This window comes from Oenococcus sp. (genome assembly GCF_047725585.1).
GTDB lineage: Bacteria > Bacillota > Bacilli > Lactobacillales > Lactobacillaceae > Oenococcus > Oenococcus kitaharae_A.
On record NZ_JBDNNF010000002.1, the window covers coordinates 55,584 to 170,926 of the forward strand.

Annotated in this window: 116 protein-coding genes, 2 tRNA genes, 2 pseudogenes, 2 riboswitches and 1 other annotated feature (2 of these 123 cut by a window edge); of the genes and pseudogenes, 87 read left to right on the forward strand and 33 right to left on the reverse strand. The window is 43.2% G+C overall.

The window, feature by feature from the left end:
• Positions 1-17, forward strand: a binding site (T-box leader) (it extends 228 nt beyond the left edge of the window).
• Positions 18-231: 214 nt separating this feature from the next.
• From ABF487_RS02695 to ABF487_RS02705, 3 genes are all read left to right on the forward strand, one after another.
• Complete coding sequence (locus ABF487_RS02695; RefSeq protein ID WP_415634406.1) at positions 232-1,050, forward strand: 2-keto-4-pentenoate hydratase; 819 nt, start codon at positions 232-234, stop codon at positions 1,048-1,050.
• A gap of 108 nt (positions 1,051-1,158) precedes the next feature.
• Entirely contained in the window at positions 1,159-1,845 is a 687-nt protein-coding gene (locus tag ABF487_RS02700) for a DUF975 family protein (protein WP_415634407.1), read from the forward strand.
• Between the two features lie 68 nt (positions 1,846-1,913).
• Positions 1,914-2,588 carry an NAD(P)H-hydrate epimerase gene (locus tag ABF487_RS02705; RefSeq protein WP_415634408.1) on the forward strand — a complete coding sequence of 225 codons (675 nt, stop codon included), beginning with the start codon at positions 1,914-1,916 and terminating at the stop codon, positions 2,586-2,588.
• Here ABF487_RS02705 and ABF487_RS02710 read toward each other — a convergent pair.
• Both ABF487_RS02710 and ABF487_RS02715 read right to left on the reverse strand, forming a co-directional pair.
• The gene (locus ABF487_RS02710; RefSeq protein ID WP_415634409.1) at positions 2,566-3,498 is read right to left on the reverse strand and encodes an AEC family transporter; all 933 of its coding nucleotides are present in this window, start codon (positions 3,496-3,498) and stop codon (positions 2,566-2,568) included. The two genes, ABF487_RS02705 and ABF487_RS02710, sit on opposite strands and share 23 nt — an antisense overlap.
• Before the next feature lie 59 nt (positions 3,499-3,557).
• Complete coding sequence (locus tag ABF487_RS02715) at positions 3,558-3,998, reverse strand: iron chaperone (RefSeq protein ID WP_415634410.1); 441 nt, start codon at positions 3,996-3,998, stop codon at positions 3,558-3,560.
• A gap of 133 nt (positions 3,999-4,131) precedes the next feature.
• Here ABF487_RS02715 and ABF487_RS02720 point away from each other — a divergent pair, with 133 nt between their 5' ends.
• The gene (locus ABF487_RS02720; protein WP_263778619.1) at positions 4,132-4,935 is read left to right on the forward strand and encodes an alpha/beta hydrolase; all 804 of its coding nucleotides are present in this window, start codon (positions 4,132-4,134) and stop codon (positions 4,933-4,935) included.
• Between the two features lie 4 nt (positions 4,936-4,939).
• On the opposite strand, the gene ABF487_RS02725 is transcribed toward ABF487_RS02720, so the two are convergent.
• Entirely contained in the window at positions 4,940-5,536 is a 597-nt protein-coding gene (locus tag ABF487_RS02725; protein WP_415634411.1) for an NAD(P)H-dependent oxidoreductase, read from the reverse strand.
• Between the two features lie 92 nt (positions 5,537-5,628).
• Here ABF487_RS02725 and ABF487_RS02730 point away from each other — a divergent pair, with 92 nt between their 5' ends.
• Positions 5,629-6,093, forward strand: coding sequence for a MarR family winged helix-turn-helix transcriptional regulator (locus ABF487_RS02730; RefSeq protein WP_415634412.1), 465 nt, complete (start codon positions 5,629-5,631; stop codon positions 6,091-6,093).
• Between the two features lie 2 nt (positions 6,094-6,095).
• Here ABF487_RS02730 and ABF487_RS02735 read toward each other — a convergent pair whose 3' ends face one another.
• Complete coding sequence (locus ABF487_RS02735) at positions 6,096-7,280, reverse strand: MFS transporter (protein WP_415633148.1); 1,185 nt, start codon at positions 7,278-7,280, stop codon at positions 6,096-6,098.
• 135 nt (positions 7,281-7,415) lie between these two features.
• Positions 7,416-8,261, reverse strand: coding sequence for a metallophosphoesterase family protein (locus ABF487_RS02740; RefSeq protein ID WP_415633147.1), 846 nt, complete (start codon positions 8,259-8,261; stop codon positions 7,416-7,418).
• An 84-nt stretch (positions 8,262-8,345) separates the two neighbouring features.
• On the opposite strand from ABF487_RS02740, the gene ABF487_RS02745 reads away from it, so the two are divergent.
• Positions 8,346-9,314 (forward strand): S66 family peptidase, encoded by a 969-nt coding sequence (locus ABF487_RS02745; RefSeq protein WP_415634413.1) that lies wholly within the window; start codon positions 8,346-8,348, stop codon positions 9,312-9,314.
• Here the strand turns inward: ABF487_RS02745 and ABF487_RS02750 are convergent.
• Both ABF487_RS02750 and ABF487_RS02755 read right to left on the reverse strand, forming a co-directional pair.
• Positions 9,301-10,758, reverse strand: a complete 1,458-nt coding sequence (locus ABF487_RS02750; RefSeq protein WP_415634414.1) for a PH domain-containing protein — start codon at positions 10,756-10,758, stop codon at positions 9,301-9,303. The genes ABF487_RS02745 and ABF487_RS02750 overlap by 14 nt on opposite strands.
• Positions 10,748-11,221 carry a PH domain-containing protein gene (locus ABF487_RS02755; protein WP_415634415.1) on the reverse strand — a complete coding sequence of 158 codons (474 nt, stop codon included), beginning with the start codon at positions 11,219-11,221 and terminating at the stop codon, positions 10,748-10,750. Before ABF487_RS02755 ends, ABF487_RS02750 begins: the two co-directional genes overlap by 11 nt.
• Positions 11,222-11,492: 271 nt before the next feature.
• Between ABF487_RS02755 and ABF487_RS02760 the strand changes: the two genes are divergently transcribed.
• Positions 11,493-12,101, forward strand: coding sequence for a LysM peptidoglycan-binding domain-containing protein (locus tag ABF487_RS02760; protein ID WP_263778627.1), 609 nt, complete (start codon positions 11,493-11,495; stop codon positions 12,099-12,101).
• Between the two features lie 21 nt (positions 12,102-12,122).
• Here ABF487_RS02760 and ABF487_RS02765 read toward each other — a convergent pair whose 3' ends face one another.
• Both ABF487_RS02765 and ABF487_RS02770 read right to left on the reverse strand, forming a co-directional pair.
• On the reverse strand, positions 12,123-13,304 hold the full coding sequence (locus tag ABF487_RS02765) for an MFS transporter (RefSeq protein WP_415634416.1): 1,182 nt from the start codon (positions 13,302-13,304) through the stop codon (positions 12,123-12,125).
• Positions 13,305-13,395: 91 nt separating this feature from the next.
• Positions 13,396-13,878, reverse strand: coding sequence for a GNAT family N-acetyltransferase (locus ABF487_RS02770; protein ID WP_415633144.1), 483 nt, complete (start codon positions 13,876-13,878; stop codon positions 13,396-13,398).
• A 181-nt stretch (positions 13,879-14,059) separates the two neighbouring features.
• Between ABF487_RS02770 and ABF487_RS02775 the strand changes: the two genes are divergently transcribed.
• The 5 genes from ABF487_RS02775 (at position 14,060) to ABF487_RS02795 (ending at position 21,052) form a co-directional block, all read left to right on the forward strand.
• Entirely contained in the window at positions 14,060-15,742 is a 1,683-nt protein-coding gene (locus ABF487_RS02775; protein ID WP_415634417.1) for a glycoside hydrolase family 13 protein, read from the forward strand.
• 233 nt (positions 15,743-15,975) lie between these two features.
• Positions 15,976-17,595, forward strand: a complete 1,620-nt coding sequence (locus tag ABF487_RS02780; protein WP_415634418.1) for an ATP-binding cassette domain-containing protein — start codon at positions 15,976-15,978, stop codon at positions 17,593-17,595.
• Positions 17,596-17,643: 48 nt separating this feature from the next.
• Complete coding sequence (locus ABF487_RS02785) at positions 17,644-18,489, forward strand: YitT family protein (protein ID WP_415634419.1); 846 nt, start codon at positions 17,644-17,646, stop codon at positions 18,487-18,489.
• 99 nt (positions 18,490-18,588) lie between these two features.
• Positions 18,589-19,311, forward strand: a complete 723-nt coding sequence (locus ABF487_RS02790; RefSeq protein WP_415625036.1) for a YebC/PmpR family DNA-binding transcriptional regulator — start codon at positions 18,589-18,591, stop codon at positions 19,309-19,311.
• 79 nt (positions 19,312-19,390) lie between these two features.
• On the forward strand, positions 19,391-21,052 hold the full coding sequence (locus ABF487_RS02795; protein ID WP_415634420.1) for a formate--tetrahydrofolate ligase: 1,662 nt from the start codon (positions 19,391-19,393) through the stop codon (positions 21,050-21,052).
• A gap of 74 nt (positions 21,053-21,126) precedes the next feature.
• Here ABF487_RS02795 and rpmF read toward each other — a convergent pair whose 3' ends face one another.
• Complete coding sequence (gene rpmF / locus ABF487_RS02800) at positions 21,127-21,309, reverse strand: 50S ribosomal protein L32 (RefSeq protein WP_007746851.1); 183 nt, start codon at positions 21,307-21,309, stop codon at positions 21,127-21,129.
• 120 nt (positions 21,310-21,429) lie between these two features.
• Positions 21,430-21,603: riboswitch (Lysine riboswitch) on the forward strand.
• Between the two features lie 55 nt (positions 21,604-21,658).
• Here rpmF and lysA point away from each other — a divergent pair.
• The 9 genes from lysA to ABF487_RS02845 all read left to right on the forward strand — a co-directional run bounded on the left by lysA (position 21,659) and on the right by ABF487_RS02845 (position 30,578).
• On the forward strand, positions 21,659-22,942 hold the full coding sequence (lysA, locus tag ABF487_RS02805) for a diaminopimelate decarboxylase (protein WP_415634421.1): 1,284 nt from the start codon (positions 21,659-21,661) through the stop codon (positions 22,940-22,942).
• Positions 22,935-23,636: a 2,3,4,5-tetrahydropyridine-2,6-dicarboxylate N-acetyltransferase gene (gene dapD, locus ABF487_RS02810; protein WP_415634422.1), complete on the forward strand. Its 702-nt coding sequence runs from the start codon at positions 22,935-22,937 to the stop codon at positions 23,634-23,636. Before lysA ends, dapD begins: the two co-directional genes overlap by 8 nt.
• Positions 23,636-24,784 carry an N-acetyldiaminopimelate deacetylase gene (locus ABF487_RS02815; protein ID WP_415634423.1) on the forward strand — a complete coding sequence of 383 codons (1,149 nt, stop codon included), beginning with the start codon at positions 23,636-23,638 and terminating at the stop codon, positions 24,782-24,784. The genes dapD and ABF487_RS02815 overlap by 1 nt, the downstream gene beginning before the upstream one ends.
• Positions 24,781-25,659, forward strand: a complete 879-nt coding sequence (gene dapA / locus ABF487_RS02820) for a 4-hydroxy-tetrahydrodipicolinate synthase (protein ID WP_415634424.1) — start codon at positions 24,781-24,783, stop codon at positions 25,657-25,659. The genes ABF487_RS02815 and dapA overlap by 4 nt, the downstream gene beginning before the upstream one ends.
• The gene (gene dapB / locus ABF487_RS02825) at positions 25,656-26,426 is read left to right on the forward strand and encodes a 4-hydroxy-tetrahydrodipicolinate reductase (protein WP_415625042.1); all 771 of its coding nucleotides are present in this window, start codon (positions 25,656-25,658) and stop codon (positions 26,424-26,426) included. Before dapA ends, dapB begins: the two co-directional genes overlap by 4 nt.
• The gene (locus tag ABF487_RS02830; RefSeq protein ID WP_415634425.1) at positions 26,427-27,527 is read left to right on the forward strand and encodes an aspartate-semialdehyde dehydrogenase; all 1,101 of its coding nucleotides are present in this window, start codon (positions 26,427-26,429) and stop codon (positions 27,525-27,527) included. It abuts the gene before it with no gap.
• Positions 27,527-28,711: an aminotransferase class I/II-fold pyridoxal phosphate-dependent enzyme gene (locus ABF487_RS02835; protein ID WP_415634426.1), complete on the forward strand. Its 1,185-nt coding sequence runs from the start codon at positions 27,527-27,529 to the stop codon at positions 28,709-28,711. Before ABF487_RS02830 ends, ABF487_RS02835 begins: the two co-directional genes overlap by 1 nt.
• 68 nt (positions 28,712-28,779) lie before the next feature.
• The gene (gene glyA, locus ABF487_RS02840; RefSeq protein WP_415634427.1) at positions 28,780-30,024 is read left to right on the forward strand and encodes a serine hydroxymethyltransferase; all 1,245 of its coding nucleotides are present in this window, start codon (positions 28,780-28,782) and stop codon (positions 30,022-30,024) included.
• Between the two features lie 5 nt (positions 30,025-30,029).
• On the forward strand, positions 30,030-30,578 hold the full coding sequence (locus tag ABF487_RS02845; RefSeq protein WP_415634428.1) for a 5-formyltetrahydrofolate cyclo-ligase: 549 nt from the start codon (positions 30,030-30,032) through the stop codon (positions 30,576-30,578).
• Here the strand turns inward: ABF487_RS02845 and ABF487_RS02850 are convergent.
• From ABF487_RS02850 to ABF487_RS02865, 4 genes are all read right to left on the reverse strand, one after another.
• Positions 30,561-31,442, reverse strand: a complete 882-nt coding sequence (locus tag ABF487_RS02850; protein WP_263778646.1) for a YitT family protein — start codon at positions 31,440-31,442, stop codon at positions 30,561-30,563. The two genes, ABF487_RS02845 and ABF487_RS02850, sit on opposite strands and share 18 nt — an antisense overlap.
• Positions 31,443-31,472: 30 nt before the next feature.
• Positions 31,473-31,544, reverse strand: a tRNA-Gly gene (locus tag ABF487_RS02855).
• A 24-nt stretch (positions 31,545-31,568) separates the two neighbouring features.
• Complete coding sequence (locus ABF487_RS02860; RefSeq protein WP_415634429.1) at positions 31,569-32,528, reverse strand: thymidylate synthase; 960 nt, start codon at positions 32,526-32,528, stop codon at positions 31,569-31,571.
• Positions 32,529-32,662: 134 nt separating this feature from the next.
• The gene (locus ABF487_RS02865; protein ID WP_007746829.1) at positions 32,663-33,961 is read right to left on the reverse strand and encodes an NCS2 family permease; all 1,299 of its coding nucleotides are present in this window, start codon (positions 33,959-33,961) and stop codon (positions 32,663-32,665) included.
• A 111-nt stretch (positions 33,962-34,072) separates the two neighbouring features.
• On the opposite strand from ABF487_RS02865, the gene ABF487_RS02870 reads away from it, so the two are divergent.
• From ABF487_RS02870 to ABF487_RS02925, 12 genes are all read left to right on the forward strand, one after another.
• Complete coding sequence (locus ABF487_RS02870) at positions 34,073-34,687, forward strand: metallophosphatase (RefSeq protein ID WP_415634430.1); 615 nt, start codon at positions 34,073-34,075, stop codon at positions 34,685-34,687.
• 2 nt (positions 34,688-34,689) lie between these two features.
• Positions 34,690-36,030, forward strand: a complete 1,341-nt coding sequence (locus ABF487_RS02875) for a bifunctional metallophosphatase/5'-nucleotidase (protein WP_415634431.1) — start codon at positions 34,690-34,692, stop codon at positions 36,028-36,030.
• The gene (priA, locus tag ABF487_RS02880; RefSeq protein ID WP_415634432.1) at positions 36,027-38,438 is read left to right on the forward strand and encodes a primosomal protein N'; all 2,412 of its coding nucleotides are present in this window, start codon (positions 36,027-36,029) and stop codon (positions 38,436-38,438) included. The genes ABF487_RS02875 and priA overlap by 4 nt, the downstream gene beginning before the upstream one ends.
• On the forward strand, positions 38,438-39,388 hold the full coding sequence (fmt, locus tag ABF487_RS02885; protein WP_415634433.1) for a methionyl-tRNA formyltransferase: 951 nt from the start codon (positions 38,438-38,440) through the stop codon (positions 39,386-39,388). The genes priA and fmt overlap by 1 nt, the downstream gene beginning before the upstream one ends.
• 26 nt (positions 39,389-39,414) lie before the next feature.
• Complete coding sequence (locus tag ABF487_RS02890) at positions 39,415-40,158, forward strand: protein phosphatase 2C domain-containing protein (protein ID WP_263778653.1); 744 nt, start codon at positions 39,415-39,417, stop codon at positions 40,156-40,158.
• Positions 40,158-42,104 (forward strand): Stk1 family PASTA domain-containing Ser/Thr kinase, encoded by a 1,947-nt coding sequence (gene pknB, locus ABF487_RS02895; protein ID WP_263778654.1) that lies wholly within the window; start codon positions 40,158-40,160, stop codon positions 42,102-42,104. Before ABF487_RS02890 ends, pknB begins: the two co-directional genes overlap by 1 nt.
• A 45-nt stretch (positions 42,105-42,149) precedes the next feature.
• Positions 42,150-42,821 (forward strand): ribulose-phosphate 3-epimerase, encoded by a 672-nt coding sequence (gene rpe / locus ABF487_RS02900; protein WP_415633135.1) that lies wholly within the window; start codon positions 42,150-42,152, stop codon positions 42,819-42,821.
• On the forward strand, positions 42,808-43,470 hold the full coding sequence (locus tag ABF487_RS02905; RefSeq protein WP_415625053.1) for a thiamine diphosphokinase: 663 nt from the start codon (positions 42,808-42,810) through the stop codon (positions 43,468-43,470). The genes rpe and ABF487_RS02905 overlap by 14 nt, the downstream gene beginning before the upstream one ends.
• Before the next feature lie 158 nt (positions 43,471-43,628).
• On the forward strand, positions 43,629-44,819 hold the full coding sequence (gene tuf, locus ABF487_RS02910; protein WP_007746813.1) for an elongation factor Tu: 1,191 nt from the start codon (positions 43,629-43,631) through the stop codon (positions 44,817-44,819).
• Between the two features lie 180 nt (positions 44,820-44,999).
• Positions 45,000-45,833: an XRE family transcriptional regulator gene (locus ABF487_RS02915; protein ID WP_263778657.1), complete on the forward strand. Its 834-nt coding sequence runs from the start codon at positions 45,000-45,002 to the stop codon at positions 45,831-45,833.
• A gap of 61 nt (positions 45,834-45,894) precedes the next feature.
• Entirely contained in the window at positions 45,895-47,190 is a 1,296-nt protein-coding gene (locus ABF487_RS02920) for a Y-family DNA polymerase (protein WP_415634434.1), read from the forward strand.
• Positions 47,168-47,563, forward strand: a complete 396-nt coding sequence (locus tag ABF487_RS02925) for a DNA polymerase III subunit alpha (RefSeq protein WP_415634435.1) — start codon at positions 47,168-47,170, stop codon at positions 47,561-47,563. The genes ABF487_RS02920 and ABF487_RS02925 overlap by 23 nt, the downstream gene beginning before the upstream one ends.
• Here ABF487_RS02925 and ABF487_RS02930 read toward each other — a convergent pair.
• Entirely contained in the window at positions 47,560-48,210 is a 651-nt protein-coding gene (locus ABF487_RS02930) for a prepilin peptidase (protein WP_415634436.1), read from the reverse strand. The genes ABF487_RS02925 and ABF487_RS02930 overlap by 4 nt on opposite strands.
• Before the next feature lie 31 nt (positions 48,211-48,241).
• Here ABF487_RS02930 and ABF487_RS02935 point away from each other — a divergent pair, with 31 nt between their 5' ends.
• From ABF487_RS02935 to ABF487_RS02975, 9 genes are all read left to right on the forward strand, one after another.
• Positions 48,242-49,102, forward strand: a complete 861-nt coding sequence (locus ABF487_RS02935) for a DUF3114 domain-containing protein (RefSeq protein WP_415634437.1) — start codon at positions 48,242-48,244, stop codon at positions 49,100-49,102.
• Between the two features lie 81 nt (positions 49,103-49,183).
• Positions 49,184-49,471, forward strand: coding sequence for a 30S ribosomal protein S16 (gene rpsP, locus ABF487_RS02940; RefSeq protein ID WP_007746800.1), 288 nt, complete (start codon positions 49,184-49,186; stop codon positions 49,469-49,471).
• 45 nt (positions 49,472-49,516) lie between these two features.
• Positions 49,517-50,050 (forward strand): methylated-DNA--[protein]-cysteine S-methyltransferase, encoded by a 534-nt coding sequence (locus tag ABF487_RS02945; protein ID WP_415634438.1) that lies wholly within the window; start codon positions 49,517-49,519, stop codon positions 50,048-50,050.
• Positions 50,019-50,522, forward strand: a complete 504-nt coding sequence (gene rimM / locus ABF487_RS02950; protein WP_415634439.1) for a ribosome maturation factor RimM — start codon at positions 50,019-50,021, stop codon at positions 50,520-50,522. Before ABF487_RS02945 ends, rimM begins: the two co-directional genes overlap by 32 nt.
• Positions 50,512-51,261 (forward strand): tRNA (guanosine(37)-N1)-methyltransferase TrmD, encoded by a 750-nt coding sequence (gene trmD / locus ABF487_RS02955; protein WP_415634440.1) that lies wholly within the window; start codon positions 50,512-50,514, stop codon positions 51,259-51,261. The genes rimM and trmD overlap by 11 nt, the downstream gene beginning before the upstream one ends.
• 98 nt (positions 51,262-51,359) lie before the next feature.
• Positions 51,360-51,746: a 50S ribosomal protein L19 gene (gene rplS, locus ABF487_RS02960; protein ID WP_263778666.1), complete on the forward strand. Its 387-nt coding sequence runs from the start codon at positions 51,360-51,362 to the stop codon at positions 51,744-51,746.
• A gap of 46 nt (positions 51,747-51,792) precedes the next feature.
• Positions 51,793-52,719, forward strand: coding sequence for a YitT family protein (locus ABF487_RS02965; RefSeq protein WP_263778667.1), 927 nt, complete (start codon positions 51,793-51,795; stop codon positions 52,717-52,719).
• Positions 52,700-52,885: a 2-hydroxymuconate tautomerase gene (locus tag ABF487_RS02970; protein WP_415634441.1), complete on the forward strand. Its 186-nt coding sequence runs from the start codon at positions 52,700-52,702 to the stop codon at positions 52,883-52,885. The genes ABF487_RS02965 and ABF487_RS02970 overlap by 20 nt, the downstream gene beginning before the upstream one ends.
• 234 nt (positions 52,886-53,119) lie before the next feature.
• Positions 53,120-54,202: a LysM peptidoglycan-binding domain-containing protein gene (locus ABF487_RS02975; RefSeq protein ID WP_415634442.1), complete on the forward strand. Its 1,083-nt coding sequence runs from the start codon at positions 53,120-53,122 to the stop codon at positions 54,200-54,202.
• A gap of 27 nt (positions 54,203-54,229) precedes the next feature.
• Here ABF487_RS02975 and def read toward each other — a convergent pair whose 3' ends face one another.
• A complete protein-coding gene (gene def / locus ABF487_RS02980) occupies positions 54,230-54,787 on the reverse strand; it encodes a peptide deformylase (RefSeq protein WP_415634606.1) in 558 nt (185 codons plus the stop codon).
• Positions 54,788-54,895: 108 nt separating this feature from the next.
• Here def and typA point away from each other — a divergent pair, with 108 nt between their 5' ends.
• The 7 genes from typA to ABF487_RS03015 all read left to right on the forward strand — a co-directional run bounded on the left by typA (position 54,896) and on the right by ABF487_RS03015 (position 64,926).
• Complete coding sequence (gene typA, locus ABF487_RS02985; RefSeq protein WP_263778669.1) at positions 54,896-56,731, forward strand: translational GTPase TypA; 1,836 nt, start codon at positions 54,896-54,898, stop codon at positions 56,729-56,731.
• Positions 56,732-56,890: 159 nt separating this feature from the next.
• Positions 56,891-57,937, forward strand: a complete 1,047-nt coding sequence (locus ABF487_RS02990) for a LacI family DNA-binding transcriptional regulator (protein ID WP_263778670.1) — start codon at positions 56,891-56,893, stop codon at positions 57,935-57,937.
• A 307-nt stretch (positions 57,938-58,244) separates the two neighbouring features.
• Positions 58,245-59,894 carry an ABC transporter substrate-binding protein gene (locus ABF487_RS02995; protein WP_263778672.1) on the forward strand — a complete coding sequence of 550 codons (1,650 nt, stop codon included), beginning with the start codon at positions 58,245-58,247 and terminating at the stop codon, positions 59,892-59,894.
• A gap of 81 nt (positions 59,895-59,975) precedes the next feature.
• A complete protein-coding gene (locus ABF487_RS03000; RefSeq protein WP_415634443.1) occupies positions 59,976-60,875 on the forward strand; it encodes an ABC transporter permease in 900 nt (299 codons plus the stop codon).
• A 16-nt stretch (positions 60,876-60,891) separates the two neighbouring features.
• Positions 60,892-61,773, forward strand: a complete 882-nt coding sequence (locus tag ABF487_RS03005) for a carbohydrate ABC transporter permease (RefSeq protein ID WP_415625056.1) — start codon at positions 60,892-60,894, stop codon at positions 61,771-61,773.
• A 20-nt stretch (positions 61,774-61,793) separates the two neighbouring features.
• Positions 61,794-62,498, forward strand: a complete 705-nt coding sequence (locus ABF487_RS03010; protein ID WP_415625057.1) for a DUF624 domain-containing protein — start codon at positions 61,794-61,796, stop codon at positions 62,496-62,498.
• A gap of 37 nt (positions 62,499-62,535) precedes the next feature.
• Positions 62,536-64,926 (forward strand): glycoside hydrolase family 31 protein, encoded by a 2,391-nt coding sequence (locus tag ABF487_RS03015; protein WP_415634444.1) that lies wholly within the window; start codon positions 62,536-62,538, stop codon positions 64,924-64,926.
• A 34-nt stretch (positions 64,927-64,960) separates the two neighbouring features.
• Here ABF487_RS03015 and ABF487_RS03020 read toward each other — a convergent pair whose 3' ends face one another.
• A complete protein-coding gene (locus ABF487_RS03020) occupies positions 64,961-65,785 on the reverse strand; it encodes an HAD-IIB family hydrolase (RefSeq protein WP_415633122.1) in 825 nt (274 codons plus the stop codon).
• Positions 65,786-65,851: 66 nt separating this feature from the next.
• Here ABF487_RS03020 and ABF487_RS03025 point away from each other — a divergent pair.
• The 4 genes and pseudogenes from ABF487_RS03025 (at position 65,852) to ABF487_RS03040 (ending at position 67,077) form a co-directional block, all read left to right on the forward strand.
• Positions 65,852-65,922 (forward strand) — tRNA-Cys (locus ABF487_RS03025).
• 147 nt (positions 65,923-66,069) lie between these two features.
• Positions 66,070-66,300, forward strand: coding sequence for a glutaredoxin domain-containing protein (locus ABF487_RS03030; protein ID WP_415634445.1), 231 nt, complete (start codon positions 66,070-66,072; stop codon positions 66,298-66,300).
• Positions 66,301-66,379: 79 nt separating this feature from the next.
• Positions 66,380-66,625 (forward strand): annotated as a pseudogene (locus ABF487_RS03035) (HIT family protein); the annotation flags it as partial.
• A gap of 47 nt (positions 66,626-66,672) precedes the next feature.
• Positions 66,673-67,077, forward strand: coding sequence for a VOC family protein (locus ABF487_RS03040; protein WP_415634446.1), 405 nt, complete (start codon positions 66,673-66,675; stop codon positions 67,075-67,077).
• A 4-nt stretch (positions 67,078-67,081) separates the two neighbouring features.
• On the opposite strand, the gene ABF487_RS03045 is transcribed toward ABF487_RS03040, so the two are convergent.
• Complete coding sequence (locus ABF487_RS03045; protein ID WP_263778682.1) at positions 67,082-67,594, reverse strand: GNAT family N-acetyltransferase; 513 nt, start codon at positions 67,592-67,594, stop codon at positions 67,082-67,084.
• Between the two features lie 92 nt (positions 67,595-67,686).
• Positions 67,687-68,328, reverse strand: coding sequence for a dihydrofolate reductase family protein (locus tag ABF487_RS03050; protein ID WP_415634447.1), 642 nt, complete (start codon positions 68,326-68,328; stop codon positions 67,687-67,689).
• Positions 68,329-68,451: 123 nt separating this feature from the next.
• On the opposite strand from ABF487_RS03050, the gene ABF487_RS03055 reads away from it, so the two are divergent.
• From ABF487_RS03055 to ABF487_RS03085, 7 genes and pseudogenes are all read left to right on the forward strand, one after another.
• Complete coding sequence (locus tag ABF487_RS03055) at positions 68,452-68,703, forward strand: GlsB/YeaQ/YmgE family stress response membrane protein (RefSeq protein WP_263778684.1); 252 nt, start codon at positions 68,452-68,454, stop codon at positions 68,701-68,703.
• A gap of 230 nt (positions 68,704-68,933) precedes the next feature.
• Positions 68,934-70,330, forward strand: a pseudogene (locus ABF487_RS03060) (FAD-binding oxidoreductase).
• Between the two features lie 195 nt (positions 70,331-70,525).
• Entirely contained in the window at positions 70,526-71,440 is a 915-nt protein-coding gene (locus tag ABF487_RS03065; RefSeq protein WP_415634448.1) for a metal ABC transporter solute-binding protein, read from the forward strand.
• Positions 71,441-71,524: 84 nt separating this feature from the next.
• On the forward strand, positions 71,525-72,163 hold the full coding sequence (locus tag ABF487_RS03070) for an ATP-binding cassette domain-containing protein (RefSeq protein ID WP_415634607.1): 639 nt from the start codon (positions 71,525-71,527) through the stop codon (positions 72,161-72,163).
• Between the two features lie 11 nt (positions 72,164-72,174).
• A complete protein-coding gene (locus tag ABF487_RS03075) occupies positions 72,175-72,972 on the forward strand; it encodes a metal ABC transporter permease (RefSeq protein WP_263778688.1) in 798 nt (265 codons plus the stop codon).
• Between the two features lie 89 nt (positions 72,973-73,061).
• Positions 73,062-73,502, forward strand: coding sequence for a Fur family transcriptional regulator (locus ABF487_RS03080; RefSeq protein WP_415634449.1), 441 nt, complete (start codon positions 73,062-73,064; stop codon positions 73,500-73,502).
• The gene (locus ABF487_RS03085; RefSeq protein WP_263778691.1) at positions 73,499-74,377 is read left to right on the forward strand and encodes an N-acetylmuramoyl-L-alanine amidase; all 879 of its coding nucleotides are present in this window, start codon (positions 73,499-73,501) and stop codon (positions 74,375-74,377) included. Before ABF487_RS03080 ends, ABF487_RS03085 begins: the two co-directional genes overlap by 4 nt.
• 37 nt (positions 74,378-74,414) lie before the next feature.
• Here the strand turns inward: ABF487_RS03085 and ABF487_RS03090 are convergent, their stop codons facing one another.
• The gene (locus ABF487_RS03090; RefSeq protein ID WP_263778692.1) at positions 74,415-74,612 is read right to left on the reverse strand and encodes a hypothetical protein; all 198 of its coding nucleotides are present in this window, start codon (positions 74,610-74,612) and stop codon (positions 74,415-74,417) included.
• Between the two features lie 151 nt (positions 74,613-74,763).
• Here ABF487_RS03090 and ABF487_RS03095 point away from each other — a divergent pair, with 151 nt between their 5' ends.
• Both ABF487_RS03095 and ABF487_RS03100 read left to right on the forward strand, forming a co-directional pair.
• The gene (locus ABF487_RS03095) at positions 74,764-75,663 is read left to right on the forward strand and encodes a magnesium transporter CorA family protein (RefSeq protein ID WP_263778693.1); all 900 of its coding nucleotides are present in this window, start codon (positions 74,764-74,766) and stop codon (positions 75,661-75,663) included.
• A gap of 72 nt (positions 75,664-75,735) precedes the next feature.
• Positions 75,736-76,290: an NADPH-dependent FMN reductase gene (locus ABF487_RS03100; protein WP_415634450.1), complete on the forward strand. Its 555-nt coding sequence runs from the start codon at positions 75,736-75,738 to the stop codon at positions 76,288-76,290.
• A gap of 64 nt (positions 76,291-76,354) precedes the next feature.
• Here the strand turns inward: ABF487_RS03100 and ABF487_RS03105 are convergent, their stop codons facing one another.
• A complete protein-coding gene (locus ABF487_RS03105) occupies positions 76,355-77,008 on the reverse strand; it encodes an NAD(P)-dependent oxidoreductase (protein ID WP_415634451.1) in 654 nt (217 codons plus the stop codon).
• A gap of 258 nt (positions 77,009-77,266) precedes the next feature.
• Between ABF487_RS03105 and ABF487_RS03110 the strand changes: the two genes are divergently transcribed.
• Together ABF487_RS03110 and ABF487_RS03115 are read left to right on the forward strand one after the other, a co-directional pair.
• Positions 77,267-77,464, forward strand: a complete 198-nt coding sequence (locus ABF487_RS03110; protein ID WP_415634452.1) for a hypothetical protein — start codon at positions 77,267-77,269, stop codon at positions 77,462-77,464.
• 3 nt (positions 77,465-77,467) lie between these two features.
• A complete protein-coding gene (locus ABF487_RS03115) occupies positions 77,468-77,788 on the forward strand; it encodes a hypothetical protein (protein WP_415634453.1) in 321 nt (106 codons plus the stop codon).
• A gap of 38 nt (positions 77,789-77,826) precedes the next feature.
• Here ABF487_RS03115 and ABF487_RS03120 read toward each other — a convergent pair whose 3' ends face one another.
• On the reverse strand, positions 77,827-78,744 hold the full coding sequence (locus ABF487_RS03120) for a nucleoside hydrolase (protein ID WP_415634454.1): 918 nt from the start codon (positions 78,742-78,744) through the stop codon (positions 77,827-77,829).
• Positions 78,745-78,799: 55 nt separating this feature from the next.
• The gene (locus ABF487_RS03125) at positions 78,800-79,258 is read right to left on the reverse strand and encodes a MerR family transcriptional regulator (protein WP_415634455.1); all 459 of its coding nucleotides are present in this window, start codon (positions 79,256-79,258) and stop codon (positions 78,800-78,802) included.
• A gap of 172 nt (positions 79,259-79,430) precedes the next feature.
• Here ABF487_RS03125 and ABF487_RS03130 point away from each other — a divergent pair, with 172 nt between their 5' ends.
• Both ABF487_RS03130 and ABF487_RS03135 read left to right on the forward strand, forming a co-directional pair.
• Positions 79,431-80,933, forward strand: a complete 1,503-nt coding sequence (locus ABF487_RS03130; RefSeq protein ID WP_415634456.1) for an MDR family MFS transporter — start codon at positions 79,431-79,433, stop codon at positions 80,931-80,933.
• On the forward strand, positions 80,930-81,664 hold the full coding sequence (locus tag ABF487_RS03135; protein ID WP_415634457.1) for a DUF4811 domain-containing protein: 735 nt from the start codon (positions 80,930-80,932) through the stop codon (positions 81,662-81,664). The genes ABF487_RS03130 and ABF487_RS03135 overlap by 4 nt, the downstream gene beginning before the upstream one ends.
• 31 nt (positions 81,665-81,695) lie before the next feature.
• Here the strand turns inward: ABF487_RS03135 and ABF487_RS03140 are convergent, their stop codons facing one another.
• Together ABF487_RS03140 and ABF487_RS03145 are read right to left on the reverse strand one after the other, a co-directional pair.
• Positions 81,696-82,058 carry a fluoride efflux transporter FluC gene (locus tag ABF487_RS03140; protein WP_415634458.1) on the reverse strand — a complete coding sequence of 121 codons (363 nt, stop codon included), beginning with the start codon at positions 82,056-82,058 and terminating at the stop codon, positions 81,696-81,698.
• Positions 82,048-82,425: a fluoride efflux transporter FluC gene (locus tag ABF487_RS03145; RefSeq protein ID WP_415634459.1), complete on the reverse strand. Its 378-nt coding sequence runs from the start codon at positions 82,423-82,425 to the stop codon at positions 82,048-82,050. The genes ABF487_RS03140 and ABF487_RS03145 overlap by 11 nt, the downstream gene beginning before the upstream one ends.
• 201 nt (positions 82,426-82,626) lie before the next feature.
• Positions 82,627-82,692, forward strand: a riboswitch (Fluoride riboswitch).
• Between the two features lie 52 nt (positions 82,693-82,744).
• Between ABF487_RS03145 and eno the strand changes: the two genes are divergently transcribed.
• Both eno and ABF487_RS03155 read left to right on the forward strand, forming a co-directional pair.
• Entirely contained in the window at positions 82,745-84,031 is a 1,287-nt protein-coding gene (gene eno, locus ABF487_RS03150; RefSeq protein ID WP_415634460.1) for a phosphopyruvate hydratase, read from the forward strand.
• Positions 84,032-84,085: 54 nt separating this feature from the next.
• On the forward strand, positions 84,086-86,374 hold the full coding sequence (locus ABF487_RS03155) for an HAD-IC family P-type ATPase (RefSeq protein WP_415634461.1): 2,289 nt from the start codon (positions 84,086-84,088) through the stop codon (positions 86,372-86,374).
• A 63-nt stretch (positions 86,375-86,437) separates the two neighbouring features.
• Here the strand turns inward: ABF487_RS03155 and ABF487_RS03160 are convergent, their stop codons facing one another.
• Entirely contained in the window at positions 86,438-87,577 is a 1,140-nt protein-coding gene (locus ABF487_RS03160) for a cation:proton antiporter (protein ID WP_415634462.1), read from the reverse strand.
• 157 nt (positions 87,578-87,734) lie between these two features.
• Positions 87,735-88,793 carry a zinc-dependent alcohol dehydrogenase family protein gene (locus ABF487_RS03165; RefSeq protein ID WP_415634463.1) on the reverse strand — a complete coding sequence of 353 codons (1,059 nt, stop codon included), beginning with the start codon at positions 88,791-88,793 and terminating at the stop codon, positions 87,735-87,737.
• 254 nt (positions 88,794-89,047) lie between these two features.
• Here ABF487_RS03165 and ABF487_RS03170 point away from each other — a divergent pair, with 254 nt between their 5' ends.
• From ABF487_RS03170 to ABF487_RS03190, 5 genes are all read left to right on the forward strand, one after another.
• Entirely contained in the window at positions 89,048-89,647 is a 600-nt protein-coding gene (locus ABF487_RS03170; protein WP_415625073.1) for an ECF transporter S component, read from the forward strand.
• Positions 89,648-89,676: 29 nt separating this feature from the next.
• Positions 89,677-90,519, forward strand: a complete 843-nt coding sequence (locus ABF487_RS03175) for an energy-coupling factor transporter ATPase (RefSeq protein WP_415625074.1) — start codon at positions 89,677-89,679, stop codon at positions 90,517-90,519.
• Complete coding sequence (locus ABF487_RS03180; protein WP_415625075.1) at positions 90,495-91,385, forward strand: ATP-binding cassette domain-containing protein; 891 nt, start codon at positions 90,495-90,497, stop codon at positions 91,383-91,385. Before ABF487_RS03175 ends, ABF487_RS03180 begins: the two co-directional genes overlap by 25 nt.
• A complete protein-coding gene (locus tag ABF487_RS03185) occupies positions 91,378-92,169 on the forward strand; it encodes an energy-coupling factor transporter transmembrane component T family protein (RefSeq protein WP_415625076.1) in 792 nt (263 codons plus the stop codon). Before ABF487_RS03180 ends, ABF487_RS03185 begins: the two co-directional genes overlap by 8 nt.
• Positions 92,170-92,247: 78 nt before the next feature.
• Positions 92,248-93,711, forward strand: a complete 1,464-nt coding sequence (locus ABF487_RS03190; protein ID WP_415634464.1) for a MucBP domain-containing protein — start codon at positions 92,248-92,250, stop codon at positions 93,709-93,711.
• A gap of 4 nt (positions 93,712-93,715) precedes the next feature.
• On the opposite strand, the gene coaBC is transcribed toward ABF487_RS03190, so the two are convergent.
• Together coaBC and ABF487_RS03200 are read right to left on the reverse strand one after the other, a co-directional pair.
• Complete coding sequence (coaBC, locus tag ABF487_RS03195) at positions 93,716-94,912, reverse strand: bifunctional phosphopantothenoylcysteine decarboxylase/phosphopantothenate--cysteine ligase CoaBC (RefSeq protein ID WP_415634465.1); 1,197 nt, start codon at positions 94,910-94,912, stop codon at positions 93,716-93,718.
• 51 nt (positions 94,913-94,963) lie between these two features.
• A complete protein-coding gene (locus ABF487_RS03200) occupies positions 94,964-95,668 on the reverse strand; it encodes a type I pantothenate kinase (RefSeq protein WP_415634466.1) in 705 nt (234 codons plus the stop codon).
• A gap of 151 nt (positions 95,669-95,819) precedes the next feature.
• On the opposite strand from ABF487_RS03200, the gene ABF487_RS03205 reads away from it, so the two are divergent.
• The gene (locus ABF487_RS03205) at positions 95,820-96,395 is read left to right on the forward strand and encodes an NADPH-dependent F420 reductase (protein WP_415634467.1); all 576 of its coding nucleotides are present in this window, start codon (positions 95,820-95,822) and stop codon (positions 96,393-96,395) included.
• Between the two features lie 70 nt (positions 96,396-96,465).
• The gene (locus ABF487_RS03210; protein WP_415634468.1) at positions 96,466-97,368 is read left to right on the forward strand and encodes a GNAT family N-acetyltransferase; all 903 of its coding nucleotides are present in this window, start codon (positions 96,466-96,468) and stop codon (positions 97,366-97,368) included.
• A gap of 33 nt (positions 97,369-97,401) precedes the next feature.
• On the opposite strand, the gene ABF487_RS03215 is transcribed toward ABF487_RS03210, so the two are convergent.
• Together ABF487_RS03215 and ABF487_RS03220 are read right to left on the reverse strand one after the other, a co-directional pair.
• Positions 97,402-97,812, reverse strand: a complete 411-nt coding sequence (locus ABF487_RS03215; protein ID WP_415634469.1) for a hypothetical protein — start codon at positions 97,810-97,812, stop codon at positions 97,402-97,404.
• An 85-nt stretch (positions 97,813-97,897) separates the two neighbouring features.
• Positions 97,898-98,728, reverse strand: coding sequence for a LysR substrate-binding domain-containing protein (locus ABF487_RS03220; RefSeq protein ID WP_415634470.1), 831 nt, complete (start codon positions 98,726-98,728; stop codon positions 97,898-97,900).
• A 97-nt stretch (positions 98,729-98,825) separates the two neighbouring features.
• On the opposite strand from ABF487_RS03220, the gene ABF487_RS03225 reads away from it, so the two are divergent.
• Positions 98,826-99,833, forward strand: coding sequence for a YeiH family protein (locus tag ABF487_RS03225; protein WP_415634471.1), 1,008 nt, complete (start codon positions 98,826-98,828; stop codon positions 99,831-99,833).
• A gap of 64 nt (positions 99,834-99,897) precedes the next feature.
• Positions 99,898-101,103 (forward strand): DNA/RNA non-specific endonuclease, encoded by a 1,206-nt coding sequence (locus ABF487_RS03230; RefSeq protein WP_415634472.1) that lies wholly within the window; start codon positions 99,898-99,900, stop codon positions 101,101-101,103.
• 161 nt (positions 101,104-101,264) lie between these two features.
• Here ABF487_RS03230 and ABF487_RS03235 read toward each other — a convergent pair whose 3' ends face one another.
• The gene (locus ABF487_RS03235) at positions 101,265-101,516 is read right to left on the reverse strand and encodes a hypothetical protein (protein WP_263778722.1); all 252 of its coding nucleotides are present in this window, start codon (positions 101,514-101,516) and stop codon (positions 101,265-101,267) included.
• A 134-nt stretch (positions 101,517-101,650) separates the two neighbouring features.
• Between ABF487_RS03235 and ABF487_RS03240 the strand changes: the two genes are divergently transcribed.
• Positions 101,651-102,472: an HAD-IIB family hydrolase gene (locus tag ABF487_RS03240; protein WP_263778723.1), complete on the forward strand. Its 822-nt coding sequence runs from the start codon at positions 101,651-101,653 to the stop codon at positions 102,470-102,472.
• Between the two features lies 1 nt (position 102,473).
• Here ABF487_RS03240 and ABF487_RS03245 read toward each other — a convergent pair whose 3' ends face one another.
• Positions 102,474-103,277 carry a hypothetical protein gene (locus ABF487_RS03245; RefSeq protein ID WP_263778724.1) on the reverse strand — a complete coding sequence of 268 codons (804 nt, stop codon included), beginning with the start codon at positions 103,275-103,277 and terminating at the stop codon, positions 102,474-102,476.
• 187 nt (positions 103,278-103,464) lie between these two features.
• Here ABF487_RS03245 and metK point away from each other — a divergent pair, with 187 nt between their 5' ends.
• The 9 genes from metK to ABF487_RS03290 all read left to right on the forward strand — a co-directional run.
• A complete protein-coding gene (gene metK, locus ABF487_RS03250) occupies positions 103,465-104,631 on the forward strand; it encodes a methionine adenosyltransferase (RefSeq protein ID WP_415634473.1) in 1,167 nt (388 codons plus the stop codon).
• 220 nt (positions 104,632-104,851) lie between these two features.
• Complete coding sequence (gene leuS, locus ABF487_RS03255; protein WP_415634474.1) at positions 104,852-107,284, forward strand: leucine--tRNA ligase; 2,433 nt, start codon at positions 104,852-104,854, stop codon at positions 107,282-107,284.
• Between the two features lie 230 nt (positions 107,285-107,514).
• Complete coding sequence (locus ABF487_RS03260; protein WP_263778727.1) at positions 107,515-109,179, forward strand: peptide ABC transporter substrate-binding protein; 1,665 nt, start codon at positions 107,515-107,517, stop codon at positions 109,177-109,179.
• A 160-nt stretch (positions 109,180-109,339) separates the two neighbouring features.
• A complete protein-coding gene (locus ABF487_RS03265; protein WP_263778728.1) occupies positions 109,340-111,004 on the forward strand; it encodes a peptide ABC transporter substrate-binding protein in 1,665 nt (554 codons plus the stop codon).
• Between the two features lie 66 nt (positions 111,005-111,070).
• A complete protein-coding gene (locus ABF487_RS03270; protein WP_263778729.1) occupies positions 111,071-111,994 on the forward strand; it encodes an ABC transporter permease in 924 nt (307 codons plus the stop codon).
• A complete protein-coding gene (locus ABF487_RS03275) occupies positions 111,994-113,001 on the forward strand; it encodes an ABC transporter permease (protein WP_263778730.1) in 1,008 nt (335 codons plus the stop codon). The genes ABF487_RS03270 and ABF487_RS03275 overlap by 1 nt, the downstream gene beginning before the upstream one ends.
• A 2-nt stretch (positions 113,002-113,003) precedes the next feature.
• Positions 113,004-114,158 (forward strand): ABC transporter ATP-binding protein, encoded by a 1,155-nt coding sequence (locus ABF487_RS03280; protein ID WP_263779259.1) that lies wholly within the window; start codon positions 113,004-113,006, stop codon positions 114,156-114,158.
• Positions 114,155-115,075 carry an ABC transporter ATP-binding protein gene (locus ABF487_RS03285; protein WP_263778731.1) on the forward strand — a complete coding sequence of 307 codons (921 nt, stop codon included), beginning with the start codon at positions 114,155-114,157 and terminating at the stop codon, positions 115,073-115,075. Before ABF487_RS03280 ends, ABF487_RS03285 begins: the two co-directional genes overlap by 4 nt.
• 56 nt (positions 115,076-115,131) lie before the next feature.
• Positions 115,132-115,343: the 5' portion of a putative polysaccharide biosynthesis protein gene (locus ABF487_RS03290; RefSeq protein WP_415634475.1), read on the forward strand. It continues 1,438 nt past the right edge of the window; only the first 212 of its 1,650 coding nucleotides appear in the window; the start codon lies at positions 115,132-115,134; its stop codon lies off the right edge, out of view.

Sequence of the window (115,343 nt, forward strand, 5' to 3'; positions counted from 1 at the left end):
GCTATTGCGTCCTTAATTGTACATTCGTGTACGATTGAGGGCGTTTTTTTATTATTTACGATAATTTTTCTAAAGGTGGTGAGGCAAATGGAATCTGACATTATGGGTTCAAGTGAAGATCAAGATAAAGCTGATATTAGAAGGAGTCTGATTCGAATTATTAGCAAATGCCTCTCATCGAGCAGGCGTAATTAAAAAAATTAAAATAGTTAAAAATTAGGAGAAAAAATTATGACCGAAGAAGTAGAAAATTATCAAGGATTATCTGTTAACGAAACAAAAATGGTAGACGCTTTATTTCAGGCTTACCAATCACATGAAGCACTAAAAGAGTCGGATTTTAAAGGGCTTGTCACTGATGACCAGAGTGCCTATCGTGTTCAAAGGCAGTTAACAGAATTGAAAAATGAAAAAGTTGGTGGATACAAAGTTTCATTGACGAGTAAGCAGACACAGGATATGTTTGACGCGGATTCACCACTTTATGGTGCTCAAGTAGCCAGCCATTTTTTGAAGTCGCCAGCAAATTTGAAACAGCAGCAGCTAATGGCACCGTTGGCGGAAGTGGAGATGCTTTTTACGGCTAAAGAGGATTTGTCCAGTCAAGATTCACTAGAGGATTTGATGCATAAGACGCAAGTTGCAGCAGCCGTTGAAGTGCCGGACTCCCGTTTCGCGGACTGGTTCCCAAGCTTATCCAAGCACATGGTCATGGCAGACGCGGCGGTAGGCGGATATGTAGTCTATGGTCAGGAAACTGATACAGATCAGCTCTTTAATCGGGTTGATGACTTAGCACATGTAAAATGCCAATTGTTCTTTAATGATAAAAAAGTCAAGGATGGCGCATCTTCAGAAGTACTAGGCAATCCCTTGCATTCTTTGCACTGGTTGACAAGCAAATTAGCAGAGCGGGGGATGCAGTTAAAAGCTGGTCAGCGCGTTTCTAGCGGAACCTTCCTGCTGCCAGAATCTTTGAAAGCCGGACATTGGCAAGCGACATTTGACCAGGGATTGGGTGAAGTATCCGTGACTGTTTCGGAAAATTAATTTATCTGAGTGTTGAAAAGTTCTCGCAAGTCGAGAACTTTTTATGTTGGCCATCTTTTTGGCAGAGATACGTTAAAATGAATGAATAGGTTATTGAAGGAGGCTATTTTGGAAAGACGTGCTTTAAAAAAAGAGGCTAAGACACTACTCAATCAACACTTTCCATTTTTTTTGCTGCTATTTTTGCCCGCTTTGATTTTCAGCTGGCTATCAGCAGGATCGAATGTGCAATCACCAATGTATGTGTGGACGAATTGGGATAATATTTCAGGCCTGTTTAGTATTATTAGCGGTTTTTTGCTCACGGGAGCCATGCTGACTGCCATGGATAGCCTTCGCAAACCGATTGAATTTACTGAGTCCTTTAAGAAGTCCTTTCGTATTTTTGAAAACGGTCAATACTTTATTGGCTTTATCTGTATTTCGCTGCTGCAACTGATGTTTACTGTGCTGTGGATGCTTTTATTCATCGTTCCTGGCCTCATCAAATCAATTTCTTATTCGCAAGCCTTTTATATTTATCGTGATCATTTGGATAATAATGACCCGATTGGTTACCTTGAGGCGATCACTGAGAGCCGGAAATTGATGAATGGTTATAAGGCAGATTACTTCGTTCTATACTTGAGTTTCATTTTATGGGGAGTGCTGGTGCTGGTCACTCTTGGTATTGCATCCATCTGGGTGGCACCATATATTAACCTGACATTAGCCAATTTTTATAATCATTTATCTGGCCAGACAGGATCAGCAGAGACTACTGATGAGAACACCGTTTTGCCGAACGATGCCTGATATAAAAAACGTCCCATAATTCTTGGGGCGTTTTTATTTGGTTGAGCCAGTTATACAATGAGGTATTGATGACAGGACAATATATTTCTGCTGAACAGGCTTCAGCTTTTGATGATTTTACAATCAATCAGATTGGTGTTCCCTCGGCTGTTTTAATGGAAAAAGCAGCTCTTGCAGTTTATGACAGGATGCTTAGAAGCCCGGCATTTAATCTGAGAAAGGTGCTGGTTATTTCCGGGTCTGGGAATAACGGTGGTGATGGTATCGCTGTGGCTCGACTGCTTTATCTAAGAGGCACTTCCGTGACTATTTGGTTTTTGGGCAATCCTGACAAAGCTTCCGAACAAACTCAACTGCAATTAAAAATTGCAGAAAATTACGGTGTACCGATTAAAGATCGCATTGATGAAGAGGACTTTGCTAGTTATACCTGCCTGGTCGACGCGATTTTCGGTGTTGGTTTGTCTAGAGATATTAAAGGCAAATTTGCCCAAGCAGTTGATCGCATTAACGCGAGTCCAGCGGCCGTAATGGCAGTGGATATTGCCAGCGGCCTGCACGCCGATGATGGGAAAGTCCTGGGCACGGCCGTTCAAGCGGATGAAACTGTCACGATGTCATATAACAAGCTGGCCATGGCGACAGAACAGGGACGAAAATTGGCCGGCTTAGTTACAGTGGCAGATATTGGTATCTATGACCCGGCCAGTATGCCAATTATTAAAGGGCCATCAACCAATTAGCCAAATAGAAAATCGCTGGAATTGTCACAAGGCTGAGAATCGTTGACAGGCCCATGATTGCGATTGCAGGAGAGGGATTGCCTTTAGCTTGGATCGTAAACAACACTACCAATCCTGCTGTTGGGCAGGCGGCCATTAAAACTGTTGTATAGAAAGCTGTGTTTGTCACCGACAAGGCCTGCAAAATTAAAATGGCTGCGATTGGAAATAAGAGATTACGCAACAGAATCACAAACCAAACATAGGGGTTAGTGATTTCTTTTCTGATTTTAATTGTTGCCAAACTACTTCCGATGATGATCATGGATAAGGGTGTGTTGATCGTGCTGATGGCAGCGATGGTTGCTGAGGCAATTTTTGGCAGCTGGAAGCGAGTCAGAAAAATAATCAGGCCAAACACGATCGTGATGATGTTTGGATTTAACAAAATCTTTTTGATTTTGTCGGCCGGGGAAGCCGTTTCTTGGAATAAAGCACTGCCATGTGTCCAGTTGAACAAATTAAAAGCTGCTAAAGAAACGACTGCAAAAAAGACGCCGTTTTGCCCAAAAAGCGCGCTGGCTAAAGGAACGCCCATAAATCCAGCATTTGAGTAGACACTGCCGTACTTAGCGGCCCTTTTTAAATTCGGGTCCTGCACAGATTTGAAAAGCAGCTGCGTGACAAGGATTTCCAATAAATAAAAAAGCAGCATTGCGAGGCTGGCTAAGGCCAGCTGTGTTAAGCGATCACTGGAAAAAGGCTGTTGAAAAGCGTTTAAAATCAAGCAGGGTGAGACGATATTCAATAAAATTTTTGTCAAATCATCAGCTGTTTGTGGATGCATAAAGGCCAGACGATTAATTAAATAACCAACCAGCATGAGGCAGAACATTAGCAAAATCTGTCTATTAAGCAAGGCTGTGCTCATGAAAGGCGGCCTGGATATCTACTAAAAAACATACCTTTCATCATAGCTCAAAGAGCCATTTATTTGACTGGGGTGAGGGCACGCTGGATCAGCTCACTGACCTGTGCTTCTGTGACGGCTGTCCATGCTGTTAAAGCAAAAGAATTCGGCCACAATGTGCCATGATCCAAATGAGCCTGGTCGCTAAAACCGAGCGTGTTGTAACGTGATTTGAATTTAGTGGCGCATTGAAAAAAGAGCAGGACTTTACCGTCCGGATTGCAGTAAGCCGGCATGCTGTACCAAGTCTTAGCTTGCAGTTGTGGGGCAATTTTATGTACTAAACGATGCAGTTTTAAAGCAATGTCGGCCTCTTGGCCTGTCATTTCGGAGATTTTTTCCAAGACATCAGCTTCACCTTTTTTCGGATCTTTGTTGTTGCTTTGTTCGCGCCGCAGTTCTTCAATCCGGTCGCGCATCGCTTCTTTTTCAAAATCAGAAAAACCTGTTTTTTCAGCCATTTGCAATTCTCCTCTACAGCGAATAAACCAATTATATCTTGCTGATGATTTTTTTTAAATCATGATGGCAAATGGCTTGCTTGAGTGATAATAAAGAAGGAATTAGCAGTTAAACAGCCGCAATAGGAGGAACATGGCTTTTTTGGAGTTGAATTATTATTCTCAGGTATTGGGTATGAACCAGCCGATGGCCGTGATTCTGCCTGAACAGTCAGGCTATACGCCGGATTGGACCAACGACCAATTACAGGACCTGCCCGTCTTATATCTGCTGCATGGCATGTCAGGCAATCAGCTGGATTGGCAGCGAAAGACTGAGATTGAGCGCTTGTTGCGTCAGACTAAATTGGCAGTTATCATGCCAACCACGAGCCTGGCCTGGTATGCAAATACGACTTACGGCTTAAATTATTTTGATGAATTCGCTAAGGAACTGCCAGTCAAAGTCGCCAGCTTGTTTCCACAAATTTCTAAAAAACGTGAGAAACATTTCGTGGCCGGTGTTTCGATGGGCGGATATGGTGCTTACAAATTAGCTTTTGCGACTGATTACTTTTCCTATGCGGCCTCATTATCGGGTGCTTTAATTGAGGATACCAATTATCCCGGATTTCTAGAGATGGAAAAACCTAGCTATTGGCGGGGAATTTTCGGGGATTTGAACCGTTTTTCAGGATCTGAAAATGATATTTTTGCTTTGGCCGAAAAACAAGCTGCCAAAAAAGGACCATTGCCAAAATTATTCAACTGGGTCGGTCAAGAAGATTTTCTCTATGAAGCCAACCAAAAAGCCGTCAGCCGTTTGACGAAATTAGGCTACGATATTGATTACCACACGAATCATGGCGAACATGACTGGTACTACTGGAGCCGGCGAATTGAAGACGTATTGAACTGGCTGCCGATTGATTACAAAACAGAAAAACGTCTCTCTTAAGCTGCTATAACAAGACTTTTTTGACTTTGTTCAAATCCGAGAGGCGTTTTTTCTCTTTTTCATCTTCAGCATTGAAGTTTTTAATTTTAAAATCTTTTAAACCAATTTTTGCAAAGACACCGCGTTGCAGCATCTTGCCGATTGGATTGCCATAATGCCATTTGTAGATCAAGTTAGGCGTTCCAATGGCTGTCAGTACGCGAATTTTCGTCTTCTTCTGGAAAAGCTGCCGCTGTCCATTCACAACTTTAACTTCTCCTTTGGCGAAGACCTTATCAAAAAAGCCCTTTGTCAAAGCTGGCATCATTTCCCACCATATTGGAAAAATGAAGACAATTTCATTTGCACGCTGCAAACGCTGAAAGTAGTCGTGACTCTGTTGGTCAACAAAGGCTTGGCTGCGCCAACGGACCAGGTCTTTTTCGTGCATGACAGGGTCAAAATGATCTTTCTCCAAATCGATTAAATCAACATCATAACCGGCGTCGGTTAAATCATCATAGGCACGCTGGGCTAGAGCGGCCGAGTAGGCACGGCGATGAACTTGATTATGGCTGGCGGAAAAATCATAGGGATGATCTAAGATAATAACAGCTTGCATGTTGCTGCTCCTTTTCTTTTTATATTCCTTGGAATATAATTATTATTGTTCAGAAACCTATGAAAGTCAATATGTATTCCAAGGAATTTAAAATGGATGAGATCAGTAAAATAGCAAATGAATTACGCCGATACCGCGATCATGATGTCGAGACGAAGATTAAACAATATTTATTACTACAAGGGCCCAGGGATTTATCATCGATTAGCGGCCAATTATCCTTGACAGATCTGGAGGTTTTAAGCGAGATAAATCCTGAAGGAGATTCGTCATTGTCTCAGCTAGTTTCTACTTTGGCTTTGTCGCAAGGGGCTGTGTCAAAAGTTATTGCTAAGCTGGGCCGCTTGTCTTTGCTGACGAAGTATCATCACGCGAACAATAAAAAAGAGTCTTATGTGAAATTGTCTGCATCTGGCAAGCGCATTCAGCAATATCATGCTGCTTATCATCAAATGATGGATGCACGAACACAACACCTAGCTGAAAAATATACGCATGATCAACTGATACTGATTGCTGATTTTATTGAGCGGGTTAACGATCTCAGGGAATCATAGTGTTAAGCCTGTCGGCGATTAGCACGAACGATGACGAAATTCAGCAGCATGACGGCGGCTGCTGCAAAGAAAATGCTGCTGTAACCGAATTGATTGGCAAAGAACGATCCCAGCATCGGCCCAACAATATCACCGCTGGCTTCAAATGATTGGCTGTAACTGAATACACGGCCATAAATCTCTTTAGGAACCTGTGCCATTGCCGTCTGCACTGAAGGCAGCAGAGCAGCATCGGAAATGCCGACCAGAAAACGCAAAAAAGCCAGCAGCCAGACACTGCGAGCAAACCCCATCGGAATAAAACAAATCATGGCAAAAATAAGTCCGAATACTAAAACTTTGTAAGGGCCGACGTGGTCAATCAAACGGCCAAAACGCTCGGCAACAATCAAAGTTGCAATACCGGGGGCGGCTGCCACAATTCCACTCATCAAAGAGACACCGCTGCTGCTGGTCATCATGTGGCCGACGATCAAGCTGATGATTGGTGTGATCGTCGTAACTGCTACTTGAATGAACATTGTTGTGATCATCATGGCAAGAATATATTTTGGGTGCGGAATTGATTTGATCGTTTGTAGAATGCCTAGTTGCTTGCTGCTCGTGTTGGCATGAAAATTTTCTTTGACAAAGATCAGGGTCAAAATTGTGATCGCAAACATGCAAAAACCAATGATATAAAAAGATAAACGGTAGCCCCAGAACTCAGCAATCACACCGCCAATCAATGGGCCCACTAAAGTGCCAGAAACACTGCCCGTCGCTAACAACCCTAAGGCGTGTCCACGATGATCTTCAGAAGTTATACCAGCAAGCAGGGCCGTTGCGTTATTGATATAGCCTGAAAAGGCACCTTGAATCGCACGAAGGACAATGACTTGCCAAATGCTGCCGGCAAAACCAATCGTTGTAATTGTTAAGGCCATGACACCGGAAGCCCGGATGCACATGAGCTTACGTCCTTTTTTGTCGGACAAACGACCCCAAAAAGGCGAAACAATTGCCTTGGCTAGAAATGTGATGGAAAATGCGATGCCGCTTAACAATGTCAAAGTTTTCGTATTCACGGGATCGAGTTGGCGGAAGAAGAGCGGCAAAAAGGGCATTGTCATTGAATTTCCCAAGTTCGTGATAAAACAGCCGATCCAAAGTACGATTAAATTTATCCTAAAGGTTCGTTTGGCCAAAAAAATCCTTTCAATTATGTCAAAAAACTATCAGTAATTTTCAAACGTCTTATTTTCGTTTGATAAGGTGAAAAATTAGTTATATATTGCATGATAGTTCTTTTGACGTTTCTTGAAAAGATTTTCACGCAGGAATTAGGGAAGGCTATGAACAAACTCAGCAGCTAATTCTTTGTAACCTCTTTCTTGATTAACTTTGGCCAATAATGCTTGGTCGTGAGTCGAGGCGTAACCTGTCGTCAATAATTTCTGATATAAGTCTACGTAAGGATAGCCATTGGCGCTCGCAAAAGCCAGTTCTTTTTCAATATCGAAGGGGATTCGACGAAAGTCAAAATCGATGATTCCTTTTTCAGAGATTGTCAGCAGTAGATAACTGGCATCACGATTTCTTAGAAAATGTGGCCGCGTGAACCAAGTCTGCCCCACAGAACCAGGATTCAGCACAAGTTGGCCGCTGCTCGTATAACGCCATAGAGGCATATGGATGTGTGCAAAAAGCGCGGCATCCACTGTTGGGTCTGTTACGATCTGATCAAAATTTTTCTGATCGGCGGTTGCCAGCAGTTCGTGACCGAAATTTTTGTTGGGCAAGTTATGCGAGAGCGAAAAAAAACGATCCAAAATGTGTTTGCGAGCCGTCATAGGCAAAGTCCTTAGCTGGTCGTTGCGTCCCTTGGAAAAACGCTGGTAATCATAGCGTGCCAGCATCAAAAAATAAACGTCGCCCGGATCTGATAAATCTATTTGCGACTTATCCATCACTTCGTTGTAGCTTGCTTCCCAATTGCCCATTAAGTATTGAGTGGTATTAACACTTTCTAATAATTGAAAACATTCTTCGGACCCGGCTCCGCCAAATGCGATATCGCCTAAGGACCAAAATTCATCTGCACCAGCCTCTTTGGCATCATCAAGAACCGCCTTCAAAGCACTGGCGTTCCCGTGGCTGTCCGATAATACCGCGATTTTATATTTCATATGTAAGTCCTCCGATTAGTTCGATTATAAAATAGTTTTCTCAACTCTTCTGCGCTATGCTGAATATATTTTAAGGGAGTGGTCATGACAACTATTGGTTATTTTTCGTCATCAACAGCGATTACGGCTTTATCGCCAATCAGATTTCAGCGGGCAAAAACATATCTTGAAAATAAAGGGATCACACTTATTGCTGGGTCTTTAACTGGAAAATCAGATTTCTACCGGTCGGGATCGATTCAGGCGCGGGCAGCGGAACTTAACCAATTGATCTATCGGGATGATGTTGATATCATCATGTCAACCATCGGCGGCAGCAACACGAACTCAATTTTGTCTGATATTGATTTTGATTATCTGCGCAGTCATCCAAAAACTTTTGTTGGATATTCTGATGCAACGGCACTCTTATTGGCAGTTGCCAGTCAAGCATCTAATTGTCGCGTACTTTATGGTCCTGCTTTAGTAGCGTCTTTTGGTGAATGGCCGCCTTATGTCGATGAGACTTGGGAGGCTTTTGCCAAAATTGCCTTCGCTAAAAGAGGCGAAAGTGTGAGCTTGCCGGCACCAGCTTTTTGGAGTGACGAGGCTTTGAATTGGAATGAATTTCAAAAGCCCAAACAAAGAAGGCCAAATCATTGGTCTTATATTGGATCACCAGTTTTAAAGGGCCGTCTGATCGGCGGTAATTTGAATACGATGTACGGGATTTTGTCCTCAAAGTTTTTTCCCAAGATTCAATCGGGAGATGTTCTTTTTATCGAAGATGCGGAAAAAGACGCGGCCACAGTCGAAAAGAATTTTGCAATGTTGAAAAATGCCGGTATTTTCGACTTAGTTGGCGGTATTATTCTTGGCAAACATGCTGCTTTTGACGACTGTGGATCCGGCCGGCGGCCAATTGATATCTTATTAGAAGTACTCGCTGATAAAAAAATACCGATTATCTATGATTACGATTCCTGCCACACAGTGCCTATGCTGACAACACCGCTAATGGCAGAAACCAGCATTGATGCCCTTACAGGAAAGGTGACTTTCACTGATTTTTAGAATCGGGTTTTTGTAAATACCAATGGTAAACAGCCAGTGCCTTTGCATCTGATAAATAGCGAATTTGAACTTCTTGATTGCCGTCGCCTTGGCGAACATTCACACATAAGTGCGTTAAATGCCGGCCAGTCATCCAAATGGTTTGCCTGCATACCAGTGACTGAATATTTTTTCTCTGTAGAATCGTAGTTTTTTTGGTCCAACAATATCCGCTCTGCAACAGCAGACTTTGATTATCTGAAAGCAGGGCTAGAGCTGTGTTTCGGCCCTTATAGATGCCCAGTGATATCGAAATTGGCAGCAGTAATAAGGAAACAGAGCCCCATTGATGCCAAAAATAGATTGAAAGCGCAACCGGAATAAGTGATAAGCAGACAGCATTGCGGACAAAATACCAGTCGCAGATCTTCGGCAGATGATCTAACTCAGGAAAACTCGCTGGAATCCAATTAACAAAATGATGCAGATGATTTGATACATCCTTTTCAGAAATCACAGGTGTAATAATGAAATTGTCATCATCGTGGTCTTTACTGCCCGCTTCAGATGCGACAACTGCTTTAATTGTCGCCAAATGAAACCATTGACGCAGGATATTTTGTTCAATGATAACTGCCTGGAGTTTCTTGAGTGAAGATCCGAGCGTCTGGCGTTGAAACAAACCACGAACTGTTGTCAGCTTGTTATTTTTCTTGATCAGGACGAAATGATAATAACGCTGGAGGATCAATAGATAGGATGAAACGGCGCCAAGCAGCAAAAGACCTGTCACAACGATCAGCCAGTCGTTAAGACGCAAGTGATTCAGGATAGTTTCAAAGGGTTTTAAAAAGCGTTTTGGCAGAAATTGATCCAGCTGCGAATATAAGGTCATCAATGCACCCAGCACCGGAAAGATCGTAAAGGAAGTCAGCGCATATTTTGATAAATCTTGCGTGCTGGTCGCATAATTATCAGGTATTTGGTTTGCCTGATCGGATTGATTAGCAATAGGAAGATCCGAATCAGTTTTTTCTTTATTTTGGTAAAGCTGATCAATTAAATTGGAAATTTTAATTGAAACAGCCGGTAATTCCGTCTGAGATTTTTTATCCTCGTGGCCAGCGGTCTGTATCAATAATGATTCAATACCGAACGGCTGCAGGAAAAACCATTGTTTATGCTGAGTTGTCTGGATCCGGCTGAAGGGAATATGATCGTGGCGGCGTATAAAAAGACCCGAATTGATCGTAAGGCCGTTTTCATCAAAAGCAAAAGTAAAACAAATATAGCGAACGATTCCCCATCCGATAATCAATAGAACGATGCCTAAATAGATCCATGGATTGACATGATTCTTGGCGATCACATCCCACAAAAGCAGGCCGAGCACAATATACAGCTGTTTAATCACTCGGCCGATGAAAATCACAATCGAAAGGGGATGAAGATGCTCAGATTTCATGATCTAAAGCCCCTAATGCAAGTGCCATGATCTGATCACGAAGTTTTTCAGCCTTAGCGTTGTCTAAACCGTCAATTGTATGCGTGCTCGAAGCGGTTGCGACGGTCACTTTCTGCATTTTCTGCCATTGCAATAGCGGGCCGGCAGAAAGTGTCACATTTTGAACACGTGAGATGGGGATGGCAATGCGTTTGCGAAAAATAAAGCCGGATTGCATTTCCACGGCATCTTCAGTAATACGGTATTGCCAAAAACGATAACGATAGGGAATAGAAACCAGTTCACTAATCGTGCCTAGTGCAATTGTAGTAGTAATGATGTACACAAACCAGATTGGCCAATGCCAGGCGTGCCCTGCTAGGTAGATGGCAGCAAGAATAATAAGAGAAAGGATTAAATTAGCACAGGCGTGCACGAACCAGGTGATTTGGATTTTTTTTGGAAGCTGTTGCGTCGCGTTCATTTTGATACCTCTTAGCGTTTATTTGTAACAATATTAGCATACAAACGATTATCATTTGTGTATGTAAACGATCACAAATTGAATTGTGCGTTTTTGAAATGCAGGATATTTTACAAAAAAGTTTCTGCTTAGATTGCAATTGCGTTAAATATCGATGACTATGTTGCGACAAAGTCTCACTAATTACTGTGGCTTTAGTGATGTAAAAAAAGAGTAATTAATTTAATCCCAGTACAAAACTCATGCAAACTGTCTCAGTTACATTGAATATATGCCAAATCTTAAAGCAAAACTCACAACAATTATTCTTACATCAGCAGCCGCGCTTTCATTTTCAGTGATTAGTGCCAACGCTGACACGATCTACACAATTAAATCCGGCGATACTTTATCTAAAATTGCCAAGGAATTTAATACGAGCGTTTCGACAATCGCACAAACAAATAAAATTGCAAATATCAACTTAATCTATACTGGCAGCCGCCTTTCAATCGGCGCTGCCGGAGCAGCAGCGCCTGCAGCCAATCAGGCACCTGCCGCTCCTGCGGCTAAAACTGCAGCTCCTGCTCCCCGTTATCAGGCTCCGGTTCAACAAACCTATGTACCGGCAGCACCGGTTCGGAGTTATCAGCCTGCAGTGACTGGTTCAAATGCATTGCGCCGTCGTCAGGTAGAATCGGGTAACAATTACAATACCTTTACTGGCAATGGTTACTTGGGTGCCTATCAATTCGCCCGTGGTACATGGGCAGCCGGTGTTGCTGCGGTTGGCGGGTCTGTTTCTGATTTCAGCCCAGCTCATCAAGATGCAGTTGCTAATTGGTATGCTAGCAACCGTTACGGCGGCTGGCAGAACGTCCCAACCACTGGTGGCTGGTAATCATAAGTTATCAAAACGCAGTCAAACGGCTGCGTTTTTATTTTGCTTGTTTTTGTTGTGCAGCAAAAATGGGCAGAAAAACAGTAGCAGCATGGCACCAATGAAACTATAGGTATATTGCCGCCAGCTGTTGATCAAATAGCCGAAAATCAAACTTCCTAAGGGTTGAATGCCATCAAAAAAAAGAAAGGTCAAGCCGAAAATGCGTCCCAAATAAGCAATTTCCGTCTCTTTTTGAATCAGCGTAATTGAGATACTGAAGAATCTCGACTGAATTAAACCAATGATGAAAGCTAAAATGAACCAAACGATCAAACTGTTCGGCAGGAAAATGCCTGCAATCAGAAGAGAAAGCCCTTCCAGTATAATTTCACGGTAAAGTGTTTGGCTGGAAACGGCTTGTTTTTGTATAGCTAAAAGACTGCCGCCGATTAAGCCGCCAATGGCACTAACGGCTAAAAAGATACTGTAGTTGACTGCCTTGCCGCCAAAAAAATGATTGCCGATATAAGGTGCGATCAGCAGACAACCGGCACTGCAGAAATTGAAGATTGCCATGGATAGAATAAATTGAAACAGATTTTTATTTTTAAACACATATTTGAATCCGTTGGCAATGTCCTGAACGAAACTGGTGCTGCTGCGATCGACATTGTCCTGCGGCCAAGAGTATTGGATCAAAAAGTTTAAAAAGGCGGCCACGAGAAAAGAAGCTGCGTTTATCAAAACGAACTCGCTAAAATCAATGCTTTTAATTGACAACAATAAACCACCGATCAAAGGTGAAATAATATTGGCAAAGTTAAAAACCATGTTTGCCAAGGCATTAAAACGCTGTAATCTGCTGCCGGCCATAATTTCCGGTGCCATTGATTTGGCGGCCGGGTAGTTAATCGTGAAGAGGAAATTCAAGGTAAAGGTCATTAGGATTAGCAACCATGCCTGCGGACTTTCATTATTAATAAGGAAACTTCCAAAAAAACAAATGACAGCAGACAAAAGATCAGTCCACAGGAGAACTTTTTTCCGATTGTGGTGGTCAACGAGTTCACCAATAAAAAGGTCACCTAAAAAGAAGCCGACACCGCCGACGGCTTCGATAATACCAAGCAGACTCGTGGTTCCTGTAGATCGCACGACCAGCCAGTTCTGTCCTAAAATATAGAGCGCCGAACCTAATTGCGAAACGGCGGGGCTCAGCATTAAAGGCAGCTGATGATTTTTATTTTTGGAGCTTTGAGACAATATGATTTAATCATGCATGATATCAGTCTTTTAGGCAAGCCTATGCGGGCTACAGGTCCTTTTGCATGTTGATATCCGTAATGCCGTAACCACTTTTCTGATAAACGTGCAAAGCACGTGCATTTCGGCCGAAAACGTGCAAGGCGATGTGTTTGAAAGATAATTTTCTGGCTTCTTCATCGGCCAAGACAAGTGCTTTGCTTCCGAATCCTTGATTTTGAAAGGCGTCATCAATTGCAAAGTCATAGATAAAAATTGTATCCGGCTGGTCTTTAAGCTTGGCCATCCAAAGGATGCCGATTTTTTCCTTTTGGAAAATGATGCTGTATAGATAATTGTCTGGACTGTTAATGCCTTGGGGCAGAAGCGAATTAAAGCTTTCTTCAGATTTTTTCATTGCTTCATCAGCTAGCCAGCTGCCTGCTTGGACTTTGTCAACGGCGTAATCTTTAATTGCCTTGGAAACGAATTGATCAAATTCTGTGCTGGTCATTAATCTTAAAGCCAGTTTTGCTGCCATTTCTTTTGCCATGCGGATATCATAACAAGAAATGATCCGAACAGATGCAGCGAATGGCAGCAGCGAAAGATTAGATCTGAAATAGCTGTAAGTCTTTCTTGCAATGGTTTTTAGGCTATTTTATACTTGAAAATGTAAGCGATTACGGTTGCTTGAGACGCTGGCCAAGGCCAGAATCAGAAAAGAGGATGCGATGGCAGAGACAAAATGGTGGCAAAAATCGGTTGTTTACCAGGTCTATCCGCGCAGCTATCAGGATAGTAATGGTGACGGTGTTGGTGATTTGCCGGGTCTGACCAGCAGGTTGCCTTATATTAAAAAATTGGGTGCCGATGTGATTTGGCTGAATCCGATATACAAGTCGCCTGATCAAGATAATGGTTATGATATCAGCAATTATCGCCAAATTCAGCCAGCCTACGGGACGATGGCGGATTTTCAAACATTATTGGACCGGGCTCATGAACTCGGTTTGAAAATTTTAATGGATCTGGTCGTGAATCATACTTCTGATCAGCATCGCTGGTTCCAAGAAAGCCGGAAGTCTAAGGATAATCCTTACCGCGACTATTACATTTGGTGTGATCCTAAAAATGGTGCAGAACCAAATAATTGGGGGTCTTTTTTCAGCGGATCAACCTGGTCCTTTGATGCCCAGACGAAGCAGTATTATCTGCATTTATTTGCATCTGGCCAGCCGGATTTGAATTGGGAGAACCCAGCGGTCCGCCAAAGCGTCTGGGAAGTCATGCGTTTTTGGCTGGACAAAGGGATTGACGGTTTTCGAATGGACGTGATTAATCTGATTTCTAAGCCGCGAGGCCTGCCGGATGCGCCTCAGGCAGATGGGGCAGCTTTCGGGACTGCAGGTTCTTTAGTTGCTAACGGCCCGCGGCTGCAGGAATTTCTGCAGGAAATGAATGATCAGGTTCTCTCGCATTATGACATCATGACTGTCGGCGAAATGCCCGGTGCGACGCCAGCATCGGCAATTAAGTATGCCGGATTGGATGCTAAGAAACTGAATATGGTGTTTCAATTTGAACATGTTGGTTTATCAGCCAATCCTGACCGGCGTTTAGGCAAATGGAATGATCAGCCAGTTAAACTGCTTGATTTAAAGAAGACTCTCTCGCACTGGCAAACGGATTTGGACGGCAAAGGCTGGAACAGTCTTTATTGGAATAATCATGATCAGCCGCGTGCTGTTTCGCGTTTTGCAACAGATGATCCTAAGTATCGCGTCAGGGCAGCTAAAATGCTGGCAACGACGCTGCACATGATGCAGGGGACACCGTATGTCTACGAAGGCGAAGAATTAGGCATGACTAACGCGCACTTAACGAAATTGTCGCAGTACGAGGACTTGGAATCTCTTAATGCCTATCATGAATTTGTCGATAAAGAGGGCTTGGTTGACGGTAAGACGATGCTGGCTTATCTGGCAAACATGTCGCGCGATAATGCCAGAACGCCCATGCAGTGGGATGATTCCGCTAATGCCGGATTTACTCAAGGGCAGCCTTGGTATACCCTGAATACGAATTATCCGGAGATTAATGTGCAATCAGCTTTGGCCGATCCGGATTCTGTTTTCTATTATTATCAGAAACTAATTGCTTTAAGACATGATTTTGATCTGATCTCGCTGGGTAGTTTTGAAGAATTAGATCCCCACGACGACAAGGCTTTTGCTTATTTCCGCCACTATCAAGGCCAGCGGCTGCTCGTAATCAGCAATTTCACGAAACAAAATATTCGCCGCGACTATAATCAGCAGGCAGCCGGCAAACTGCTGATTGGCAATTACGCTGATAGTGGCCAGGATCCAGCACTACTTCGTCCTTATGAAAGCAAAGTTTTCTTATATAAATAATTTATGAAAGCTCCCGCAATTGGGAGCTTTTTTGTGACAAATATCATGTTGATTGTTGACAAAGGGCACTAGGGACACATTTTGGACAAGCTGCAAGCCACCAATCGGATCGCAGCAATTCAGATTGCCAAAAAACACAACTGGTTATAACGATTTTTCTGATAACTTTCAATTGATTTTTTTGTTTATTTATTGTTCGATACACATGATTGAGGCATATAATCAAAGCAATTATGGAAAATCAAGGGCATCCTAATAAAAATCTTGGCTTGAAGTGGGTACTTGCTCAGCTGCCGGTGTCACTGCTGATCTTGATTATCATCTTTGCGGTTATCGCTTCTTTGGAAGGCGTCATTTCCGGCTATGCGATTGGGCAGATAACCGCGATTGCGACAACACGTGTTGCCAGCCCAGCTCTCTTCGTTCTGCGTTTTGTCCTGATTTATTTCGCGGTCTACACGAGTTTGTATATTTTCATTCTCCTGCAGAACCGCGCGATTAAATACCTGAATGTAGCACTGAAGCAGGCTTTCATGAAAAACGCTTTTCAGACTGATTATGTTCACCAAGATGCTGACAAGCTGTTAAATCAGGTCACAGCTGATGCCAAACAGATCGAGCAGCGCTACTTTAGCAATCTATCCAACCTCATGTTTTCAATCATTGCCATTATTACTTCCTCAGTCTTTGTGATTGGCGTCAATCCTATGCTTGGCCTGATTGATGTGATCTTAAGCTTTTCAATCATGATCCCGACTTTATTCGATAATAAGAAACTCGATCAATATTCATCTGACTGGTCAAAAGCCAATCAGCATTATCTGGGCCAAGTTAAAGAAATATTCGCCGGCATTGACATCATCAAAAATTTCCGGGCTGAAAAGACAATGCTGGCAGCCAACGATGCCAAACTGAATGAGAGCGAAAACCGTTACTTAGCTTTAAATAACCGTCAATTTTTCACGCAGTATTTTTCCTGGCTCATGATTATTATTTCTTTTCTTGGGCCTGTCTTGATTGGCCTGATCTTTCGCCAATATCAGCTTTTTGGCGTGACAATCAGCGCAATTGCGACTTTGGCCTTGTCTGGCGGCAATGTTGCCACACAAGTCCGGACGGGAATTCAGTATTATGCCGGGATGAAGACAACGCGGGCTTTGCGTAAAGGAATTATTCCTGATCCAATATCGGAGCAGGATTCAGCAACAAGCCTGCCTGATCAGCCCCTTCTCTCTGTTGCTGATGTTTCCTTCTCCTACAAGAACCATCCCATTTTAAAAAATGTTTCCTTGTCGTTGCCTTACGGCGGCAAACTGCTTTTGAGCGGCGATTCCGGCAGCGGCAAATCCACTTTTTTGAACTTACTGACAAATAAATTAACCGTTCAAACCGGCTCAATTACCTTGGGCGGCCAGCAGATTCATGAAAACGACTTTGCGTATATCACGCAGACCAATTGGGTTTTCAATGATACCGTCAAAGAAAATCTGACTTTAGGACAGAATTTTTCCGACGAAGCCTTACTGGCCAGTCTCAAGGAAGTTAACTTGGTTAATGAGTTAGGCGATGATCCTTTGAAGTATCAGTGTGGCGAAGGCGGCAAGAATCTCTCCGGCGGTCAAAAACAGCGAATTGCGATTGCGCGAGCGCTATTAAGAAAACGGCCTTTATTATTGTTGGATGAAGTCACGGCAGCTTTGGATGAGAAAAATTCTGAAAAATTGCGCGATCTCATTTATCGTTTGCCGCAGACGATTATCGAAATTGCCCATCACTATGACACAGGTCAAATTCGAGCAAATCATGTTCAGCACTTGCAACTGTCAGCCGGCAAAATCAGTCCGGCCAACTAGCTCATTAGGCTCTCTGCCTGGAAATGCTTTTCTTGTTATGCTTAAAGAATGAATCTGCTTGAAAAGCACAAATGGCTGCAGTGGCTTGTCATGCTGGCCGCTTTAGAGATGATTGTCCTCAGCCTGAATTTTTTCTATGTACCGGCAGGGATTGCTGCTGGAGGATCGACAGGTATTGCCATTCTGCTGGATGAGGCCTTTCATTTTAACCGTGCCTTGTCGGTTTTGGTGATTAATTTTCTGATGATCGGCCTGGCTTTTATTTTCTTGAAACGGCAAGTGATCGCTAAGATTGTATTCGGATCCTTTGCGATTCCTTTGCTCATGTGGCTGACGCCAACCGCCAAACTGGTTGACGATCCTTTGCTGGCCATGGTGATCGCGGGCAGTGTGTTTGGCTTTGGTATTGCGCTGCTTTATCACGTTGGTGCCTCTTCAGGCGGTTCGACCGTGCCGCCGATGATTTTAAAGAAGTTTTTTAATCTGAATACCTCAGTCGGCCTGTTAATTATTGATGGTTTAATTATCATTTGCAATATTTTCGTCAGCGGATCAAATGCCTTTTTTCTCGCGATTTTTTCTCAAGTGATTACGACAATTGTTATGCGTTATATCGAAAGCGGTTTTGACCATAAAAAAATGTTCTCGATTATGAGCGAGACGCATCTATTGGAAATTAAGCAATTAATCGAACATGAATTTGATCATGGCTTTACGATTCTGCAGGTAGTCGGCGGGAAAAGCAAAGATGATAAAGAAATGCTGATTGTGGTTGTCAAGAATGCCGACTATCGGACTTTTATCCGCGAGGTCAAACGGCTCGATCCAAAAGCTTTTATTACGAGCAGCAATATCACAGAAGTTCACGGCGGGATTACAGGTATTTATGGTTAAGCGTCCGTTTCAAATAGCTGTATAATACAATGAGTGCGCTAAACTTGCCTTTTAACGCGAAAAATAATAAAATCGTTACGTTGATAAAAAGGAGTTCATATGTCAGGTCATAGTAAATGGCACAACATCCAAGGCCGCAAAAATGCTCAGGATGCTAAACGTGGAAAAATTTTCCAGAAAATAAGTCACGATTTGTATGTTGCAGCCAAGGCTGGCGGTGCTGATCCATCTGCTAATGCTAGTCTGCGTCTTGTCATGGACAAGGCCAAAGCGGCCAATATGCCAAAAGATAATGTCCAGCGCGCTTTGGATAAAGCGACTGGTGCTGGCGACATCAAATTTGAAGAAGCTACCTATGAAGGTTATGCGCCAGGCGGCATTGCAGTCTTAGTAGAGACATCGACAGATAACATCAACCGCACGGTTTCGACTGTGAGAAATTCATTCAGTCACCACGGTGGTTCTCTTGGCACGACGGGATCTGTCAGTTTCCAATTCGATCGTCGCGGCCACTTTGTGATCGATCGCGAGGAGCATCCGGAAATCACGGAAGATCAAGTCATGGAAGATGCGATTGATGCTGGTGCAGAAGATGTTCAGACTTCAGATGAGGCTTTTGAAATTTATTCGGATCCGACTGATTTTGCTGCAGTTGAAGATGCCTTAGTCAAAAAGGGTTACGATTTGGCTGAAGCTGAAATTACAATGATCCCGCAAAATCCAATAGATGTGCCGGAAGCAGATCAAGAAAAATTCGAAAAACTCGTCGATGAATTAGAAGACAACGATGACGTGCTGGCTGTCTATACAACAGCTGATTAAAGACTAAAAAATACTTGCGCAGGCAGGTATTTTTTTGTTCGTCTATGTTATCTTTTGACAATTTGCTAAAATAGGACTCATGAAGTCAGATATTGAAATAGCGCACGATACCACGGAATTGCCGATCACAGAAATTGCTCAGCAAATTGGTTTATCTGAAAAACAGCTGATCCCTTACGGTCACGACAAAGCGAAAATCGATGCTGTCAGCCTTGCAAACGCACCACGCCAAGGCAAATTGATCCTTGTTACGTCAATCAACCCGACGCCGGCTGGGGAAGGGAAGACCACTGTTACGATTGGCCTTGTTGATGCAATTAATCGTTTAGGCAAATCTGCGATTGGTGCTCTGCGTGAACCTTCAATGGGACCAGTCTTCGGTTTAAAAGGCGGTGCGACCGGCGGTGGTTTTGCCCAAGTGATTCCAATGGATGACATTAATCTACACTTTACCGGTGATATTCACGCTGTTTCCGCCGCTCATAATTTGCTGGCGGCAGTTTTGGATAATCATCTGCACCAGGGCAACGCGTTGCAGATTGATCCGGATAACATTTTTTGGCGCCGAGTACTGGATATGAATGACCGTGCATTACGCCAGATCACCCTGGGCAAAGGCAAAATTAACGGTCCTGAGCGCGATTCTGGTTTTGATATTACGGCTAGTTCTGAGATAATGGCGATTTTAACGCTGTCCAAGAATTTGTCGGATTTGAAGAAGCGCCTGGGTCGGATTGTCGTTGCTTTAAATGTTAAAGGGGAGCCTGTGACTGTGTCTGATTTAAAGGTTGCCGGTGCGCTGGCGGCTGTTTTAAAAGACGCGATTAATCCGAATTTAGTCCAGTCTTTGGAACATTCGCCCTTCATCATTCATGGCGGGCCATTTGCTAACATTGCTCAAGGGACCAATTCTGTGATTGCTACGGATACAGCTTTGAAGCTAGCTGATTACGCTGTGACAGAAGCAGGTTTCGGTTCTGATCTGGGCGGCGAAAAGTTCATGGATGTCAAAGTGCCGGTTTTGGGAAAAGAACCTGACGCTGTTGTGCTGGTCGCCACCATCAAAGCATTAAAGTTCCATGCCGGGGTTGCTTTAGCTGATCTTTGGCAAAAAGATGTCGCCGCAGTTAAAAAAGGGCTGGGCAATTTGAACCGTCATCTGGATGCAATGACCCGTTATGGCAAGCCGGTTGTGGTGGCTTTGAACAAATTTGCCAGCGACGATATGGAAGAGATCCGAGCTGTTAAGGATTTTGTCGAGAATGAAAAAGGCTTGAAAATGGAAATTGCCACAAGCTTTGTCGATGGTTTTGAAGGCTCGCTGGAATTAGCTAAAACAGTGATTGCCGCGGCTGATAATCATCATTTCTTTATGCCTTTATATCACGCTGACGACACCATTGAAGACAAGATGACGACCATTATCGAAAAGATTTATGGCGGCAAGAATTATGAATTGTCTGACCGCGCTGTCTCTGATTTAGCCGAATTGAAGGCTAACGGCTGGGACAAGCTACCAGTCGTGATTGCTAAAACACCTAATAGTTTGACCGATGATAGCAAAATCCATGGTGCGCCGAGTGGATTTACGATTCATATTCGCCGCTTTATTCCGAAAATTGGTGCAGGATTTATTGTTGCTATGGCTGGCAAAGTTTTGATGATGCCGGGCTTGGGCAAAGTGCCAGCGGCTGAAAAAATCGATGTTGATGCAAATGGCCAAATAACGGGCCTGAGTTAATTAAAAAAAGAGCTTGCCTTAAAAGGGCAAGCTCTTTTTGTATAAAAAAACAATCCGATAGGATTGTTATAAAATCACTTTTGTTTTGCTGCAGCAATCACTTGGCGGCCCTTGTAAAGTCCCTTTGGTGAAACACGGTGTGCTACTGTGTATTCGCCAGTCGTCTTATCTAAAACGATATTAGGAATTTCCAAAGCGATGTGGCCGCGGCGGTTGCGCTTATGTGACTTAGAATTTTTATTTGAGATAACAGCCATGAAGTGCTCCTTTACTGAATAACTATCTTAGTTTCCCAAAAAAAAACACGAAAGTCAAGCTCTAATCAATCTCAGGAATAACTTTCCGCGCTTTTATTCTTATGATACACTTAACCTATCATCCGTAATAGAGGTTGCATAGGACACGAGTAGTTTTCCGGGAAATTCCCCGCTAGGGATCGGATAACGAAAAGGGACTTTGCCGAAGTCATCAGCGTTAGCGGGCACTGTATGATTGAGACGCGGCTCAATAGGCCACGGATTGTCACAGCAATGTGGAGTGCTAGGACGGACAAACGACTCAGCGTAAGCCTTCGTTTGTTTAGTTTAGCAAACGGAGGTTTTTATTATGCAAATTCAAAATAATCAACTTTATATCGGCGGTTTGCCAGCAAGCGAGATCGCCAAACGTTTTCAAACGCCCTTGTATGTCTATGATGTCGGTCAAATTCGAAAAACGATTCACGAGATGAAAGAGGCCTTTCAGGCCGAAAATGTTGCCTATGAAATCAGTTACGCCAGTAAAGCTTTTTCGGTTGTTGCCATGTACGATGTGCTTGCGGCTGAAAAAGTCCATTGTGACGTGGTTTCTGGCGGCGAGCTAGCCACTGTCATGAAAGCTGGTTTCCCCTTGCAGAAAGTGGCTTTTAATGGCAATAACAAGTCCTTTGACGAATTATCGACAGCCATCGATCATCATATCGGGACCATTATCATCGATAATTTCCATGAAATTGAGCTGCTAGAAGAGATTCTCAGTGCCAAAGATCAGATACAAGATGTTCTCATGCGAATTAGTCCCGGCATCTCGGCACACACGCATGAATTTATTTCGACAGGCCAGCAGGACAGCAAATTTGGTTTCGATTTGATTTCCGGCCAGGCCAAACAAGCTTTTGATCGGATTATGGCCTCACCATATCTGCATCTTCGCGGTTTGCATGCTCATATCGGCTCTCAGATATTTGAGACAAATGGTTATTCGAAATTGGCTGATCTATTGGTCAAAACAGCTAGCGATTGGCATTTCCAGCCTGAGATCATCGATTTGGGCGGCGGTTTTGGCATTAAATATAATGAAAAAGATGATCCGATTCCTAATTCCGACTTTATTCATCTGATTTGTCAGTCAGTCAAACAAGCAGCAAAGACTTACAAAATCCAACTTCCGGAAATTTGGATCGAGCCTGGCCGGTCAATCGTTGGACCGGCTGGTTATTCTTTATACACAATCGGCGGCCGCAAAGATATTCCCGGCATTCGTTCTTATTTGTCAGTTGATGGCGGCATGGGCGATAATATCCGTCCGGCCCTTTATCAAGCTGAATATGAAGCTGTATTAGCCGATCAGGCAGACGTGCCCAGCGAACAAGTTGTGCGGATCGCAGGTAAATACTGCGAGTCCGGCGATGTTCTCGTTTGGCAGCAGAAGCTGCCTAAGACCCAGCCTGGTGATTTGCTGGCAATCCTGGCAACTGGTGCCTATGGCTATTCTATGGCATCCAACTATAACCGAAACCCGCGCCCGGCTGTTGTTTTTGTCGAAAATGGCAAGGCAAAACTAGTGGTCAAGCGTGAGAGCATGGCTGACATTACTCATTTGGATTTAGATTACGAGGTAGGAAATGACTGAATTAGATGCAGAAAAAATTATTAGTTTTATCGCGAACGCACCGAAAAAGACGCCGGTGAAAGTGACTTATAAGGGCCAGTTGACTGGCGAGCTGCCTCAGGATGTTAAGCAATTTGCTGGCGATGGATTTGGTTTGCTGTTTGGTGATTGGCAGGATATCAAACCGCTGCTGTCTGCGTTGGATCCGCAGGATTACGTTGTCGAAAACGATGGCCGCAATACTGGTGTCCCAATGCTGGACAAGAAAAATATCAATGCCCGTATCGAACCTGGCGCCTTTATCCGCGATCAGGTGAAAATTGGCGATCACGCTGTGATTATGATGGGTGCTGTGATTAATATCGGTGCTGAAATCGGCGAAGGCAGCATGATCGATATGGGTGCTGTGCTCGGCGGCCGTGCGATTGTTGGCAAACATTGTCACATTGGTGCTGGGACTGTCTTAGCCGGGGTAGTTGAACCAGCCTCGGCTCAGCCGGTTCGTGTGGCCGATAATGTCTTGATCGGTGCCAATGCCGTTGTGATAGAAGGTGTGCAAATTGGCGAAGGTGCCGTTGTTGGTGCTGGCGCAGTCGTGATTAAAGACGTGGCTCCTCATACAGTCGTTGCTGGTGTGCCTGCTCGTGTGATTAAAGAGATTGATGCCAAGACTGAGCAAAAGACAGCACTGGTCGATGCTTTGAGGCAGCTTTAATGTTAAGTGAAGCAGAGTTAATTCAGATTCGCCGTCATTTACACGAGGATCCAGAAATCGGTATGCAGGAATTTCATACGCATGATTTCTTGTTAAAACAAATTGCCCGTCTGCCTCAGGACCATCTTTCAATCAAAACAATTCCGGAAGTGCCGACGGCCATTCTCGTGCGTATCGCAGGATCTAATCCCAAGCGGACTTTGGGCTGGCGGACTGACATTGACGCCTTGCCGATTAAAGAGGCAACGGGATTGCCTTTTGCCAGTCAAAACGATGGCGTCATGCATGCTTGCGGCCACGATTTTCACATGACGGTTGCTCTTGGGATTCTGTCTTATTTTGCTGAACATCAGCCGGCTGATAATCTCTTGATTTTCTTCCAACCGGCTGAAGAAAATGAATTTGGTGGCAAACGTTTCTTTGATGCTGGTGGTTTTCAGGGTGATTATAAACCGGATGAATTTTATGCTTTACATGTGAATCCACAATTGCCAGCTGGTCAGATCGGCAGCCGTCAAGGGACGCTATTTGCCGGATCTAATGAATTGCGGATCAGTTTTGTCGGAAAATCTGGCCATGCGGCCTATCCGCAAAGAGCGAATGATTCAATTGTTGCAGCGGCTAATTTTGTGACTAGTGTTCAGACGGTCGTTTCCCGTAATATTGATCCAATTGAAGGCGGCGTGGTCACGATTGGCAAATTCAATGCCGGTCAAGCCATGAATATTATTGCCGGACAGACTGATATTGAAGGCACTATCCGCAGTTTTACGCAGCAGGGCATGGAGGTCATGACAAAGCATATTCGCATGATCGCACAAGGAGTTGCTGACGCTTTTGGCCAGGAATTGAAAATCAATTTCCGACAAGGCGGTTATATGCCGGTGGTCAACGATAAAGAAAGCAGCAGTTTTTTTATTAGCTATATGGAACAAGCTGATAACGTTGACTTTAAAATTGTTGAACCAGCTATGATTGCAGAAGATTTTGGTTTTTTGTCCAACCAATTTAAAGGAACCATGTGCTGGTTAGGTGTTAATGATCCAAAGCATACGCTGCATTCCGATCGTTTATCACCGGACGAGTCAGCTATTGAAAAGGGGATTACAGCTATCACTGGTTTTCTGACAGCAAGAATGGAAAAATGACAAATATTTTAGCAGATACAAAATTATTGACCGCGATTATCACGCCTTTTAACGATAGGAATGAGATTGATTTTGCAGTTTATGAGAAATTGATTGATTCGCAATTGGCCGATGGCGTCCAAGGCTTTGTCGTTTCAGGGACGACTGGCGAAGCACCAACACTGACACATGATGAAAAGATTGCCTTATTTAAAAAAACGGTTGACTTTGTTGCCGGACGCGCCAAGGTGATTGTCGGGACGGGATCAAATAATACGGCCGAAACGATCAGCTTCACGCAGGAAGTCGGGCAGATTAAGGGAATTGACGCTGCTTTGATTGTGACGCCCTACTACAATAAACCTGATCAGGACGGCATGATCGCGCATTTTACAGCTGTTGCTGATGCTAGCCCGCTGCCTGTGATTATTTACAATATTCCAGGCCGCAGCATTTCCGGTCTGACTGTCGATTCATTACTGACATTAGCTAAACATCCAAATATTATTGCGGTCAAACAGTGCAATTCCGATTATGATATGTCGGAATTAATCGAACATGCACCAAAAGATTTTCTGATTTTCACAGGTGAAGATGGCCAAGCGTTGTTGAATTACGTGCTGGGCGGTGCTGGGACGATTTCAGTTGTCTCGCATTTTTATGCTAAGCAGTTCGTTGATATGTTTGCAGCTGTCGATCGTGGTGATATGAAACAGGCCGCAGCTGATTTCCGTTATATCAATCCAAGAGTGAAAGCTTTATTCAGTCATCCGTCGCCATCGCCAGTCAAAGCCGTCTATGAGCGGATGGGTATTCACGTAGGTAAGCCGCGTTTGCCGATTCTGCCCTTAACTGCAGCGCAGACTGATGAAATTATGCGGGTACTGCAGGCATGAAAACAATTCTCTTAGCCGGTGCGGCTGGAAAAATGGGTCAGGCCATTCAGCGGTTAATCGTCGAACATGATGACTGGCAGCTGTCAGCTGTTTTGCTGCATCATCCGTCTACGCAATCAGCTTTTCCCGCTGAGACAAAAATCTTTTACAAATTAGATGAGATCCAAGGCGATTATGATCTGTGGCTGGACGTGACGCGGCCAGAAACTGTCTTTCAAAACGCTTCATGGGCAATTTCACATCACATCCATCCGATCATTGGTACGAGCGGATTGACTGATGATCAAATCCAAACGCTGCAGCAGGCAGCATTAAAGGCAAAGACTGGCGGTATTATTGCACCGAACTTCAGTATCTCGGCTGTCTTGATGATGTATTTTGCCAGTTTGGCAGCGAAATTTATGTCCAATGTCGGCATTGAAGAAATTCACCACCCTGACAAGGTTGATGCTCCCAGCGGCACGGCGAAAATGACGGCTGCGATACTCGCTCAAGCAGGTGCAGCGACAGCCAAGCCTGATGACAGCCGCTTAGATGATCAATCACAAAGTAATTTAGTTGATGGCATTCAAATCATTTCAAAACGCCAAGCTGGCTACGTTGCCTACCAATCAGTTAATTTCGCTAATGAATATGAAACTTTGTCGATTGCACAAAATAGCTTGGATCGCAAATCCTTTATGCCAGGCGTACAATTAGCAATTAAAAATGCCGATCAGCAGACAACTCTGCTAGTCGGCTTAGATAAAATAATGGGGTTAAAATAAATGGCAAAAGAATACAATGTTGCAATTTTGGGTGCTACGGGTGCAGTCGGCAGCCGCATGAGAGAACAGTTGGCATTATCAACCATCCCGGTTAAATCTTTGAAACTGCTGGCTACTTCTCGGTCGGCTGGCCAACAGCAGACTTTTCGAGGACAGACATACATAGTTGAAGAAGCCAAGCCGGAATCTTTTGACGGCATTGATTTAGTTCTGTCTTCTGCTGGCGGTTCAGTCTCCAAACATTTTTTGCCAGAAGCAGTCAAACGTGGTGCTGTTTGTGTTGACAATACCTCGTATTTTCGCATGAATCCAGCCGTGCCATTGGTTGTCCCTGAAGTCAATCCACAGGCGCTGAGTTATCACAAAGGGATTGTTTCGGATCCGAATTGTTCGACGATTCAGATGGTCGTGGCTTTAAAGCCGGTCTTTGATAAATTCGGCGTTGATAAGGTGATTGTTTCCACTTACCAAGCTGCTTCTGGTGCGGGCCAATCGGGATGGAATGAATTGGAACAGGAAGCCGCTGACTATCTGGATAAAAAAGAGATGCAGGCACATATTCTGCCAGTCAAGTCGGCGGACAAGCATTATCCGCTAGCCTTTAATTTACTGCCGCAGATTGATGTTTTTGAAGATGACGGCTATACCCATGAAGAGTGGAAAATGATTCATGAAACAAAGAAAATTTTCTTTGACGACATGAATTCCGATAAAATTAAGGTGACCGCAACCAGCGTGCGTGTGCCTGTACCGGTCAGTCATGGCGAATCAGTTTACTTTCAGGTAGCTGATAGTGACCAAGCTTCTGTTTCAGCAATTCAAAAAGCAATTGCAGATGCTGCTGGCCTTGTTTTGCAAGATGATCCGTCCAAACAACTTTATCCGCAGCCGATTAACGCCGCCGGAAAACGAGAGACTTTTGTTGGCCGAGTCCGTGCTGACAATGAAAATCCCGGCAGTTACTGGATGTGGGTCGTGTCTGATAACTTGCTAAAGGGTGCTGCTTGGAATGCTGTACAGATTGCCGAAGAGTTGGTTAAAAGAGATTTGCTTCATGTGGATGATCCTGAAGCTTCATATGAATTATTTAAGGAGAACTGATGCCAGAATTAAAAAAAGGATTGATCGAAAACGTTCGTCCAGATATTAGAAACATCAAAGTGAACCAGATTCGTGCCATCGACACGGAATTCCGCCAGATTGACGGTCTGCTGCGTTTGACTTTGGGAGAACCGGATTTTAATGCACCGGATTTGGTTAAAAAGGCGATGATAGATTCTATCCAGAAAAATCATTCGCATTATTCAACTGCACGAGGTTCGGAAGAATTCCGTCAGGCAGCTGCTGATTTCTTAAAGCGCAACTACCAATTAGATTTTGATCCGGATACGGAAATTTTGACAACTGTTGGGTCCACTGAAGCGATTTTTGCTACTTTGTCGACGATTTTAAAAGAAGGGGATGAACTGCTGGCACCGTCACCGGCCTATCCGCTCTATGAACAACTGGCACATGTCAACCATACAAAAATGGTCTATATCCCGACAAATGATACTGATTTCGTCCTGACGCCCCAGCGATTGCAAGAAACGATTGCTCAGCATCCTAATGCCCGTGCGATTGTGCTGACTTATCCCAACAATCCAACTGGCGTTGACTATTCCCGTGAGCAGCTGCAGCAGCTGGCTGATGTGATTGCTAAAACAAATCTGCTGGTTGTTTCAGATGAAATTTATTCGACTCTAAATTATGTCGGCCAGCATATCTCAATTGGCAGCATTCTGCCTGAACAAACGGTTGTGTTAAACGGTGTTTCCAAATCGCACGCCATGACTGGTGACCGAATCGGTTTTGTTGCAGCACCAAAAGAGCTGATTTCAGAAATCGTCAAGATTCATCAATTTGCGATTACAGCCGTTTCAAATCCTGCTATGGCTGGCGCAACCGCAGCCTTGAACGAAGGTGACGCTGTCACCGAACAGATGCGGGCCGAATATCAGCAACGGCGTGACTTTTTAATTCCTGAATTTAAAAAATTGGGCTTTGATGTCGCGGCTCCTGATGGTGCTTTTTATCTTTTCTTGAAAATTCCGGCTGACCAGAATCAAGATGATGTGGCTTTTGCACGTGAGTTAGCACATAAAGCTTTGGTTGGGGTGATTCCCGGTTCTTGTTTCGGACCTGGCGGTGAAGGCTATCTGCGTTTGAGCTATGCGGCTTCTGAAAGCAATTTAAAAGAAGCTTTGGCACGTTTGCAAAAATATTTGGCTAAAAGCCCTTGTTAGTTTTCTTAACCAATTCGTGACGCAATAATTTTAAGCATGTTAGACTGAAAAAGTTTTGAGGAGTGCAGATGGCAAAAAATTTTTTGGATCCTGAGTTATCAAAAGCCGTGTTAGGCGAAGAAGAGAGGCAGAAGCACAATATCGAGCTGGTTGCTTCTGAAAATTTTGTTTCTAAGGCCGTGCGTCAGGCGCAAGGGAGTGTTCTGACGAATAAATATTCCGAAGGATATCCTGGCAAACGCTATTATGGCGGCAACGAGTACATTGATATTGCTGAGAATCTGGCCATTGAACGTGCCAAGGAACTTTTCGGTATTAGCTATGCTAACGTCCAGCCGCATTCAGGCTCGACTGCCAATTTTGAGGCATACATGGCTTTTTTGCATCCGGGAGATAAAATTCTCGGGATGAATTTGGATTCCGGTGGCCACTTGACGCATGGTGCCAGCGTGAGCTTTTCTGGCAAGCTCTATCAAGCCGAATCATATAAAGTCGATCCAGAAACCGAACTGCTGGATTACGATGCTATTTTAAAACAAGCCAAAGAGTTTCAACCAAAATTAATTATTGCCGGTGCTTCGGCTTATTCGCGGACGATTGATTTTCAGGCTTTTCGCGATATTGCCGATGAAGTCGGTTCTTATTTGATGGTTGATATTGCGCACATTGCCGGCTTGATTGCTGCCGGCCTGCATCCTAGCCCTGTCGGTTTGGCCGATGTCATCACTACCACGACACATAAGACATTACGCGGGCCTCGAGGCGGCATGATTTTAGCTGACGAGAAGTATGCAAGGAAAATTAATTCAGCTGTCTTCCCTGGTTCTCAAGGCGGTCCCTTGGATCACGTTGTCGCAGCTAAAGCAGCTGCTTTCTATGAAGATTTGCAGCCGGAATTCAAGACTTACTCGGCTCAGATTATCAAGAATGCCAAGGCAATGGCTGATGCATTTTCTAAGGAAGATGATATTCGTGTCGTTTCAGGCGGTACGGATAACCATATGTTTACTTTGGATTTGACTAAGACCGGTTTGACTGGTAAAAAGGCGCAGGAATTATTAGATTCTGTTTCGATTACGTTGAATAGAGAAGCGCTGCCTAATGAGAAGCTGTCGCCATTTGTTACTTCTGGTGTTCGGATTGGTACGCCAGCGATGACGACTAAGGGTATGAAGGAAGCGGATATGCTGCAGATTGAGCAGTTTATTATGCGCGCCATTCATCATGCTGGCGATACAGCGGCTTTGGCTCAAATCAAGCAGGAAGTCTTTGACTTCATGGACAAATTTCCTTTTGATTCGAATCCTTTCTGAATGTTATGACAGTGATAGAAGACAAAAAAGTATTGCGTGATCAACAAAAAGCACGCTTGGCGGCAATCGACCCTGTCGCAAAAAAAGAGCAATCTTTATCTTTATATCGCCAGCTTTTTGAAAATCCTGGTTGGCAGTCGAGTGATAATATTGCGATTACTTTGAGTCTGCCGCTTGAATTATCTACGCGTCCGATCATTCAGCAGGCTTGGGAACTGGATAAACACGTTTTTGTGCCGAAAATCGTTGATACAAAAATGATCTTTGTTGAATTTACAGAAACAACAAAAATCATTAAAGGTAAGATGTCAATTTCCGAACCGGAGGAATCCAAAGCTTTTCCGAAGAATGACATCGATCTGATGATTGTGCCAGGTCTGGCCTTCACAAAGACTGGTAAACGCTTGGGATTCGGGGCTGGTTACTATGACCGTTACTTATCGGATTATAGCGGTAAAACGCTTTCTTTAGCTTTAAACGATCAGTTGCTGGCAACTATCCCAACTGACAAACTTGATGTCAGAATTCAACAAATTTTAGCGCCCGAAAATTGAGCGCTTTTTTCTTAGGAAAGTAAATCCTTCACCGACTTGTTCAGTGACCACGCGAATCGATACGAAGGCTTTTGAATCAATTTCATTAATAATTTCCTTAACTTGACGAACTTCTGAGGGATCGACAACCACGTAAACAGCTTTAGCAGCTGTTTTTTTATATCCGCCCTCAATGTCGATGTAGGTACTGCCGCGCTCTAATTCTGACATGATTCGCTCAGCAATTTCGGTTGGATACTTTGAGAAAATCAAGAATTCTCGAGCTGAATATCCGCCGTCCTGAATAAAGTTAATCACATTAGCTGAAACAAAAGACATGATCAGCGTGTACATCATTTGCGTTAGATCGAGATAAACCAAGGACATGGCCAGAACGATTGCATCAATCGCAAATAACGATTTTCCCATCGTCACACCGAATTTTTGTTCGATAATACGGGCAATTACATCGGATCCGCCAGTCGTGGAACCAAAGCGGAAGACAAGCCCTAAACCGATGCCTATAAGAAGACCGGCGAGTAAAGCCGAAATGAGCGGATCGTGATTTAAATTAATCGTAATTGGATATCGCTGGAACAGCCAGAGCCAAAAAGACAGCATTAAAATACAGTAAAGCGTTGAGATAATTTGTCGTTTGCCCAATTTGAGATAGCCGATGACCAGAATCGGTAAGTTAAAAAGAATATTCGTAATCGCTGGATCGATTGAGAACAGTGCCCGGAATATCAAAGTGACACCGGTGACGCCGCCTTCGGCCAGACGATTGGGAATGTTGACATAAATAAGAGAAAGGGCGTAAAAAGCACAGCCGACTGTATAGGCGAGCAGATTCAGCGCCTTAATTTGTTTCAGAGATGAGATCATGTATCCAGTATAAATAAGCCTGGCTGATAAAGCGAACAGCGGGGATCGGACCCGTGACCTCCACCTTGGGAAGGTGGCGTTCTACCACTGAACTATGTTCGCAAAAAAGCTCCGCTGACTATTATATCAAACTGCTACCGGAGCTTTGATTGGATCTTCATGAATATAATTTTCGATTTTAATGTCGGCCATTTGGTAATCGAAAATTGATTTGACTTGCGGATTTAATTTTAAGGTGGGCAGTTCATGCATGGGTCGGGTAAGCTGCTCGCTGATTTGTTCGATGTGATTACTGTAAATATGTGCGTCACCGATTGTGTGGATAAATTCACCTACCTGCAGGCCGGTTTGCGCTGCAACCATCGAAAGCAGAAGAGAGTAGCTGGCAATATTGAAGGGAATGCCGAGGAAGAAATCACCGGAACGCTGGTACATCTGCAGGCTTAGTTTGCCATCGGCAACATAAAATTGGCTGAGAACGTGGCAAGATGGTAGAGCTGCGAAAGGCGTTGTCTCAGGATTCCAAGCTGTCAGGATCAAGCGTCGGGAATTGGGGTTTGTTCTGATTTCACTAATCAAACGACTGATCTGGTCAACGACACCGTTATCTTGGCTATCAGGCCAGTTGCGCCAGAGTTTGCCGTAAACATCCCCGATGTTGCCGAATTTTTGATTAAAAGCATCGTCGGTCAAGATACGATCGGTAAAAATCTGCTTCTGTTCATTATATTGGGCAGCAAAAACAGGATCCTTTTGTGCTCTTAGGCCGAAATCTGTCATGTCCGGACCCGTATAATCGCTGCTTTGTACCCATTTTTTAAAGGGCCATTCGTCCCAGATGTGGTTATGGTGTTGCAGCAGAAAGCGGATATTATTATCTCCACGTAAAAACCATAATAGTTCTGATTTAATCAAGCCGAAAAAGACTTTTTTTGTTGTCAATAAAGGAAAGCCCTCATGCAGGTCAAAACGCATCTGGGCGCCGAATAAAGACCGTGTGCCTGTCTTGGTCCGATCCATTTTTTCATGGCCTTCTGTGAGAATTTTTTTAGCGAGATTGAGGTATTGCGCTTCGTTTTGGCTCATGCATTTATGTTAATAATTTTCTGAAACTTTCGCAAGTTAGTTCGGAAATCAACAATGATATGGACGCGATGATTGGAAAAACAAAAAAAGTCCGTCTATTGACGAACTTTTAACAATTTAACGTTATCAGATTTTTATCTGACAAGAATCAAAAAGGCAATGAAGATAATCCCAAGAGCGTACATAACAGGCGTTACTTTTTTGCCTTGGCCAGTCAGAAGCATCAAAATCGGGTATGTCACAAAACCAAATGCGATACCATCAGAGATACTGTAAGTCAAAGGCATTCCGATTGCGACTAGCAAAGCTGAAGCAGCAACTGGGAAATCTTTCCAGTCGATATCAGCCAGGTTGGAAGCCATCAAGACACCAACTAAAATCAAGGCTGGTGCGGTTACCTGCGAAGTAACGATCGACAGCAAAGGACTGAAAATCAGTGAAAACAAGAACAAAATACCGGTGAAAATAGCTGTTAGACCTGTACGGCCGCCAACGGCAATACCAGCAGATGACTCAATGTAGGCTGATGTTGGCGATGTTCCAAGGACAGGCGCAATCAGCATGCCGACAGAATCAGACATCAGAGCTTCGCCGACACGCGGAATTTCACCTTTTTCGTTTAGAAAACCGGCATTTTTGGCCAAGCCAACCAAAGTTCCGGCAGTATCAAAGAAAGTAACCAATAAGAAGGTAAACACTGCCACCCACAATTGAGGTGTATTAATATCTCCCAAATGAACAAGTGCTCTTCCAAAGGTCGGTGCAAGTGATGGTGCTGCGGAAATAACCCCCGTTGGCAGCCCGATCAAGCCTGTGAGCATGCCGACAATCGTTGTACCAATCATGCCTAGGAAGATGGCAGCCGGTACGTGGCGTGCATACAAGATAAAAGTCAAGATGATTCCAAAAATGGTTAACAGAGTCGTTGGGGTACCAAAGTTTCCCAAAGTGACCATCGTATCTTTAGAAGCAGCAACAATACCGCCATCTTCAAATCCGATAAAAGTAATAAACAATCCGATTCCGGCTGCGATCGCGGCTTTTAAATCCTTTGGAATGGAATTGATGACGATTTCACGAATTTTGAAAATCGTGAGAATAAAAAACAAAATACCGGCGATAAACACGGCTGCTAAAGCTGTCTGCCATGGCACTTTCATACCAATAACAACTGAATAGGCAAAGAAAGCGTTTATGCCCAAACCTGGTGCAATGGCGAAGGGATACTTGGCCACAACCCCCATAAAAATAGTTGCGATGGCAGTAATCAGGCCAGTCGCAACAAAGACGGCGCCTTTGTTCATTCCAGCAGCACCGAGCACACTCGGATTTACAAAAAGAATATAGGCCATCGATACGAAAGTGGTCAGTCCGGCAACGAATTCCCGACCAATTGTCGTATTGTTCTTTTTTAGTTCGAAATATTGATCCATTTTTCCTCCACGAGGAGATTATTAATCATGAAAACACGAACATTTAAATTAATTTCTTCACATTAAAAAAGGAAAATTTTGAATATTTCTGAAAATTGATAAGATTAGTTTATGATCTTTGTGACCTCGGATACACATTTTTTTGCCAATGCTTTATTAGGACATCCTCACTTTGCTCCTGAGCGGCAGCACTTTCTTTCGGTCAATGAAATGAATGATGCCATTGTCGACGCTTGGAATCAGACTGTTCAGCCGGAAGATACAGTTTATCATTGCGGCGATATCGGCGTTTTCTATCGGCAAGGCAGCAAAGAGGCGATGCTGGACCTTTTGACAAATCTGCATGGCAACCTGATTTTCGTCAAGGGCAACCATGATAGCCATGATTTCTTCAAGTATCTGAATAATCATAATTTCAAATCCGAAAATGGTGCAGATAAATTTGCCTTCGAGGATGTCGGCGCCTACTTTAAATATGACCATCGACAATATTTTTTGACACATTACCCGCTGATTTTCGGTATCACGAAAAATAGTATCAACCTTCATGGCCATATTCATCACAGCTCGATTGATATTAAAGAAAACATCAATGTTGGCATTGACTCTGCAGATTTTGATTATTTTCCCAAAGAAATGAAACCAATCTTCGGTGCACCCCTTTCTATGGAGAAAATTGAATATTTGATCAAGGCAAAATCCGATGATTTTGCAAAAAGGCGATAATTTTGGCTCATGAATTCATTACAATTCTGCACACAAACGATTTGCACAGCCATATTGAACATTGGCCTAGGATTGCCAACTGGCTAAAAACGCGACGGGCTTTTTTGCAGGCGCAGGGCCACTTTGTTCTGACATTCGATATCGGCGATTTTATTGATCGGTCTGATGCCAATACGCAGGCCAGTTGGGGCAAAGCCAATACTGACTTATTAAACGATGCCGGCTACGATGCTGTGACGATTGGTAATAATGAGGGATTAGCCTTACCGCATGACCGTATGGAAGATCTGTATTCACAGCGCAAGTTTGCTGTTTTACTGGATAATATCTTAGAAAACAATCGCCAATTGCCGGACTGGGCAGAAGCTTACCGGATTTTTGTGACGCCGGCCGGTACACGACTTTCGGCCTTCGGCTTGACAGCGGCCTATGAATCTACTTATCCCTTAAACGATTGGCTGCCGGTTCAGCCGCTTGATGTCCTGCCTTCTTTGATGCAGCGGGTAACTGCTCAATCGGACATCCGTATTCTGCTTTCGCATTTGGGGCTTCCTACTGATCAGGCTTTAGCTGACCATTTTAACGAGCTTTCTGTTATTTTGGGTGCTCATACGCATCATTTATTGCCGCATGGCCAGCGCATCAATCGGTCTTTATTAGCTGCGGCGGGGAAATATGGTGAAAATGTGGGCGAGGTCACGCTAGAAATTGATAATCACGCCATTGTTGCACAAGCTGCACAGACGATTAAATTCGAAGATTTGCCGGAAGTCGCTTCAGAAAGCCGTTTTATTAGCAATTGGCAGCATACGGGACGAGAATTATTGGCGGATCAAGTCATGGCATTTTTGCCGGCCAAACGCAGCCGCAAGCAGCAGGTAACTGATTGTGCCCAAGCTTTGATGGCCAACTTTCATACTCAGATTGCGATGCTGTCAACTGGTATGTTCCTTCAAGATCTTTCTGCAGGGCCCTTGAATGCCTTTTCACTCTTAACCGATATGCCGCACACAATCAATCCGATGAAAATCGACATTGACGGCAGCGTCCTGCTAAAATTATTTGATGAGGTCCAGTCTCAGCGCGATCATCTTTTTAATCTGCATATAAATGGATCAGGCTTTCGCGGCGATACCTTTGGTGAGATGCTATTTTTCGGCATTCAAAAAGCAGATGTCGATCCTGATGCACATTATGAAATTGCCAGTTTGGACCATTATTATTTTCTGCCTTGGTTTCATTCGTTGCAATCAGCCGAGGTATCCTTTGATTTTCACGGCATTTTGCGCGAATTGATGGCCGACTATTATCAAGCTCATTATGCATTCAAGGAGATATATTGAAAACTGTTTCTGTGATCGTCGATTTGCCGACAAAACAGACAAATCAGCCTTTTACCTATTTAATTCCGCAAGATTTGATTGATTTTGATCTGCTCGGGCATCGTGTTCGGGTTCCTTTTGGCAAGCGCGATTTGATGGGCTTTGTGGTTGCAGTTCAGGATATATCCCACAGTGATTATGACTTAAAGGAAATTCATTCAATTATTGATGAGAAACCTTTACTGAACAAAGAAATGCTGGCACTTTCGGACTGGCTGGCCCGTTATGTTTTCTCTTATCGTATCCAAGTCATCCAAGCCATGCTGCCTAACGCCTTTAAAGCCAAATATCTAAAAGGATTGAAAATAGTCGGTGAGCTGCCGGATGATATTAAAAAACAGTTCTTTTTAGACAAGGATGAGATTAATTTTCTGCCTGAGCAATACGACACTAGACAGCTGCAAGTATTGAATCAGCTGATCAGTCAAGGCAAAATCGTGCAGACCACGACCATCGCTAAAAAAAATAGAGCCAAGACCGTCAAAGTCCTGTCAAATGCACTAAGTGAACACCAATTGACCAATTTGCTCGATGACAAAGGGCATCGGGCAGCACAAAAAAAATTATTGGCTTTTTTGCAGCAGCACACAGACGATCATTTTCAGACCAAAGAGCTGGCCGAAATCCTTGATATTTCACCCGCTAGTCTGACAACCGCTGAGAAAAAAGGCTGGCTGACAGCCAAACAGATGCCAGTGACGCGCAACCCTGTTCACGCGATTTCAGTCGCCAAAAGCCAGGCCATTGCTCTTAATCCGGATCAGGAAAAAGTTTTCCAGCGGGTTGCTCAGGCGATTGATAGCCAAAAGCAGGAGACTTTTCTTCTAGAAGGGATCACCGGTTCGGGCAAGACTGAAGTCTATTTGCAATTAATAGAGAAAACCATTGCAAAAGGGCGCAGCGCGATTCTTTTAGTGCCTGAAATTGCTTTGACGCCGCAGATGATTCGCCGAGTCAAAGCGCGTTTTTCTGATGCAGTGGCTTTGATTCACTCAGGCCTTTCTGATGGCCAACGCTTGGATCAATGGGAGGAGATACGGCAAGGCCAAATTGAGATTGTGATTGGGACGCGTTCTGCTATTTTTGCACCATTAGACAATATCGGCTTGATTATTATTGATGAAGAGCACGAAAGCAATTACAAACAAGAAGATAATCCCCGTTACCATGCGCGCGATGTCGCTTTGTGGCGGGCTCGTTTTCACGGTGCTGTGACTTTGCTCGGTTCAGCGACGCCTAGTTTGGAGTCACGAGCACGTGCCCAACGGGGGCTGTTTACGCTATTACATATGGATCATCGAGCCGTCAGCGGCGCAATGCTGCCTACGGTGTCGATTGTCGATATGCGCGAAGTCTGGCAAAAAGAACACGCGGACAGTGATTTCAGCCCGGATTTGTTAGATGCTGTCAAGCAGCGTTTGGCCACAAAAGAACAGACAATTCTGCTGTTAAACCGCCGTGGTTATTCCTCTTTTGTGATGTGCCGCAATTGCGGTTACGTGCCGCATTGCCCGAACTGCAATCTGTCGTTGACGCTTCACATGGACAGTCATTCTTTAAAATGCCATTACTGTGGCTACGAGACTGCAATTCCGACCAAGTGCCCAGTCTGCGGGAGTTCTCAAATCCGTTATGTTGGCAGTGGCACAGAAAAGATTGAAGCCAAACTGCAGGCTTTGATTCCCAATGTTCGAATTGCACGTTTGGATCAGGATACAACACGCAAAAAGGGCAGCCTGGAAAAAATTCTGCGTGATTTTGGCCAGCAGAAATATGATGTGCTGTTGGGTACGCAAATGGTAGCAAAGGGACTGGATTTTCCCGAAGTGACTTTAGTCGGCGTGCTCAATGCCGATACTGGTTTGAATCTGCCGGATTATCGTTCAGGTGAAAAGACATTTGATCTGCTCACTCAGGTTGCCGGTCGATCTGGAAGGTCTGGTAAAAGCGGCCAAGTCATTATTCAGACTTTTAATCCGGATAACTATGCGATACAGTATGCCGCCAAACAGGATTATGAAGGTTTCTATAAAAAGGAAATGTCCTTACGCCATTTAGCAGATTATTCTCCTTATTTCTACACGCTGCAAATTGCCGTGGATGGGCCGGATCAATTTATGGCCAGCCAGGCAATTGATGCTGTAGCTGATTTTATTAAGGGCAGGTTGGCACAACAAACGATTATGCTGGGGCCGACACCGAAAGCCATTGCAAAATTACGTAATCGCTACTATTTCCAAATTATCCTAAAATACAAGAAGGACGAAAATTTAGAAAGGACATTAACAGATCTGCAATCAGTATTTTCCGACCGTCTGCCGCATGATATTTATTTAAGTATTGATCGAGATCCGGTATCATTTATCTAATGGCTAATTCAGTAATTTTTTTTGGAACTTCAGATTTTAGCAAAAGTGTTTTGGCAGGTTTGATCGATGATCCGGCATTTGATGTTGTTGCCGTTGTCAGCCAGCCTGACCGGCCTGTTGGTCGAAAAAAAGTCAAACTTCAGACACAAACAAAGCAGCTGGCTGTGGCTCATGAATTACCGGTCTTTCAACCGGAAAAGTTGCCAGGTTCTCCGGAGATGGCTGAATTGATCGCATTACAAGCTGATTTTTTGGTGACGGCAGCTTTTGGGCAATTCATCCCAACGAAATTATTGAAATCAGCCAAAATTGCTGCTATCAATGTACACGCCAGCTTGCTGCCGCGTTATCGCGGTGCTGCGCCGATCAATTGGGCGTTAATCAATGGTGATAAAGAGACTGGCGTGTCGATTATGTATATGGTTAAAGCAATGGATGCCGGGGATGTGATCGCGACTGACCAGCTCGCCATTGAAGCATCGGATGATGCCGGAAGTCTGTTTGCCAAGATGGCTGTTTTAGGATGCAATTTATTATTAAAAACGATGCCTAAATTAGTGACAGGCGAGGCGAAAGGGCAGCCTCAGGATAACTCGCTTGCTACCTTAGCGCCTAAAATTGATCAGCAGCTGATGCGAATTAATTTTTATCGGCAGTCTGCTGAGCAAGTCGTTAATCTTGTCCGCGGGCTTTCACCGCACCCGGGTGCTTTTTTTCAGTTGGGAGATCAGAGGATCAAACTCTTGTCAGCTAAAGTTGGCGATAAAATCGGACAAGTTGGACAACTTTCTATCAAAAATAAGGGACAATTCGGTATCACAGCAGCCGATGGCAGGGTCGTTTTACTGGAACGTTTGCAACCGGCTGGCAAGAAAGTGATGACTGTGGCTGCGTTTTTAAATGGCCAGGGAAGAACATTTAATGTTGGCAGCAAGACAAATGAGATATAATGTTACGATAACATTACGGATAACTTATGCAAATCGCCTATTTAAGTGATATTGGAACAAGAAAAAAAGAAAACCAAGACTTTGTCGGGATTTTCACGAATAAAAGCCAGTACAAATTAGCCGTAGTTGCTGATGGCGTCACGAGTGAAAAAGGCGGTGATGTTGCTGCGGAAATGGTGGTTAATAACTTTGGGTTCGGCTGGCAGCAGACGGACATTTCATCCATTCAGGCGGCGCAGGATTGGATTTCCGGCAAGGCTAAGGAAGAAAACCACCGCATTTTGGAAGCCGGCAAACGTTTTGGCGATTTGTCAAAAATGGCCACAACCATGGTACTGGCAATCGCGATTAAATCTGATGTCTTAGTCGGTAATCTGGGTGATTCGCGGGCTTATGTATTTAACGGCAGGAATTTAAAACAGCTTTCTTTTGATCATTCTTTTGGCAATGAACTGTTAAAACGCGGCCAGGTTTCGCAAGAAGAGGTGGATAAAATACCCCATCATCAAAGTATTACCCGTTACTTTGGATTAAATGCTCAGACAGAGATGTCGTTTGCCGAACACCGTGTCACGAATAACGACATTATCATGCTTGCCACGGATGGTTTGACCAAGCAGGTTGAAGAAGCAGACATCCTGCATGTCATTAAGTCCAAACATAAGTCGTTGAGTGAAATGGTGGCACAATTAATTAGTATGGCGAATGAGCAAAGCGGATTTGATAACGTGACAGTGCTGCTGATGTCGCAATTCACGGAGGAGAAGTGATGAACCCTGGTTCAATTTTTGCAAACAGATATCAGATTGTCCGTCCTCTCGGCGAAGGCGGCATGGCTAATGTGTATCTTGCTACCGATACACAGAATAATCAGCAGGTTGCGATTAAAGTGCTGCGTTTGGATTTGCAGGATAATCCGGATTTTGTGCGCCGTTTTCAAAGAGAAGCACAGGCTGCGGCACAACTGGTTCACCCTAATATCGTAAAAGTATTGGCAGCCGGTTCTTACGACGGCATGCAGTACTTAGCCATGGAATATGTTGACGGCATGGACTTAAAGACCTATATTGCCCAGTATTTTCCTATTCCATATGCTCAGGTCATTAATATCATGGAACAGGTCCTTTCGGCTGTGTCTATGGCACATAACCACGGCATCGTTCATCGAGACCTCAAGCCGCAGAACATTCTTATCGGCAAAGATGGTTCGATTAAAATAGTCGATTTTGGTATTGCAATCGCTCGCAGTGAATTCGGCATGACGCAGACGAATGCTGTTTTAGGCTCTGTTCACTACCTCAGCCCAGAACAGACTCGCGGCGGCATGGCGACTAATAAATCTGACATTTACGCGCTGGGCGTGATTTTGTTTGAGATGCTGACTGGTCAGGTGCCATATAAAGGGGACACAGCGGTTTCGATTGCGATGAAGCATTCTTCTGAACAGATGCCGTCAGCCAAAGCACTTGATCCGAACATTCCACAGGCTTTAGAGAATGTCATTATGCGGGCAACAGCCAAGAACCCTGATAATCGATACTTGACGGCTGAAGACATGGCAAACGATCTGCGAACTAGCTTGTCTCCCCGTCGTGCAAAAGAAGCTAAACTCCCGCCTTTTATCGATGATCAGGCGCAGACACGCGTCATTCCTTTGGAAGATTTGAAATCACAAGTTGCCAGCGGTATCCAAAGAACCTCGCCAAATACTAGCCCCTCTCAACCAATGGCGGAAACTTCAAGTGAAGACCAGTCGCAGTTAATTGGCAAGAAGAAAAAAAAGCATCGCATCTGGCCTTGGATTCTGGCCGGCCTTTTGGTTATTGGTTTTGGTGTTATTCTCGTCATGATGTTTTGGCCGGGTGATGTTCAGGTGCCTAATACACGCAACCAGCAGCTTAGTACAGCTGAACGCCTGATCAGGTCCAATAATCTGGAAGTTGGTAATATCAGCCGAACGACTTCCAGGTCGATTAAGAAGGGATTGATTATTAAATCCGACCCGAATATTGGGACACATGTTGCTAAAAGAACCAAAATTGATTTAATCGTGTCAAATGGTGCACGCAAATTAACTTTTGGCGATTATGTTGGTTCTGATTATTCGACTGTTGCTAATGTTTTGAGAAATCAGGGCTACAAGGTGCGTCGGACACAAAGTTATTCCAACTCAGTACCCAATGGCCAGATTATCAAGCAATCAATTGCGGCGGATAAAAAAGTAGATCCTTATCGTACAACTGTCCGTTTCACTGTTTCTAGGGGAACCCGCAAGATTACAGTGCCGACCTTTAGTAATTTGTCCAGTGCTCAAGCATGGGCGACGCAAAATGGTATCAAATTGCAAATTAATTATAGTCAGACAAGCGATTATAACGATGGCGACGTGATCAGCCAAAATCCAAGTGCAGGAACTGAAATTTCTGCAACCACAGCGGTTGTCCTACAAGTTGCCCGTAGTATCAGCAAGATCACAGTACCTAATTTCACATCTATGACGCGTGACCAAGCTGAAAGCTGGGGAAGCCGCAACAAAGTTTCTATTTCGATCAATTATCAAAGTTCATCTACGATTGAAAATGGGAAATTAATTAGCCAGTCGTTCGCACAAGGGTCACAAGTGATTCCCGGAACTGATACGATTAACTTGATCTATTCCAGCGGCACACCGGATAGTAGTTCATCCAGTAGTTCATCCAGTAGTTCGTCAAATTAAGGCCGCTCAGCGGATTTGTTGTTTGTTTGAAAAAAAGGAGAAAAAATGAGTGTTATTGTTGCGCCATCAATTTTGGCAGCTGATTATTTAAATTTAGGAGAACAGATAAAATTAGTCGAAAACGCGGGTGCAAAATATCTGCATATCGATATTATGGACGGGGACTTTGTTCCCAGTATTTCTTATGGCCCTGATTGGGTCAAACAGATCAAGGCCAGCGGCAGTAAATTAACCTTGGATGTTCATCTCATGGTGAATCATCCCGAAAAGATCATTGATACTTTCGCTGATGCTGGTGCTGATATTATCGGTGTTCATGTTGAGGCAACGCCGCATATCCACCGCGCACTGCAAATGATCAAAAATGCTGGTGCTCGTGCTGAGGTTGTGATTAATCCGGGTACACCGGTTGCTTTGATCGAACCTGTCTTATATATGGTTGATCAGGTTTTGGTGATGACCGTGAATCCTGGTTTTGGCGGACAAAAATTCCTGCCTGAAGAAATCGAAAAAGTGGCTCAGTTGCGTGATTACAAGAAGAGTCACGGCTTGAATTTTGATATTGAGATTGATGGCGGTGTGAATGACAAGACGATTGTTGAAGCCTACAAAGCTGGCACGACAGTAGCTGTTGCCGGTTCATATGTCTATGACAAAGTAGATCCAGCAGCCAAAGTGAAAAAACTGATTGAGGCTACGGATTTTGAAGTCGATTAACATCTTAGCAGGTGGGCCGACAACGGTTTTACCGGCTAATTTTTCCGATTTTTTAGCTGCTGATGCTGATTGGATCGGCGTAGATGCCGGTTCTTATTATCTTGTGACAAAGGGGGTAACCTCTCTAACTGCGGTCGGTGATTTTGACTCACTGACGGCTGACCAGCTGGCTTTTGTGAAAGCACACGTTAATGCCGATGATTTTCAGCAGGCAAAGCCGGAGAAAGATTTCACTGATACAGAATTGGCCTTGCAGCGTGTTCTAAGTCATTTTGATATCAGTGAGTATCAAACAATTAATTTGTTCGGAATGACCGGCGGCCGTTTGGATCATGAATTGGATAATCTGCTGAATATTTTTCAGGATCGTTATGCGCCGCTGCTGTCCAAGATTAGATTATTTGATGCTGGCAATATTGTTACTTTTTATCATGCTGGCGATTATGTGATTTCTGATTTTTATCAGAAGAAATATCTGGGTTTTGCAACATTGAATGGCATTCAGCACTTTTCAATTGCGGCTGCCAAGTATGAGCTGCATGATTTTTCGTCAGATAAAGCCTGTGTCTTTGCATCCAATGAGTTTATTGAGGGCCAAGATGTTAGAATTAGCTTTGCAGCTGGCGATGTCATTGCAATCTATAGTTAACAAAAGTTTAAAAAAGCAAGATATTTTGTTTTTTAGGCTGACTTTTGTATAATAGTTAAGGCTTTTTACTTTTAGTGCAATTTGCCATAAAGTATAAGCTTAAAATTTTAAGCCTACATCGTTTATCAGATGAACTACAAAAAATGGAGGAAACCAAATTGGCTGAAAAGGAACATTACGAAAGAACTAAGCCGCATGTTAACATTGGTACTATCGGTCATGTCGATCACGGTAAAACCACTTTAACTGCAGCTATCACTAAGGTATTGTCTGAAAAGGGCCTTGCGCAAGCCCAAGACTATGCCTCAATTGATGCCGCTCCTGAAGAGCGTGAACGTGGAATCACGATCAATACTGCCCACGTTGAATACGAAACTGAAAAGCGTCACTATGCACATATCGATGCGCCTGGCCACGCTGACTATGTTAAAAATATGATCACTGGTGCTGCACAAATGGATGGAGCTATCCTTGTTGTTGCTGCTACTGATGGTCCTATGCCACAGACTCGTGAGCATATTCTGCTTGCCCGTCAAGTTGGTGTTAACTACATCGTTGTCTTCTTGAACAAGACTGACCTTGTTGATGACCCAGAATTAATTGATCTTGTTGAGATGGAAGTTCGTGAACTTTTGTCTGAATATGATTTCCCTGGTGACGATATTCCTGTTATCCGTGGTTCTGCTTTGAAGGCTCTTCAAGGCGATCCTGAACAGGAAAAAGTTATTCTGCACTTGATGGATGTTATCGATGAATATATCCCAACACCAGTTCGTGATATCGATAAGCCATTCTTGATGCCTGTCGAAGATGTCTTCACAATCACTGGTCGTGGTACTGTTGCTTCTGGCCGTATCGACCGTGGTACTGTTAAGATCAATGATACTGTTGAAATTGTTGGCTTAAGAGATCAAGTTAAGAACACTGTTGTTACGGGTGTTGAAATGTTCCGTAAGACTTTGGATCTTGGTGAAGCCGGTGATAACATCGGTGCTTTGCTTCGTGGTATCAACCGCGATGATATCGAACGTGGCCAAGTTTTGGCAAAGCCTGGTTCGATTCAGACCCACAAGAAGTTCAAGGGTGAAGTTTATATCTTGACTAAGGAAGAAGGTGGCCGTCATACGCCATTCTTCACTAACTATCGTCCTCAGTTCTACTTCCATACGACTGATGTTACTGGTGTCGTAGAATTGCCTGAAGGCGTTGAAATGGTTATGCCTGGCGATCATGTAACATTTACTGTTGAATTGATGAAGCCTGTCGCAATTGAAAAAGGTTTGAAGTTCACTATCCGTGAAGGTGGCCATACTGTTGGTGCCGGCACTGTTTCTGAAATTGATGACTAAGTAATTTGAAAATCGTTTTGCTTATGCAGAGCGATTTTTTTATTAACTTATTTAATTATTGTTCAACGCTTGACTATATTTTTAATCCTTGTTACGATCATATAAATTAAGTTTGTCGTTAGGAAAGAATAATTTATGGTCAGTATTAACGGAGAAATATTTAGGCAGAGGAGAAAAGAGATGCAACTCAGCCAGATGCAGCTTGCGGATGGGATCGCGTCTCAGGGAACGATTAGTTCTTTGGAATGCTTTGGCGCGTTGCCTTGTATGAGGATTTTAGAGGAGATTATGAATCGCCTCCATCTATCGCTTGAAGATGTGATGTCAATAAATCCAGCATCTTCGGCTTTGAATAATTTGCAAAAAGAATTGGATAACGAACATTATCGTCGTGTGTTTGATGGCCTGGAAAAGGTTAATAAGAATGATTTCGTGTTTCCCAAAGATAAGCAGCGGCTGCTTTATCTGAAGGCTTCAGCCTACTTCCATAGCGGTCAAATTGAGGATGCCTCTTTTTGGTGTGATCAGCTGATGCAAATTCCCGACAAAGATAAAGATCCTTTATATCACGCCTTAGTTCATACGATTAAGGCACAAATTTGGCAGCAGAAAAATGATCTTTATAAAGCCAGTGTGTGTTTTCAAAATGTTGAAGAATTTTTGTTGTCGAAAAACGACAGAAACAATGAGCTGGCTAGCAGTTCTATGCATGGCTATGTACGTATGTATCAAGCTTTAGCAGAACATGCTTTAATGAATCAAAACCCCGAGAAGGCACAAAAATATTTAAGACGGGCCTTTAAAATCCTGCATGCAGAGCATTCCAGCTGGCACTTAGGAGAATTATTGATTATTGATGCTGAAATTGCTGGAGAGCGGATGCTGGACAAAGAAAAAACGGCCTCAATTATCGCTGCTCAGCGTCTTTATGAAATTATGCCAAGTCCGAAATTAGGCCGTATGCTGCAAAATGTGTCATCAAAATCTCGATTGTTTGTTTCCACGAACAAATGATTGAGATTTTTTTTAATCTCTTGACATACGAACAGGTGTTCGTATCATTTTAAGTAGGGAGATGTCTAATTATTTTAACAATGAAGAACGCCGCGTTATTTTTGCGATTGACAGTAAATCTTTTTATGCCAGCGTGGAGGCTAAAGAATACCATTTAAACCCCTTACGCGCCGCTATTATCGTAGTCTCTACCGGGCCCAATGTCGGCGGAGGCGGCCTGATTTTGGCCACGAGTCCAATGGCTAAAAAGTTATACGGCTTGAAGTCTAATGTCAGTCGTTTGCGGGATCTGCCTAAAGACGTTAAAAATCTGTTAATGGTGCCGCCGCGTATGAATCTGTATATCCATGTTAATTCGCAAATTAACGACATTTATCGAGAATATGTTGATAATCGGGATCTGCATATCTACTCGATTGATGAAAGTTTTTTGGATATGACGCAATCTTGGCATTTATTCGGTGATACACCCATGCACGTTGCCCGCCGCATTCAAAAAGAAGTGCATGATAAGACGGGCATTTATACAACGGTCGGCATTGGCGATAATTTAACACAGGCTAAAATTGCGATGGACATTTATGGCAAACATAGCACGACTTTTGTCGGGGAGATTCATTATGAGACCGTGCCGGATAAATTGTGGCCGATTAATCAATTAAATAAGGTCTGGAGCATTGGCGACCGAACGGCTAAAAAGTTGGAAAGAATCGGTATTCATTCTTTGGCGGATTTAGCACATCACGATCCCTATGATTTAACCAATAAATTTGGCGTCATTGGTGGCCAGCTGTATTTATTATCTTGGGGCATTGACCGAGCCGTGATTGCTGATAAGACACGCCCAAAAGAGAAATCGTATGGTAATTCGCAAGTTTTGCCGAAAAATTATACAAAGGCTTCGGAAATCGAGGTCGTACTCAGAGAGATTTCTGAACAGGTAGCTGCAAGAATCCGTAAACACCATATGCAGACCAGGTTGGTACATCTCTGGGTTGGCAATGAATATACAGATGGTGGCTTTTCCAAGCAGACGCGCATTATTCCGACCAATGAAAGCCGTATTCTCAATCATGCTGTGATTGATTTGTTTCGAGCGAATTGGAAAGGCGATCAGATACGCAATATTTCGGTTTATTTTGGCGATCTGCTGCCGGATAATTTCGAGCAGCTGGATTTTTTCAGAACACCGGAACGTCAGATGCAGGAGAGAATTTTAGACAAAACTGTCGACTCGTTGCGTTTGAAATTCGGCTTTACAAAACTAGTCAAAGCATCGTCGACCTTGCCGGGCGGTACGGCCATCCAGCGGGCCGGACTGGTTGGCGGGCATAATGGCGGCAATAGTTATGAGTAACCCTTATCCTAATTATGATCCTCGGATTCGTGATCAGTTTATCCGCAATTATCGCGATCGCGGCATGATGAAGTGGGGTGGCTTTTATTTATCCGATCATACACGCGTGATCGAGAAAAAAGCTAAAAGCCGGCGGGCAAACGAGAAACGCCGTTTACAAAAACAAATGGATTTCCAGAAGATTTCAGCTAATCTATTTAGTGCTTTTGCTAACGAAAAAGAGGTCAGCGTGCAGCTGGCCGAAGAAAACAAGGATCATTATGCGGCTCAGACGATTGTGGGCTTCGTACAAGGATATGGCGACGATGGCGTTGTGATCGCTGGACAAGTGGTTGCTTATGACGACATCTGGAATTGCAGCATTATCAACTAATTGTTATATACAAATAGTTTAGCTATGATAGCTGCAGCACTTAAAAACGGGATTAAGGGCAGTATTTGGACTTTTTTCAAGCAGCAGCAAGCAATAGCAGATAGACTGGCGAGTAAAATCGTGACCGCAAAAGTGATTGGCTCGACCATTAGGTAAAGGATTAAGAGAACCGGGAGATCACCGCTGCCCATAGATCGCCGATAACAAATAAAAAAACTGCAGAATAGCGTGATGGCTAGCAGCGAGGCCACTGTTTCTAATTGCCAATGGCAGACTAATTCGAAAATAATGACTGGATATAGAATAGCGGCATGAGCTCGGCGATCGTATAAATCTTCGCAGCTTAAAAATAAGCACAGGCAAATTAAAATCAGCCAATCAAGCTGGTCGGAAAATACGATGAATAATATACCAAAACAAGCTTCGAAAATAGGGTAGCGCGTTGGAATGCTGCAGCGGCAATATCGACAGTGTCCTGCTGAAATCAGCCAGCCGATGATCGGCGTCAGCGACAGGCAATCCAAACGATGCTGGCAGTTGTCGCAAACAGAAAAGCCCCTTAGGCTGATCTGCCGATTAATCCGATCCGCTAAGCACATAATGAAAGAAGCCATACAGGCACCCAAAATAAAGAAAAGTATCAGCACTTTTCTTATTACGGAATTTCGGTATTAATTCATGACAAAACAACCATCAAATTTCATAAAAATCGGCGATCCGCGTTTTATCCAAGATTGGCAGTTTGAAAAAAGCCAGGATGCTCAGATTGTTTTACGCCGAATGCTGGATGCCAGTGTTTTTCAAAGAGGGAGTGACATCCGTCAGATTTCTTTGGAGGCACTTTTTAATGGTCAGTTATCACCAGCCGACCCTTTTTGGCAGCAATTGGCGCACTTAGTTCAGCAAGCTTTTCCTTTAGGACTTTTCGATCAGCAGTTAAGTTCGGCAGAAAAAGTTTTGGCTCAACGTGTGCATCAATTCAGGTATTTGATCGACAGCTGGTTGGTCAGTTACGTTCGCAGTCTGTCAGGGCAAGCCAGTGATCGTCAAAAGCTCATCGATTATCTGAAGACCTTCCCAGCTGCTAAGGAGCGTTGGTCTATTGGCAGCCCCCGTTTGCACGAAAAAGAATTGCGACCAGATTTAGCCGGGCATACGCGTTTTTATCTAAAAAAGGTTAACTACAAGATCCTCATCAACTTTCATGTAGAATTTATTTTAACGGAGGAGGGGCGCTTTTTAACTATCTTATCTCCGGAACCAGGCGCGGTTATTAATGGAGCTTCTTTTAATTTTGCTGACGGCAATGACTATCATGCTAATCAAACTACTGCTTGGAACCATCACCATAGCCGGCATTTCAATTTAGATATCGAACCTGTCTCACACTATGATCCGGAGTTTCGTTTAGTACTTTTGAAAACTTATCGTGCGCCGAATTTAAAAGAATTTTCACGCGGCTGTTTGCTGCGGCCAGCGATCAAGACAAGAAGTGCGCGACTGGCTAAGAAATTCACGCGCAGCGTACACGAAAATTGAATTCATTTGTCAAGTCATTAACCTTGACACGGTTATTTCGATGGTTTATGATATTTCAGTAATTAATTACTAGGAGAAAATATGTCTGTTAAAATCCGTTTGCATTTAATGGGAACTAAGAAGCGTCCCTTCTACCGTGTTGTTGTCGCTGATTCCCGTGCCCGCCGTGATGGCCGTTTTATCGAAGAAGTCGGCTACTATAACCCAATCGTTACACCTGCTGAAATTAAGTTGAATGAAGATGAAATCTTCGCTTGGCTTATGAAGGGCGCTCAGCCGACTGATACTGTTCGCAGTTTCTTGTCTAATGCTGGTCTTATGAAGAAGGTTCATGAGGCAAAATTAGCGGCTAAAAAAGCTGCTAAGTGAGAAATTCCGCCATTCAGGCGGGATTTTTTGTATGATTTAATAGAGATGAAAATGCAAGCCCAGCCACAAATTTATTATGCGTCACTACCTTTTCAAGACTGGTCATTCAGTTATTTTTACACTGATAAAGGGTTGATTTTCACGACTTTTCAAGCTGATGCTGTGGATGCTTTTCGGAAACGGTTCACTAAAGCCGGTATTCCATCACCACAAAAAAATATTGCAGCCGATCGGCAGTTTTCAGCTTACTTTGCCGGTCGTCAAACGCAAGTAGATTTGTCGATTGACTGGGATTTTTTGTCTTTGAGCGATTTCAGCCGGCAAGTACTGACAGCTTTGCAGACGGTCACACACAGAACTAGTTATAGCGACCTAGCAGATAGGGCTGGACAAGCAAAAGCAGTGCGGGCAGTAGCGAGTGCCGTTGGCAAAAATCCTGTCGAAGTCGTGATTGGCTGTCATCGGATTGTTCACCAGTCTGGAGAATTGGGGCAGTATCGGGACGGTGTCATCATTAAACGAGCATTATTGGAATTGGAGGAACGAGTTGGCCAAACTGCGAGTCGGAAAAATTATTAATACACATGGCATCAAGGGTGAATTGAAGGTCGATGTTGTCACAGATTTTCCCGATCAGCGTTTTGCTAAAAAGGCCAAATTATTTGTGGCTGATAAAGAATTAACTGTTTTATTCAGCCGGCCTTTCCAGCAATTCTGGCTTGTGACGTTTGTCGGATACGAAGATATTAATTTGGTCGAGCAGTATAAAGGGGAGGATATTTTTGTCGACGAATCAATCTCTCAGCCAAAAACATTACCCGGCGAATTTTTAGTGTCTCAAATTCTCGGTCTGAAAGCAGTGGATGAAAATGGCCGCCTTGTTGGCCGAATTGTTGACAGCTTTCATACTGGCGCTAACGATGTTTGGACGGTTAAAAAAGCTAATGGCAGAGAAATTCTCATTCCCTACATTGATCAAGTCGTGAAAAAAGTAGATCTGGATGCCAAACAAGTCATAATCGACTTGCTGGAGGGCTTAGATGAAGATTGATGTACTGAGCTTGTTTCCGGAAATGTTTGACTCGCTGCGTCAATCGATGATCGGCAAGGCACTGGAAAAAGGGATTATCGATTTTAAAGTCACGAATTTTCGTGACTATACATTAAATAAGCAGAAGCACGTCGACGATCTGGTCTATGGCGGTGGTGCGGGGATGCTCCTAACACCGCAGCCTATTTTTTCTGCCATGTCTGCCATTGAAGCTGATAACCAAGGCGACCGCGGGCACGTGATTTTAGTTGATCCGGCAGGCAAGCGTTTTGACCATCAGACAGCTCAGCGTTTGTCCAAATACGAGCACCTGACCTTTATTTCCGGCCATTATGAAGGCTATGACAATCGTATCCGCCAGTTGGTTGATGAAGAAATTAGTCTAGGAGATTATGTCTTGACCGGTGGCGAGCTGCCGACCATGGTGATTATTGACGCAACGGTACGTTTTTTGGACGATGTTTTGGGCAACGCTGATTCGGCGGCAGACGATAGTTTTCAAAACGGTTTACTAGAGGAGCCCCAATATACACGTCCAGCTGATTTTCAGGGCATGAAAGTACCGGATGTCTTAATCAGCGGCGACCATGAGAAAATCCGGCGTTGGCGTTTAAAAGAATCTTTGCGGCGGACTTACCTGCGCCGGCCAGACCTATTAGTACATAAACAGCTGACTAATGAAGAACGCGACTTTCTAGATGATATAAAATACGAGGAATCTCTTGATTCCAAGCGATGAAAACTGATACAATACAACTTGGCTATTTTTTGCCAATTACTAACATTGCGCTGTTGTGCCAAGGTATTTAATATCAATGTTTTCGTTGGGAGTATAAAATGAAACAGAACCAATTATTAGAAAAGCTGACGCAGTCACAGTTGCGTACCGACATTCCAGACTTTCGTCCTGGGGACAATGTTAAGGTTTATGCCCGTATTGTCGAAGGCGAACGCGAACGTGTCCAATTGTTTGAAGGCGTTGTCGTTAAGCGCAAGGGATTTGGTATCACGGCCAGCTATACCGTTAGAAAAGTTTCTTCCGGTGTTGGTGTGGAGCGTACCTTCCCGCTGAACTCACCCCGTGTTGATAAGATCGAGGTTACTCGCCGCGGTCATGTCCGTCGTGCTAAGTTGTATTATTTGCGGGCACTTCGCGGTAAGGCAGCTCGTATTAAGGAAAACCTTAATTTTAAGGGCACTGCCAAGAAGACTGCAGCAAAGTAATATTGGAAAGGGGCTCAGAAGAGCTCTTTTTTTATCGGGAAAATTGATGACAAAGATTAGAAGAATTCAAAATAAAATTCCTCAGCTATTTTTACAACTGCTGATTCTCGTGTTTACAGCTTTTTTAGAAGTGATTGCAATGAATATGTTTTTGACGCCCAGCCATATTTTTACGGGCGGTTTCAATGGTATTTCGCAGCTGCTTTCCTTAGCCAGCCGGCGTTTATTTGCCTATCAGATTAATACAGGAATTTTCTTACTGGTTAGCAGCTTGGTTATCGGCGTGATTGGTTGGAAACTAGTCGGATCGCGTTTTACAATTCTCAGTACGGCCAACTCTATTTTCACATCTTTGCTGATTTTGTATGTGCCTGTGATTGATGTTGCCAAAAACAGTTTGCTAGCTTCATTATTTTCCGGCGTCTTGGTCGGTATGGCTACGGGATTATCGATGCGTTTTGGTTTTTCTACCGGCGGCATGGACATTATTGCTATGATTGTCCAGAAAAAGACCGGGCGCTCTGTGGGTGTGATCAGCAATACGATTAACGCGGCAATTGTGCTGATTGCAGGCATGTTTATCGGTTGGCCGAATGCTTTGTATACGTTAATCGGAATTTTTGCCAGCGGGCAGGTGATTGATGCGATTTATACCGGCCAGCGCAAGCTCACAGCCTTGATTGTCACTGAAAAAGCCGATATACTGACGAAAACCTTGCAAAAAGAGCTGGTACGCGGCATTACGATACTCCCATCGGTTGGTGCTTTTTCGCATCATCAGTCATCGACGCTGATGATGGTAATTAACCGCGTAGAGTTATATGATATGGAGAATATCGTGCGAGAAATAGATCCGCATGCTTTTATTGATATTCTTAGTACAATATCTGTCAGCGGCCTTTGGCTGGATGCGGACAGACAGGCAGATATTAAAAACAGAAAGGTGGACGAAGATGCCATACATTCAAATTGATATGCTGGAAGGGCGTTCTGCTGAGCAGATTAAGAAGGTTGTTAAAGATATTACGGAAGTGATGGTCAATGACGCCAATGCATCAGCTGATGCGGTCAACATTGTCGTACGTGAGTCCAGCAAAGATCATATCGCAGTCGGTGGTGTTCTTAAATCAGAAATGTAACAATTATGTAACATTAAAAAAGTGCTTGTTCGTGCCGGATAGGCACTTTTTTTAAATAAAAACTAAAATTGTATGTTACAAGAAAGTTTTTTTCAACCATACGTTCGTAAAAAACGCGATTAATTTCCACTCAATCCAAACACTTGTTTGAAAAGGAAACAAAATTTTTTGTAATACCTCTGCAACCCAAAGAGGCTCGTAAGCGACTAGAATTTGAAGCATACGAGGTAGAAAATGAAAAAAGCTTCTTTAAAATCCAAAGCATTGCTCACAGCTATTTCTGCATTGAGCGTTACTGGTACAGCAGTTGTTGCTGCCCAGGCTAAAATGTATACGGTTAAAGCCGGTGATTCACTCTGGTCTCTCTCGCAAAAAAGCGGCTTAAGCGTCAGTGAATTGGCCAGCCGCAATAATATTGTTAATCCAAATTTGATTGTTGCCGGCCAAACACTCGACATCCCTGATCAGGCATCTTCAGCCGCTGCTACACCAGCTCAGCAGGCAGTCGCAGCATCATCCAGCGCCCCTGTTGCAACGGCGCCAGCGGCTAACAGCGGATCTGCAAAGACTATTAGTTATACGGTTAAAGCCGGTGATTCACTTTGGCAGATTGCACAGAATACAGGTGCACAGGTAAATGATCTGCTTCAGTCAAATGGTGGCAAGAGCCTGATCACAATAGGGCAAGTGCTCCAGATTAAGCTGTCCGCAGATAGCCAGGCTGCACCTGTCAGCAGCGCACCGGCAGCAGCTAGTTCTGCTGCTGCGTCATCTGCACAAAGTGCCTATAATTCATCAGTTGCTGCCAGTCAGGCAGCTGCGACAGCTGCAGCAAGTGCCTACGATGCTTCTTCGGCAGCGGCTGCAAGTGCTGCAGCCAGCACACCGGCAAGTGCAGCGCCGGTTAAACCTGCTGCACCGGCAAAATTGGGCGTTTCTGCTCAAAGCGGTACTGTAACAGCGATTATTAATCTGGCTCTGCAGTTGTCAAGACAAGGTATTCCTTATGTTTGGGGAGGCCACACGACAGCTGGATTTGACTGCTCCGGCTTGGTTTCCTATGTTTTCCAGCATGCTGCCGGCATTTCGATGACGCCATATACTGTTTCACAAGAGGGTTACGTGTCCAAACATGCTGTGTCAGCAGCTAAACCTGGCGATCTCTTATTCTGGGGAAATGCTGGTGCTACTTACCATGTTGCCATTTATATTGGGAATAACCAATATGTGGCTGCACCGGTTCCTGGCCGCAACGTTGAAGTTGAGACAATTTCAAGATATTTCATGCCGAGTTTTGCAGGTACAGTTATCAAATAAGTATTAAAAAAAGACCGTCAGGTCTTTTTATTTTATCAAGACAACATCTTCAGCGACTGTCCAAGGATCCAAATTGTTGATGTGATCGTAATACATGATACCGCGCAGATGATCAATCTCGTGTTGGAACACAATCGCCGGATAATCTTTTAATCTGATTGAGTGGTGCTGACCGTTTTCATCATCGTATTCTACAGTAATTTTATCAGCTCTCAGCACTATTCCAGGTGTATCCTCATCTTTGGATAGACATCCTTCTCCGGCTTCTAGAGCGGCTCTTTTTACTGATTCTCGCGTAATTTGCGGGTTGAAGACGATTCCCTTAAAGTAAGGAGCCGGGTCTTCTTCTGGATTTAAGGCGGGGATCAGCAAGGCTGTCATTTGCAAGGATTTATCGACTTGCGGGCCGGCAAGTCCGACACCTGGCCTCAGATGGTATTTTTCATTTTCTTCTTTATCTTGGGAAACCTCTAAAAACTCAAGCATCCGATGTCCGAGTTCCTTGACTTGAGGATCTAGCGGAAACGTTACGGGGGCTGCCTGTGCGCGTAATATCGGATTTCCATCACGTACAATATCTTCCATTAATATCATATTTTCAATTGTATACCAGACTAGCCAATCGTCCAATTATCGTGTATCATAGTATGTCAGTGGCTGCATAAGCGGCTTTTTGTTTGTAAAGGATTGCGAATGGTAAAAACAAGAGAAAATATCAGAAATATTGCAATTATTGCCCATGTCGATCACGGTAAGACGACCTTAGTTAATGAGATGCTCAAGCAGTCGGATACGTTTGACTCTCATACTCAGATCGCTGATCGGGCAATGGATACAAATCCAATTGAAAAGGAACGCGGCATTACGATTTTGTCAAAGACGACTGCAATCAAAGTCGGCGATAAGCAGATTAATATCGTTGATACGCCCGGACATGCGGATTTTGGTGGTGAAGTTGAACGAATCATGACCATGGTTGATGGGGTTCTTTTGGTCGTGGACGCTTTTGAAGGTACGATGCCTCAGACGCGTTTTGTGCTGAAAAAAGCTTTTGAACAGCACCTGACTCCGATTGTTATCATCAATAAAGTTGACCGCCCTGGTGCCCGTCCTTTGGAAGTTGTTGACGAAGTGCTGGATCTCTTTATCGAACTTGGTGCAGATGATTCAATGCTGGAATTCCCAGTTATTTACGCATCGGCAATGAATGGCACGAGCAGCTTTTCACCGGATGTCAGCAAGCAGGAACATACAATGAAGCCGATTTTCGACACGGTATTCAAGACAATTCCGGCGCCGGTAGATAATTCTGATGAATCCTTGTTGTTCCAAGTGGCTATGCTGGACTATAACGAATTTGTCGGCCGTATTGGCATCGGCCGTGTTGTTCGCGGCAAGATCAAAGTTGGTGATAATGTCACCGTTATGAAACTGGATGGGTCTCGGAAGAATTTCCGCGTGACACGGTTAATGGGTTTTTTGGGACTCAAACGAATTGATATCAATCAAGCTGAAGCAGGTGATTTGATCGCCGTTTCCGGCATGGAAGAAATTAATGTTGGTGAAACTGTTTCAGCGGCTGATCATCCTGAGGCTTTGCCGCCACTGAGAATTGACCCGCCAACACTGCAGATGACCTTCCGCACGAACGATTCGCCTTTTGCAGGCAAAGAGGGTAAGTTTGTGACTGCCCGCCAGTTAGAAGACCGTCTCAAGCAGGAACTTCACACTGATGTTTCACTGCGTGTGGACGATACTGATATGCCAGGTATTTGGACTGTCTCTGGCCGAGGCGAACTGCATCTGTCAATTCTGATTGAGACCTTGCGCCGTGAAGGCTTTGAGCTGCAGGCCGGCCGTCCAAAAGTTATCTATCGCGAAATCAATGGCCAGCGCTGCGAACCTTTTGAAGATGTTCAGATTGATACGCCAGAGGAATACTCCGGTGCCATCATTCAAGCTTTGTCTGAAAGAAAAGGCGAGATGCTGAATATGGAACCTCAAGGTAACGGCCAGACACGTTTGCACTTCGTTGCACCGTCTCGCGGTTTGATTGGTTATTCTAACGAATTTTTGAGTTCAACACGTGGATACGGTATTTATAACCATACATTCTTGGATTACCGGCCAGTGATCACTGGATGGAATCCTGGACGTCGCAATGGCACACTAGTTGCAATCAGCCAGGGGACTGTAACGACTTATGCGATCATGCAGATTGAGGATCGTGGTACTGTCTTTGTTGACCCTGGTACCGAAGTTTATGAGGGCATGATTGTTGGTTCTAATTCGCGTGAAAATGATATTTCTGTCAATATCACACGAATGAAAGCACAAAGTAACGTCCGTTCTTCAACTAAGGATCAGACTGCGATTATTAAGACACCAACGCATCTAACTTTGGAAGAATCAATTGAATTTTTGAATGATGATGAATTGGTCGAAGTAACGCCTGAGCATACGCGTCTGCGCAAGATTATTCTGCAGACTAACGAACGTGAAAAAGTTGGCCGTCATAAGGGCAACTAAGCGGTATAAAGCCTTGAGGATACTAGCTGTCTTCAAGGCTTTTATTTTGTCTTTTTAGTATCGTCCCTGTAACATTGTTCTTCTAAAATAATAATATCCATTATTGTTTTTTATATATTCGAAAACGAATTTTTCAATGAAGCAGGAGCGATGAGATAGATGGTAACAATAAAGGAAATAGCTAAACTTGTTAACTTAAGCCCAACGACAGTTTCCAATGTCATTCATGGCCACAAGGGGAAGGTTTCGGCTGAAAATTACAAAAAAATCAGTTCAGCTTTAAAGGACACGAATTATATTTCAAATATGGGCGCCCGTCTATTAGGACACCACGGCTCTAAAATTATTGCTGTCATTTTGAATTTTGATCGACGCGCCGAAGTCAATATCGTCTCTGATCCCTTTTACGATCAAATTATTGGTTTTCTTGAAGAAGAAATTCGTAAGCAAGGTTACTTCATGATGCTTTATACCTCAGGCAGCGTCACTGAAAGTCTCCGTTTGGCAACTGCTTGGGACATTGAAGGGCTGATTATTTTGGGTTCTCTTCCGGATGATGCCAAAAAATTCATTCAGCAGCAGCAAAGACCTTTGGCCTTCATTGACACTTATGTTGATGAATCATATATGAATGACGATTTTATCAATGTCGGGCTGCAGGATTTTCAAGGCGGGTATGACATTACAAAATATCTGATCAGTCTTGGGCATCGCAAAATTGCTTTCTTTGCCGACGGCGACCATTTAATTGGCGTGGATGAAAAACGTTTCTTAGGTTTTAAGCAGGCTTTATCCGAAACCGGCATCAGTTTCCAACGAAAAGATTTTTTTGCTTTGGATTATCGTGCGGACAAACGTCACGCTTTTTTGAGAGAAATCAGCCGCAATCAATTAAAACAGTATACAGCTTTAGTCTTTACTTCGGATTTTCTGGCTGTTGATGCGATCAATGTCTTTTATGATAACGGTATCAAGGTTCCCAGAGATTTTTCAATTACAGGTTTTGACCACAATATTTTTTCGGAACAAATTCGGCCTAAATTGACAACAATCGGTCAAAATGTGAATCAAAAAGCAGTACTGGCAGTCGACTATCTGGTCGAAAGAATTCAGAGCAAACACGTTGGACGAAAAATTAACATTCTCTTGAATACGGAATTAATTGTCCAGGGCAGTACGGCAAAACCATCCGAAGTTCTGCCATGATTTTTTAAATTGCAATTCAAGGAACAGGTTCAAACACACTCAGGGGTGTTTTTTTTATTCTCTGTTTTGATATTGTAAGCGCTTTACTTTTATGGTAGTATGTATTTGTCGTTTAGGTGTTACGTGACACCTAGCTCACAATTACGAGAGAGGGTGATGGGGAAAGGTGTTGGACTACTGTTATTTGATCTGAACCGACTAGGTCGTTGGTCCTAATGCCGATATCAGAGATGAAAGTCAGATTTATGAAGCGATTTAGATTGGTAAGATCATTTTTCCCAGAGAGAAAAATGAGGAGGAACAATTTATGAAGAAAAAAATAATTGCAGGTATTGCAGCGGGCATTATGCTGGCTAGCAGCACCGTTGGCTTGGTGGGCTTGCCGAATCCTTTTACTGGCAATTTGCAAGCAGCGGCTGCAACGAAACAACAGTTAAAACCGTTTGGCAAATACAAAAAAACGATTACATATACAATCGGCAAGTCAACTCCGGGAATCCCAAAACTCCCGAAAGGGTCGACTTATGAAAAAAATGCTTATACAAAATATCTGAAGCAGCTTTTGAATATTCAGAATAAAGATTCATTTGAGGCTGAAACTGGTGATTCTTATAATCAAAAAGTTTCAATGGCCGTTGCCTCTAGTGATCTGCCTGATATTATGTCAGTCGACTTGAATACTTTAAGAGAATTGGTTGCCAACAATGAGATTCAGGATTTATCGAGTGTCTATAAGAGCAGTACGACGCCATACATCAAAGCGATGTACAACTCCTATCATGGCCGCGCACTGAAGGAAGCGACTTTTAATGGCAAACTGATGGCAATGCCGTCCACTCAGAATGCCAATGTCCCAACTATGCTTTGGATTCGTCAGGACTGGCTGGATAAGCTTGGCCTAAAGGCACCGAAAACTGTTGACCAACTCCAGCAAGTTCTGCAGGCTTTTGTTCAAAGAGATCCCGGCAATAATGGCAAAGGCAACACGATTGGTTTGGCTCTTTCAAAATCAGTTGGTGGCGAATATGGCGGACTTTTTGTAGCTGACAGTCTTTTCTCCATTTACAATTCTTATCCGCGTCAGTGGATTAAACAGAATGGCAAAGTGGTCTATGGGTCCACGACTAATCAAACGAAACAAGGATTGGCTAAGCTGGCTAGCTGGTACCAGAAAGGCTTGATCGATCCGCAGATGGCTGTACGAGACAGTATTGAATCTCTAATTATCAGCGGCAAAGCCGGTGCTTTCTTTGGTCCTTGGTGGTCTGGCGATTATCCAATCAATAGTGCCCTGCAAAAGGATCCAAAAGCGGATTGGAAACCATATATTATTTCTAAGACAGGTAATGGCAAGATTAGTGCTTATACACAGGATCCGGATTCAGAGTTTTATGTTGTTAAAAAGGGTTATGCGCACCCAGAAATTTTGCCGAAAATTGTAAGTGCTCTTAGTGACAGGCTTGTTCGTAAAGATAAAAATTACAAGCCGGTTGTCGACTTTGTTCAGGGTGGCTATGATGGCGGCAAACCAATCAATGTTTTGGTAAATTTCGACAATGCTACCGCACAAATGTATAAAAACTTGCAGGCAACGGTTGATGGCAAAAAAGATCCCAAAACACTGACTTTGGACGATACAACATCATATAACGCTATTAAGACTTATTTAAAAGATCCGAAAAATGCACCTGTGAATGCAAAAAGCAGTTATTGGTCTAGGATGCTTGGCGCTAAGCTAATGGCTACAACTAAGGTCAAGAATGTGGATTCCCTTTATTTCGGGCAGACCAAGAGTATGCAGCTGAAGTGGTCTAATCTTCAGAAATTGGAAGACGAAGCCTTTCTGCAAATTGTGACTGGGCAAAAACCTGTTAGTTATTTTAAAACTTTTGTTCGGCAATGGCATCAGCAAGGCGGTACTCAGATTACAAAAGAAGTTTCACAAGCAGTTAAATAGAATTGATAATTCTAGATCTTAATATGGATGCGGTACAAGCCGCATCCATATTTTAAAAAGTTTATTAAAGAGGGAATTTGAATGCATAAAAATAAAGGCCGCACTGGCCAATTAGCTTATCACTTTATGATGGCACCGGGGATGATATTTCTCGTCATTTTCAGCTTTGTTCCCATGCTGGGAATTGTCATGGCCTTCGAAAATTATGTGCCAGCCCAAGGAATTTTTGGTTCTAAATGGGTTGGGCTGGCAAACTTTCAGTATATGCTGCAAATTCCGGATAGCTGGAACATTCTGCGAAACACGGTCATTATTGCCTTAGGAAAAATTATTTTTGGTACGATTGTGCCAATTATATTCGCTTTGCTTCTGAACGAGATCAGGCTGAAGTGGGCAAAAAAAACAATGCAGACGATTGTTTATTTACCCAATTTTCTCTCTTGGGCAGTTGTGGCTGCGATTGTAATAAACGTTTTTGATTACACAGGACCAATCAATAACTTCTTAACTGGTCTTGGTATGCACCCAATTATGTTTTTGGCCAGCAATCACTGGTTTAGAAAAATCATGATCGGGACAGATGTGTGGAAGAATTTCGGTTATGGTGCCATTGTTTATCTAGCAGCGTTGACCGGTATTGATCCGGGCCTTTATGAGGCTTCGGCGATGGACGGTGCTAATCGTTTCAAACAGCTGCTGCATGTGACACTACCGGGGATTTTGCCGACAATAATGCTGATCTCAGCTTTGAATTTAGGCAATATTTTAAACGCTGGTTTTGATCAGATTTATGCCTTGTACAATCCGATTGTTTATGAAACTGGTGATGTGATTGATACTTATGTTTATCGTGTCGGCCTGTTAGGACAACAATACAGTTTTGCTACGGCTATTGGTTTGATGAAATCTGTCGTATCGTTTGTACTATTGATTTCGGCGAATAAATTATCAATCAAATTTGCCAACATGCGGATTTTTTAAGGGAGGTGCATAAAATATGATTAGATCAAAATCATTCGGCAGTCGTTTATCTTATATCATTATTTGGCTGCTTCTGCTCGCCATGACCGCATTATGCTTCGTCCCAATGATGAACATGGTGTCTATTTCATTTAGTAATAGTTCAGCGGCATCGGCGAATCAAGTTGGCTTATTGCCAGTTCATTTTAATTTGAATTCTTATAGCCTTCTGCTCGAAGACGGACAATTCTGGCGCTCCTTTCTCATTTCTATAGAAAGAGTCGTCATTGGTACTTCGCTGAATTTAATTCTCAGTGTCTTGATGGCCTATCCTTTATCGAAAACGACCAAACAGTTTGCAGCCCGCAATATTTATATGAACATTCTGATTTTCACGATGCTCTTCTCCGGAGGTATGATTCCACTGTTCTTAGTTGTTAAAGGCTTGGGACTAATGAACACGATTTGGGCATTAATCCTGCCTGGCGCTGTGCCGATTTTCGATGTGATTTTGCTGATGAACTTCTTTAAAAGCGTACCGGAATCTTTGGAAGAGGCCGCTATGATGGATGGCGCTTCTAAACTCACAATCCTGTTCAAAATATATCTGCCCATTTCCGTACCGGCCTTAGCGACGATTGGCCTCTTTGCTATCGTGGGCCACTGGAATGACTACTTCAGCGGGTTGCTTTACATGAACAATCCTGCAAATTATCCTTTGCAGACTTATATTCAGCAATTAAATGTTGACATGACCAAAATTACCGATCCATCGCAATTGAAAGCTTTGGCTTCTGTTTCAGACAAGACTTTGAATGCGGCGAAAATTGTGGTCTCAATTCTGCCGGTTTTGGCTGTTTATCCGTTTTTGCAGAAATACTTCACGACTGGACTGGTTATTGGATCAGTCAAGGGTTGATTTTTGAGGCGAGGAAATAAATGAATTGGGTTAAATTGAGTAAAACAATTATTAATATTGTCTCACCGATTTTATTTTTATCGGCTGTATGGTGGCTGCTGAATTTTCCCTATGCCTTGTTGGCGGTCATGATTTTCACGGCTAAAAATAGCGCTATGGTGCAAACGGCTGTTGCTAGCGGCCTGCTTTTCATGCCCATATCAGCGATCCCTGCAACTGTCACGACACTCGCTTTAGCTAGAAGATATTTTAAGGATGGCCATCATTTGCCATCCTGGAAAACGGAGCTATTCTATTACCGCCGCGATTACTTGAAAAGCCTGATTTTTGGTCTTATTAATTTGAGCTTGCTGATTATCTTCTATGTTTCTGCGAGATATTATGCGCGGTTCTTCGCTTTTCTAGCTGTTATTTTCATTGTGCTGCTGGTTCTACTGCCTTTTTTCTTTATGATCCTCTACAGTTTTCTTGTGGATCAGCAGTTATCCTATCGGGCTTATGCTGCTAACAGTTTTTTTATGCTGGTGGCTCATCCTGTTAATAGCCTTCTCATGATGATTGATGTTGCAGGGACTGCCTTTCTGCTATGGGTGACTTTTCCGCCGCTGCTGCCAATCCTCTTTCCTGGCAGCTGTGTGCTTTTAGTTACGCATTATTTCAAAAAAAGTCTGGATAAAGAAATTAGTAAACGGGCTGACGACACACAACAGATACAAACAAAATAGTTTCACAAAATTCAATTGAAAGGATTATCTCAGATTTATGTTTGGAAAAATTAAGTATTACGAAGTGAAAGACAATGTCGTTTCAATTGAATTTGAACACGGCCAGGCGACTGTCACGGTGGTTACGCCATCAATTATCAATTTTTTCTCGCCAATTTCTTCAGAACGGCGCCCATCTAAAGCCATCGAGAATTTACAGCCGGCCCCAGGTGAAATCAAGACAGATTTTGCAGGCGGCCAAGTGCTTGTCTATACAAGTCAATTAAAAGCCGTGGTTGCCGATAATTTTATTGTCGATATTTATGACTTAACCGGCAACCTGCTTTGTGCCGATTATCGTGGCGAGGATCGGCCTTTTGTCCGTCGCGGTACCGGAAATGATCTGGATATCGCAGCTGAGGAAGGACACAAATTTGAAGCCGAACAAGCAGCACAGAAAATTCGTGTTCTAAAACAATTGCAGCCTGACAGCTATTTTTACGGACTTGGCGATAAGACTGGACATCTGAATAAACGCGGCTACCACTATAAAATGTGGAATACGGACAATCCAGAACCCCATGTTGAGAGCTTTGAGAGTTTGTACAAATCGATTCCCTTTTTCATTGCTTTGACAAAAAAGACGGCTTATGGCATTTTCTTTGATAATAGCTATAAAACATTTTTTGACTTTGGCAAGGAAAATAGTCAGTACTATTCTTTTAGCGCTGTTGATGGTAATCTCGACTACTACTTTATTTATGGTCCTTCAGCCAAAGAAGTGGTCGGCGGTTACACCTTTTTAACTGGCCGGACGCCGCTGCCGCAGCTATGGACACTGGGTTATCAGCAATCACGATGGTCTTATGCACCGGAAAAGCGCTTAGAAGAGATCGCTGACGATTTTCGGGAAAAGGGCATTCCTTGCGATGTCTTATATCTGGATATAGATTACATGGACGGCTATCGTGTCTTCACTTGGGATGACAAAAAGTTTCCTGATCACGAACAGATGTTGAAAAGATTGAAAGATAAGGGTTTTAAAGTGGTCACGATCATCGACCCTGGCGTTAAAAAGGATCAGGGTTATGCCATTTACGATCAAGGTGTTAAAAATCATTACTTTGCAACTGATAAAGACGGTTTGCCTTATGTAAACCGTGTCTGGCCTGGGGATGCTTTATATCCGGATTTTGCTAATCAGCCGGTTCGCAAATGGTGGGCCGAGAATCAAAAAATTCTCGTCGATCACGGTGTGGCCGGTGTGTGGAATGATATGAACGAACCAGCCAGTTTTAACGGACCTTTACCAGATGATGTGCAATTCAATAATGATGGCCGTTTAACGGATCATCGAGAAATTCACAATGTTTATGGGCACTATATGTCAAAAGCGACCTACGAAGGGATTAAAGCGGCTACGAATAAACGGCCTTTCGTGATTACGCGGGCAGCCTATGCTGGTACGCAGAAATACTCGACTGTTTGGACCGGCGATAATCAAAGTTTATGGGAGCATTTGCGCATGTCGCTGCCAATGCTGATGAATTTAGGTTTGAGCGGTTTGGCCTTTAGCGGCACGGATGTCGGTGGATTTGGTTTTGATGCGACGGCCGAACTTTTGTCGCGCTGGGTGCAGGTAGGCGCTTTCACGGCACTTTTCCGGAACCATTCCAGCGTCTTTACACGAGATCAGGAACCTTGGGCTTTTGATCCGCAGACTGAGTCAATCAATCGCAAATACATTAGATTACGTTACCGTTTGCTGCCTTATTTTTACGATATTATGCATGCCGAAGAAAGCAGCGGTTTGGCAATGATTCGGCCTTTACTGCTGGATTATCAAGATGATGAAGCTGTTTACGAAATTAATGATGAATTTATGAGCGGCTCTAATCTGCTTGTCGCACCGGTCGTGGCACAAGGGCAAAAGGCGCGGACCGTTTATCTGCCTAAAGGGAATCGCTGGATTGATTATTGGACACAGGAAGTCTTTCAAGGCGGCCAGTACATTGTCAAACAAGCACCTTTGGACACTTGCCCGATTTACGTCAAAGAGGGAAGTACGATACCTTTGTACCCTGTACAGAATTATGTTGGCGAGAAACAAATTACAGAACTAACTCTAGATATTTACCCTTTGACCAGTGATGGGCAAAGCCTTTATGAACATTATCGTGACGACGGCGAAAGTTTTGATTATCGTGACGGTGTCTATAATCTGTATAATTTTCGTCAAACCAGAAAGGGAGATCAGTTAACGATTCAAATTAGCGAGCCGACAGCTCAATATGCTCAGCAATATGATCATTTCCAATTCGTCATTCATGCAAAACAGGTGATGGACTTGAAGATTGATGGCCAAACTGGTGATATGGCACAATCAGAAGGGGCCGTTACTGTGACTGTTCCAAGTAGAGCTCGTGAAGTGAGTTTGCATTTGGCTTAAAAATAAAACCACGATTCTATCTGCGATCGTGGTTTTATTTTGCAATGATTTGGTTGATTGTTTTTAAGACGCCATCGTGGTTATTGTCGGCCAAGGCAATTTGGTCGCCTGCAAACTCTTTTTTGATGAAGTCCGGAGCATTGGGCATGACATAGGGATGAGCCACATAGTAAAGCATTTCCAGATCATTTTCGCCATCCCCGAAGGCGGCCATTTGGTCATGATGCAGGCCCAAGTAGGAGCCGAGTTTCTGCAGGCCGATCGCTTTGGAAATGCCGCGATTGATAATGTCGATAGAACCATATCCCGAGGAGGTGGCACGGACACCTTGAACTTTGATTTTCGCGATCAGTTCTTCAGCCATGAGTTTTTGATCGCTATCATGCCAAAAAATCGCGATCTTTTCGATAGGTTCGTTAATTTCTGAAAAACGGTGAATAGTTCTCATTTTTGGATTGTAGAAACTGATTTTGTCCAGATTGGCCTGTTTTTGATAATCTGGTGCGTAGGTTGTATCATCGCCCTCGAAGATGATTCTGTCCGGTTTGACGCTGAGTTCGGGAATGGCTGCATAAATTTTTTCTAAAATGTCTGGGTCAATGTCGGAACGAAAAATGTTGCGGCCGTCCGCAAAAACAGAAGCACCGTTCTGTGAGACCAAGCTGATGTTATACTTTTTAATGTAGCTTTTGAAAATCATCGCGATTCCGTTATAGGACCGTCCTGATGAAGCAACAAAGAATTGTTGGTTTGCTGCTAATTGTTCGATCGTGTTCTTGAAATATTTCGTATCGAAGGTCTTTTTGTCGGTCACAAAGGTACCGTCGAGATCACTTGCGAATAGCTTAATCGTGTCCATACTTAAATTATAAAGTTTAAAAACATTTACCTGTCCTTTTTGCTATGATTTTAAAGGTGACTTTTTGGTGGTATAGCCAAGCGGTAAGGCGACGGTCTGCAAAACCGTTATCACGGGTCCGATTCCCGTTACCACCTTTCTGACTGTTATATTTGCATTTTCTGTGAGTGCTGATATAGCGCTTTTTTATACTCTTTGAAGGTTTCGAATAATTGGATTTCACATCGAACTGGGTCGACAATCTACTCTCAATATCTGTATATTGAGAGTAGTGGATAAAAATCATGTTGACGATCTATATTAAAGACAATTGCCCGCAGTGCCATGCCACGATGCGCTGGCTGCAGGAACGCGATATCCCTTTTGATTCAATTAATATCAGCGATCCGTCGAATGCCAAACAGTTGGCATGGTTACGATCTCTTGGCATCAAACAGACGCCATATGTGGTTGCTGCTGGTGAAAGCTGGTCTGGATTTAGACCTGATAAACTGGCAAAGCTGCTCGAATCATAATTTCCGCGTTTTTATGGCAGCGTTCGATTAGATTCGGCCCAGATCTGCTTATGATATTGTTATATTCAAAGGAGCAGCCATGACAGATAATTGTGAAATTTGCCGCCGAATCGACATGATCAAAGAGGGCACAAATCCTTATTTTGTCGCTGAATTGAAGACGGGATATGTTGTCCTTGGCGATCATCAATTTTTCAGGGGCTACACCTTATTTCTATACAAAGAGCACCAAACAGAGCTGCACTTTCTGCCACGGGCCTATGAAGATTTGTTTCTTCACGAGATGAGCCTGGTGAGTGAGGCGGTTTCTCAGGCTTTTGCCGCAGCTTTGAAAAAAGTCCTGCTGACTGACGCAAATAACTAGGAGTTTTTATGACAAAAAAAGGCCTCATCAGTCACGTTGAAATCTATGTTTCCGATCTTATGACCACGACAAAATTCTGGTCATGGCTGTTAGTCTCGCATCTAAATTACAAAATCTATCAGCAGTGGGATAAGGGCATCAGCTTCATTTTGGATGACACTTATTTGGTATTTGTGCAAACGGATCAGGAAAAACTGGCTTTTAATTACAATCGCACGTACATTGGCTTGAATCACTTGGCTTTTTATATGTCCAGCAAGCAGGAGATTGATGATTTAAGACAAGAGCTGACCGATCAGCCTTATAAAGAACTCTATGCTGACCGTTATCCTTATGCTGGCGGCGAGAATTATTATGCCTTATATTTTGAGGATCCCGACCGTATCAAAGTCGAAGTCACAGTGGCCGAGTAAAATACTAGTCGTTTTTTAACATGAGAATCATGAGGTTTTCATCAAAATATTCTTTGCCGTCGAACAAAGAATCAGGTTCGGTGCCGTATTTGGCAAAGTTTAGCGATTTGTATAAACTGATTGCTTGTTGATTATTGGCTGACACGGCCAGCAGAATCTGTCTCAGACCCTCGATTTGACGAGCCTGATCGATGCAGAATTGAATCGTTTTGCGGGCCATACCTCGATGGCGATATTCTGGTAAACAATAAACTGAGACTAATTCTGCTTTATGCTGTTCTTTTTGATTGCTTAACCTTCTAAGAGCCGCAATACAAATCAAATCAGATCCTATAAAAGCCCCTACGATAAAGCGGCCATTACTGTTTTGGAGGCGGTCTTTAAAATGCCGATCCGGATAACGGTTTTCTTCTTCATAAGTTGAACCAAATGCGGTTGGATCCGACAACAAAGCAGCTAATCGTATTTGCCGATATTGATCAAAATCATTTTCATTTAAGAATCTTATCTCTAGCATCTGACCGATTGTTTTCCGTCCCTAGCCGGCAAGACCAGCTCGTTTTGTCATTGATTGTAGCAAATGACAGACAAAAAATGTTTGCGATACCTCTACCGTATCGTCTGATAGGTAAGGCCCAGAGCGTCGGAATCAAAGCTTTGATTTTCAAGCAGTTTTAAGTCAACTTTGTTCTTAATACCCTGAAATAAAGGCAGTCCCTGGCCGATCAGAACAGGCGAAATGGTAATCTTATACTCATCAATTAAATCCAGTGCCATCAAAGAGTGGGCCAATCTAGGGCTCCCGAGTATCACCATGTCTTGACCCGGCTGCTGTTTCAGGCGATTGATTTCTTTTTTGACATTATCTTGGACGAGCCTTGTGTGATGCCATTCGACTTCCTTAAGTGTTCTGGAAAACACAATTTTGTCTACCTGTTCGATCCAATCAGCGTGATGTCTTTCATATGGCGAGGCTGATGGATTCGCCGGGACAGTCGGCCAATAATCATGCATCATCTGATAAGTTCGGCGGTCCCAAATGACAGTATCTGCAGTGTTCAGAACTTTTTCTGCATATTTTTCTAAATCGGCGTCGTAAGCAATCCAGCCGATATCCATAGCACCATTCGGCCCTTCTACAAAACCATCAAGTGAAGCATGTAAAAATAGAACCAGCTTTCTCATTTTTATTTTTCCCTTGTCATCTATTTTGGCAAACAGAAAGCGCTTACCAATACTTAAATTATACAAATGTCCAATATTGGCAAGATCAACAAGACCTTCAAATCCGAGAAATGAGTGACTTTGTGATTTTTGTTAAAATAGAGTTGTGGCCAACTGAGGTCAATAAAAAAGCTCCGGAAAGGAATTATCATGCTTCATTTACTTTGGGTATTAATCATCGGCGCGATCATCGGCGCAATTGCTGGTGCGATTACGAGTAAAGGCAAGTCAATGGGCTGGATCGCTAATATCGTAGCTGGTTTAGTCGGTTCATGGCTTGGCGAATCCATTCTCGGAGATTGGGGTTGGCATGTTGCCGGGATAGCTGTTTTCCAATCAATCATCGGTGCGGTCGTTGTCGTCTTAATTGTTTCTTGGTTAACGACAAGGAGTAATAAATAATCTAATTCTTTTTACATTAAAAACCAGCCACTGATTGGGCTGGTTTTTATTTTGACTGCTTTTATTTGAATTATTTGCTAACAAATTTCTTTTATTTCTTGACATGTTTGCGCTTTCGTTGTAAAACTAATTTATTGTTACTTTTAGTAAGCATATGGTTGTTTATTATTTTAAAGGCCGATTTTTAACCAACTAAAAATGCAGCAATTGATTTTGAAAGGATATTAAGTATGGCAGTATTTACAGCTCATAGTCATCAGGAGATGATTGATTATTTAAAAAAGCCGCACCTCACGCTGAGATTCATATTGGTGACCTTATGGCGGACGAACATACGGCAAATGGCCGGGCGCAGGACCAGATTGACGGCAAAATTTTTGCTTATGTGGCCGTTAGCGACAAGGACGATATCGGCGGCGTTTTAAAAACCGCCATGAAATTCCATTTGCCGATTGTCGCGCAGGGCGCTGATACAAGTACTGTGATTGGCGCTGACGGTGTCAATGGTGGGATTATTCTTTCAGTTGCCAAACTGAATCATATTATCGAGATTAGCCAAGGCGACGGATTAGCCGTCGTTGAACCTGGCGTCATTAATCAGGATTTGGATCAAGCCGCCCGCAAACAAGGCTTGTTTTATGCGCCGGATCCAGCCTCCAAACCCTTATCATCAATTGGCGGCAATGCCTCGACGAATGCTGGCGGCCTCAGCGGCGCGCGCTATGGGGCGACAAAAGATTCAGTGCTAGGTTTGAAAGTGATGCTGACAAACGGCCATGAAATCAAGCTTGGCGGCCGGACACTGAAGCAGGCTTTCGGCTATGATTTGACGCAGCTTTTTGTCGGCTCTGAAGGCACTTTTGGCATTATCACAGAAGTGACTGTTAAACTGTTTCCAATTCCTTATGGCAAAACGATTCGCGGCATTGCTTTCTTTGATGATATGACCAAACTAGCTAAGGGTGTTCAGGCCTTACGGATGTCTGGTCTGTATCCGACGATGCTGGAAGCTCTGGATGGCAAGACGGTTCAGGCTTTGGATCAATATGAAGACAGTCATTATGCCAAGACGGCCAGTTCAGCCATGCTGATTTTTGGCTTTGACGGCGCTAGCGACACGCAGCTGCAGATTTCTGAAAAAATCTTAAAAGAGCATGAAGCTTGGAATATTACAGTCACTGATGATCCAGATAAAGCAGCACAATTAGTTAAACTGCGCCAGGACATGCTGCCGGCTGTGTTTGCCAATACAAAATATCACATTATGGAAGACATGGCTGTCCCATTATCGCAATTAGCTGTGATGACTGATTTTATCGACCAGACAGCCAAAGACTTATCACTGGATATTTACACGGCCGGGCACGCTGGAGATGGTAATCTGCACCCAAGCCTGCTTTGGGACGGCCAGCCAACGCCGCCTGACGCTGTTATTGAAGGGATTCGCCGCTTATTTTATAAGACCTTGGCGCTGGGCGGCACCATTTCCGGCGAGCATGCGGTCGGTATGTCAAAAAACCTATGGACCAACGAAGAATTAGGTGACGATGTTGATGTCATTCAGCATCAGTTAAAAAATCTTTTTGATCCCATGGGAATTTTGAATCCGAAAAGAAAAATTAATTAAAGAGTCAACCGCCTGCCGATGGCGGTTTTTTAGTGCCATTGCCAAAAATCTTTGTGAAATAAGTTAATAGCTCGTGATTTTTATGAAAAATTCAGCTTAAAAGAGGAAAAATTACTATTTCTGGCTTATTTTGATAAATTGTATGTTAGGATTTATTAGTAATATTTACTATTTAAGCAAGGAATTGGAGGGAATATGGTTAAGAGTTTTAAGAGTGTCTGTTTGTTAATCGCGGCATTAATTGCGACCTTAAGTTTGTTTTTTACTTTTGGCAGTCAGCCGGCCGCTAGCGCAAAAGAAGTTAAGGGGAAGATCAAAGTGCTGTCATCAGTGGATTTTTATGGTGAAGTGGCTAAGGCTGTTTTAGGCAATCAGGGAACAGTTGAAAACGTGATCAAAAAGACCAGCATTGATCCGCATGATTATCAGCCAACAACTAATGTCGCTAAGCAGGCCGATGCTGCTGACGTGCTTCTTTATAATGGTATCGGATATGACAGTTGGATGTCAAAACTAGCTCAGAATAACAAGCGTGCCCTGACCATCCGTGTGGGTGAAGATATTATGAACCGCAAAAACGGTGATAACCCGCACCTTTGGTACAATCGCAAGACAATGCCGAAAGTTGCAAATTATCTGGCTAAACATTTTGCAGCTTTAAAGCCGAGTGAAAAAGCTTATTTCAAAGCAAATGCGAAAAAGTATATTCAAAACAACATTCGGCCGATTAATCGCAAAATCGCCGCATTGAGCAAAAAAAGCGATGGTAAATTAGTTGATGTCAGCGAACCGGTCTTTGATTACGCACTTGCAAGTCTTGGATATAAGGAGAACAACACTGGATTTGCCAAGTCTGTTGAAGATGGCACCGACCCTGCACCTAAGGATGTTGCCAACATGCAGCAGGATATCCGCAAACGGAAAATTGCCTTTTTTGTTCAAAATACGCAGGCTACTGATAAAACCGTCGGCAATCTGGTCAGACTGGCCAAAAAGTATCAGGTACCAGTTCTAAAAGTGACTGAAACGAAACCGAAAGGCAAGAGCTATAAACAATGGATGCTCAGCCAGTATAATCAAGTAGGCCGGATTCAAAATGAAGCTAAGTAATTTATGGCTTAGACCTTTTCTAACTAAGGAGAAAAACATTTGACAGAAGCAGCACAAGCAATTATTTCTTTTGTTAATCTGAAAATGACCTTTAAAAATCGTGTCCTTTATGAAAATCTGAACTTGGATATTCAAAAGGGAGATTTTTTTTGTCTATTAGGATCTAATGGCACGGGCAAGACAACTTTAATATATTTGCTGCTAGGTCTCTTGACTCCTAGTGATGGTAAAATATGGCTCAATCCTGAGATAATGACTAAAAATGATATCGGTTATGTCCCGCAGTTTCGCAATATTGAAGAAAATTACCCGCTCTCAATCGAAAATTTCGTCGCTTTGAAGTTAAGCCATTCTCTCAGGCCTTGGCTAAGCCGTTCTGAACGCGCACAGGTACGCCAAGCACTTGAAAAGACAAATCTTTGGCAGAAAAGAAAACAAATTATGGGCAAGGCATCCGGCGGTGAAAAACAACGTGCTTACCTAGCACAAGCGATTCTCAATCAGCCTAAACTTTTGATTTTAGATGAATCAACTGCAAGCCTTGACCAGCAGTCTAAATATGATGTTTTGGATCTTGTAACTAAATTGAACAGAGACAATCAGACCACGATTATTTTCATCTCTCATGATTGGCCGCTGGTCAAAAAGTACGGGAAACATTATTTGGAATTATTCCCCGACAAATTTAAGTACGGTAAAGTGGCCGATTTGGCTGAAAATTGAAAGGAGAATCCATGTTATCGTTAGATTTTATGCAGCATGCCTACGAAGCGGGGACGATTGTCGCGATCTTATGCGGCATTGTTGGTGTTTTTGTGGTTGCCAGAAAATTGTCTTTTCTCGCTCACACACTTTCTGAAATCGGCTTTTCCGGTGCGGCCTTTGGCGTTTGGATCGGATGGGCACCCTTTCAGTCGATGATGTTATTCACTTTTCTGAGTTCAATTTTAGCCAGTCGAATTGGGATTAATCAGCAGAGAAGGGATGCAGCAACAAGCTCTGTTTCGGCTTTATTTATGGGATTAGGCGTTCTGTTTCTTTCTTTTTCCAGCAAAAATGCTTCCTATACAACAAGTATTTTATTCGGTAGTATCGTCGGGATTAGTTTTGGCAACGTGATCCAAATCATTGTTGTTTCTATGATTGTCATGATTCTGACGATGTTGATTTATCGCCGTTTGAAATTTGATTCTTTTGATCAGATTGGTTCTCAAATTACAGATAGAAAAAATAATTATATCAATATTATTTTCATCGTCATGATGGCTTTAAGCGTGAGTGTCGCTTCACAAATTGTTGGGGCTTTGCTGATTTTTATTTTGCTGACATTGCCAGCTTATACTGCACAATTTTACGCCCGTTCTGTTTCGGCTATGATTTTTATCAGTATTGGCCTTTCCTTAGTTGGTACTTGGCTTGGCCTGTATCTGGCTTATGAAACTAATTGGCCGGTCACATTTTTCATCGCAGCGATCGAAACTTTCTTTTATTTGGCCAGCTTATTTGCCAAGACCATCAAAGCGCAAAAATAGGAAGATGATGCCCCATATAAGAATGCTATGTTATTGTTTTAAACGAAGGCCATTTGGATTAGTTATATGGTTTTAGAAGGTATATCAGCATGATAAAGACAGTCGATATCGGCGAAGCACTCGAGGTCATGAAAAAAAACGGCCTGAAAATTACAAATCAAAGAAGCGATATGCTGCAGTATTTAGCAGATCGACAAGATTATTATCTGCCCATTAAAGAGATTGATCTCTTTTTGCGTCAGACTTACAAACATATGAGTTATGAAACGGTTTATCGCAATGTTCAGGAACTCGAAAAAATTTCAGTGCTTGAGACACGTAGTTTTAAAAACGGCCTTTGTGTGAAATATCAATGTGATTTCAAGAATCTGAAACACTGCCACTTTATCTGTGAAAAATGCCGCCGTGTGATTGAATTAAAACGACCGGATTTGACTGATTTCCAAAAACAAATTCCTGATTGCGAAATTAATTCAACAGACTTTGAACTTTTCGGTGTCTGTGCCGATTGTTTGGCGGCGGCAGTTTGAATATTTGGCGGCAAAAAAAATTCATCAACCGTTTGTCGGTCCAAAAAAGACGTCGATGGTTGATTGCTATTTTTATACTGCTGATTTTGCTGGCTGCAGGAACTTTTTATCTGCTGCATCGTTCTTTACAATTGACTGTCCAGGCTGGCTCTGTGAATTTGTGTGCTTCGCCTTCACCGCGGTCGCGTATTATTCGACGTGTGGCTAGAGGCCAACGAGTGACCGTTCTCCGACGCAATCAACAAACGGATTGGTATTATGTAAGATCGGCTTCTAGCAAAGGCTGGGTGGCTGCCTGGCTTTTAAGAGATCAGAGTTACGATGCGGCAAAGAGCGGTCGTTTAGCCGAAAGTACGATTGTGCTGGACCCTGGTCATGGCGGTATTGATTCCGGCACTTTAGCACCTGACGGCGCAATGGAAAAACACTATACGCTGCCAACGGCTCTAAAGACCTATCGTTTGTTAAAAGCTCAACATGCTCGTGTGTTAATGACAAGGCACAGTGATAAAACTGTTAGTCTGGCGGCACGGCCGGCGATGTCTAATCGTGTCAAGGCAACCTTATTTATCAGCTTTCATTTTAATTCTGCAGGGCAGCGCAATTTAGCTTATGGCTATGAGGTTTTTAAATATCATCATAATGCCGACCAGCTCGCGGCTAGTCTTGATCAGGGTTTCCACAATCTGCCTTTATACGATCGCGGCATTGCCTATGGTAATTTTCAAGTCTTGCGGGATAACCGCCGTCCGGCTGTCCTGATTGAGATGGGATTTATGGATAGCGATTTTGATTTTCCATATATCAAGAACCCGGCTTATCAGCAGCAGGTTGCGGTTGATATTGTGGCCTCGTTGAATCGTTATATAAAATAAAAAACCTGTATTTTGAGACATCCTCATCTACAGGTTTTTATTTATTAATTTCGCTGATTTTATCTTTGGCAGCGTTTCTTAAAGCGTAGAGCTTCTTTTCGGCTTGGCTCAGCAGCTGATCGCTTTGGCCCTTAGCAAGTTTTAATTGGTCTGCGGTTGCTTTGTCTTCCGCCTCAGGTGCTTGGATTTGTTTGTGTTCCTTGAGTGAATTCGCTTGATCTTCTTTAACTGACATGGCTCTTCCTCCTTGGAAATGATCATACTTGTACCGGTTTTCTGCCGATGGCTTTATTTTATCAGCCAAGGGTTAAACTAATATTAAGCGCTTCCAGAAACAAATCCTTATTGCGCGGTTAATTAAAACAACGGGAGGAGTCCTGACTTTGTTGAAAAAATATTCATCTGACAGCAGGCATCGCTTCGATCTCGTCTTGGTCGAGAATTATACCCAAGCTGATAAGGACCTGCTCGAAAATCAATATCAGATTGATCCGTTATTGCTTGAGTATGTCGATGATAAGAATGGTCCGGCGCGCATTGAAAGCGAAGACTCCTTAGAGGATGCTGTGATTGTTTTCTGGGTACCGATCAGTGAAAAATCGCATTCTGAGCCTATCTCTGTCATTTTTCACAAACAGCAGATGCTGATGTTTGTGACCTCAAAAATGACTTTTATTCATGATAGCGTCATGGATTTGTTAAAACAGCAGGAAGGCGATCGTGCTGAGTTTTTGTTAGATCTTTTGCTTCTGACCCTGAACAAATATATGGATATCATTTCAAATTTGTCTGAGCGAACGGAACACATTCAGACGCATTTAAGTTCCCATCGTAATAGCAGAAATTTTGAAAATCTGACAAGAGTGAATCGGAATGTTGTTTATCTTCGCTCGGCCGTCAAAGAAAATGCTGACTGTTTTTCTCAGATCCATTCTTTTTTCAAAGATACACATGTCCAGATCAAGACGGTATCTGCACGCAAACTTCGGAAACTCAATCTCGCAGTTCGCCAGTCAACCAGATTGATCGATTTGATATCGGAAAATGTTGAGCAGTTAAGTGATGCCTATGATCGCTTGATTAATAATGATCTGAATGCGATTATGCGTTTTTTGACAGTCTGGTCGCTGCTGTTGGCCATTCCGCCCATCGTGAGCGGTTTTTATGGTATGAATATGCATCTGCCGCTGGCCGCAGGATCACTAGCATGGTTGATTTCGTTAATCGTGACTGTTATTTTAATGCTCTTATTAATCATCTATCTTCATCATCACCATTCTTTATAAAAGACCGCTTGATTTCCTTATTTTTTAGCGTTATATTTAACTTACAAAAAGTAAGGAGATATGAAGAATATCATGACTAAAAAAGTGGCCTTAATCGTGGGCAGTTTAAGAAAAAAGTCTTATACACGTGCCATTGCAACACAAGCCGCCGCCTTGCTGCCTGGAGGATTTGAACTTGTTAACGTGAAAATTTCGGATCTGGCACTTTATAATCAGGACTTTGATGACGAAAAAAAGGTTCCGGAGAGCTGGCAGCATTTGAGGCAGCAGATGGCTGATATTGATGCTGTGATTTTTGCGACACCTGAATATAATCGCTCCATGCCGGCTGCCTTAAAGAATGCTTTGGATGTGGGTTCTCGGCCAATTGGACAGAGTGTCTGGAATGGCAAACCTGCTTTGATCATCAGTGTTTCTATCGGCGGCATTGCTGGATTTGGTGCCAACCATCATTTGCGCCAGTCCTTGGTCTTTTTGAACATGCCAGTGGTCGCTCAACCTGAGGTGTACATAGGCAACGTCCGAAACCTCTTGGATGATAATCTCAAAATAACTAATCCGGGTACAATCGCTTTTTTGCAAACCGCTATCAATACTTTTGCTGATTTAGTTAAACGCTTTTCATAATTGTAGTTTTCTCTTCATATTAAAAAAGCCGTGCGAGCTCATCATCGCACGGCTTTTTTTATTTTTAATCACTATCAGCAATTGTAAAACGCGTTTGGTGATAATTTTCGTGTTCAATCTCGTCCAAAATTGCTTTGGCCATTGTTCCTGAAGAAGTTTCGGATTGGCCGGCTTGATTAAACAGCAGGTCATCTTTGCCTTTTAATATAGCTGTAGCAGCACCAGCATGAAATGAAGCGGCAGGAGATACAGCAACCCAATTAACATCATCGACGTTTTGCAAAAATCGCAGTTCCTTTAATTGATTTTGCGGTACCGAAATAAAGGAATCGTTTTGTGGATCTTTTTCCATATCTTTCACAACTAGATGGTGATCTTCACCAATGTGCAGGCTGCCAGCACCAAGAATAAAGAATAAACGCGGCTGGCTGCTTTGCCGAAACAGAGCAATCAATTTGGCCGCTAAATCAACATGCAGATAAGCCTTGTCAGGGCTGCTGGCAAAGGCATCGATCAGGACGTCACTGTTTGATAGATCATCTTTTGTCAGAGCAAAAGCATCTTTAAGCAAAGTTTGAATACTCGGTATCTTAGTCTTCAAATCAACCAATTTTTCTGCTGATCGTGCGATGGCAGTGACATCATGGCCTCTTTTGACTGCCTCTGAGACGATTGCTGACCCAGCCATACCCGTTGCACCAATTACTGTTATTTTCATTTTTGATCTCCTTTTTACTTACTTTAGTATAGCAACCAAATCAGTCGATTGTTATTTCAATGACCAATTATTTGTCATTATTCTCGGATGTGATCGATAAAAGGGTTGGATTTTCCTTGCTGATGCACTAATATGTTAATCATTGAACAATTATTTATTTGATGAGAAAGCGGGTTTATTTCTATGATTCATCCAATCGTTCATCCGAAAATTTTAACAAATCTAGCGAAATTGATTCGAGCGTTATGCGAACCGCCAATGATTACTGTATATCTCATGGTGATCTTTTACATGACTGGCCTTTTGACTGCATTAGATCAGATTACTGTCGTTTTAGCACTGCTGGTTATCCTGCCTTTAGCTTCCTATCTATTGGCCGACTTTATTCCGCAGGTCCGGCGGCGTGGGCCGGAAGGGAAACGCCGAATTGCATTCTACGTTTATCCGATAGGCTAAATTGTGGCTTTTTTGTACGCACTGTTCTTCTCAGTTAAAGTGCTGACTTTTAAACTGCTGCTGACCTACTTAATCTCAGCCATATTTCTCGTAATTTTTAATAAAATCCTTCACATTCGAGCCAGTGGACATACTTGCGGCACGGTCGGACCGTATTTAATGGCTAGCTTTTCTCTGGGGCTGGGATATGGATTTTGGCTGGGGGTCGCCGTGGTAATCGTCATTTGGGCTTCGCTATATTTAGGAAGACACACAATGCAGGAAATCATTTGGGGCGCTGTCTGCAGTATTTTGGGTTTTCTGATCGGCTTTGTTTTACTCTAATAACTAAATTAAAAAGCCTCTCAGATTGGGAGGCTTTTTTATGCGTTGATTTTAGACAGGGCAGACATCTCTTTAATCAGCCAGCCATTTAGCTGTTGACTATCGACATCGGTCAATACTTTGACATTTGTATCTTTGCGGTCGGATAAATCAGCCACGCTGGCACCTCGCGCCGGCCCGTCTTTTTGAATGGCAATATAGTAGTTGCGGCTTTTGTAGAATTCCGGATGAAGCAAGTAGGCAATTGTGTTTAAGTCGTAGACGATAAATCCGTTTTCCTGGCGTTCGGCATAATCTTTCAATAAAGTTGCAAGTTTGTCGCCAACAAAACCAAATCCAGCCAGCTGGTCATTAGTCTGAAATTGGATCAGCGCTTTCTGCGATACGTCAATACCCGCCGTAATAATCGGGATTCCTGAACGATAAATCAAATCGGCAGCTTCCGGGTCGCAATAAATATTGAATTCGGCGACACTGGACATATTGCCTTGAGACAAAGTACCGCCCATGAGGATAAACTCTTTGATTTTTGGCTTAATATCCGGGTGTTCAACCAGCAACAATGCTAGGTTCGTGTAGGCGCCAGTCCCGACGATGGTCATTGGATGAGAATTTTCGATTAGTGTTTCGTAGATTTTTGCCACGGCATTTTCATCAGTCTCGGAAATCACCAAATCACCGTTGGCATAATCACCAAGCCCGCTTTCGCCAAACCAGGGTTCATAGCTCTCCAGTTCGCGCAATAAAGGACGAGCTGCACCGGAGGCAACAGGTACTTTGGCTTTCATATCCTGTACTAAATAAAGTGCGTTTTTCGTCGTTCGGTCGACGCTCACATTACCGGCAACGGTCGAAATTAAATCTAACTTGATTGTCGGGTCTAAGATTGCGGCCACGATTGCAAAAGCGTCGTCAACTCCCGGATCACAGTCTAAAATGATGTGTTTCTCTGCCAATGTTTCAGCCTCGCTTAAGTCCTATCGTCTTTTCTTAATTATAGACACTGTGAACCTACTGGATGAGAAAACGTATCTCCGTATCGGTAATTTTGGCAATTAGGTGCTTATCAGGCTGGGGGTCAAAACTGCCAAAATCAATAAATGTCGCTGTATCGGTCTCTTGAATGCCGCTCAGACGATCTGCGACAAGATGTTTAAAGGCTTTCACAACGGCTGAATGATGGTCGGCTTTAGCAACGGCTGCGGCCAGTGTGAAACCTTCATCTTGCAAATGCTTGATGATGGCCACTCGAAAGACGGTGCCATAGGAAAACTTTTTCTTTTTTGGATCGTCACGGCTGATAATATAACCTTTCTCCAGCCAGTAGCGTAGTTGTGTTTGAGAAACGCCGGTCGCCTGTGAAAGATCAGCAATTCCGATTAAGACCTTATCTTCTTTAACAATTGATTGAATTAAGGGACGAAAATCAGTAAAATCGTTGAATTGTGTGTCTGCTTGTATGTCGCTCATATCTGTACCAATGAGTCTATTTTATCATGCTAAAGTTACTACGAATCCTAGAATTAATATATTTTTCATAATGATGATATGACAAATGTTTACAACTATCTGCTAAAGCGGTATATTTGACTAGTTATTTTTAACGAGCAGAAATCACAAACACAAGAAAGAAGGTATTTCAATGTCAAAAGCAATTGATTCTAAGGGTCAGCCCTATAATCGTTTGATGATGATCATTGTCTTATTGGTTGGTACGTTTTGTACTGTCCTCAATCAGACAATCCTTGCAACAGCCTTTCCAACCTTAATGAAGGCTTTCAATATTTCGACCTCGACAGTCCAATGGCTGACGACTGGTTTTCTACTGGTCAATGGTATTATGATTCCTGTTTCAGCATGGTTGTCCAACCGTTTCAACTCCAAGTGGCTTTATATTTCATCGATGGCCATTTTTGAGATCGGCACAATCATGGCCTGGGCAGCTCCGAGCTTTGCCTTTCTCTTATCTGGACGTCTGATTCAGGCTGTCGGTGTCGGCATTTCGATGCCTTTGCTGCAGAATATTATGCTATCCATCTTTCCGCCTGATAAGCGTGGCACAGCGATGGGGATGGCCGGCATTGTTATTGGCGTTGCACCTGCTATCGGACCGACATTGTCCGGCTGGGTGATTGACACCTGGCAATGGCGTGACTTGTTTGGCATGATTATCCCGATTGTTGCGGCCGTGCTGCTGGCTGCTTTCTTCTTTATGAAGCCGGTTATTGAAACATCGCGTCCAAAATTAGACTGGCTGTCTTTAGCCTTATCAACAGCTGGATTTGGCGCTTTGTTGTATGGATTTTCGTCAGTTGGCGATGATGGCTGGGGTTCAAAAACAGTCTTATCCTGCTTAATCGTTGGGTTGATTTTAATTATCTTATTCGTCTGGCGCCAATTGGCTATGAAAACACCATTTTTGCAGCTGCGTGTCTTCTCATCTTCGACTTTTACAATTGCAACGGCATTAAGTTCGGTAGTGATGATTGCGATGGTCGGTGTCGAAATGATTGTGCCGCTTTATTTACAGATTGTTCATCATATGAGCGCTTTGCATTCCGGCCTGACATTGCTGCCGGGCGCTTTGATGATGGCGGTTATGAGCCCAATTACCGGCCGTGCCTTTGACCGCATTGGTGCAAAACGTTTATCGATTGCCGGGCTCTTCTTGTTAACAGCTGGGACGTTATCCTTTGTGATGATCACACAGACAACACCTGTTATCTACATCACAGTTTTGTATGCACTGCGCATGTTTGGTATTTCAATGGTCATGATGCCTGCAACGACAGCTGGTATGAATGCGCTGCCGACGAATCTGATTGCTCATGGTACGGCCGTTAATAACACGGTTCGTCAAGTAGCCAGTTCGATCGGGACTGCGATATTGATTTCTGTTTTATCCAATGTGACGAACAATCAAATGCCAAAACAGAGTTTGTTAAAGGCGTCGCCTCTGGCTTATCAAGTAAAGGCTTTTAATGCGACTATGTCAGGTTATCATGCAGCCTTCTGGATTGCGGTTGCTTTCTGTGCTGCCGGCTTTTTGATTGCTTTCTTTATGAAAAATAAAGAGGATAGAATCTTTTCAGAAGATACTTTGCAGGACACCAAAAAGCCGCTTTCTCAAGGGGGTGAAGCATGATTTTAATTCTACTGATTCTTTCTGCAGTCGTTTTTTTCGTGAGTTTTATCTATATTGACCGTCTCTTCCCAAGAACTTTACTGACTCTTATTTCAGGCGTTGTGCTGATTTTATCTTTAGCTGCTATAGCTGCCAATTATCATGATCACTTTGGTCTGCAAAAGGTGACGACTCAGCAGACTCGCCGCATTTATTCTTCAGCGGGCAGTAAAATGCCAGTTGGTCTGCTTTTATATCAGCCGATCGGCACTAGTGGCAAGGATAATGTCTATATCTACACGACCAAAGCTAACCAGAAAAAACCTAGCCATACGCAGGTTAATTCGATGACTGTAAACCGTGTGATAGCCGTGTCTTCTCAAAAAGCTCGACTTCAGACCAGTGAAACGCATTGGGAATACCGTTCTAATTTCAATCGCTTTTTATTCGGCATCGCCGGAAACGGTCATGAATTGACGCGCAGAGTTAATCGTTTTTACTTACCAAAATCTTGGCTTCGTCTCTCGACTGTTCAAGCTAAAGCGCTACAAAAGCAAATGGGCAGCGCAAAATTCCAAGCTCAAGCCAAGGCACAAGCGGCCGCATATGTACAGACGCATATGCAAGAAGCAATCGCTAAGCAGCCTGCTTTAGCAACTGATCGTCAGGCCCAACAGCGTTTGGGCAAACAGTTTGCTGCCGATTTTCAAAGGCAATTAATTCAAAAAACTGTTTCACAACTAAAAAAATAATTTACTTAAATCCAGCCAAAGGTTGGATTTTTTATTTGTGCATCAACCAAGCGGCAAAAGCGAAGGCTGCCAAAGATAATAATACGGAGATGATAAGATACAGCAGGGCTTTTTGGCGTTGCTGTTTGGTCGACAAATTAACTGTTTCTAAAATAAAGGTCGAAAAGGTCGTTAAGCCGCCGATAATACCGCTGCCGAAAAAAGTTCGCCAAAGCAGGGAAAGCGAGCTGTTTAACACAATTGCCAGCAGAAAAGAACCGATAATATTGATCAGAATAGTCGCCAGAGAAAAACCAAAAAGCCGGTCAAAGCGCGGGTAGCGCGAAATTAAGTATCTAGCTTCGCCGCCAAGGGCAGTACCTAAGGCTGAAATAAAGGTTAGTTTAATCAGCATGTTTCATGACCCTGACGATTTTTTTGCCGCTGATGAGCAGCAGTATACCAAAAACAGTTGATGAGACTAGGTAAAGCAGTGCTAGCAAAAATTGCTGCTGCCTGATGAAAGCATAGATCTCTGATATAAAAGTCGAAAAAGTCGTGAAACTGCCGATTAAACCCGTGCCAACAATTAAGGAGAAAATGCCGCTGTTTTCTTCAGAGAGCTCGACATATTCATAAGTCATGCCCATCAGTAAAGCCCCAGTTAAATTAATGACGAGTGTTACCCAGTGAAAGGGACTTTGAAAAGACAATTCCAGCAATTCTCTTAAAGCACCTGCAAAAAAAGCACAAATTAAAATAATGACACTGTTTCTGATCAATCTCCGTCCCCTTAATTTACTTTTTCGAATAATAACACACTACCTTTTTGCAAATCAAGGCTGTTTGGCTATTCATGCTGATAGAACAGGCAACTGTTTGATGAGAAACGATGGATTCGATAAGGAATAGCAGACACTGCACAAAATCCTGCATAAATGCATTGCGCTTGATTCTCATATGGTGTATTCTCTAATTGTAAAAAGTGAATCGGCGATGACGTTCGCCAAAATTTAATTGATAATCAATTTGATGACGTCTACTGTTTGTATTTCAAGCAGTAGACGTTTTTTTTTAAATTATCAAAAGGGAGAAATGATAATGACACAAGTAATTGAAAGAATTCGAGCTCGAGAAATTTTTGATTCGCGAGGGAACCCAACGGTTGAGGCCGATGTTGTTTTATCAGATGGAACACTGGGACGTGCAGAAGTCCCTTCAGGGGCCTCGACTGGTGAAAAAGAAGCCGTTGAATTACGTGATGGTGGTGAACGGCTACAGGGTAAAGGTGTCTTGAAAGCGGTTGATAATGTCAATAAGGACATTAATCGAGCATTACATGGTGCTGATCCGTTTAATCAAGCTCACATCGATCAAATCATGATTGATTTAGATGGCACGGCAAATAAGGCTCATCTAGGTGCCAACGCGATTTTAGGCGTTTCTATGGCAACCGCACGGGCAGCGGCTAATGCCCTGAATGAACCACTTTATCGCTATTTAGGTGGTACTGATTTAGAATTGCCACAAACTTTTCATAATGTGATTAATGGTGGCGAACATGCGGATAATGGCATTGATATTCAGGAATTCATGATTACGCCAGTCGACCGAACCAGCTTTCGGGATGGGTTTGAGAAAATCGCTAATACTTACCATACATTAAAAAAAGTCATTGAGGATGCTGGCTATACAACCGGTCTAGGCGATGAAGGTGGTTTTGCACCGGATCTCAAAAATTCAGAGGAAGCTTTACAGATGCTGCACGATGCCATTCTTAAGGCTGGATACAAACCGGGAAAAGAAATTGCGATTGCTTTTGATGCTGCTGCATCCTATTTCTATAATCGAAGCACGCATAGTTATGATTTTGAAGGGCAGACATATACACCTCAAGAGCTTGGCGATTATTATATGCATTTATTAGCTAAGTTCCCGGAAATTATTTCGATTGAAGACCCCTTCGGGGAGGAAGATTGGGATAATTTTGCGGCCTTTACGAAGGCTCACGGTAGTGAAGTACAAATCGTAGCCGATGACTTGGTGTGCACGAATCCTAAGTTAATTCGGCAGGCTATTCAGCGGGGCGTTGCCAACAGTATTTTAATCAAATTAAACCAGATTGGGACGGTCACAGAAACATTAGAAGGGATTCGATTGGCACGTAAAAACGGCTATACGACGATGATGTCGCACCGTTCTGGAGAAACTGGTGATACTTTTGTGGCTGACTTTACTGTTGCAACAAATGCTGCTCAACTGAAATCCGGTGCGCCGGCCCGTTCTGAACGAGTAGAAAAATATAACCAATTATTGCGTATCGAGGAAGAATTAGGTGCTGATGGTACACGATTAGCACATTTTCCTGATAATGTGACTTTTGATTAACGCGTCATGCAAAAATATCTGATAGGAGCTTTTTGTGAAGTATGAGGTGCTCAGATGATTGAGGATTTATCTAATCAGCAGGCAGTGGCTAAATTGGCATCAGATGGACCCAATGAGGTCCCAGAACCAGCGTTTAATTTTTTTAAAGCCATTGTTAGCCGCCTGTGGGAACCGTCCGCATGGATTCTAGAGGGGGCGCTAGTAATTGAAGTTATCTTGGGTAAAGGTGTTCAAGCAGGCTTTATCGGTTTAATGCTTGGGTTTGCGGCAATGAATGGTGCTGTACAATCGCGGCGTGCCAGTATCGTCTTGCAAAGACTAGCGCACCAATTAATGCCGACTATTTCTGTTCGCCGTGGTGGCCAATGGCAGCTGATCGATGCCAAAGCGTTGGTTGTAGGCGATTTAATTAGCTTGCAGAAGGGGGACGTAATTCCAGCCGATGTGCGCATATTGACGAACCCTATTAACACGGATGAAAGCTCCATTACCGGCGAGTCCATCGCGGTGACTCACCAGGTTGGGGAAACCGCGTTTGCGGGTACAACAGTACTGGCTGGATCATCCTTGGCACACGTGACGGCGACTGGGCGCCAGAGCCGTTCGGGCAAAACGGTCAGTTTAATTAATCAAAGCAATGCGCCTGGGCATTTGCAACGATTGTTAGGAAAAATTATTGGTTACTTGGCACTCCTAGACAGTGTTTTAGCAATTATCATTATTGGCGTAGCGTTGCTCCGGCATGCTGATATGGTTAGGATGTTACCTTTTTTAGCAATGTTGTTTATTGCAACGATTCCAATCGCAATGCCATCAAGTTTTGCAGTTGCGAACGCGGTGGAAGCCCGGGCGCTTAGCGGCCAACGGGTCTTAGTGAGTGAGTTAACTGGGATTCAGGAAGCGGCCAATTTGAATTTGCTGCTCGTAGATAAGACGGGAACGATTACAAGCAACCAGCCGAGAGTCGTTATGTGGAAAAACCTATCAGCAGCATCTGATGATCAATTACTGCGGTTGGCTGCTAGTGCAACTGATTTGCGGCATCCTAGTGTTGTAGACCAAGCAATTGTGAATTTAGCTCATCAGCATCAGCTGACGATGCTGCCGCAACAGGCATTTCAACCGTTCGATGCGAGTGCAGGGTATGCCGAAGCGCTAGTTGGTGAAGCTGCAACAGCAGTCCGTGTACGTGTTGGTGCTTTTAAACGTTTAAGTGAGTTGGCAACACAAATACCAGCGGTAACTGACCAATTGGATTTGGCTCAGGGTCGTTCGGTAGCAGTAATGGTTGATGGTGTCTTACAAGGCGTACTGATTTTGCAAGATCAACCACGTGCGGATAGTGCAGCGGCACTTCAATCGATTCAACGGCGTGGTGTACAAACCGTGATGTTGACTGGAGATAATTTAAAGACTGCGCAAGCCGTGGCTGACACTATTGGGCTAAGTGGTCAAGTACTTACTTTTCAGAATTTTGAAACGCGTTCCATGTCGTTAACACAAGTGGCGGGAATTGCTGAAGTTGTTCCGGAGAATAAGTTAGCAATTGTAAAAGCCATGCAACATGCGGGTTACGTTGTTGGCATGATGGGTGATGGTATTAATGATGCCCCCGCGCTAAAGCAGGCAAAGGTCGGTATCGCTGTTGATAATGCTACCGATTTAGCTAAACGCAGTGCCAGCTTTATCTTGTTAACAGGGGGATTAACGAACGTTATTAAGATTTTAGATAGTGGCCATCGTGTCTACCAGCGAATGCTGACATGGACGATTACCAAACTCTCCCGCACAGTTGAATTGACGATGCTTCTAACGATTGGTTATTTATGGCTGGGTCGTGTGCCGCTGTCGCTAAACGCAATGGTGTTAGTGGCTATTTTAAATGATCTAGTGACTTTGGTGCTCGGAACGGATCGAACAACTATTCGCTATCAACCAGAATACTGGAATATGGCCCGGTTAAGTAAAATTGCAGGGGTCCTTGCGACGGGGTGGACGCTAGTGGGAATCTGTCTGATGGCCTGGGCACGTAACCAATCCTTGCCTGCTGGCGAGTTGAGCACGGGTTTATATGTTTATTTGATCTTCAGCGCAATGTTGACGATCCTAATGACACGTACCAGAAAGCCTTTTTGGCGGGATCGCCCCAGTTGTGCAGTTACGGCAATGATTACAGGTAATTGTTTATTAACGATGATCTTAGCACTCACTGGCTGGGGTGTTGCTGAAATAAATATCGTCATTATCATACAAATCGCAGGCATCGTTTTATTAACTGGATGCATTTTAGAAGGAGCAAAGAAATTCTGGCAAAAAAGTGAAAGCATGCATAACGAAAAATAAATTAAAATGATGTCGATATTTCTTCGAGACCCCTCGCTTGTGTTAGATATCAAATTATAGTAATTAGGCATTTTGTTGTTGGTGGCCGATGATTGCTTTTAATAAAAATGGCGCAATCAGGGTGGCGGCAAAAATGGCAGCGATCACGGCTGAATAGCGATCGTTAGAGAGCAGTTTGCTATGAAAGCCGATTTGAGCAATAATTAAAGCCATTTCGCCACGCGACACCATGCCAAAGCCAATCATCAGCGAGCTGCGATAAGAAAAAGAAAACAGGCGCGCACCAAAAGCCGCTCCCAGTGTTTTGCTGAGTACAGCAGCGATCGTGAGGATAATAAAGAAAAACGAATCCTGAACAAGACCGGTTAATCGCAAATCTAAACCGATACTGACGAAAAACACGGGAATAAACAGGGCATATCCGATTGGCTGGATACCTTCATTGATAGTTTGCTTAAAGGGAGTCTGCCCGATGGCAATTCCTGAGAAAAAAGCCCCAATCACACTGCTAAGGCCCATCAGTTCGGCTAGATAACTAAAAGCAAAACACAGAATCAAAGCCATGAGGACTTCAGACACACGCAGATCAAAAACGCCGCTCCATTTCATTAATTGCGGAATCAGCCAACGGGCTGCTGCGAGGAGGATGATAAAGAATACGATTTGACCGATGATCGTTTTCAAAATGTTTGCTCCGCCTGAATCGCCACTAATTAGGCTTAATAAAATGACTGACAAGATGTCATCTGCAACGGCCGCGCCTAAAATCGTAATGCCTTCGCGGCTGTTAAGGCGATTCATTTCTTTGAGTACTTCGACTGTGATGGAGACGGAAGTTGCTGAAAAAATTAAGGCTAAAAACAGGCTTTCTCTGTGGTCCAGACCAAAAAGTTCACCAATCGCATAAATACTGATTAGTGGTAATAGCATGCCTGTCACTGCAACCAGCAGGCTTGGTTTTATAAAACGCCTCAATAAATGCAGATCGCTTTCTAAGCCGGCCATAAACATGAGGATCACAACACCAATTTCAGAAAATATTTGAGTCAAGTTATTCGGCTGAACCCAATTCAAAAGGGCCGGCCCAATGATAACGCCCACGATCAATTGGCCTATCACGACTGGCAAATTGGCTTTGGCACTGAGCTGCCCGGCCAGCGTTGTCATGAATAAAATCAAACATAAGATTCCTAAAAATGCCATTTTCCGCTCCTCAATATAAAAACCACTGACAATCAAAAATTCCTGGTAACCCAACCAGAAAAAATTCTTGAAAGCAGTGGCTTCAACCTAAATATATATTCAATTGCTTTAATTCTATCATGAAGCGATTTGGAATCGGTTTTGCTGATAACGTGTTTTAATTTTCGGAACTTATCTGCAGCACACAAGCACCAGCAGCATCGCCCTTAGAAACTCTAATTAGTGCTTGCAAAGCATCCTTTAAAGCATAGCGATGAATCGTCGGATGAAGATCCAGCCGCGAGGCCAAAGTCAGGAATTCTTCACCGTCTCGGCGGGTGTTACTTTCGACACTGGTTACAGATTTTTCATGAAAAAGATGTTTTTCATAATTCAAGTTGTGGATATCGCTCATATGGATACCAGCTGAAACAACCGTACCTCCTGGTGCGACAGCTGTTAAGGCGGCCGGAATCAGATCACCAACTGGCGCAAAAATAATTGCTGAATCCAAAGGCACTGGCGATGGATCTAAATCACCTTGCGCAGAAACAGCTCCCAAACTCAAAGCGAATTTTTTCGCATCTTCGCCCCGAGTAAAGACGTGAACCTGTGTGCCTTGAGTAATCGCCAACTGTGCTGTCAAGTGTGCTGAATTGCCAAATCCATAGATACCCAAACTGCCACCAGCGGGAATTTGCGCCCGTTTCAAAGCACGATAGCCAATAATTCCGGCACACAAAAGTGGTGCTGCTGCCTGCAAGTCGAATTGATCAGGGATGCGGTAGGCATAGCCTTCAGGAACGGTTGCATACTCAGCGTACCCGCCGTCAGCATCCCAGCCTGTGTAGACTGATTTTTTACATAGATTTTCTCGACCAGAACGACAGTATTTGCAGACACCGCAAGTGTGACGCAGCCAAGGAATCCCAATTCGGTCACCAATCGCAAAACGGCTGGCATCAGGTCCTTCTTTGACCACTTTGCCGATAATCTGGTGGCCTGGAATCAGATTCTGACGATGAATCGGCAGGTCGCCTTCGATTACATGCAGATCGGTTCGGCAGATGCCGCAGACAATCACTTTGACCAGGACTTCACCTGGGCCGGGGATGGGTACTGGCCGTTTTACAAAACGAATCGGTGCTGTGGGACCAGCTATTGGACCGTTTTGAATGATTTCCCAAGCAGCCATTTCTTTGGGAATTTTAATTTCTGATGTTGTTTTTTCAGTCATGATTTCCCTCCATTTTTTCTTTTCGCCACTAGTATAGTCTGAAAATATGACAATCAAAATCACTTATTGGCTGGTAAGTTTGGACGAGCATGGCGCAGACAGCTAAGCCGATAACCGCTTCTTCATATGAAGTGTTTTGCCTATCTCGGATATTGTATGATAATGATTGACCGGTTCTTAAGATCTTTTTGATCATCAAGACTGGCGGCAAGGCGGGCTGCATGATAAAAGAGCCATGCTAGAGGAGTATTCAGATGATTAGAAAGACCAGAGCTTTTAAACTAGCTATTTTGGCACTGTTTATCGCCTTTATTCTGATTCAAAATTTCGTTCCTTTGTTCGGTTATATTCCGATCGGGCCATTAAGTTTGACAACCATTCACATTACGGTCATCATTGCGGCAATTGTCTTAGGACCTTTGCCGGGCGGTATTTTAGGCGGAGTCTGGGGACTGCTTTCGTTAATTCGTGCCTTTACTGCCCCGACCAGCCCGGTTGAGCCGCTAATTTTCACGAATCCACTGATTGCTATTCTGCCGCGAATTCTGATAGCAATTGTGGCTGCTTATTTATTTATTTTTTTAACCAAGATCCGGGTTAAAAAAGCCTTTGCTATGATGCTGGCTGGGTTAGCGGGTGCATTGACTAATACTGTGCTGGTTTTGGGTATGATTTATCTGTTTTACCGCACGCCGGAAGTCGCTAGTGCATATGGGGTGGCTAATCCTTCGCTGATTGGCGGACTGCTGTTGACTGTCATTGGGACTAATGGCATTCCAGAAGCTATTTTAGCTGCCATTGTGACACCAGTCATTGCATTACCACTCTATCAGTATGTCCACAAAGCTGATTGAAATTCTTTTAAAAAGCAGGAGGAATAAGATTGGCTGACGCTCTGATCGAAGTAAAAAATTTATCATTCCGCTACGCTCAGCACGATAGTATGACGTTAGACCACCTCAGCCTGTCTGTTGAAAAGGGCAGTTGGACGACGATTGTTGGCCGAAACGGCAGCGGTAAATCTACCTTGATCAAACTTCTTACTGGCCTATTAGAAAATAAATCGCAGGATGCAATTAGCCTGTTTGGCGAGGTTTTGAGTGAAGATACTGTAGACGAGATACGTTTGCATATCGGTCTCGTTTTCCAGAATCCCGATAATCAATTTGTCGGACCGACTGTCGCTGATGATGTTGCTTTTGGCTTGGAAAATTTAGGCTTAAGCCGTGACCATATAGAACAGCGAGTCAAAGAGGCTTTGGAAAATGTGGGGATGCTGGATTTTTACGACTGGGAGCCGGCGCGTTTATCCGGAGGACAAAAACAGCGTGTTGCTTTGGCCGGTGTACTGGCCTTACATTCTGACCTGATTATTTTAGATGAGGCAACCAGTATGATCGATCCAATAGGAAGACAATCTTTACTGGCTTTAGTCAAACAGCTTCAAAATCGTTTTGGGATGACGATTTTGTCTGTCACGCATGACATTGAAGAGACATTTTTGGCCGATCAAATTCTTGTGATGGATCATGGCAGCGTTGCTTTACAAGGCAGGCCGTCGCAAATTCTCATTGAAGATCAGGCTCTGTCTGGATTTGGTATAGAGCTCCCCTTGAGCCGCACAGTTCAGCGCGACTTATTGGCTTTATCAATTGCATTACCATCGGGCTATTTAAGCGAAGAGGAGCTGATAGATCAATTATGGCAATTGTATTCAAAGAAGTGAATTACAGCTATCAATCGAAAACACCGAATGCTTTTCAGCTATTAAAAAATGTCAGTTTTCGTCTGGCAGACGGTTCTTTTACAGCTTTGATCGGACAGACGGGAAGCGGCAAGACAACGCTTTTAAAACATATTAACGGTTTATTAAAGCCTAGCCGCGGCCAGGTCATAGTCGGCGATCAAATCATTAGCTCTAAGACATCGGAAAAAGATTTGGCTGATTTGAGAAAAAACGTGGGTTTTTTATTTCAATTTCCGGAAACGCAATTGTTTGCCCCAACTGTTCTGCAGGATGTTGCTTTTGGGCCGGAAAATTTCGGTCAAACAAAGCCATCGGCCGAACAGATTGCCAAAAAGACACTAGAGATGTTGGGCTTTGATATGACGCTTCTTAATCAATCGCCAATCAATTTATCCGGCGGCCAGCAGCGTTTAGCGGCTTTGGCTGGTGTTTTAGCGACTGAACCGCAAATTCTGCTTTTAGATGAACCGACTGCAGGCTTGGATCCTTCGACAGCCAAACGCGTGATGATATTATTTAAGAAATTGCAGCAGGAAAAACATTTAACGATTTTGATGGCAACGCATGATATGGACGCTGCAGCGGAATTCGCCGATCAAATTTTGTTGATGCAGCAGGGAAAATTAGTCAAACAAGCAGCGCCCAAAGACATGTTCCAGGAAAAAGAACTTGTTTTTCAAAAAATCCTAGCCCTGCCGAAGGTGACCACATTTGCCATCAGATTTGCTGCTAAGACAGGATACACGAACCAGAAGCTGCCCATTAGTGAAAAAGAGCTGATTTCGTTTTTACAGCGAGCGTTATCACAAGACCCCTCAGGAAAGGAAACAACGCCGCATGCCTGATTTTATTTTTGGCCAGTTTATGCCTGGCAAATCTTTCATTCACGATCTTGATGCGCGAAATAAGTTGATTTCTGTTTTGTTGATCGTTGCTTTGGACCTTTTGACAACCTCTTGGCTTTGGCTGTTTCTCTTTTTACTTATTAGTCTATTATCGATTAGACTTGCCAGACTGAATTTGAGCTTCTTCTTTCGCGGTATTCGATTTTTTGTTTTTATGATTTTTTTAACGGCCGTTCTTCAGCTGCTTTTCAGCCGTGGCGGGCAAGTTATTTTTAGTTGGGGATTTTTACAACTGACACAGATGGGCCTTCAAACCGGCGTGATTTTTTTTCTCCGTTTTTTAACGGCTCTTGTTGCGATGACTGTGTTCTTATTGACAACTTCACCAATTGCCATTAGCGATACTTTGGCCTTTTTCCTGTCACCCTTGAAAATTTTAAAATTACCGGTCGATGATATCACGCTGACTCTCTCGATTGCTTTGCGTTTCGTGCCGACAATGATTGCCACATTCTCCAGTATTTTGGATGCACAAAAATCCAGAGGGGCAGTTTTCAATCGCGGATCTCTGCTGCATCGTATGAAAATGTATATCCCTGTGATGGCACCGCTATTTTTGAATAGTGTTAAACGTGCCGAAGACTTGGCAGCTGCGATGATTATGCGTGGCTATACAGATGGCCGGCAGCGTACGCGTTTCCGTGTGATGCATTGGCGGCTGGTGGATACGATTGTTATGGCTGCATGGCTGCCGATTATTTTACTGCTGTTTATTACACGATAAAATAATGCTGTAAATTGTTTGAAATTCTTTTTTGTTAGAATAAACGATAATCGTATCTCACTTGATTTCGAGTTGGCCATGATTTGGGTAAAAGCACGCACAACTAGACAAGGGAAATTCAACTATGAAAATCTTCTTCGATGGATTTTATTTTTCCTGCTGATTTTTTTATTAAACAATCTATTTTTATCAACAAAGTCTATACAAGCTGAATCTACAGGCAGCACAAGACCATCTGCACCCTCTGTGCCATTAGCACCGCAGACCCCAGCTCCGGGTCAGATTGATTCGGCGATTGACCAAAACACGCCGATCGAAAATCTCCTTCCGGATCCCATTTTGCGAGATATTGTTGCCGAGAAAATTGGCAAGCCGATTGAATTAATCACCATGGCAGATTGTTTGCAGGCTGATATTACTATTTCAACGGATCAGTTTTTGAAAATAGCGAGCACAACTGGGCTGGAATATTTTAGATCAATTCGCATTGAAGTTTTAGCAGATAAAAATAACGAAGCCCTTTGGAATAAATCAGGGTCGTTTTCTTGGTCAAAATGGTTTGGCACAGCCAAAGATTTTCAAAGCAAGACAACCTTAGTCTTGGCCCACGATTTACGACTCATTTTTCCCGATGGTTTGCAATTTACCTCACTAAAAGGATTTCAAGCTGTCGAGATCGCTCCGTTGACTATTTGGCGCTCGAATGCGGCTCTGCATCTGAATCCTGCTAACTATCGTCATTTTCAAATTTCGACTGCGAATTTAGGTATCCCGAATCTGGATGAAAATTGGAAAATTCGGGGTGAAGGCAACCATTTGACTGGATTTACAGATTCAAATATTTCCTACACGGCTAAGCTCTCAGATGACGGCACTCAGATTGATTTTACTTTGAACAATCCAGACTCAGTATCTTATAAAGATTTGTCCGACCAGAACTACGCCTTTAGGGAATCAGGGAGCAGTTATCAAGGCGGTGTATCATTACCGATCCAAATTGATGGTTTCACCGCACCATTTAACCTTCTCTTTAATTTGTCTTTTGATAATCAAACCTCTACGGCTGCACCAGTCACAGTCCAATATGTTGACGATAGGGGTCGAAGTATTTCTCAAAGCAGCCTGATTCAGGGACAGATCGGTGATAGTTATACAGCGGTTAGAAAAAATATTGACAGCTACTATTTTCAGGAAGTTAGAGGACAGACAAGTGGCCAGCTGAGTCAACAGGGCCAGCTGGTTGTCTTTGTCTATGCAAAAATTAATAGCAGTACAGCTGCGAGTTCACGGCCGGATCCAGCCAGTAAGCAAAGCAGTTCAGCTGCAGCATCTTCGGCCTTACAGAGCTCGCAGTTAACCTTAGGTAATACAACCTCTGTCAGCTCCACTGAGCCAACTTTGTTGTTGACTAATCAACATAAAAAAGGGCAGTTATCGATTGTCGGACAAATATTTCAGACGATTTTAGAAACCGCTGCTGTGATAGTTGCTGTGTTTGCCACTATTTATGTTTATACGAAAATCAAAAAAAAGCGGGAATAATCGCTTATTGAATACTATTTGAAATTTCAGCCATAATACCGCGAGCTATTTCCAGCTTGTTTTGCAAGGGCAGGGTAACGGCTGTTTTTTTGTTTTGAAAAATTGTGACTTGATTTTGATCGCTGTTAAATCCAGATGCTGTACTTGAGACATCATTTGCGACAATCATATCAGCATGCTTTTTCACCAGTTTTTCCTGTGCATAAGCCGCTAAATTCTGCGTTTCCGCCGCAAAACCGACAACGAATTGATGATCTGTTTTGTGTGAACCAGCATCGGCTAAGATATCGGGATTCTGCTGCAAAACAAGTGTTAGGTCATTTTTTTCTGTTTTTTTAATTTTTTCTTTGGCAGGATGGACAACCCGATAATCAGAAACAGCTGCGGCCGAGATGAAAATATCTTGTTGGGGGAATTTTTCTTGGACTACTTGCAGCATCTCTTGGGCATTTTCTACCTTAATCAAAGATACTGAATAGGGCAGATGGCGGATTTGAGTTGCAATCAGAGTGACTTTGGCACCGGCCTCAGCGGCCACTTGTGCCAGTGCGTAGCCCATTTTTCCTGACGACCGGTTGCTGATATAACGGACCGGATCGATGGCTTCTCGCGTGCCGCCAGCAGTGATGAGGATATTTTTGCCACGCAAAGAGCCCTTTTCTGCCAAAAGGCGTATCTGTGCTTGCTCTAAGATATCCTCGGGTTCGGGTAAACGGCCCTTAGCTTCGTAACCTTCAGCTAAGAAGCCATCGGCTGGGTCGATAATGAGAATGCCGTCTCTTTTCAGCTGCTGGATATTGCGGACCGTGGCAGGGTTATTCCACATCTGATCGTTCATTGCGGGCGCGACGATTTTCTTGGCCTGGCTGGCCAGCATGATCGTTGAGGCTGTGTCGTCAGCGATGCCGTTGGCAATTTTAGCGATGATATCAGCACTTGCCGGCAAGACGAAAATATAATCAGCCCACTTTGCCCATTCGATATGTGGCACACTGCCATCTTTTGCCTGAAAAATATCAGTGAGTACTGGAAAACGGCTTAATGTTGCAAAAGTCAGTGGGCTAACAAACTTTTCTGCCGCTTGTGTCATAGACACGCGCACTTGAGCGCCTTGTTTTATCAGTAGTCTTAAAAAATAGGCGGATTTGTAGGCTGCGATACTGCCGCTGACAATTAATAAAATATGTTTATTTTGAAACATTGGCTTTCCTTTACTGATCCTATTTTCAATTATACGCGGCTTAAAATCGCGCTATTTTTGAAATATAATCCGATCAATTTCATGATTCTGCTTTTTATGAATAATGGCGTCAGCATTGGATTTTTGAGGTTCAATATAGGTTTTCAGGTTTTTAAGATTTGTTTGTGTCCATGTTTGCTGGATCAAGGACATAATTTCTGTGACAGGTTTTTTTGACAGGGAATAATAAAAGCTTCCTGGAATTTGCCGATTTTCCCGGATAAAAGACAAAGTCCGTTTTAAAAACCACTGATAAATGTTTTTTTCGTCAGCATCAATATAGATGGCATAGTCAGTTTTTTTAAGCCTTAAAGCCGTCACGCCTTCTACGATTAAAATCTTAGGCCGCTTTACAATGACAGTCCGTGAGGCATCAATATCATTGATTTCCTGCCTGTACAAGGGAATTTCGATCTGATCCTTTCCAGATCGCATCTCGGCGATTTTGGATGACAATGCTTTTAAATCGTAGCTTTCCGGAAAACCTTTCTGGTTGAAAATCCCGCGCTCTTGTAAAACACGATTTGGATAAATAAAGGAATCGACTGACATAATCGATAGGGTTAGGCCAGGAAAACTTTTTTTCAATGACTCAGCCAGTTGTTTGGCGATTGTGCTTTTGCCAACTGAAACAGAACCGCTGATGGCGATAACGAAGAATTTTTCCCAATTTTTTTTATATTTTCTGAGAATTGCGTCTGTTAATTGCTGCACCATTTAATTATGCAGCATATCATAAGCACGCTTGTGAAGGAGAAGTGAAGTTTTATCGTATTTTTGAAATTTCCACTCAAATCCGATTTACTTTTGGTAATGAATGACTTACTATCAAATAGTAAGTAAAAATAAAAAACAGGAGTAAATTCTAATGACAGAAATAACAATTTTTGGTAAAGGCAATATGGGCAAAGCGATCGGCGGAAATTTTGCTGATGGCGGTAATGCAGTGACTTATCTGGGACATAGTGATCGGCCGGAGACCTTGGGGGACATCGTCGTTTTAGCTGTTCCTTATCCAGCTTTGAAAGACATTGCCGAAAAGTATGTCGCACAATTGGTCGGTAAAATCGTCATCGATATTACAAATCCAGTGAATTTCGATACCTTTGATAGCCTGACAGTCCCAACTGATAGTTCGGCAGCACAGGAATTGGCTCAACTATTGCCTGATGCAAAAATTGTTAAGGGCTTCAATACGAATTTTGCTTCGACTTTGTTAAGCAAAAAAATAGGAGATGCACAAACAACCACGGTGCTGCTGGCTTCTGATGATGATGCGGCCAAGGAAACTATTGCACAAGCTTTGTCCGGCAGTAATTTGGCTGTTGTGGATGCAGGTTCATTAAAGCGTGCCAAAGAATTGGAAGAAATTGGTTTCTTCCAAATGACCTTGGCTGCCTCTGAAAAAATCAGCTGGAATGGCGGATTTACGTTATTAAAGTAAATTTTTGATCAATATGTTTGAAAAACGGACTTCGGTCCGTTTTTTGTTAAGCTATTCGTCAAGGAATATCATGGCAGAAAATATCGTAATTATTTCAACAACAAAACCTAATCCACAACAAGAAGTGGCGGTCCAACATCTGATCAGCAAAGTGCACGAGTACGATCAGACATTTCGCGATCCTTATTTAAGCAATCGTTTCAATTATTTTTCGGACATGCCGGCTCTCTTTTTGGCTCTGCATGGGGAAGAACTAATTGGTTTGTTAACACTCTACGCTGATGAAGATCCTAGCGGCAGTGTCGATGTGACCTTAAATGTTGTGCCGGCTCGGCGCCGACAGGGTGTAGCCAAACAATTGTGGCAGGCGGCTCGGCCCGTTTTGCAGCAATATGGTTATCATGATGCCGAGTTTTTGGTCGAGAAGGCGTTTTTAACGGCCGCACCAAATTTCTTAGCCAATACAGAACTGGCTGCCGACCCCGTGAGTGAATTTCAGATGACGCTAAAAGTTAATAGTCACCATGAAAGGGATACGGATCTTGATGTGGCTGCACTGCAGGCAGCTGACATTCCGGCCCTTTTGCCGGCCTACGTAGACGCTTTTCCAGATAGTAACAAGGAAGAAGCTAACCGCTATTTAACCGAAAATCTTCAGTCTCATAGCAGCTGCGGTTATGTCTGTCGTTATCAAGGCAAGTTGATTGGTTATTGTGCCGTGGATTTTGGTGAGTATGATTATTTATTCGGGTTGTTTATCGCTAAGAACTATCGAGGTCAGGGACTGGGCAGTCGATTTATCGCTCAATTAACGCAGCAACTTGCAGCTGTACGGCATCATTCTTTTAAGCTGGCCGTTGAGAGTGATAACCCAGCGGCACATTATGTCTATCGTAAAGCTAATTTTAAAGATGAGAGCGAGATTTTTTATTTGCAGGCAGAGCAAGGTCTGTGGCATTTAGAAAAATTATGATAATGCATATTTTTTAATCGGCAAGCTGTTAATTTATTTATTTGATTGATAAGCGAACGTAGCACGAGAATAAAAAGTTGCAACCTCTAGCGCACTAATAATCATATTCAAGAAGGCGACAAAGAAGACTTGGTGCCAAATAAGAGCTAGCAATATTAAAGCGAGAGAGTTAACGATGGCACTCGTAAACAGGAAAGTCTTGGTGAATCTTGATGATCCTATGAAAAGACAAATAGGCTGGAAAATGTTTAACAAGCTGCTTAAGACGGCCAGATAAGGGAAAAACCCGAAAATAGTGCCGCCATATGCTGCAACTAGATAAAAGAATAAATAATTTCTGATAATTTGGCTAACAAGCGTAAAAGTGATGCAAAGACTGACGACTGTTAGGAAAAGTTTGATGAAAAAAAGAAGTGATTTGAAAAATCGATTTGCTTCGTCCATACTTGTTTCTCCTTATTACTTGCTTATCAAAACTAATTCCATTCTAAACATACTTTTCATGATAAAAAAGAGAGTTAAGCAACATTTATAGAGATTGATGGTCTGGTATTGCCCGCAAAAGCTTTGAGATGATGACTGAATTTTCAGAATTTTGCGCGTGTTCAGGAGTCAGCAGATAGAGAGAGCGATGAAAATCTTCACCAATATCGACAAAAGGTGTGCCTGGAATTAAGGTATCTTTTGAAATAATCGATTTTCCCAGGCCTTCTGCCAGCAACGCTGCGATCATTGTGTTGCTTTTAACGTGAATCACTTGCTCCGGTATGATACTTTGCACGCGTAAATATTGTTGGGTGTAATGGAGAACGCCGGATCCTTGTTCTCGCAGCAGCCAGATAGGACTTTTTAGGTTGCCTGCCAGGACTAATTGGTCTCGGGCGATTTCACGGCGGGAAACACCGTCTTGAATACTGGGCTTTTCAATCAATCCAAGGTCCGCTTGGTGTTCAGCTATCATAGCCAAAATATCGTCTGAGTTATGCAAACTGATTTCCAGCTGTAGTTGATCAATATAGGGCATCAAAGCACGTACAATCATTGGCAGCAGAGTTGTTGCTGTTGTATGGGAAGCAGCAATTTTAAAAAGTTTCTTCGCCTGCTGATGATCAGCTATCATGTTTTGCGCCGCCTGCCAGTCTGCTATGAGCTTAACAGCAGCTGGGTACAAACGCTTAGCGTTTTCTGTCGCTTGAATTTCTGTATGGCCTTTCCGATCAAACAAAGTTGTATCTAATTGGGATTCGAGGCGGCTAATACGCACACTGATCGTTGGCTGGGACAAAAAAAGTTCCGCAGCAGCCTTGGAAAAATTTCGTGTTTCATAAACGGCAATAAAACTTTCTAATAGTTTAAACATGGCTCACTTCCATTAAAATTTTTAATAGTAAACATTATAAACATTTATTTTACAAATGGATACAATCGTGTTTCAATAACGCTATTGGTGTTTTTTTATGAAAATTAAAAGAAATATGATCAGCGGTATTTGTCTCACCTTAATTTTGTCTGTTGCGGCAAGATTCTTGGCTCGTTATTTACCGAATTTGGGAGCTGAAGCAATTGCAATGCTGCTGGGTATTCTAGTTGGCAACACGATTTTTACAGCGCCAAGATGGTCGGCTGGCGTGAAATGGGCTGAGAAGTATCCAATCGAAATCGGCATTGCTTTGATGGGGCTGACTGTTACTTTGCGGACCATTGCTTCTTTAAGAATCCAAGGTGTTATTTTTATCGTGCTGCAGATGACGGCCACGATTTTGTTTGTCATGTGGATTGGGCAGCGTTTGATTAGAGTGCCGAGTAAATCAGCCATGCTGATGGCTAGCGGGAATGCTGTCTGCGGATCGAGTGCGATTGCTTCAGTTGCTCCGGCCATTGGTGCAGACGATGATCAAAGGCGTACGGCAGTCGCGACCGTTTCCTTGAGCGGGGTTATTTTATTATTTGCTCTGCCAGTTTTAGGTCCGGCACTGTTTGGTCAGCAAAATCTGTTGATTTCAGCTTTAATTGGCGGAACGGTCCAGTCTGTCGGACAAGTTGTTGGAACTGCGGCTTTAGTGAATCCGACTGTTGTGACTTTTGCGACATTGTTCAAGATGCTGCGCGTGATTCTATTGTCAGTAGTTGTTTTTGTGTTTGCTCGTATGGCGGCTAAAAAAGATCAAGGCGAACAAAAAAAGGTGGCTGTTCACGCAGTTAAAAAAGTGTCGGTCCCTTGGTTTGTGATGACTTTTATTGTTTTCGTCCTAATCAACTCTTTTCTGTCTTTGCCAAATTTTGTTAATGACGGTGCTAAGACTATTTCTAGTTTCTTTGGCGTTGTCAACTTGGCCGGTATTGGTTTGAACTTAAAATGGCAAACGATTAAAGCTTCTGGACAGAAGTATTTAGCTTACGGTCTTTTGACCTTGATTTTTCAAGCCCTTTGCGCGATTCTACTGATTAAATTACTTTTAGCCTAGATGTTTTGACATTATTTGTTGCTTTGATTGTTAATAAAAGTGCATAATTTTTTTATTAGAGGGAATGATGCTATTTTTATTGCTGTTTGCCATTGTTGTACTAGGCCTTTGCTGTTTGCCCGCTTTTAGAACGGGATTGAAGGCTCGACGAATTCATGTAGGATTAGTTGTCTTTGCATGCTTGCTGCTGTTTATTTTCAGTCTTTCTGCCTTATCGGACAGTCATTCTGATCAAGCTTTACATAAACCCTCGCAGACAACAGTTCGAAAAAAAGCTGATCAATCTGACAAAGCCTTTTCCTCAACCGTGTCTTCTTCGTCTCAAGCAAGCAAACAAGCGTCATCGAAGACATTTTCTAGCGCTAGTTCGACCGTCAGTGCTGTCAAAGATGAAAACCACGATTTTCAGGGTTTTGTCCAAAAGCCTTTGTCTTTTCGTCATCAAAAACAACTCCAATTGGCCAGTCTGGACGCTTTAGGACGTGCACGCAATTCACATATTCAATTACGCAATAGTGACGAACCGGCTGTAAAAAGAGAACCATATTTAAATTATGATCCTGCGGGTTGGCACAATTATCGTTTCTTCTATAGAAGTCATGACGGACAGACAAAAATGGCCTGGTTAATGAACCGCGGCCACTTGGTTGGTTATCAATTTTCCGGCCTTAACGATGAGGGACGGAATTTAGTGGCTGAGACTGCTTGGCTGAATACTGGCAACTATGTTGGTACCGATGTAGAAAATACTGACTCGATGCTTTTTTATGAAGAAGGCTTGGATAATTGGTTGTCCCTGCATCCTGATTATTATCTGGATTATCAAGTGACGCCGCTTTATCAAGGCAATGAGCTGGTGCCTCGGCAAGTTCGTCTGGCTTATGTCGGTATTGATAATCAAGGCAGAACCTTGCCTATTACATTGGATGCAGCAAAAGAGCAGGAAGGCAATGGCGATGCTAGGCTCGTATATCTCAACAACCAGAGTCCGAACGCAAAATTAGATTATCAAAGCGGCCGGGCAGTCAATACTGTAGCAAATGGCCACTCGCAGGCAGCTGTGATTTCTTCTTCCAAACCAGTTGCTAATCCCAATACCTCTACCGATCCTCACCAACGTATTGTATATGTGACGGGAAATGGCAAGTCGTCAGTTTATTGGTATAGCGAGGATGCCATGCCCAGCAATACGAATAAATCGCGTGTCATCCAAATGACGGAACAGCAGGCTTTGGACCAGCACAAATGGCATTCTAAGACAGAACCATAATTTTGAAAAAATAAAAACCCGTAAGAAGTGAAGGGACAGTTTTAGAACTGATTCTTACGGGTCAAGCATTAAATTGAATTGAAGCTGTAAGTGTTTGTTCGACAAAGTAGCAAGCGCTTACAAAATCATATTAGCACAATCTAACCATAGTTGTGGCTGATCTAGGAAGGATTGCTGTGCTGGAGCTGGTGCAGCCGTTTGACTAAAGCGGGCTGTGCATATTGTTCAATGATATTTGGATACTTCAAAATCCAGGAATCCTGGCTGAAGTCCGGGTAGAAAGCATCTGCAGTTTTTCGACCAATCGGATGCGACATAAAATAGTCATTTAAATGATAATAGGCAATCAGCTTGTCCTCATCTTGATCGTCGTAAATGATTCTGCCTTGGTTACTGATTATTTTTGCGTCCATGCTATTATATTAGAATAAATACGAACTAATGTTCGATCTTAAAGGCAATATCTGAAAACTTTTTAATTCATGAACACTTTTATTAATCGCGAGCTCGTGTGTTAAAATAATTCGATATATTTTTGGAGGTGTGCATGAATTTAAAAGTGATTGCAAGCGACATGGATGGCACTTTTTTAAGTGACGATAAGAATTACGATATTGATCGTTTTTGCGAGCAATTGGATGAAATGCAAAAACGCAATATTAAATTTGTTGCGGCTTCCGGAAATAAATTTTCTCATCTTCAGTCGATTTTCCAACCGATTTTAGAGCGCGGTTATCAGATAAATTATGTTTCTTCCAATGGTGCTGCTTCATACGACCGGGATACCCTCGTGCATGCGGCCTTTCTATCTGATGACCAGATTCAGAAGGTTATCACTTGGAATGCTGAAAATCCGGATTCCGAAGGTAATTTTGTTATTTTGACCGGCCTATACCGGTCATATGTGTCCAACCATGCGACACCTGAATTAATCAAGACAATTTCTGAATGGTATCACGATATCAAACAGATTGATAAATTGATGGAGGCGGGTGAAAAGATTCTTGAGGTCACATTTCTATGGCAAAATGCCGATGTGGTCAAACAGGTTCGTCGATTGCGGCAGGTGTTTGGCAACGAGGTTCATTCAACTGGGTCAGGTTTTGGCAATGTGGACGTTTTAGCGGCTAATACAAATAAAGCCACCGGACTCAGATATTTGCAGCAGCGCTGGGGCGTATCTGATGATCAAGTGGTGGCTTTTGGTGATAATGAAAATGATTTGGAAATGCTGAAAAATTATCCGGCTGGTTATTTGATGACCAATGCGGATCCATCCATGCATCGAAAAATCAATTTGAAAACTGATTTGGACAATAATCATGATGGTGTTTTGGATATGATTGACAAGTTGCTGATGACTAACTGATTCAAAGACTCATTTGTGCTGTCAAGAACAAAATAGACAGAAACATCATCGTGAGATAAATAGACAAATGGTATTTGGCTTTCAGTTTTAGATTAATAAAAATGGCCCAGGTGACCAATAGCACCAACAGATTTAAAAAGAACCAGACATTCACAGCTTCTGTTAACGTATAAATAATTAACGCCAGGCCGATTAACATGGACAAAACACTTTTAAGTAAGCCCTTGGGAACGAAAATCGGCGTTAAAAAGAAGGCAAAAGTCATGCTGAGTGGAATTAAAGAGTACAAAAATGCACGGTTGACATGGCCATTTTGCAGACAGAAGATAGCCGTCGGGATAGCGGCACCTGCCATAAAAGAAAAAGCCAGCATACCGTATACAGACTTTAAATTAAAGGCATGAATCTGCAGCAGCAGCAGGAAAGCCGAAATGAGCAGCAGCAGCTCGGCAACACGAGAATCAAGCCGGTTGCCTATGAACAGGATTGGCAGACCGGATAAAATAGTTAGGACCAAACCGGAAAATTTAAAGCTGTTTTGACTAAAACTTGCAAAAAATGCGAGTGCGATCATCACAGTATACAAGAGTATAAGCCAAGTGGTGCTATTTCTCACAAACAACTGGCTGATGTCCAGATTAATATCAGAATAATGCCACCAAGCCGTGTTAAAGGCCAATAAAGTCATTAACAGAGGAAATATTCTGCCCTTTAAGTGATTGCTTTTCACGGATGCTGGTATCATCGAACTTCTCGCAGCGGCATCTGTGTGGGCTAAATTTTTTTGCAAATTCTTCGAGTCCATCATTAGCAATTATAAATGAAATTCGCTACACTTTAATTAACATTAACAGTTAAACCTATTTTGAGTGCAGCTAGGGATACCACCCGATGATCTGCCGGCAACCTGCTTTGGTAAGGTGCCCCTGTGGTAAACGATAGGGTCTAGACAGGCCCTGCGGTCTGTTTTTGTTGGAAAGAGAATTTGAATAATGAGAAAATTTTTTACTAGCGAGTCGGTTGCCGTTGGGCATCCGGACAAAGTTGCTGACCAAATTGCCGATGCAATCTTAGATGAAGTCTTAAAGCAGGATCCGATGGCAAGAAGTGCGATTGAAGTCACGGTTTCAACAGGTAATGTGTCGATTTTCGGAGAATTATCGACCACGGCTTATGTCAATGTACGTGAGATCGCGACTCAAACGATCAAAAATATTGGTTACGTTGAACCAAAACTCGGGTTTACATATGATTCAGTCAATATTTCCAATCAAATCGTCGAACAATCAAAAGAAATTTCCAAAGCTGTTAGTCAAGCAGATGACGATCCTGATCAGCTCGGTGCTGGCGACCAGGGAATTATTTATGGTTATGCTGACAATGAGACTAGCGACTATATTCCTTTGGCTTTGCAGTTATCACATAAATTGATGAAACAATTAAAGATTGTCCGTCAAAAAGGTGGTCCTGCCAGTTACTTGCGTCCTGATGGCAAAGGCGAAGTTTCCGTTGAATACGGGGATGATGGCAAACCGAAACGCATTTCTGCAGTTGTCTTGTCAGCTCAGCATATTGAAGGTATCGAGCTTGAAGATTTACGTGCACGTATCACAGAGGATGTGATTGCGCCGGTTCTGCCTAATGAACTGGTCGATGAAAATACGAAATTCTTTATTAATCCTGCTGGACTTTGGTCTTTGGGCGGCCCTCAAGCCGATTCGGGTTTGACCGGACGTAAAATTATTGTCGATACTTATGGTGGTGCTGCACATCATGGCGGCGGTGCCTTTTCTGGTAAAGATGCTACTAAAGTGGATCGTTCTGGTGCTTATTATGCCCGTTATGTTGCTAAAAATTTGGTTGCAGCCGGTTTGGCAGAACAATTAGAAATTCAAGTGGGCTATGCGATCGGTGTCGCACAGCCGGTGTCCATTAATCTTGATACTTTCGGCACTGAAAAAGTATCGCTGGATCAAATTTACGCAATTATTTATCAGCTGTTCGATTTTCGCCCGCTAGCCATTATTAATCAGCTTGATTTACGCCGGCCAATTTATTTGCAGACAGCAACGTTTGGTCACTTTGGGCGCTCAGACCTTGATTTGCCATGGGAAAAATTGGATCAGGTTGACAAAATCAAGGCTTTAATTGAAAAGTAAGCTATAATGGTAAGCAATTAGCAGTATTAGATTTGAAAGCATTACAGGGAGCAGACGGTTATTGCGAGTCTGCATGTTCGAAAATCGAACTCGGCTGAGGGTAGAATAATTAAAATATTGAGTGCGCGTCAGCGAATTCAGGTGGTACCGCGGAAAATCCGTCCTGTGATTATTTACAGGCGGATTTTTTTGTCTGGCATTTGAGAAAAGAGAGGAATTTATGAGCTACGATCACAAGACCATTGAAAAAAAGTGGCAAAACTATTGGGATGAACACAAGACCTTCAAAACGGCTCCGGAAAGTTCCGGCAAGAAAAAATATTATGTCATGAACATGTTTCCATATCCATCTGGACAAGGGCTGCATGTTGGTCATCCGGAATCTTATACAGCGACAGATATTATGGCGCGTTTCAAACGGATGCTGGGCTTTAACGTGCTTCAGCCAATGGGCTGGGATGCTTTTGGCCTGCCGGCTGAACAATACGCAATCAAGACTGGGCACAACCCGGCCGATTTTACAAATGAAAATATCAAACATTTCAAAACGCAGATTAAATCGCTGGGTTTTTCATATGATTGGGATCGTGAAATCAATACAACCGATCCCGAATACTATAAATGGACTCAATGGATTTTTGAACAGCTTTATAAAAAAGGCCTGGCCTACGAGGACAAAGTCATGGTTAATTGGGCGCCTGATTTTCCAGGAGGCGGCAGTGTTGTCGCTAACGAGGAAGTCATTGACGGCAAGACGGAGCGTGGCGGCTATCCTGTTTACCGTGTGCCTATGCGTCAGTGGGTCTTAAGAATTACTAAATATGCTGACCGGCTTCTTAGCGATTTAGACGATTTGGATTGGCCCGAAGCGATTAAAGAACAGCAGCGTAATTGGATTGGCAAGTCGGTTGGTGCTTCGGTGTTTTTTAAGGTTCATGGTCACGAAAACACGCAAGTCGAAGTTTACACGACTCGACCCGATACGCTTTTTGGTGCCACTTATATGGTTCTAGCTCCCGAGCGCCCGCTGGTTGCACAAATTACGACTGACGGGCAAAAAGACGCGGTTGCTGCCTACCAGGCTAAGATTGCCTCCAAGTCCGATTTGGAACGAACCGATTTGTCTAAAGAAAAAACTGGTGTCTTCACGGGTGCCTATGGGATTAATCCCATTAACGGAGAAAAATTACCAATTTGGATCGCTGATTACGTGCTCTCTAGTTATGGTACGGGTGCCATTATGGCTGTGCCAGCACATGATACGCGTGATTATGATTTTGCTAAAAAGTTTCAGCTGCCAATTAAAGCAGTCATTGCCGGTGGCGATATTGAAAAAGAAGCCTATACAGGGGATGGCCTGCATATCAATTCTGGTTTTTTAGATGGTTTGGACAAAAAAAGTGCCATTGCTAAAGCGATTGATTGGCTGCAGGAAAACAAAGCTGGTCATCGACAGGTTAATTACAAACTACGCGATTGGATTTTTTCGCGTCAGCGTTATTGGGGTGAGCCGATTCCTGTGATTCATTGGGAAGACGGCACTCAGACCTTGGTTCCCGAAGACCAGCTGCCTTTGCGTCTGCCGCATCTCAATCAAGAACAAATGAAGCCGTCCGGCAATGGCGAATCGCCATTAGCAAACGATTCGGAATGGCTGAAAGTAACACGTGCAGACGGTGTCGTGGGCCGCCGGGAGACCAATACAATGCCGCAATGGGCCGGTTCTTCTTGGTATTTCTTGCGCTATATTGATCCGCATAATGATCAAGCACTAGCGGATCCGGAAAAACTGAAGTATTGGATGAATGTTGACCTTTACGTTGGTGGGGCCGAGCATGCTGTTTTGCATCTGCTGTATGCACGTTTTTGGCATAAATTCTTATATGATATCGGCGTTGTGCCAACTAAAGAACCATTCCAGAAATTAGTCAATCAGGGCATGATTCTTGGCGAAAATCATGAAAAAATGTCTAAGTCCAAGGGAAATGTTGTCAATCCTGATGATATTGTGGCTGAATATGGGGCTGATGCGTTACGTGTCTATGAGATGTTCATGGGACCATTAACACAATCCAAGCCTTGGAACACTGACAGCCTCGCCGGTATTCGCCGTTATCTGGATCGTGTTTGGCGTATTTTCACGGATGACGGAGAAGGTATTAATCCTGCGATTGTTGATGAAAATAATGGCAAACTGGACAAAATTTATAATCAAACGGTTAAAAAAGTAACTGACGATTACTCGGCAATGCATTTTAATACCGCGATTTCGCAAATGATGGTCTTTGTCAACGAATGTTTTAAAAATGATCAACTGCCTAAAAAATATATGGATGCCTTTTTACAATTGCTTAATCCAGTTGCACCGCACCTAACCGAAGAACTTTGGCAGCGAATGGGGCATAAGGCAACGATTACCTATGCTGCCTGGCCGGCCTACGACTCTTCGGCTTTAGCAGAGGAACAGATTGAAATGGCTGTGCAGATTAATGGGCGTGTTAGATCTAAAATTACGAGTCCAGTCAAAATATCGTCTCAGGAGTTAGCTGAACTGGCTCAAGCGGATCCGGAAGTTCAAAAACAATTAGCAGGTAAGCAGGTCGTTAAAGTGATTGCAATCCCTGGAAAGATAATTAATATCGTCGTGAAATAAACTAGCAGTCAAAGATTCTCAATGAGAATCTTTTTTATTTGTAATAATTTCTTATTAAGCGGTTACAGTTGCCTTTTTGGGCTTTTTAGGTCAAAACTGCCTACGAAAAGTACGTATTTTTTGTTAGAAAAGCTGACATAATACTTGATTTTCGACTTTTGCTGCGCATATAATGACGCAATTTTATTTTCACTGTGATGGTGAAATTAGAAGCGGAGGAGAGATTATTAATGGCAAAAAAGAAAAAAATGTCGACTGGTGCTAAGGTCGGGATTACAGCCGTAGTTGCGGTTGTTGTCATTGGCGGTGTCGTTTATGGGGTGACGCGCAATGGCAAGTCAGCGACAGGAACGAACGTTATTAACGAATATCTTGGTGCCGATATGACGACACAGGATTTGTCGCAGATGACTGATAGTTATGCTTTTGAAGTCGCTGGAAACGCACAAGAAGGACTACTATCACGTAATCCTGACGGCAGTCCTAAAGCCGGCTTGGCCAAGACTTGGTCCCATTCAAAAGATGGTTTGACATGGACATTCCATTTGCGTCCGGGTTTGAAGTGGTCAAACGGTGATTCGCTGACTGCGCGTGATTTCGTTTATGCTTGGCGTCGTACGGTTAACCCTAAGACGGCCAGCCAGTACGCTTATATCTATTCTGGCATCAAGAATGCTGATGCGATCAATTCTGGTAAAAATAAAGACTTGAGTTCTTTGGGTATTACAGCTAAGGGTGCGACGACACTGGTCGTAACTTTGGAGCACCCAATGCCGCAGTTTGAAAACTTAATGGCCTTTCCAGTGTTCTTTGCTCAGGATCAAAAATTTGAAGCACCTTTGGGCAAGAAGGTCGGAACCAGTTCTGCTCGCCAAGTCTATAGCGGTCCGTACCGTTTTGTCGGTTGGAATGGTTCCAATAAGAGCTTTAAGTTAGTTCCAAACAAAAACTACTGGAATGCTAAAGCGGTTAAAAATGATGGCGTTAACTATCGTGTTATTACTGATCCAACGGCTTCTTTGGCTCTTTACAACAAAGGTTCGCTGGACTCAGTTACTTTGAGCACACCCGAACAGATCAGAAAGTACAAGAATTCTAAAGCGCTGCAGGTTATCCCTCAATCTGGTTTGAACTATATCGAGTACAACCAGACTGGCAGAGTTAAAGCACTGACCAACTTGAAGATTCGTCAGGCTCTGAATTTGGCGACAGACCGCAGCGGTATTGCTGACTCTATTTCTGAAGGTCTGGATACAGCCGCAACTGGTATCACACCAGCAGGGTTAGCGCGTACAGATACAGGCGCAGACTTTGCCAAGACCGCTGCCAAGGGTACTAACTACACGTATAACGTCTCTAAAGCCAAGAAACTGTTTGCGCAAGGCATGAAAGAATTAGGCTTAACAAGCGTTACGCTGACGATCGAAGCTACTTCTGATTCTGCAGTCGCAAAGCCAAGTTTGGATACGATTCAGCAAGCATGGCAGCAGTTGCCTGGCTTGACCGTCAAAGAAAAGCTCGTGCCATTTAAGCAGCGTCTGCAAGACCAGACAAACCACAACTTTGATGTGATGTTAGCTGCTTGGTATGCCGATTATGCTGAAGCCCAGACATTCTTGAATTTGTTTGTCACAGGCGGACCAAATAATGATGGCGGCTGGTCAAACAAGCAATATGACCAGACAATCACCAATGCATCTGCTAAATATGCTTTGAATAACAAGAAGCGGATTGCAAACGAAGTCGAGTCTGAAAAGATTCTGTATGATCAGGCCGCTGTTAACCCTGTTTACTGGGTTAACTCAGCTCAGCTTCACAACCCGAAGGTTAAAGGCATTCACTTCTTCTCATCGGGTGCCAGTTACTACTACATGGACGCTCATCGGACAAAGTAAAAAATTTCTCAATCCCTGTTGTATCGGCTTCCATTCTCCTAAATTGTTAAATCTTGACAATTCGTGACTTGATTTTTTAGCAAAATAGCGCATATAATAATGCAATTTTATTTTCACTTTTAAGGGAAGATAAAATTTTGAAAGGGAGAGAGTAAATTTAATGGCAAAAAAGAAAAAATGGTCAACAGGTAAGAAGGCTGTCGTCACTGCAGTCGTTGCCGTTGTCGTTATTGGCGGCGTTGTATATGGCGTGACACGCAATGGTAAATCATCAGCAAGTACGAATACTTTGAACGAGTATTTGCCCACTGATATGACGACGCAGGATTTGTCTCAGATGACAGATCAATATGCGTTTGAAGTTGCTGGTAACGTGCAGCAAGGTCTGCTTTCAAGAAAAGCTAACGGTGCTCCTGCAGCGGGTTTGGCAAAGACTTGGTCACACTCAAAAGACGGCTTGACTTGGACATTCAATCTGCGTAAGGGTCTAAAGTGGTCCAACGGTGATCCGCTGACAGCATCCGACTTCGTATATGGATGGCGTCGCACGGTCAGCCCTAAGACGGCGAGCCAATATGCTTATATCTATTCAGGCATTAAGAATGCTGATGCGATCAATTCCGGCAAGAACAAGAATTTGAATTCATTGGGCATTAGAGCTGAAAATAGTACAACCTTGGTTGTGACTTTGGAACACCCAATGCCTCAGTTTGAAAACTTGATGGCCTTTCCAGTGTTCTTCGCTCAAGACAAGAAGTTTGTTGCACCATTGGGCAAGAAGGTCGGCACGAGTTCTGCTCGTCAAGTTTATAGCGGTCCTTATACTTTCGTTGGTTGGAATGGTTCCAACAAACGCTTTAAGTTGGTTCCGAACAAGAACTATTGGAATGCTAAAGCTGTTAAAAATGATGGTGTTGATTTCAGAGTTATCATGGATCCAACAGCCTCACTGGCGCTTTATAACAAAGGCCAGCTTGATCAGACAACACTCGGTACGCCTGAACAGATTAAGAAGTATCGGAACGCTAAGGACTTTAAGATTCAAAACCAGTCTCGGACAGATTACATCGAATATAACCAGACTGGTACTGTTAAAGCACTGACCAACTTGAAGATTCGTCAGGCTTTGAACTTGGCAACGGATCGCCGTTCCATTTCTCAAGCGATCTCTGAAGGCTTGGATACGGCTGCAACAGGTATGACGCCGGCAGGCTTGGCGTTAACTGATACGAATGGCGATTTCGCTAAAGCAGCAGCGAAGTCAACCTCTTACACTTACAATATTGCAAGGGCACGCCGTTTGTTTGCCCAAGGAATGAAAGAACTTGGCATGTCCAAACTCACGTTGACTGTTGAAGCATCGGCTGATTCCTCGACTACCAAGCCGACCGTTGATACGATCCAACAATCATGGCAGCAGTTGCCAGGTTTAACGATTAAAGAAAAGTTCGTACCTTTCAAACAGCGTCTGCAGGATGCGATCAACCAGAACTTCGATGTTCTCTTAACCGCATGGGGTGCTGATTATGCTGAACCACAGACTTTCTTGAATATGTTTGTGACTGATGGCCCGAATAACGATGGTAAGTGGACTGATAAGGCATACGACCAGACGATCCAAAATGCATCTGTCAAGTTTGCTTTGAATAACAAGAGTCGTATTTCAAACGAGATCAGATCAGAAAAGATTCTGTATGATCAAGCAGCTGTTAACCCTGTTGATTGGATGAACGCCGCAACGCTTTCTAAATCTAATGTGAAGGGTATTCAGTACTTCTCATCTGGTGCACCATATTATTTCTGGAATGCAAGTAAGGCTAAATAACATTGTTTTTGAGAAAACCTCAAAGAGGTTTTCTCCTACATATTGAATTTAAAAAAGGGCGAAGGTATGGCAAGATACATCTTAAAGAGAATAGCAATGATGGTGGTAACCGTGTTTGTGGTTACGGCTCTAACGTTTATCATGATGCGTTGGATGCCGGGTTCCCCCTTTAATAACCCAAAGCTCTCAGCCTCTCAAATTGCTGCTTTAAGCCGGCAATATGGGTTGGATAAGCCTGTCCTGGTTCAGTTCTGGCAGTATCTGGTGAATGCGCTGCATTTTGACTTTGGTACTTCTTACATTAATACAGGGCAAAGTGTCTCGCTGATGATCGGCCAGCGTCTGCCGGTTTCGATGCAGCTAGGCTTTCAAGCTCTTATCATTGGCGTTCCTCTAGGCATGTACGTTGGTACTTGGCAAGCTATGAGAAAAAATACTGCTACAGATTATAGTCTCAGTGTTGTGACGTTGATTTTTACCGCGCTGCCTGATTTTCTGCTGGCGATGCTGCTGATGGTCTTCTTTGCGATTGATTTTCCTATTTTTCCGATTACCGGTTGGGATTCATGGATGTCCAGTGTACTGCCGACTCTCGCCCTCGGCATGGGCGTAATTGCCTTTGTTGCTCGTTTTACGCGTTCGCAGACATTAGAGACCCTAGATTCTGATCAAATCCAGTTGGCTTATGCTAAGGGACTTAATGAGGGGCAGGTGATTTTAAAGCATGCTATCCGAAATTCCTTGATTCCAGTACTAACACTACTGGGGCCTTTAACAGCTGGCCTGCTAACGGGTTCTGCTTTGATTGAGACAATTTATTCTGTCCCTGGTATTGGAAACCAATTTGTGGCTTCAATTTCTTCAAAGGATTATCCAGTTATCATGGGCACCACAATCGTCTATACGGTGATGCTTCAGGTGATGATTTTAATTGGCGATATTGCGACTGCGATTGCGGACCCGAGAATTCGTTTTGGAGGAAATAAGTAATGGCTGAGGAAAACTTCCAAGTTGTCGGTATCGAGGCTGGTGCTGATAATGAAAAAATTGAAAAACCATCATTGACTTTCTGGCAGGATGCATGGCGGCGTTTAAAAAAGAACAAGGCAGCCATTATTTCGATGTGGTTTCTGATTGTGATTTCTGTTTTTACGATTATTATGATTCCATTTTTGAGTCAGAACCAAGCCAATCGTTTTAATCCCAATGAAATTTCAATTTATAAAAATCTGCCGCCAAAGTCTGGTTTGCCGATTCCCGGTTGGCAGGGGAAACACGGTTCCGATGACCCTTACGAAGATCAAAATGTCCCTGCAGGACGCAATTTTATCTTAGGAACTGATCAGACTGGCCGCTCAATTGCAAAAAGAGTGATTGTCGGCATGCGTATTTCTTTGACGATTGCTTTGGTTTCGTCTTTGGGAGATTTAATCATTGGTGTTAGTTATGGTGTCTATTCAGCTTGGAAAGGTGGATGGGTCGATCTCGTTTTGCAGCGTATCATTGAAATTTTGAGTTCTGTACCTTTCATTGTTATCGTGACGCTGTTTACTTTGCTGTTGGGTGCCGGCATTTGGTCAGTTATTATTTCTTTGATTTTAAGCGGCTGGATCAATATGGCGCGTCAAATTCGTGCCCAAACTCTTTCGGTCAAGGAACAGGATTATGTTCTGGCCGCGACCGTGTTAGGTGAAAGGCCCTTCAAAATTGCCTTGAAACATATTATTCCCAATATCAGTTCGACGATCATCGTTCAGTTGATGATGACGATCCCACAGTCTATTACTTCTGAGGCGATTCTATCCGCTTTGGGTCTTGGTGTTCAACCACCAACATCTTCTTTGGGTTCCATGATTAATGATGCTCGAGATCAATTGCAGTACTATCCGTATCTTATTTTTATTCCCGGTACCGTATTAGTATTAATTTCTTTGGCTTTCTACCTATTTGGTGATGGTTTAAGAGACGCTTTTGATCCTAAAAGCAGTGAGGATTGATGATGCCAGAAAAACCGATATTACAAGTTAAAAATTTGTCTGTAGAATTTCATACCTATGCGGGGACGGTTCGGGCCATTCGTGACGTTTCCTTTGATTTATATCAGGGGCAGACGCTCGCGATTGTTGGTGAATCCGGGTCTGGAAAATCTGTTACTACACATACACTTATGGGCTTGAACGCAGGTAATGCAACAATTTCGGCAGGTAATATTTTCTATAAGGGAAAGGATTTGCTGAAGTTTGACGAAGACGAGTTTGAGGAACTGCGTGGCGGCGAAATTGCAATGATCTTTCAAGATCCGATGACCAGTTTGGATCCGACCATGAAGATTGGCAAACAGATTATGGAAGTTATCTTGCTGCATGACGAAAATGCCGATGATAAATTGGCTGCTGACCGTGCTTTGAAATTAATGGAACAGGTTGGTATTCCGAATGCATCTGAACATTTTGATGATTATCCCCACCAGTGGTCTGGCGGGATGCGTCAGCGTGCCGTCATTGCGATTGCCTTGGCCGGCAACCCAGACATTTTAATTGCCGATGAACCAACGACGGCCCTTGATGTCACGATTCAGGCACAGATTCTGCACTTAATGAAAGGCATTCAGTCTGAAATCGATTCTTCGATTATTTTTATTACGCATGATTTAGGCGTTGTTGCCGGCATGGCTGATAAGGTAGCCGTCATGTATGCAGGTAAAATCGTTGAATATGGCACCACACAGGAAATTTTCTATAATCCTCAGCATCCTTATACATGGGGGCTCTTGGACTCAATGCCGACGACAGATATTGAAACGGATGAGCTTTCTTCAATTCCTGGTACGCCTCCGGATCTGCTTGATCCGCCCAAGGGTGATGCTTTTGCGGCACGCAATAAGTATGCTTTGGACATTGATTATGAGGAAGAACCACCGTTTTTCCAAATCAGCGATACGCATTATGCAGCTACCTGGCTGCTCGATAAGCGCGCGCCAAAAGTGACCCCGCCAGCAGCCATTTTAAAACGTTGGGCCAAGTGGAAGAAAATTGCTGGGAAAGATAATTTCCCTAAAATTTCTAAATTCGGTGTTCCCGGCAGGAAAAAAACAGCCAAAGAAACGGCTAGCCCAAAGCCTGGTGCTGAATTAGCCAGAAAGGATCAAGCATGACGGACAAAAAAATTCTCGAAGTCAAGAATTTAAAATTATCCTTCAATCCTGGAAAGGCCAATGAAGTCAAGGCGATTGATAATGTCAGTTTTGATATTTATGAAGGTGAAGTTTTTGGATTAGTTGGTGAGTCTGGATCAGGGAAGACAACAATCGGACGCACTATCCTGAAATTGTATACACCACAAAGTGGTGAAATTAAGTTCGAGGGACACGATGTCTTAAAACAATCTTCGGCTGAAGCCAAAACTTTTCGTAAAGATGCGCAAATGATTTTCCAGGACCCGCAAGCGAGTCTGAACGGCAGAATGAAAGTGAAAGATATCATTGCCGAGGGTATCGACATTCATCATTTAGCTAAAGACAAAGCGGATCGAGACGCTCAAGTAGAGCGGTTGTTAAAATTAGTTGGATTAAACGAGGATCATGCCAGCCGCTATCCTTATGAGTTTTCTGGCGGGCAGCGTCAAAGAATCGGCATTGCAAGGGCTTTGGCTGTGCGGCCGAAGTTCATCATTGCTGATGAGCCGATTTCTGCTCTGGATGTTTCGATTCAAGCCCAAGTGGTGAATTTGATGAAGAAACTCCAAAAGGAAGAAAAGCTCACTTATTTGTTTATTGCACATGATTTATCGATGGTGAAGTATATTTCCGATAGGATTGCAGTCATGCACTGGGGTAAAATATTGGAAATTGGAACATCTGATGAAGTTTATGGGCATCCGATCCATCCCTATACAAAAAGCCTGCTTAGTGCGATTCCAATTCCGGATCCTGAGGTTGAGTTAGCTAGGCAGCCGATTGACTACGATCCGGTAATGGAGACTGATGGGAAGCCGCGCACAATGCATGAGATCCATCCTGGACATTTTGTTTTGTCGACTGATGAAGAAGCAGCTGAGTTTTCTAAAGACTAACTGCTTTTTTATTGCACTTCTTTAGTAGAATGGAAACAGCTGTTCTTTTGGAAAATATGGAAAAACAATCACATGAGTCTTCAACACCTCATGCTGGCAATTTAGAAAAACAATTGGTTGCGGGGTCGGCTTGGCTGAGTTTTGGCAATTTGTTTTCGCGTATCTTAGGTGCGCTGTATATCATTCCTTGGACAATGATTATCGGCCGATATTCTACAGAGGCTAATGGCTTGTTTAATATGGGCTATACGATCTATGCACTCTTTTT

Coding starts and splice junctions, on each gene's coding strand:
- ABF487_RS02695 (WP_415634406.1), top strand. CDS start 232: ATGACCGAAGAAGTAGAAAATTATCAAGGATTATCTGTTAACGAAACA.
- ABF487_RS02705 (WP_415634408.1), top strand. CDS start 1,914: ATGACAGGACAATATATTTCTGCTGAACAGGCTTCAGCTTTTGATGAT.
- ABF487_RS02710 (WP_415634409.1), bottom strand. CDS start 3,498: ATGAGCACAGCCTTGCTTAATAGACAGATTTTGCTAATGTTCTGCCTC.
- ABF487_RS02715 (WP_415634410.1), bottom strand. CDS start 3,998: ATGGCTGAAAAAACAGGTTTTTCTGATTTTGAAAAAGAAGCGATGCGC.
- ABF487_RS02720 (WP_263778619.1), top strand. CDS start 4,132: ATGGCTTTTTTGGAGTTGAATTATTATTCTCAGGTATTGGGTATGAAC.
- ABF487_RS02725 (WP_415634411.1), bottom strand. CDS start 5,536: ATGCAAGCTGTTATTATCTTAGATCATCCCTATGATTTTTCCGCCAGC.
- ABF487_RS02730 (WP_415634412.1), top strand. CDS start 5,629: ATGGATGAGATCAGTAAAATAGCAAATGAATTACGCCGATACCGCGAT.
- ABF487_RS02740 (WP_415633147.1), bottom strand. CDS start 8,261: ATGAAATATAAAATCGCGGTATTATCGGACAGCCACGGGAACGCCAGT.
- ABF487_RS02745 (WP_415634413.1), top strand. CDS start 8,346: ATGACAACTATTGGTTATTTTTCGTCATCAACAGCGATTACGGCTTTA.
- ABF487_RS02750 (WP_415634414.1), bottom strand. CDS start 10,758: ATGAAATCTGAGCATCTTCATCCCCTTTCGATTGTGATTTTCATCGGC.
- ABF487_RS02755 (WP_415634415.1), bottom strand. CDS start 11,221: ATGAACGCGACGCAACAGCTTCCAAAAAAAATCCAAATCACCTGGTTC.
- ABF487_RS02760 (WP_263778627.1), top strand. CDS start 11,493: ATGCCAAATCTTAAAGCAAAACTCACAACAATTATTCTTACATCAGCA.
- ABF487_RS02765 (WP_415634416.1), bottom strand. CDS start 13,304: ATGCTGAGCCCCGCCGTTTCGCAATTAGGTTCGGCGCTCTATATTTTA.
- ABF487_RS02770 (WP_415633144.1), bottom strand. CDS start 13,878: ATGGCAAAAGAAATGGCAGCAAAACTGGCTTTAAGATTAATGACCAGC.
- ABF487_RS02775 (WP_415634417.1), top strand. CDS start 14,060: ATGGCAGAGACAAAATGGTGGCAAAAATCGGTTGTTTACCAGGTCTAT.
- ABF487_RS02780 (WP_415634418.1), top strand. CDS start 15,976: ATGGAAAATCAAGGGCATCCTAATAAAAATCTTGGCTTGAAGTGGGTA.
- ABF487_RS02785 (WP_415634419.1), top strand. CDS start 17,644: ATGAATCTGCTTGAAAAGCACAAATGGCTGCAGTGGCTTGTCATGCTG.
- ABF487_RS02790 (WP_415625036.1), top strand. CDS start 18,589: ATGTCAGGTCATAGTAAATGGCACAACATCCAAGGCCGCAAAAATGCT.
- ABF487_RS02795 (WP_415634420.1), top strand. CDS start 19,391: ATGAAGTCAGATATTGAAATAGCGCACGATACCACGGAATTGCCGATC.
- rpmF (WP_007746851.1), bottom strand. CDS start 21,309: ATGGCTGTTATCTCAAATAAAAATTCTAAGTCACATAAGCGCAACCGC.
- lysA (WP_415634421.1), top strand. CDS start 21,659: ATGCAAATTCAAAATAATCAACTTTATATCGGCGGTTTGCCAGCAAGC.
- dapD (WP_415634422.1), top strand. CDS start 22,935: ATGACTGAATTAGATGCAGAAAAAATTATTAGTTTTATCGCGAACGCA.
- ABF487_RS02815 (WP_415634423.1), top strand. CDS start 23,636: ATGTTAAGTGAAGCAGAGTTAATTCAGATTCGCCGTCATTTACACGAG.
- dapA (WP_415634424.1), top strand. CDS start 24,781: ATGACAAATATTTTAGCAGATACAAAATTATTGACCGCGATTATCACG.
- dapB (WP_415625042.1), top strand. CDS start 25,656: ATGAAAACAATTCTCTTAGCCGGTGCGGCTGGAAAAATGGGTCAGGCC.
- ABF487_RS02830 (WP_415634425.1), top strand. CDS start 26,427: ATGGCAAAAGAATACAATGTTGCAATTTTGGGTGCTACGGGTGCAGTC.
- ABF487_RS02835 (WP_415634426.1), top strand. CDS start 27,527: ATGCCAGAATTAAAAAAAGGATTGATCGAAAACGTTCGTCCAGATATT.
- glyA (WP_415634427.1), top strand. CDS start 28,780: ATGGCAAAAAATTTTTTGGATCCTGAGTTATCAAAAGCCGTGTTAGGC.
- ABF487_RS02845 (WP_415634428.1), top strand. CDS start 30,030: ATGACAGTGATAGAAGACAAAAAAGTATTGCGTGATCAACAAAAAGCA.
- ABF487_RS02850 (WP_263778646.1), bottom strand. CDS start 31,442: ATGATCTCATCTCTGAAACAAATTAAGGCGCTGAATCTGCTCGCCTAT.
- ABF487_RS02860 (WP_415634429.1), bottom strand. CDS start 32,528: ATGAGCCAAAACGAAGCGCAATACCTCAATCTCGCTAAAAAAATTCTC.
- ABF487_RS02865 (WP_007746829.1), bottom strand. CDS start 33,961: ATGGATCAATATTTCGAACTAAAAAAGAACAATACGACAATTGGTCGG.
- ABF487_RS02870 (WP_415634430.1), top strand. CDS start 34,073: ATGATCTTTGTGACCTCGGATACACATTTTTTTGCCAATGCTTTATTA.
- fmt (WP_415634433.1), top strand. CDS start 38,438: ATGGCTAATTCAGTAATTTTTTTTGGAACTTCAGATTTTAGCAAAAGT.
- ABF487_RS02890 (WP_263778653.1), top strand. CDS start 39,415: ATGCAAATCGCCTATTTAAGTGATATTGGAACAAGAAAAAAAGAAAAC.
- pknB (WP_263778654.1), top strand. CDS start 40,158: ATGAACCCTGGTTCAATTTTTGCAAACAGATATCAGATTGTCCGTCCT.
- rpe (WP_415633135.1), top strand. CDS start 42,150: ATGAGTGTTATTGTTGCGCCATCAATTTTGGCAGCTGATTATTTAAAT.
- ABF487_RS02915 (WP_263778657.1), top strand. CDS start 45,000: ATGCAACTCAGCCAGATGCAGCTTGCGGATGGGATCGCGTCTCAGGGA.
- ABF487_RS02920 (WP_415634434.1), top strand. CDS start 45,895: ATGTCTAATTATTTTAACAATGAAGAACGCCGCGTTATTTTTGCGATT.
- ABF487_RS02925 (WP_415634435.1), top strand. CDS start 47,168: ATGGCGGCAATAGTTATGAGTAACCCTTATCCTAATTATGATCCTCGG.
- ABF487_RS02935 (WP_415634437.1), top strand. CDS start 48,242: ATGACAAAACAACCATCAAATTTCATAAAAATCGGCGATCCGCGTTTT.
- rpsP (WP_007746800.1), top strand. CDS start 49,184: ATGTCTGTTAAAATCCGTTTGCATTTAATGGGAACTAAGAAGCGTCCC.
- ABF487_RS02945 (WP_415634438.1), top strand. CDS start 49,517: ATGAAAATGCAAGCCCAGCCACAAATTTATTATGCGTCACTACCTTTT.
- trmD (WP_415634440.1), top strand. CDS start 50,512: ATGAAGATTGATGTACTGAGCTTGTTTCCGGAAATGTTTGACTCGCTG.
- rplS (WP_263778666.1), top strand. CDS start 51,360: ATGAAACAGAACCAATTATTAGAAAAGCTGACGCAGTCACAGTTGCGT.
- ABF487_RS02965 (WP_263778667.1), top strand. CDS start 51,793: ATGACAAAGATTAGAAGAATTCAAAATAAAATTCCTCAGCTATTTTTA.
- ABF487_RS02970 (WP_415634441.1), top strand. CDS start 52,700: ATGCCATACATTCAAATTGATATGCTGGAAGGGCGTTCTGCTGAGCAG.
- ABF487_RS02975 (WP_415634442.1), top strand. CDS start 53,120: ATGAAAAAAGCTTCTTTAAAATCCAAAGCATTGCTCACAGCTATTTCT.
- def (WP_415634606.1), bottom strand. CDS start 54,787: ATGGAAGATATTGTACGTGATGGAAATCCGATATTACGCGCACAGGCA.
- typA (WP_263778669.1), top strand. CDS start 54,896: ATGGTAAAAACAAGAGAAAATATCAGAAATATTGCAATTATTGCCCAT.
- ABF487_RS02990 (WP_263778670.1), top strand. CDS start 56,891: ATGGTAACAATAAAGGAAATAGCTAAACTTGTTAACTTAAGCCCAACG.
- ABF487_RS02995 (WP_263778672.1), top strand. CDS start 58,245: ATGAAGAAAAAAATAATTGCAGGTATTGCAGCGGGCATTATGCTGGCT.
- ABF487_RS03000 (WP_415634443.1), top strand. CDS start 59,976: ATGCATAAAAATAAAGGCCGCACTGGCCAATTAGCTTATCACTTTATG.
- ABF487_RS03005 (WP_415625056.1), top strand. CDS start 60,892: ATGATTAGATCAAAATCATTCGGCAGTCGTTTATCTTATATCATTATT.
- ABF487_RS03010 (WP_415625057.1), top strand. CDS start 61,794: ATGAATTGGGTTAAATTGAGTAAAACAATTATTAATATTGTCTCACCG.
- ABF487_RS03015 (WP_415634444.1), top strand. CDS start 62,536: ATGTTTGGAAAAATTAAGTATTACGAAGTGAAAGACAATGTCGTTTCA.
- ABF487_RS03020 (WP_415633122.1), bottom strand. CDS start 65,785: ATGGACACGATTAAGCTATTCGCAAGTGATCTCGACGGTACCTTTGTG.
- ABF487_RS03030 (WP_415634445.1), top strand. CDS start 66,070: ATGTTGACGATCTATATTAAAGACAATTGCCCGCAGTGCCATGCCACG.
- ABF487_RS03040 (WP_415634446.1), top strand. CDS start 66,673: ATGACAAAAAAAGGCCTCATCAGTCACGTTGAAATCTATGTTTCCGAT.
- ABF487_RS03045 (WP_263778682.1), bottom strand. CDS start 67,594: ATGCTAGAGATAAGATTCTTAAATGAAAATGATTTTGATCAATATCGG.
- ABF487_RS03055 (WP_263778684.1), top strand. CDS start 68,452: ATGCTTCATTTACTTTGGGTATTAATCATCGGCGCGATCATCGGCGCA.
- ABF487_RS03065 (WP_415634448.1), top strand. CDS start 70,526: ATGGTTAAGAGTTTTAAGAGTGTCTGTTTGTTAATCGCGGCATTAATT.
- ABF487_RS03070 (WP_415634607.1), top strand. CDS start 71,525: ATGACCTTTAAAAATCGTGTCCTTTATGAAAATCTGAACTTGGATATT.
- ABF487_RS03075 (WP_263778688.1), top strand. CDS start 72,175: ATGTTATCGTTAGATTTTATGCAGCATGCCTACGAAGCGGGGACGATT.
- ABF487_RS03080 (WP_415634449.1), top strand. CDS start 73,062: ATGATAAAGACAGTCGATATCGGCGAAGCACTCGAGGTCATGAAAAAA.
- ABF487_RS03090 (WP_263778692.1), bottom strand. CDS start 74,612: ATGTCAGTTAAAGAAGATCAAGCGAATTCACTCAAGGAACACAAACAA.
- ABF487_RS03100 (WP_415634450.1), top strand. CDS start 75,736: ATGACTAAAAAAGTGGCCTTAATCGTGGGCAGTTTAAGAAAAAAGTCT.
- ABF487_RS03105 (WP_415634451.1), bottom strand. CDS start 77,008: ATGAAAATAACAGTAATTGGTGCAACGGGTATGGCTGGGTCAGCAATC.
- ABF487_RS03110 (WP_415634452.1), top strand. CDS start 77,267: ATGATTACTGTATATCTCATGGTGATCTTTTACATGACTGGCCTTTTG.
- ABF487_RS03125 (WP_415634455.1), bottom strand. CDS start 79,258: ATGAGCGACATACAAGCAGACACACAATTCAACGATTTTACTGATTTT.
- ABF487_RS03130 (WP_415634456.1), top strand. CDS start 79,431: ATGTCAAAAGCAATTGATTCTAAGGGTCAGCCCTATAATCGTTTGATG.
- ABF487_RS03135 (WP_415634457.1), top strand. CDS start 80,930: ATGATTTTAATTCTACTGATTCTTTCTGCAGTCGTTTTTTTCGTGAGT.
- ABF487_RS03140 (WP_415634458.1), bottom strand. CDS start 82,058: ATGCTGATTAAACTAACCTTTATTTCAGCCTTAGGTACTGCCCTTGGC.
- eno (WP_415634460.1), top strand. CDS start 82,745: ATGACACAAGTAATTGAAAGAATTCGAGCTCGAGAAATTTTTGATTCG.
- ABF487_RS03155 (WP_415634461.1), top strand. CDS start 84,086: ATGATTGAGGATTTATCTAATCAGCAGGCAGTGGCTAAATTGGCATCA.
- ABF487_RS03160 (WP_415634462.1), bottom strand. CDS start 87,577: ATGGCATTTTTAGGAATCTTATGTTTGATTTTATTCATGACAACGCTG.
- ABF487_RS03165 (WP_415634463.1), bottom strand. CDS start 88,793: ATGACTGAAAAAACAACATCAGAAATTAAAATTCCCAAAGAAATGGCT.
- ABF487_RS03170 (WP_415625073.1), top strand. CDS start 89,048: ATGATTAGAAAGACCAGAGCTTTTAAACTAGCTATTTTGGCACTGTTT.
- ABF487_RS03180 (WP_415625075.1), top strand. CDS start 90,495: ATGGCAATTGTATTCAAAGAAGTGAATTACAGCTATCAATCGAAAACA.
- ABF487_RS03185 (WP_415625076.1), top strand. CDS start 91,378: ATGCCTGATTTTATTTTTGGCCAGTTTATGCCTGGCAAATCTTTCATT.
- ABF487_RS03190 (WP_415634464.1), top strand. CDS start 92,248: ATGATTTGGGTAAAAGCACGCACAACTAGACAAGGGAAATTCAACTAT.
- coaBC (WP_415634465.1), bottom strand. CDS start 94,912: ATGTTTCAAAATAAACATATTTTATTAATTGTCAGCGGCAGTATCGCA.
- ABF487_RS03200 (WP_415634466.1), bottom strand. CDS start 95,668: ATGGTGCAGCAATTAACAGACGCAATTCTCAGAAAATATAAAAAAAAT.
- ABF487_RS03205 (WP_415634467.1), top strand. CDS start 95,820: ATGACAGAAATAACAATTTTTGGTAAAGGCAATATGGGCAAAGCGATC.
- ABF487_RS03210 (WP_415634468.1), top strand. CDS start 96,466: ATGGCAGAAAATATCGTAATTATTTCAACAACAAAACCTAATCCACAA.
- ABF487_RS03215 (WP_415634469.1), bottom strand. CDS start 97,812: ATGGACGAAGCAAATCGATTTTTCAAATCACTTCTTTTTTTCATCAAA.
- ABF487_RS03220 (WP_415634470.1), bottom strand. CDS start 98,728: ATGTTTAAACTATTAGAAAGTTTTATTGCCGTTTATGAAACACGAAAT.
- ABF487_RS03225 (WP_415634471.1), top strand. CDS start 98,826: ATGAAAATTAAAAGAAATATGATCAGCGGTATTTGTCTCACCTTAATT.
- ABF487_RS03230 (WP_415634472.1), top strand. CDS start 99,898: ATGATGCTATTTTTATTGCTGTTTGCCATTGTTGTACTAGGCCTTTGC.
- ABF487_RS03235 (WP_263778722.1), bottom strand. CDS start 101,516: ATGGACGCAAAAATAATCAGTAACCAAGGCAGAATCATTTACGACGAT.
- ABF487_RS03240 (WP_263778723.1), top strand. CDS start 101,651: ATGAATTTAAAAGTGATTGCAAGCGACATGGATGGCACTTTTTTAAGT.
- ABF487_RS03245 (WP_263778724.1), bottom strand. CDS start 103,277: ATGGACTCGAAGAATTTGCAAAAAAATTTAGCCCACACAGATGCCGCT.
- metK (WP_415634473.1), top strand. CDS start 103,465: ATGAGAAAATTTTTTACTAGCGAGTCGGTTGCCGTTGGGCATCCGGAC.
- leuS (WP_415634474.1), top strand. CDS start 104,852: ATGAGCTACGATCACAAGACCATTGAAAAAAAGTGGCAAAACTATTGG.
- ABF487_RS03260 (WP_263778727.1), top strand. CDS start 107,515: ATGGCAAAAAAGAAAAAAATGTCGACTGGTGCTAAGGTCGGGATTACA.
- ABF487_RS03265 (WP_263778728.1), top strand. CDS start 109,340: ATGGCAAAAAAGAAAAAATGGTCAACAGGTAAGAAGGCTGTCGTCACT.
- ABF487_RS03270 (WP_263778729.1), top strand. CDS start 111,071: ATGGCAAGATACATCTTAAAGAGAATAGCAATGATGGTGGTAACCGTG.
- ABF487_RS03275 (WP_263778730.1), top strand. CDS start 111,994: ATGGCTGAGGAAAACTTCCAAGTTGTCGGTATCGAGGCTGGTGCTGAT.
- ABF487_RS03280 (WP_263779259.1), top strand. CDS start 113,004: ATGCCAGAAAAACCGATATTACAAGTTAAAAATTTGTCTGTAGAATTT.
- ABF487_RS03285 (WP_263778731.1), top strand. CDS start 114,155: ATGACGGACAAAAAAATTCTCGAAGTCAAGAATTTAAAATTATCCTTC.